The 115,343-nt window shown below is 38.3% G+C and carries 111 protein-coding genes, 1 other RNA gene and 5 other annotated features (2 of these 117 only partly in view); of the genes, 13 read left to right on the forward strand and 99 right to left on the reverse strand.

Annotated elements, in window-relative coordinates:
• The 4 genes from HCB49_RS05835 to recO all read right to left on the reverse strand — a co-directional run.
• Positions 1-568, reverse strand: the 5' portion of a protein-coding gene (locus tag HCB49_RS05835) for a pyruvate, water dikinase regulatory protein (protein WP_003730433.1). It extends 257 nt beyond the left edge of the window; only the first 568 of its 825 coding nucleotides appear in the window; its start codon is at positions 566-568; the stop codon falls past the left edge of the window.
• Between the two features lie 34 nt (positions 569-602).
• A complete protein-coding gene (gene glyS / locus HCB49_RS05840) occupies positions 603-2,669 on the reverse strand; it encodes a glycine--tRNA ligase subunit beta (protein WP_185604349.1) in 2,067 nt (688 codons plus the stop codon).
• The gene (gene glyQ, locus HCB49_RS05845; protein ID WP_008947835.1) at positions 2,662-3,552 is read right to left on the reverse strand and encodes a glycine--tRNA ligase subunit alpha; all 891 of its coding nucleotides are present in this window, start codon (positions 3,550-3,552) and stop codon (positions 2,662-2,664) included. The genes glyS and glyQ overlap by 8 nt, the downstream gene beginning before the upstream one ends.
• A gap of 66 nt (positions 3,553-3,618) precedes the next feature.
• Positions 3,619-3,793 (reverse strand) — a binding site (T-box leader).
• A gap of 40 nt (positions 3,794-3,833) precedes the next feature.
• Complete coding sequence (recO, locus tag HCB49_RS05850) at positions 3,834-4,601, reverse strand: DNA repair protein RecO (RefSeq protein ID WP_185604350.1); 768 nt, start codon at positions 4,599-4,601, stop codon at positions 3,834-3,836.
• A gap of 138 nt (positions 4,602-4,739) precedes the next feature.
• Between recO and HCB49_RS05855 the strand changes: the two genes are divergently transcribed.
• Complete coding sequence (locus HCB49_RS05855; protein WP_185604351.1) at positions 4,740-5,372, forward strand: DUF4352 domain-containing protein; 633 nt, start codon at positions 4,740-4,742, stop codon at positions 5,370-5,372.
• Positions 5,373-5,419: 47 nt separating this feature from the next.
• Here the strand turns inward: HCB49_RS05855 and era are convergent, their stop codons facing one another.
• The 16 genes from era to HCB49_RS05935 all read right to left on the reverse strand — a co-directional run bounded on the left by era (position 5,420) and on the right by HCB49_RS05935 (position 20,782).
• Positions 5,420-6,325, reverse strand: a complete 906-nt coding sequence (gene era, locus HCB49_RS05860) for a GTPase Era (protein WP_185479887.1) — start codon at positions 6,323-6,325, stop codon at positions 5,420-5,422.
• The gene (locus tag HCB49_RS05865; RefSeq protein WP_008947839.1) at positions 6,322-6,717 is read right to left on the reverse strand and encodes a cytidine deaminase; all 396 of its coding nucleotides are present in this window, start codon (positions 6,715-6,717) and stop codon (positions 6,322-6,324) included. The genes era and HCB49_RS05865 overlap by 4 nt, the downstream gene beginning before the upstream one ends.
• Positions 6,718-6,741: 24 nt before the next feature.
• Positions 6,742-7,137 (reverse strand): diacylglycerol kinase family protein, encoded by a 396-nt coding sequence (locus HCB49_RS05870; protein ID WP_185391389.1) that lies wholly within the window; start codon positions 7,135-7,137, stop codon positions 6,742-6,744.
• Positions 7,115-7,600: an rRNA maturation RNase YbeY gene (gene ybeY / locus HCB49_RS05875; protein WP_185604352.1), complete on the reverse strand. Its 486-nt coding sequence runs from the start codon at positions 7,598-7,600 to the stop codon at positions 7,115-7,117. The genes HCB49_RS05870 and ybeY overlap by 23 nt, the downstream gene beginning before the upstream one ends.
• A gap of 17 nt (positions 7,601-7,617) precedes the next feature.
• Positions 7,618-9,774, reverse strand: a complete 2,157-nt coding sequence (gene pgpH, locus HCB49_RS05880; RefSeq protein ID WP_185604353.1) for a cyclic-di-AMP phosphodiesterase PgpH — start codon at positions 9,772-9,774, stop codon at positions 7,618-7,620.
• Between the two features lie 15 nt (positions 9,775-9,789).
• Positions 9,790-10,749 (reverse strand): PhoH family protein, encoded by a 960-nt coding sequence (locus HCB49_RS05885; RefSeq protein ID WP_185604354.1) that lies wholly within the window; start codon positions 10,747-10,749, stop codon positions 9,790-9,792.
• A 187-nt stretch (positions 10,750-10,936) separates the two neighbouring features.
• Positions 10,937-11,383, reverse strand: coding sequence for a GatB/YqeY domain-containing protein (locus tag HCB49_RS05890; RefSeq protein ID WP_003736634.1), 447 nt, complete (start codon positions 11,381-11,383; stop codon positions 10,937-10,939).
• A gap of 19 nt (positions 11,384-11,402) precedes the next feature.
• A complete protein-coding gene (gene rpsU, locus HCB49_RS05895) occupies positions 11,403-11,576 on the reverse strand; it encodes a 30S ribosomal protein S21 (protein WP_003719762.1) in 174 nt (57 codons plus the stop codon).
• Between the two features lie 197 nt (positions 11,577-11,773).
• On the reverse strand, positions 11,774-12,541 hold the full coding sequence (locus tag HCB49_RS05900; protein ID WP_185604355.1) for a 16S rRNA (uracil(1498)-N(3))-methyltransferase: 768 nt from the start codon (positions 12,539-12,541) through the stop codon (positions 11,774-11,776).
• A complete protein-coding gene (gene prmA / locus HCB49_RS05905) occupies positions 12,542-13,486 on the reverse strand; it encodes a 50S ribosomal protein L11 methyltransferase (protein ID WP_185604356.1) in 945 nt (314 codons plus the stop codon).
• Positions 13,487-13,558: 72 nt separating this feature from the next.
• Complete coding sequence (gene dnaJ / locus HCB49_RS05910) at positions 13,559-14,689, reverse strand: molecular chaperone DnaJ (protein WP_008947846.1); 1,131 nt, start codon at positions 14,687-14,689, stop codon at positions 13,559-13,561.
• Between the two features lie 142 nt (positions 14,690-14,831).
• Positions 14,832-16,673 (reverse strand): molecular chaperone DnaK, encoded by a 1,842-nt coding sequence (dnaK, locus tag HCB49_RS05915; RefSeq protein ID WP_185604357.1) that lies wholly within the window; start codon positions 16,671-16,673, stop codon positions 14,832-14,834.
• A 33-nt stretch (positions 16,674-16,706) separates the two neighbouring features.
• Positions 16,707-17,282 (reverse strand): nucleotide exchange factor GrpE, encoded by a 576-nt coding sequence (gene grpE, locus HCB49_RS05920; RefSeq protein WP_185479882.1) that lies wholly within the window; start codon positions 17,280-17,282, stop codon positions 16,707-16,709.
• 41 nt (positions 17,283-17,323) lie between these two features.
• Entirely contained in the window at positions 17,324-18,361 is a 1,038-nt protein-coding gene (gene hrcA, locus HCB49_RS05925) for a heat-inducible transcriptional repressor HrcA (RefSeq protein ID WP_185391397.1), read from the reverse strand.
• Between the two features lie 146 nt (positions 18,362-18,507).
• Positions 18,508-19,665: a radical SAM family heme chaperone HemW gene (gene hemW, locus HCB49_RS05930; protein WP_185604358.1), complete on the reverse strand. Its 1,158-nt coding sequence runs from the start codon at positions 19,663-19,665 to the stop codon at positions 18,508-18,510.
• A gap of 88 nt (positions 19,666-19,753) precedes the next feature.
• The gene (locus HCB49_RS05935) at positions 19,754-20,782 is read right to left on the reverse strand and encodes an NAD-dependent epimerase/dehydratase family protein (protein ID WP_185604517.1); all 1,029 of its coding nucleotides are present in this window, start codon (positions 20,780-20,782) and stop codon (positions 19,754-19,756) included.
• Positions 20,783-20,894: 112 nt separating this feature from the next.
• Between HCB49_RS05935 and HCB49_RS05940 the strand changes: the two genes are divergently transcribed.
• Entirely contained in the window at positions 20,895-21,332 is a 438-nt protein-coding gene (locus HCB49_RS05940) for a MerR family transcriptional regulator (protein WP_185604359.1), read from the forward strand.
• A 46-nt stretch (positions 21,333-21,378) separates the two neighbouring features.
• Here HCB49_RS05940 and lepA read toward each other — a convergent pair whose 3' ends face one another.
• Positions 21,379-23,205, reverse strand: coding sequence for a translation elongation factor 4 (gene lepA / locus HCB49_RS05945; RefSeq protein WP_185604360.1), 1,827 nt, complete (start codon positions 23,203-23,205; stop codon positions 21,379-21,381).
• Positions 23,206-23,449: 244 nt separating this feature from the next.
• Here lepA and rpsT point away from each other — a divergent pair, with 244 nt between their 5' ends.
• Positions 23,450-23,704, forward strand: coding sequence for a 30S ribosomal protein S20 (gene rpsT, locus HCB49_RS05950; protein WP_003726526.1), 255 nt, complete (start codon positions 23,450-23,452; stop codon positions 23,702-23,704).
• An 85-nt stretch (positions 23,705-23,789) separates the two neighbouring features.
• Here rpsT and holA read toward each other — a convergent pair whose 3' ends face one another.
• Together holA and HCB49_RS05960 are read right to left on the reverse strand one after the other, a co-directional pair.
• Entirely contained in the window at positions 23,790-24,821 is a 1,032-nt protein-coding gene (gene holA, locus HCB49_RS05955) for a DNA polymerase III subunit delta (protein ID WP_185604361.1), read from the reverse strand.
• Between the two features lie 67 nt (positions 24,822-24,888).
• Positions 24,889-27,048 carry a DNA internalization-related competence protein ComEC/Rec2 gene (locus tag HCB49_RS05960; RefSeq protein WP_260479518.1) on the reverse strand — a complete coding sequence of 720 codons (2,160 nt, stop codon included), beginning with the start codon at positions 27,046-27,048 and terminating at the stop codon, positions 24,889-24,891.
• Here HCB49_RS05960 and HCB49_RS14335 point away from each other — a divergent pair.
• Entirely contained in the window at positions 27,014-27,154 is a 141-nt protein-coding gene (locus HCB49_RS14335) for a hypothetical protein (protein WP_260479520.1), read from the forward strand. The genes HCB49_RS05960 and HCB49_RS14335 overlap by 35 nt on opposite strands.
• Here HCB49_RS14335 and HCB49_RS05965 read toward each other — a convergent pair.
• The 10 genes from HCB49_RS05965 to HCB49_RS06010 form a co-directional block, all read right to left on the reverse strand.
• Positions 27,146-27,706: a ComE operon protein 2 gene (locus tag HCB49_RS05965; protein ID WP_185391403.1), complete on the reverse strand. Its 561-nt coding sequence runs from the start codon at positions 27,704-27,706 to the stop codon at positions 27,146-27,148. The two genes, HCB49_RS14335 and HCB49_RS05965, sit on opposite strands and share 9 nt — an antisense overlap.
• 71 nt (positions 27,707-27,777) lie before the next feature.
• Positions 27,778-28,380 carry a helix-hairpin-helix domain-containing protein gene (locus HCB49_RS05970; RefSeq protein WP_185604363.1) on the reverse strand — a complete coding sequence of 201 codons (603 nt, stop codon included), beginning with the start codon at positions 28,378-28,380 and terminating at the stop codon, positions 27,778-27,780.
• Positions 28,381-28,480: 100 nt separating this feature from the next.
• Complete coding sequence (locus HCB49_RS05975; RefSeq protein WP_185604364.1) at positions 28,481-29,212, reverse strand: class I SAM-dependent DNA methyltransferase; 732 nt, start codon at positions 29,210-29,212, stop codon at positions 28,481-28,483.
• Between the two features lie 56 nt (positions 29,213-29,268).
• Positions 29,269-29,625, reverse strand: a complete 357-nt coding sequence (gene rsfS / locus HCB49_RS05980; protein ID WP_185391406.1) for a ribosome silencing factor — start codon at positions 29,623-29,625, stop codon at positions 29,269-29,271.
• A gap of 4 nt (positions 29,626-29,629) precedes the next feature.
• The gene (yqeK, locus tag HCB49_RS05985; RefSeq protein WP_185604365.1) at positions 29,630-30,205 is read right to left on the reverse strand and encodes a bis(5'-nucleosyl)-tetraphosphatase (symmetrical) YqeK; all 576 of its coding nucleotides are present in this window, start codon (positions 30,203-30,205) and stop codon (positions 29,630-29,632) included.
• Complete coding sequence (locus tag HCB49_RS05990) at positions 30,192-30,758, reverse strand: nicotinate-nucleotide adenylyltransferase (protein WP_185604366.1); 567 nt, start codon at positions 30,756-30,758, stop codon at positions 30,192-30,194. Before HCB49_RS05990 ends, yqeK begins: the two co-directional genes overlap by 14 nt.
• An 18-nt stretch (positions 30,759-30,776) precedes the next feature.
• Positions 30,777-31,067, reverse strand: coding sequence for a ribosome assembly RNA-binding protein YhbY (gene yhbY / locus HCB49_RS05995; RefSeq protein ID WP_185391409.1), 291 nt, complete (start codon positions 31,065-31,067; stop codon positions 30,777-30,779).
• On the reverse strand, positions 31,067-31,888 hold the full coding sequence (gene aroE, locus HCB49_RS06000; RefSeq protein ID WP_185604367.1) for a shikimate dehydrogenase: 822 nt from the start codon (positions 31,886-31,888) through the stop codon (positions 31,067-31,069). Before aroE ends, yhbY begins: the two co-directional genes overlap by 1 nt.
• A 19-nt stretch (positions 31,889-31,907) precedes the next feature.
• Positions 31,908-33,008, reverse strand: a complete 1,101-nt coding sequence (gene yqeH, locus HCB49_RS06005) for a ribosome biogenesis GTPase YqeH (RefSeq protein ID WP_008947865.1) — start codon at positions 33,006-33,008, stop codon at positions 31,908-31,910.
• Positions 33,005-33,526 carry a YqeG family HAD IIIA-type phosphatase gene (locus HCB49_RS06010; protein ID WP_185554617.1) on the reverse strand — a complete coding sequence of 174 codons (522 nt, stop codon included), beginning with the start codon at positions 33,524-33,526 and terminating at the stop codon, positions 33,005-33,007. The genes yqeH and HCB49_RS06010 overlap by 4 nt, the downstream gene beginning before the upstream one ends.
• Before the next feature lie 163 nt (positions 33,527-33,689).
• Here HCB49_RS06010 and HCB49_RS06015 point away from each other — a divergent pair, with 163 nt between their 5' ends.
• Complete coding sequence (locus HCB49_RS06015) at positions 33,690-35,498, forward strand: M3 family oligoendopeptidase (RefSeq protein WP_185604368.1); 1,809 nt, start codon at positions 33,690-33,692, stop codon at positions 35,496-35,498.
• Between the two features lie 36 nt (positions 35,499-35,534).
• Here HCB49_RS06015 and HCB49_RS06020 read toward each other — a convergent pair whose 3' ends face one another.
• The 6 genes from HCB49_RS06020 to mltG all read right to left on the reverse strand — a co-directional run bounded on the left by HCB49_RS06020 (position 35,535) and on the right by mltG (position 40,071).
• Positions 35,535-36,236, reverse strand: coding sequence for a 5'-methylthioadenosine/adenosylhomocysteine nucleosidase (locus tag HCB49_RS06020; protein ID WP_185395877.1), 702 nt, complete (start codon positions 36,234-36,236; stop codon positions 35,535-35,537).
• A 49-nt stretch (positions 36,237-36,285) separates the two neighbouring features.
• Positions 36,286-36,918, reverse strand: a complete 633-nt coding sequence (locus HCB49_RS06025) for a YrrS family protein (protein WP_185479871.1) — start codon at positions 36,916-36,918, stop codon at positions 36,286-36,288.
• A gap of 50 nt (positions 36,919-36,968) precedes the next feature.
• Positions 36,969-37,451: a transcription elongation factor GreA gene (gene greA, locus HCB49_RS06030; protein WP_003722004.1), complete on the reverse strand. Its 483-nt coding sequence runs from the start codon at positions 37,449-37,451 to the stop codon at positions 36,969-36,971.
• Positions 37,452-37,643: 192 nt separating this feature from the next.
• Positions 37,644-38,273, reverse strand: coding sequence for a uridine kinase (gene udk, locus HCB49_RS06035; RefSeq protein WP_003747779.1), 630 nt, complete (start codon positions 38,271-38,273; stop codon positions 37,644-37,646).
• Positions 38,270-38,923: an O-methyltransferase gene (locus HCB49_RS06040; RefSeq protein ID WP_185604369.1), complete on the reverse strand. Its 654-nt coding sequence runs from the start codon at positions 38,921-38,923 to the stop codon at positions 38,270-38,272. Before HCB49_RS06040 ends, udk begins: the two co-directional genes overlap by 4 nt.
• A 77-nt stretch (positions 38,924-39,000) precedes the next feature.
• Positions 39,001-40,071, reverse strand: coding sequence for an endolytic transglycosylase MltG (gene mltG, locus HCB49_RS06045; protein WP_185479869.1), 1,071 nt, complete (start codon positions 40,069-40,071; stop codon positions 39,001-39,003).
• A 202-nt stretch (positions 40,072-40,273) separates the two neighbouring features.
• Here mltG and HCB49_RS06050 point away from each other — a divergent pair, with 202 nt between their 5' ends.
• A complete protein-coding gene (locus HCB49_RS06050; RefSeq protein ID WP_003730146.1) occupies positions 40,274-40,900 on the forward strand; it encodes a DedA family protein in 627 nt (208 codons plus the stop codon).
• A gap of 45 nt (positions 40,901-40,945) precedes the next feature.
• Here the strand turns inward: HCB49_RS06050 and HCB49_RS06055 are convergent, their stop codons facing one another.
• The 6 genes from HCB49_RS06055 to HCB49_RS06080 all read right to left on the reverse strand — a co-directional run bounded on the left by HCB49_RS06055 (position 40,946) and on the right by HCB49_RS06080 (position 47,188).
• Positions 40,946-41,248, reverse strand: a complete 303-nt coding sequence (locus tag HCB49_RS06055) for a DUF1292 domain-containing protein (protein WP_003730147.1) — start codon at positions 41,246-41,248, stop codon at positions 40,946-40,948.
• Between the two features lie 15 nt (positions 41,249-41,263).
• Positions 41,264-41,680: a Holliday junction resolvase RuvX gene (gene ruvX / locus HCB49_RS06060; protein WP_003730148.1), complete on the reverse strand. Its 417-nt coding sequence runs from the start codon at positions 41,678-41,680 to the stop codon at positions 41,264-41,266.
• Positions 41,677-41,949, reverse strand: coding sequence for an IreB family regulatory phosphoprotein ReoM (gene reoM / locus HCB49_RS06065; RefSeq protein WP_003719797.1), 273 nt, complete (start codon positions 41,947-41,949; stop codon positions 41,677-41,679). Before reoM ends, ruvX begins: the two co-directional genes overlap by 4 nt.
• A 91-nt stretch (positions 41,950-42,040) precedes the next feature.
• Entirely contained in the window at positions 42,041-44,680 is a 2,640-nt protein-coding gene (gene alaS / locus HCB49_RS06070) for an alanine--tRNA ligase (protein ID WP_185604370.1), read from the reverse strand.
• A gap of 307 nt (positions 44,681-44,987) precedes the next feature.
• Positions 44,988-45,683, reverse strand: coding sequence for an ABC transporter ATP-binding protein (locus tag HCB49_RS06075; RefSeq protein ID WP_185604371.1), 696 nt, complete (start codon positions 45,681-45,683; stop codon positions 44,988-44,990).
• Positions 45,684-45,691: 8 nt separating this feature from the next.
• A complete protein-coding gene (locus HCB49_RS06080; RefSeq protein ID WP_185604372.1) occupies positions 45,692-47,188 on the reverse strand; it encodes an ABC transporter permease in 1,497 nt (498 codons plus the stop codon).
• Positions 47,189-47,354: 166 nt separating this feature from the next.
• Here HCB49_RS06080 and pieR point away from each other — a divergent pair, with 166 nt between their 5' ends.
• Both pieR and pieS read left to right on the forward strand, forming a co-directional pair.
• A complete protein-coding gene (pieR, locus tag HCB49_RS06085; protein WP_185479864.1) occupies positions 47,355-48,041 on the forward strand; it encodes a two component system response regulator PieR in 687 nt (228 codons plus the stop codon).
• A complete protein-coding gene (gene pieS / locus HCB49_RS06090) occupies positions 48,038-49,477 on the forward strand; it encodes a two component system sensor histidine kinase PieS (RefSeq protein WP_185604373.1) in 1,440 nt (479 codons plus the stop codon). The genes pieR and pieS overlap by 4 nt, the downstream gene beginning before the upstream one ends.
• A gap of 40 nt (positions 49,478-49,517) precedes the next feature.
• Here the strand turns inward: pieS and recD2 are convergent, their stop codons facing one another.
• The 7 genes from recD2 to HCB49_RS06125 form a co-directional block, all read right to left on the reverse strand.
• Positions 49,518-51,914 (reverse strand): SF1B family DNA helicase RecD2, encoded by a 2,397-nt coding sequence (gene recD2, locus HCB49_RS06095; RefSeq protein WP_185604374.1) that lies wholly within the window; start codon positions 51,912-51,914, stop codon positions 49,518-49,520.
• 24 nt (positions 51,915-51,938) lie between these two features.
• Entirely contained in the window at positions 51,939-52,577 is a 639-nt protein-coding gene (locus tag HCB49_RS06100) for a tetratricopeptide repeat protein (protein ID WP_185480320.1), read from the reverse strand.
• A gap of 43 nt (positions 52,578-52,620) precedes the next feature.
• On the reverse strand, positions 52,621-53,361 hold the full coding sequence (locus HCB49_RS06105; protein ID WP_185604375.1) for an alpha/beta hydrolase: 741 nt from the start codon (positions 53,359-53,361) through the stop codon (positions 52,621-52,623).
• A gap of 117 nt (positions 53,362-53,478) precedes the next feature.
• On the reverse strand, positions 53,479-54,594 hold the full coding sequence (gene mnmA, locus HCB49_RS06110) for a tRNA 2-thiouridine(34) synthase MnmA (RefSeq protein ID WP_185398592.1): 1,116 nt from the start codon (positions 54,592-54,594) through the stop codon (positions 53,479-53,481).
• An 18-nt stretch (positions 54,595-54,612) separates the two neighbouring features.
• Positions 54,613-55,761 (reverse strand): cysteine desulfurase family protein, encoded by a 1,149-nt coding sequence (locus tag HCB49_RS06115; RefSeq protein ID WP_185604376.1) that lies wholly within the window; start codon positions 55,759-55,761, stop codon positions 54,613-54,615.
• A 114-nt stretch (positions 55,762-55,875) separates the two neighbouring features.
• Positions 55,876-56,070: non-coding RNA, 6S RNA (ssrS, locus tag HCB49_RS06120), on the reverse strand.
• A gap of 70 nt (positions 56,071-56,140) precedes the next feature.
• A complete protein-coding gene (locus tag HCB49_RS06125; RefSeq protein WP_185604377.1) occupies positions 56,141-57,424 on the reverse strand; it encodes a replication-associated recombination protein A in 1,284 nt (427 codons plus the stop codon).
• Between the two features lie 148 nt (positions 57,425-57,572).
• Here HCB49_RS06125 and cymR point away from each other — a divergent pair, with 148 nt between their 5' ends.
• The 4 genes from cymR (at position 57,573) to HCB49_RS06145 (ending at position 60,354) form a co-directional block, all read left to right on the forward strand.
• Positions 57,573-57,995: a cysteine metabolism transcriptional regulator CymR gene (cymR, locus tag HCB49_RS06130; RefSeq protein WP_008947887.1), complete on the forward strand. Its 423-nt coding sequence runs from the start codon at positions 57,573-57,575 to the stop codon at positions 57,993-57,995.
• A gap of 244 nt (positions 57,996-58,239) precedes the next feature.
• Positions 58,240-59,445 (forward strand): ammonium transporter, encoded by a 1,206-nt coding sequence (locus HCB49_RS06135; protein ID WP_185604378.1) that lies wholly within the window; start codon positions 58,240-58,242, stop codon positions 59,443-59,445.
• Positions 59,446-59,458: 13 nt separating this feature from the next.
• The gene (locus HCB49_RS06140; RefSeq protein ID WP_185391431.1) at positions 59,459-59,824 is read left to right on the forward strand and encodes a P-II family nitrogen regulator; all 366 of its coding nucleotides are present in this window, start codon (positions 59,459-59,461) and stop codon (positions 59,822-59,824) included.
• Between the two features lie 149 nt (positions 59,825-59,973).
• Positions 59,974-60,354, forward strand: a complete 381-nt coding sequence (locus HCB49_RS06145) for a hypothetical protein (protein WP_008947890.1) — start codon at positions 59,974-59,976, stop codon at positions 60,352-60,354.
• 44 nt (positions 60,355-60,398) lie between these two features.
• Here HCB49_RS06145 and aspS read toward each other — a convergent pair whose 3' ends face one another.
• Entirely contained in the window at positions 60,399-62,174 is a 1,776-nt protein-coding gene (aspS, locus tag HCB49_RS06150) for an aspartate--tRNA ligase (RefSeq protein WP_185479856.1), read from the reverse strand.
• 1 nt (position 62,175) lies between these two features.
• Positions 62,176-63,453 carry a histidine--tRNA ligase gene (gene hisS / locus HCB49_RS06155; protein WP_185604379.1) on the reverse strand — a complete coding sequence of 426 codons (1,278 nt, stop codon included), beginning with the start codon at positions 63,451-63,453 and terminating at the stop codon, positions 62,176-62,178.
• 63 nt (positions 63,454-63,516) lie between these two features.
• Positions 63,517-63,743, reverse strand: a binding site (T-box leader).
• Positions 63,744-63,902: 159 nt separating this feature from the next.
• Between hisS and HCB49_RS06160 the strand changes: the two genes are divergently transcribed.
• The gene (locus HCB49_RS06160) at positions 63,903-65,186 is read left to right on the forward strand and encodes an N-acetylmuramoyl-L-alanine amidase family protein (RefSeq protein WP_008947893.1); all 1,284 of its coding nucleotides are present in this window, start codon (positions 63,903-63,905) and stop codon (positions 65,184-65,186) included.
• Between the two features lie 38 nt (positions 65,187-65,224).
• Here the strand turns inward: HCB49_RS06160 and dtd are convergent, their stop codons facing one another.
• The 45 genes from dtd to icd form a co-directional block, all read right to left on the reverse strand.
• Complete coding sequence (gene dtd, locus HCB49_RS06165) at positions 65,225-65,677, reverse strand: D-aminoacyl-tRNA deacylase (RefSeq protein ID WP_185604380.1); 453 nt, start codon at positions 65,675-65,677, stop codon at positions 65,225-65,227.
• 14 nt (positions 65,678-65,691) lie between these two features.
• The gene (locus HCB49_RS06170; protein WP_185604381.1) at positions 65,692-67,908 is read right to left on the reverse strand and encodes a RelA/SpoT family protein; all 2,217 of its coding nucleotides are present in this window, start codon (positions 67,906-67,908) and stop codon (positions 65,692-65,694) included.
• A 205-nt stretch (positions 67,909-68,113) separates the two neighbouring features.
• Entirely contained in the window at positions 68,114-68,635 is a 522-nt protein-coding gene (locus tag HCB49_RS06175; RefSeq protein WP_003727399.1) for an adenine phosphoribosyltransferase, read from the reverse strand.
• Positions 68,625-70,976: a single-stranded-DNA-specific exonuclease RecJ gene (recJ, locus tag HCB49_RS06180; RefSeq protein WP_185604382.1), complete on the reverse strand. Its 2,352-nt coding sequence runs from the start codon at positions 70,974-70,976 to the stop codon at positions 68,625-68,627. Before recJ ends, HCB49_RS06175 begins: the two co-directional genes overlap by 11 nt.
• Before the next feature lie 105 nt (positions 70,977-71,081).
• Complete coding sequence (locus HCB49_RS06185; protein ID WP_185479853.1) at positions 71,082-71,426, reverse strand: LapA family protein; 345 nt, start codon at positions 71,424-71,426, stop codon at positions 71,082-71,084.
• 96 nt (positions 71,427-71,522) lie between these two features.
• Positions 71,523-73,787 (reverse strand): protein translocase subunit SecDF, encoded by a 2,265-nt coding sequence (gene secDF, locus HCB49_RS06190; RefSeq protein ID WP_185604383.1) that lies wholly within the window; start codon positions 73,785-73,787, stop codon positions 71,523-71,525.
• Between the two features lie 101 nt (positions 73,788-73,888).
• Positions 73,889-74,179 (reverse strand): post-transcriptional regulator, encoded by a 291-nt coding sequence (locus HCB49_RS06195; RefSeq protein WP_185604518.1) that lies wholly within the window; start codon positions 74,177-74,179, stop codon positions 73,889-73,891.
• 144 nt (positions 74,180-74,323) lie between these two features.
• The gene (gene yajC, locus HCB49_RS06200; protein WP_008947900.1) at positions 74,324-74,644 is read right to left on the reverse strand and encodes a preprotein translocase subunit YajC; all 321 of its coding nucleotides are present in this window, start codon (positions 74,642-74,644) and stop codon (positions 74,324-74,326) included.
• Between the two features lie 33 nt (positions 74,645-74,677).
• The gene (gene tgt, locus HCB49_RS06205; RefSeq protein ID WP_069888766.1) at positions 74,678-75,817 is read right to left on the reverse strand and encodes a tRNA guanosine(34) transglycosylase Tgt; all 1,140 of its coding nucleotides are present in this window, start codon (positions 75,815-75,817) and stop codon (positions 74,678-74,680) included.
• An 86-nt stretch (positions 75,818-75,903) separates the two neighbouring features.
• Positions 75,904-76,932 (reverse strand): tRNA preQ1(34) S-adenosylmethionine ribosyltransferase-isomerase QueA, encoded by a 1,029-nt coding sequence (gene queA, locus HCB49_RS06210; protein ID WP_185479850.1) that lies wholly within the window; start codon positions 76,930-76,932, stop codon positions 75,904-75,906.
• A 3-nt stretch (positions 76,933-76,935) separates the two neighbouring features.
• Complete coding sequence (ruvB, locus tag HCB49_RS06215) at positions 76,936-77,943, reverse strand: Holliday junction branch migration DNA helicase RuvB (protein ID WP_185604384.1); 1,008 nt, start codon at positions 77,941-77,943, stop codon at positions 76,936-76,938.
• 15 nt (positions 77,944-77,958) lie between these two features.
• Complete coding sequence (gene ruvA / locus HCB49_RS06220) at positions 77,959-78,564, reverse strand: Holliday junction branch migration protein RuvA (RefSeq protein ID WP_185604385.1); 606 nt, start codon at positions 78,562-78,564, stop codon at positions 77,959-77,961.
• Between the two features lie 123 nt (positions 78,565-78,687).
• Positions 78,688-79,623 (reverse strand): L-lactate dehydrogenase, encoded by a 936-nt coding sequence (locus tag HCB49_RS06225; RefSeq protein ID WP_185604386.1) that lies wholly within the window; start codon positions 79,621-79,623, stop codon positions 78,688-78,690.
• 69 nt (positions 79,624-79,692) lie between these two features.
• Positions 79,693-80,418 (reverse strand): YebC/PmpR family DNA-binding transcriptional regulator, encoded by a 726-nt coding sequence (locus tag HCB49_RS06230; RefSeq protein WP_185604387.1) that lies wholly within the window; start codon positions 80,416-80,418, stop codon positions 79,693-79,695.
• 110 nt (positions 80,419-80,528) lie between these two features.
• Entirely contained in the window at positions 80,529-81,377 is an 849-nt protein-coding gene (gene pheA / locus HCB49_RS06235; RefSeq protein ID WP_185479846.1) for a prephenate dehydratase, read from the reverse strand.
• Positions 81,378-81,443: 66 nt separating this feature from the next.
• Entirely contained in the window at positions 81,444-82,733 is a 1,290-nt protein-coding gene (obgE, locus tag HCB49_RS06240; protein WP_185391448.1) for a GTPase ObgE, read from the reverse strand.
• 159 nt (positions 82,734-82,892) lie between these two features.
• Positions 82,893-84,386 carry a glycerol kinase GlpK gene (glpK, locus tag HCB49_RS06245; protein WP_185604388.1) on the reverse strand — a complete coding sequence of 498 codons (1,494 nt, stop codon included), beginning with the start codon at positions 84,384-84,386 and terminating at the stop codon, positions 82,893-82,895.
• A 74-nt stretch (positions 84,387-84,460) separates the two neighbouring features.
• On the reverse strand, positions 84,461-85,279 hold the full coding sequence (locus HCB49_RS06250) for an MIP/aquaporin family protein (RefSeq protein WP_008947909.1): 819 nt from the start codon (positions 85,277-85,279) through the stop codon (positions 84,461-84,463).
• Positions 85,280-85,644: 365 nt separating this feature from the next.
• The gene (rpmA, locus tag HCB49_RS06255) at positions 85,645-85,935 is read right to left on the reverse strand and encodes a 50S ribosomal protein L27 (protein ID WP_003726866.1); all 291 of its coding nucleotides are present in this window, start codon (positions 85,933-85,935) and stop codon (positions 85,645-85,647) included.
• A 13-nt stretch (positions 85,936-85,948) separates the two neighbouring features.
• A complete protein-coding gene (locus tag HCB49_RS06260) occupies positions 85,949-86,266 on the reverse strand; it encodes a ribosomal-processing cysteine protease Prp (protein ID WP_185604389.1) in 318 nt (105 codons plus the stop codon).
• Between the two features lie 18 nt (positions 86,267-86,284).
• Positions 86,285-86,593, reverse strand: a complete 309-nt coding sequence (gene rplU, locus HCB49_RS06265; protein ID WP_003726868.1) for a 50S ribosomal protein L21 — start codon at positions 86,591-86,593, stop codon at positions 86,285-86,287.
• Positions 86,594-86,605: 12 nt separating this feature from the next.
• Positions 86,606-86,684 (reverse strand) — a sequence feature (ribosomal protein L21 leader region).
• 65 nt (positions 86,685-86,749) lie between these two features.
• Complete coding sequence (locus HCB49_RS06270) at positions 86,750-88,111, reverse strand: ribonuclease E/G (protein ID WP_185604390.1); 1,362 nt, start codon at positions 88,109-88,111, stop codon at positions 86,750-86,752.
• A gap of 52 nt (positions 88,112-88,163) precedes the next feature.
• On the reverse strand, positions 88,164-88,964 hold the full coding sequence (gene minD / locus HCB49_RS06275) for a septum site-determining protein MinD (protein WP_185391451.1): 801 nt from the start codon (positions 88,962-88,964) through the stop codon (positions 88,164-88,166).
• Positions 88,965-88,966: 2 nt separating this feature from the next.
• Positions 88,967-89,644 carry a septum site-determining protein MinC gene (minC, locus tag HCB49_RS06280; protein ID WP_185391452.1) on the reverse strand — a complete coding sequence of 226 codons (678 nt, stop codon included), beginning with the start codon at positions 89,642-89,644 and terminating at the stop codon, positions 88,967-88,969.
• A 178-nt stretch (positions 89,645-89,822) separates the two neighbouring features.
• Complete coding sequence (mreD, locus tag HCB49_RS06285; RefSeq protein ID WP_185604391.1) at positions 89,823-90,341, reverse strand: rod shape-determining protein MreD; 519 nt, start codon at positions 90,339-90,341, stop codon at positions 89,823-89,825.
• Positions 90,342-90,343: 2 nt separating this feature from the next.
• A complete protein-coding gene (gene mreC / locus HCB49_RS06290) occupies positions 90,344-91,231 on the reverse strand; it encodes a rod shape-determining protein MreC (protein ID WP_185604392.1) in 888 nt (295 codons plus the stop codon).
• Between the two features lie 84 nt (positions 91,232-91,315).
• Positions 91,316-92,329, reverse strand: a complete 1,014-nt coding sequence (locus tag HCB49_RS06295) for a rod shape-determining protein (RefSeq protein ID WP_185391455.1) — start codon at positions 92,327-92,329, stop codon at positions 91,316-91,318.
• 452 nt (positions 92,330-92,781) lie between these two features.
• Positions 92,782-93,456, reverse strand: a complete 675-nt coding sequence (radC, locus tag HCB49_RS06300) for a RadC family protein (protein WP_185479843.1) — start codon at positions 93,454-93,456, stop codon at positions 92,782-92,784.
• Between the two features lie 11 nt (positions 93,457-93,467).
• Positions 93,468-94,178 carry a prepilin peptidase gene (locus tag HCB49_RS06305; protein ID WP_185604393.1) on the reverse strand — a complete coding sequence of 237 codons (711 nt, stop codon included), beginning with the start codon at positions 94,176-94,178 and terminating at the stop codon, positions 93,468-93,470.
• A 212-nt stretch (positions 94,179-94,390) separates the two neighbouring features.
• Positions 94,391-95,680: a bifunctional folylpolyglutamate synthase/dihydrofolate synthase gene (locus HCB49_RS06310; protein ID WP_185604394.1), complete on the reverse strand. Its 1,290-nt coding sequence runs from the start codon at positions 95,678-95,680 to the stop codon at positions 94,391-94,393.
• A 61-nt stretch (positions 95,681-95,741) separates the two neighbouring features.
• Positions 95,742-98,393, reverse strand: coding sequence for a valine--tRNA ligase (locus tag HCB49_RS06315; protein ID WP_185604395.1), 2,652 nt, complete (start codon positions 98,391-98,393; stop codon positions 95,742-95,744).
• Between the two features lie 48 nt (positions 98,394-98,441).
• Positions 98,442-98,670: a binding site (T-box leader), on the reverse strand.
• Between the two features lie 47 nt (positions 98,671-98,717).
• The gene (hemL, locus tag HCB49_RS06320) at positions 98,718-100,007 is read right to left on the reverse strand and encodes a glutamate-1-semialdehyde 2,1-aminomutase (RefSeq protein ID WP_185604396.1); all 1,290 of its coding nucleotides are present in this window, start codon (positions 100,005-100,007) and stop codon (positions 98,718-98,720) included.
• A gap of 12 nt (positions 100,008-100,019) precedes the next feature.
• The gene (gene hemB, locus HCB49_RS06325; RefSeq protein WP_185479838.1) at positions 100,020-100,994 is read right to left on the reverse strand and encodes a porphobilinogen synthase; all 975 of its coding nucleotides are present in this window, start codon (positions 100,992-100,994) and stop codon (positions 100,020-100,022) included.
• Positions 100,991-101,713 (reverse strand): uroporphyrinogen-III synthase, encoded by a 723-nt coding sequence (locus HCB49_RS06330; protein ID WP_185604397.1) that lies wholly within the window; start codon positions 101,711-101,713, stop codon positions 100,991-100,993. Before HCB49_RS06330 ends, hemB begins: the two co-directional genes overlap by 4 nt.
• A complete protein-coding gene (hemC, locus tag HCB49_RS06335) occupies positions 101,710-102,639 on the reverse strand; it encodes a hydroxymethylbilane synthase (RefSeq protein ID WP_185604398.1) in 930 nt (309 codons plus the stop codon). Before hemC ends, HCB49_RS06330 begins: the two co-directional genes overlap by 4 nt.
• 3 nt (positions 102,640-102,642) lie before the next feature.
• Complete coding sequence (hemA, locus tag HCB49_RS06340) at positions 102,643-103,950, reverse strand: glutamyl-tRNA reductase (RefSeq protein ID WP_185604399.1); 1,308 nt, start codon at positions 103,948-103,950, stop codon at positions 102,643-102,645.
• 127 nt (positions 103,951-104,077) lie between these two features.
• Complete coding sequence (gene yihA / locus HCB49_RS06345; RefSeq protein WP_003723242.1) at positions 104,078-104,662, reverse strand: ribosome biogenesis GTP-binding protein YihA/YsxC; 585 nt, start codon at positions 104,660-104,662, stop codon at positions 104,078-104,080.
• Positions 104,663-104,768: 106 nt separating this feature from the next.
• Positions 104,769-106,691, reverse strand: a complete 1,923-nt coding sequence (gene thrS / locus HCB49_RS06350; RefSeq protein ID WP_185604400.1) for a threonine--tRNA ligase — start codon at positions 106,689-106,691, stop codon at positions 104,769-104,771.
• 69 nt (positions 106,692-106,760) lie between these two features.
• Positions 106,761-106,991 (reverse strand) — a binding site (T-box leader).
• Between the two features lie 50 nt (positions 106,992-107,041).
• A complete protein-coding gene (gene dnaI / locus HCB49_RS06355) occupies positions 107,042-107,965 on the reverse strand; it encodes a primosomal protein DnaI (protein ID WP_185604401.1) in 924 nt (307 codons plus the stop codon).
• 9 nt (positions 107,966-107,974) lie between these two features.
• Positions 107,975-109,351, reverse strand: a complete 1,377-nt coding sequence (locus HCB49_RS06360) for a replication initiation and membrane attachment family protein (protein WP_185604402.1) — start codon at positions 109,349-109,351, stop codon at positions 107,975-107,977.
• A gap of 5 nt (positions 109,352-109,356) precedes the next feature.
• A complete protein-coding gene (gene nrdR / locus HCB49_RS06365) occupies positions 109,357-109,821 on the reverse strand; it encodes a transcriptional regulator NrdR (RefSeq protein WP_003762439.1) in 465 nt (154 codons plus the stop codon).
• Between the two features lie 78 nt (positions 109,822-109,899).
• Positions 109,900-110,502 carry a dephospho-CoA kinase gene (gene coaE / locus HCB49_RS06370; protein WP_185604403.1) on the reverse strand — a complete coding sequence of 201 codons (603 nt, stop codon included), beginning with the start codon at positions 110,500-110,502 and terminating at the stop codon, positions 109,900-109,902.
• A gap of 16 nt (positions 110,503-110,518) precedes the next feature.
• Positions 110,519-111,340, reverse strand: a complete 822-nt coding sequence (gene mutM, locus HCB49_RS06375; protein WP_185604404.1) for a DNA-formamidopyrimidine glycosylase — start codon at positions 111,338-111,340, stop codon at positions 110,519-110,521.
• A gap of 23 nt (positions 111,341-111,363) precedes the next feature.
• Positions 111,364-113,991, reverse strand: coding sequence for a DNA polymerase I (gene polA / locus HCB49_RS06380; protein ID WP_185604405.1), 2,628 nt, complete (start codon positions 113,989-113,991; stop codon positions 111,364-111,366).
• A gap of 165 nt (positions 113,992-114,156) precedes the next feature.
• Positions 114,157-115,343, reverse strand: partial view of an NADP-dependent isocitrate dehydrogenase gene (gene icd / locus HCB49_RS06385; protein ID WP_185604406.1) — the 3' portion only. Its footprint extends 76 nt past the window's final position; only the last 1,187 of its 1,263 coding nucleotides appear in the window; its start codon lies beyond the right edge, outside the window; the stop codon is at positions 114,157-114,159.

A 115,343-nucleotide genomic window follows, 5' to 3' on the forward strand; every position in this document is an offset into this window, starting at 1 on the left:
TAGGATCAATTTCAAAAAGTTCATCGGGAATTTGTGCTTCCGGAACGATAGGAATATTAACGATTTTCAAGCCTTTAAGCGCTAAATATTGTGATAAAGGTGTTTTTGATGTTCGCGAAATACCAATTAATACATAATCTGCTTGCAAAATGCCTCTAGGATTACGTCCATCGTCATTCTCAACGGCAAATTCGATTGCTGCTACTTTCGTGAAATACGCTTCATCCATCGAACGAACACGTCCAGGTTCAGAAAGTGGCTTGATTTTATACGTTTCCTCTAACTGGTTTAAAAGCGGACCAAATAAGTCAATAATCGGCACACCGAAAGCTTGAGCTGTTTTGTTTAGCTCTTCTCGAACGCTTTCTAGTACAATCGTATGGACGATAATACCGTTATTTACGGCCACTAAGTCGACAATTTCTTCAATCATGTGGGAAGAATCGACGTGGTGAAAACGATGAATAAATTTCGGTGTTTGACCAAATTGACTAAGTGCTGCTCTTGTCACAAGTTCGGCCGTTTCTCCTGTTGAATCGGAAACCACGTATACGGCTGGTTGAGTCATACATACTTCCTCCTCTTTGCTCAAAATCTTACTTTTATTTTACATTAATTTCGTCCATTTGAGCAAATTCTTTAATAAAGCTTGCAAGTTCGAATAATAATGCTAGACGGTTGTTTTTCAATTCAGCGTTGTCGCTCATTACTAATGTATTGTCAAAATAAGCATCAATGGTTGTACGTAAATCGGCAAATGCTTTTAGTCTTTCGATAATAGTTAAACCGGCATAATCGAATTTCAGTTTTTCTAACTTATCAAACAGAGCTTGTTCGTATTCATTTTCAAATAACGCCGGATCTACTTCCACGCCATCTTCGTATTTTTTAGAAATTTTCACTACACGGCTAAGTGCTTCAATTGTTGGGCGGAACCATTCAGCTTCAGCGTGTTCATTTAAAATTTGTGCGCGGTCGATTAGTTGTGGAATCACGTTTGGATCACCGGCAATGACAGCATCAATGATATCATGGCGAATGTGATGGCCTTGTAGAATCACGCGTAGACGATTTTTTAAGAAAGTCTGTACTTCTTTTTTCACGTCTGCACCAGGTAATTCTGCGGAACCTTCTGCACGTTCCATATCAACAATGCGAGAAATGACTTCAAGCATTGGAATGTCCCAACCATTCGCTTGGATAATACGCATTGCTCCAAAAGCGCTACGGCGTAAACCGAATGGATCGGCGGAACCTGTTGGAACAATATTGACACAGAAGAAACCGATTAATGTTTCTAATTTGTCAGCAATCGCGATTAACGAACCTAAATCGGTTTGCGGTAAGTCGCCTTCTGCTGAATTTGGTAAATAATGTTCACGAATCGCGGTTGCAATTGCAGGTTTTTCCCCTTGTAACAACGCATATTTTTCTCCCATTAAACCTTGTAGTTCTGGAAATTCACCGACGATATTAGTTACTAAATCAAATTTATAAATATTAGTTAGACGGATAATGTCTTGTTTGTCTTCTTCTTGCCACTCTAAATAGTCAGCAAGCATTAACGCTACTTTTTGAACGCGTTTCATTTTTTCTGTTAATGTGCCTAATTTTTCATGGAAAACGATATTTTGTAATTTAGTTACGGCTTGGTCAATCGTCATTTTTAAATCTTCTTGATAGAAGAAATCAGCATCAGATAAACGAGCGCGCAACACTTTTTCGTTTCCGCGTGCTACTGTTTCCAGGTTTTCGTGGTTACCATTACGCACAGTTACAAAATGAGGTAATAATTCTCCATCTTGGCTGAAAACAGGGAAATAGCGTTGGTGTTCTTTCATTGTAGTGATTAAAACTTCTTCTGGTAGCTCCAAATATTCTTTTTCAAAATTCCCAGCTAAAACAGTTGGATATTCGACAAGGTTTGTAACTTCTTCTAGCAAATCAGCATCCTCTTTAATTTGCCAGTTTTCCATTGATTCTAGTTCGCGTAATTGTTCTGCGATAGCTTGTTTACGTTCTTCGGCATTAACGACTACAAATTGTTCTAATAAGGCATTTGGATAGTCGCTCGGTTGTTTAATCGTAGCTGTTCCTCCTAAGAAACGGTGCCCGCGTGATGTATTACTTGTTGACACACCAGTAATCTCAAATGGAATGATTTCTTCACCGAACATCGCGATAAGCCACTTGATTGGACGGATGTAGCGTAAATCATTGCTACCCCAATGCATGCTTACTGGGAAAGTCATACTTGTTACTACTTTTTCTAAGCTTGGAAGTAACGCGGTTGTTTTTTCGCCAATCACTTCTTTTTTAATGTAGATATATTCAACGCCTTTAATGTCACGGAAAGTAAGATCAGCTGGATCAACTTTTTGGCTTTTAGCGAAACCTAATGCCGCTTTTGACCAATTGCCTTCTTCGTCCAAAGCAATTTTTTTCGCTGGACCTTTTGCTTCTTCCACGCGATTAGCTTGTTCTTCTGCCATTGCTTCAACAAGAACAGTTAAACGTCTTGGTGTCGAATAGGTTTTAACTGCGCCATATTCGATTTTATTCTCATTTAACCAGTCAGTTACCCGTTTTTCTAATTGCGCAACAGAACTAGTCACATATTGTGCGGGCATTTCTTCTAAACCAATTTCTAATAAAAAGTCTTTACTCATGACGTTTTCCTCCCTCTTCTTTGAGTAATGGGAAGCCCAATTTTTCTCGTGATTCATAAAAAGTTTTCGCGATACGTCTTGCTAAGTTTCTGATTCGACCAATATACTGCGCGCGTTCCGTTACGGAGACAACACCACGAGCATCTAAAAGGTTAAATGTATGCGAACATTTCAATACGTAATCATACGCTGGGAAAACGAGTCCGTCTTGCATTTGGCGTGTTGCTTCTCTTTCGTATGTGTCAAAAAGAGACAACAACATGTCTGTATTAGAAGTTTCAAAGGCATATGTGGAGTTTTCGAATTCTGCTTGGAAGAAAATATCGCGGTAGCTAATGCCTTCCGTCCATTCTAAATCAAACACATTTTCTTTGTCTTGAATATAACTTGCTAAACGTTCTACCCCGTAAGTGATTTCGGAAGTGACAGGGAAACATTCTAAGCCACCTACTTGTTGGAAATAAGTGAATTGCGTGATTTCCATACCATCTAACCAAACTTCCCAACCAAGACCAGCACAACCAAGTGATGGATTTTCCCAGTTATCTTCTACAAAACGGATATCATGTTCTAATGGATTAATTCCTAATTTTTCTAAAGAACCAAGATAAAGCTCTTGAATATTGTCAGGAGAAGGCTTCATCACGACTTGAAATTGGTGATGTTGGAATAATCTGTTTGGATTTTCTCCGTAACGACCATCAGCTGGACGACGAGATGGCTCTACGTAACCTGCTTTCCACGGTTCTGGACCAATTGCTTTTAAGAAAGTATACGGACTCATTGTGCCGGCACCTTTTTCCACATCATACGATTGCAACATAATACAACCTTGCTCGGACCAATAATCTTGCAACGTTCTAATCATTGTTTGTAAATTCATTGCTTCCACCTCCAAAATAATTCAGCCAATATAAAAACTCTCGTCCCTATATGCTGATTTAAAGCATATAGGGACGAGAGTTAGCTCGCGGTTCCACCCTATTTGGAATTGAAATAATTCCCACCTTGATTTCGCTGTACTCCAGAACGCCTTCACAAAAAGTTAAATATCCGGCTTGCACCAAACCCGAACTCGCTAAAAAACAGAGCTTTTTGTTACTATTTTCCTTCAACGTACCTATTAGTTGATATATTAAAAGATACTGTATTTTTGCTAAAAAGTCAATCGTCGCTCTCTTTTTTTAACATATTTTCCCATTTATCCATATCACGTAAGAATTTCCTGCTTTTTAAATATAAACCGGAATATTCGTCGTAGTAAGTATCGATTGCTTTTTGGAGCCATTGTTTTGTTTCTGGTTTGACATCGATGTTGCCTAATCGATCTAATTGGAAAATGAAGAATAATCGTAAAAGCTTGACCACATTTTCTGGCAAATGCATCCGGTAACGATCTCTATCAAAACAACGATGGCAAATAATCCCATTACTTCTCGTCGAAAAATCAAAATGTCCGGTTGTTTCACCGCAAATAGCACATTTATCCATGGTTGGATAGAGTCCAAGAACCGGCAACATCTTCATTTCATAAATTTGAGTAAGGATTTGCGGATCATACCCTTCATCAATATCACGCAAAATTTGAAAAGTTAGTTCATATAAGTATGGATTGGATTGGCGTTCTTCTGTCGCTTTATCTAGCAGTTCGCAAACATAAGTCGCATAAGCCGTCATAAAAATATCTTGTTGTATAGAAGAAAAGTTTTCTATCACTTCGCCTTGTTGAAGCGTCCCAAGACCATTTCCACCAAAAAAAGTAAAATAACCATTTGTAAATAATTGAGTTACTGCGGCTAATCTGCTTTTGGTTTTTTTTGCACCACGAGCTACCACACCAATTTTCCCGAATTCACGTGTATACATTCGGACAATTTTATCTGATTCACGGTAACTTGTTTGCCGTATCACGATTCCTTCGCATTTTTCCATGTGGTAAGCCTCCTTTTTCATACGCTTTATTATAACATTTTCTTTATGTTTATGTCTTTTTAAATTTTTTGCTATCTTTCCGCGCCTACCTATTGTAAAATAGAGAAAAAGGCATGAAAAGAAAGGATTTTTTAAACTATGGATATGTTACTTATATTACTTATCAGCTTATTTACACTCACATTCATAGGTGTTGTTGTGGGAATTATTTTGCTTATTGTAAGAAAAGAAAGATGGGCAGGAATTATTGTTGCTGGATTATCATTTGGAATTGGCTTCTTCGTATTATTAGCTGGTCTAAACGTAGTGACAGCATCACTGTCTACATTAGCTAATAACCCATTTTCTATTTATAATTATGAATCCGGCGAAGATACAAACACTAGTAACTTCGAGGAAGACTATGATGAAGATTATTATGATGACTACACAGATGTAAACTTTAATGAAGCTGTAACGATTGAAAATGGTAGCACAGTTACTATTTCCAAACCAGAACTTTCCCAGAAAAAAGAAGGTTATGAAATTTATAAAGTAAAAGTGAAATTTGAAAACACAAGCTCTGATCCAATTGAGTTCTTTTCTGAAGACGTTTCGTTGTATGACAATACAGATGACGATTACGGACAACAAATTACAGAAGACGCTTTCTCTGGTGAAATTCAAGCTGGTGAATCAAAAGAATTAACACTATACTATGAAGTATTCAACTCAGGTCCTTATGACGTAGAATATGATAACTATAACTGGACTGAACAAACAGCCGAATAAGTAAAAGCATCTGGCACACAATCAAAGTTGTGTACCAGATGCTTTTTTTAATACTCTTCGCGGTCGAAACCGTAGTCTTGTAAATAATGTTCTTTGTCGCGCCAATTTTTTTGAACTTTCACCCAAATTTCTAAAAATACTTTAGAGCCGAGTAAGCTTTCAATTTCTTTTCTAGCACGCATGCCGATTTGTTTAAGCATTTGACCTTGTTTACCAATGATAATGCCCTTTTGTGTACTTCTTTCGACAATAATTGTTGCATTGATAGTAAGTTTTTCTGTTTTAGGATTTTTTTCGATTCCTTCGATAACGACGGCAACCGAATGTGGAACTTCTTCCCTCGTTAATTGTAAAACTTGTTCACGAATTAGTTCGGAAATAATGAATCGTTCTGGATGGTCCGTAATTTGGTCTTTTGGATAATACATTGGGCCGATTTCTAAATTAGCATTTGTTTGCTCTAATAAGTTAGGCACGTTATTTCCTTGGAGCGCTGAGATAGGAATAATTTCTTCAAAATCCATCAACTCGCGATACTGTTCAATTAATTTGAACAAATCTTCTGGTGCAATCAAGTCGATTTTGTTGATCAAAAGAAAAACAGGTGTTTGAACATTTTTTAGTTTTTCGATGATAAATTCATCGCCGCGACCAAATCCAGTAGATGCGTCGATTACAAAATAAATTAAGTCTACTTCTTGGAACGTATTTAATGCGATTTTCACCATGAAATCGCCTAGTTTATGTTTTGGTTTATGTATTCCTGGTGTATCGATAAAAACAATTTGTGACTCTTCTGTCGTGTATACCCCTTGTACTTTATTTCTTGTAGTTTGGGCTTTATCACTCATGATTGCAATTTTTTGACCGATAATATGATTTAATAAAGTTGATTTCCCGACATTAGGTCGCCCAACAATAGCTACAAATCCTGATTTAAATGGTTCGCTCATAACATATCCTCCGATGTGAATGCGCCTGGTAAAAGTTCTTTCACTGTTACCGTCGCTGTTTTTCCTGTTAAGTTTGTTAAAATTACTGGCATATCTGGTGCGCAAAACTCACTGATGACTTGTCTGCATGCCCCACATGGTGAAACTGGGCCATCTGTATCCGCTACGACAACTAGTTGCTTGAAATCTCGTTTTCCTTCTGATACAGCTTTAAAAATAGCTGTTCGTTCTGCACAGTTTGTTAATCCGAATGATGCATTTTCGATATTACAACCAAGTACGACCTCATCGTCCGTCGTAACAAGAGCTGCTCCTACTGGGAATTTCGAGTAAGGAACATACGCAAATTCTCTTGCTTGTTTAGCGAGTGAGATAAAATTATTTTCTTTCATTTACCAAGTCACAATCCCTTCTTTTTATAAAAACATCTGGCAAAAGTATGGTATGAATATAATTAGTCCGATAAAACTAGCAACAAATGCGGCTAGTAATACCGCACCTGCAGCAACATCCTTCGCTTTCTTCGCTTCATCAATATACTGCTCTGTCGCTACATCCACCGCTCGTTCAATTGCTGTATTGACCATTTCTAGTATTAACACACCAAAAATAGATAGGATTAATAACGTCCACTCTGATTTAGTGACATGGAAGAAAAAGCCGCAAATAACAACAGCAAGGGCTGCAAATGTATGGAATCGCATATTTCGTTCTTCTAAAAAAGCCGTTTTTAGCCCAGTAAAAGCATGACGAAAAGATTCTGCATAATTTTTACTGCGTTTATATTTTCTATCTTTCAAGTCCATAAGCATCCAACACTTCTTTTTGTAAGCCGAACATTACTTTTTCTTCGTCAGGCTCCATATGATCATACCCAAGCAAATGCAGCAATCCGTGAACTGCTAAGAATCCTAATTCTCTTGCTTTTGTATGTCCGTAATCTTTGGCTTGTTCTTCTGCTTTTTCAGTGGAGATGATAATATCACCAAGCATGCGAGGTGTTTCAAGCTCAAACTCGCCCCAATCAATCTCTGTTTCCCCGTCGCCCATTTCTTCCAAAGCGAAAGAAATAACATCGGTTGCTTGATCTTTGTCACGGTATTCCCGGTTAATTTCACGAATCCCTTCATTTGTTGTAAAAGTAAGCGAAAGTTCTGTCCCTTGTTCGATTTTTAAATAACCAGCAGCAAATTGTAGAATATTTTCCACTAGTTCTTTATCTTCGTCAGGTAGCTTATTTGTCTCATCCAGTAAATCAATCTCTAAGACCGTCATCTTGTGTCCTCCCTATTTCAATCTTTGTCATCAGGATATTGAATTCGTTGATGATATATTCCATTTAATGTGGCGATTAATGTGTCACGAATAATTCTAATTTCTCTAATCGTAATATCACACTCTGTAAACTGCCCATCTAGGAAGCGATCTTTAATAATTCCGTCAATAATTTCTGTTATTTTTGCCATCGTTGGTTCTTTGGAAGAACGCACCGCAGCCTCCACACTATCAGAAATATTGATAATCGCAATTTCTTTCGTTTGTGGTTTTGGTCCGCTATAACGATAGTCTGCTTCTTTTACATCCGGATTTGTCTCTTTTGCTTTAAAATAGAAATATTTAAGCAAAGTAGTACCGTGATGTTGTAATGCGATATCAATAATTGGTTGTGGCATGTGGTTCTCTTTTAAAATCTCTGCACCATCTTTTGTATGCGAGAGAATTATATCACGACTTTGTTCTGGTGTCAGCCTATCATGCGGATTAATTCCTTGTAATTGATTTTCTACAAAATACGGTGGTCTTAATGTTTTACCAATATCGTGATAAAAACACCCAACCCGAACAAGTAAACTATTTGCGCCAATTTTATCAGCACATGCTTCTGCCAAATTGGCTACCATCATACTGTGATGATACGTACCAGGCGCTTTCATTAGAATTTTTTTCAGTAATGGATGGTTTGGATTGGCTAGTTCTACTAAACGACTAGTAGTTAATAAGCCGAAAATTGTCTCAAATAACGGAATAACTCCAACGCCGAGAATAAAGGCACCAAACCCACCTAAAAAGGCGTAACCGATTGCCATTAACGTAGAAACTTGCAATAGCGAGCTGTTGTTTATGAATAACAATAGTAATACATAAACTATATTTATTAAGCCAACCATAAACCCTGAAAACATAATAGCTGAACGTCTGCTGTAATCACGCAATGCTACAACACTTGTCATACCGCTTAGTAAGATAAACACAGTTATGCCACTATTCGCGTCATTTTGAAAGGTTAACAAGCTTGTGACAGCGATAAAAATAACACTCAGAAAGGCATATTTTTCGTTCAGTAATATTTTTAGTATCATCGGTGCAAATGCTGCCGGGAATAGGAAAGCAATATTACTGATATTTTGCGTTTCTAAGAATAAAATAATTAAAAGCATGAATAGCGAAACAACGTATACAGAAGAGAAAATCAGCATCGTTTGCATTTTTTTCGCTTTAGGTTGCGTCTGCTTTTTCGTATAAAGAAACAAGATTGCTGCTAGCGCAATAATGAAAATCGCAAAACCGGCGTATTGTTTTACAGGCATTTTTTGATCAAGTAGATGCAGCATTTTTAACTGACGGTAATTTTCTCTGTCAACAATTTGGCCTTCTTGTACAATAACTTGCCCTTGTAAAATTTTCACAGGAACAACCGATTGCGCTGCTTCTTTGCGTCTAGCGTCGGTTTGCTCTTCATTATAAATTTCGTTGGGTACGATTGCATAAGAGACTAAGGCTTTTGATACGCTTTTGTAATAAGAAGGTATAGCAGATAGTTCGATATCATCGCGTGCTCTAATTTTAACGGAATTTAGATTCTCATCACGGATTTTGTTCTCCATGGTTTTGGCCACTTCGGTTGTTACGACATCTTCCATGATGTTAAAATCTTTATTTTTCGCTTCGATTAAAGTTGTAAGTACTTCATCGGATATGTTAGAGGTTATTTTTTCTGATACATTGTTGGATAATTTATCTTTTAAGTTTTTTAGTTTCGTTTCTGTTGTCGTTGGAGCGGGAGCAGGTTTATCCTCTTTTGTGGCTTTTTCTTTGTTTTTTGTGTCGTTATCTTCGGCCTCTGCATTTACTTCATTTACATAGGCGAATACACTTTGGATAAGAGCTACTCGATTTTGACCAGTTTCGCGATTGTACACATAGACATCTTCTACGGCATCGCTTGCTTTGGTCCGTTCTTCTTTCGTTTTTTGTGTATCTTCTACGGTTTGCGGTGAACGAATTGTTTTTTCAGCAACTTGGAATAATTTAACATTGTATGATTCCGGTTTCGTCATTTGGCAAACGAGAAAATACGCTATAACAGCAAAACAAACAAGGAGCAGCGGAAAAAGGTATTTCTTTCCACTTTCGATGTACCAATTTCTCCATTTCTTAGGTAGTTTCACATCTTAGTCTCCTTTCTAATTTTGTTTCCCTTCGTAAGCTTTAATTATTTCAGCAACTAATGGGTGTCTGACTACATCATGATGTTCAAAATAAACAAAACCGATATCTTTGACGTCTTTTAAAACTTGTTCTGCGTTTACAAGGCCACTGTTTGCGCCTTTTGGTAAGTCAATTTGCGTCATATCGCCATTGACAATCATTTTAGAATCATAGCCAAGGCGTGTTAAAAACATTTTCATTTGTGCGATGGTCGTATTCTGCGCTTCGTCTAGGATGACAAAAGCATGATCTAGTGTACGTCCTCTCATATAAGCCAGAGGAGCTATTTCAATGACGCCGCGGTCCATTAACCTTGTTGTATGCTCTGTGCCGAAAATATCGTATAGCGCATCGTATACAGGTCGTAAATAAGGATCTACTTTTTCTTTTAGGTCTCCTGGTAGAAATCCTAAGCTTTCTCCAGCTTCAACGGCAGGTCTTGTTAAGATGATTTTGCTGACATTTCCTTTTTTCCATGCGTCTACTGCCATAACCACTGCAAGATATGTTTTACCAGTACCAGCTGGGCCAACACCGAAAACGATGTCGTGTTTTTTGATCATTTGAATATAGGTTCTTTGACCGAATGTTTTAGGGCGAATAGGCATCCCTTTAGCGTTCTTCGTGATTTCTTCTTCAAATAGTGTGTGGAAGTAGATTAATGTGCCGTTTCTTTGCATTTTGACTGCTTGAGCGATATCACGACCGTCAATATGAATACCGCGTTTTACGGTTAGAATAAGTTCGTTTAAGACGGCTGTCGTATGTTGTACAGGTTCTTCTTCTCCTGTGATAGATAATGATTCTCCCCGTGTGATAATTTTTACTTGAAGTAATTCTTCTAAAAGTTCGATATTCTTATTATTATTGCCGAATAAATCTTGAATATTTGTGTCATCAGATAATTCGACTACTTCATTAAATTCATTTAGCATTGGCTAACCCCTTCACCTGTTATAAGTGCCTTGATTAGTTATATTATACACGAAATTGCCTTGCTTGAAAAACGAAGCGATAGCAACTACGCAAATCGAGTAAAAATAAGCATAAAAAAACAGGATTTCCTCCATAAAATACGAAGGAACCCTGTTTCTTAATGTTTCAAAACTAGTTTGAATTAGTTTATGAAAGATATTTTTTTACGAATTGGTTAACAGCACCGCCGTCAGCTTTGCCTTTTACTTTAGGCATAATTGCGGACATTACTTTGCCGAAATCAGCTTTACTAGATGCGCCAACTTCTTCGATAGTTGCTTTCACAATATTCTCAAGCTCTTCAGGAGTCAATTGTTTTGGCGCGTAGTCCTCCACAATGACAATCTCGGAACGGACTTTATCAGAAAGGTCGCTACGTCCAGCTTTGTCAAACTCTGCTAGAGAATCTCTGCGTTGTTTGAGTTCGCGGGAAATCACGGTTACTTCATCATCCGGAGTAAGATCTTTCACACCTTGGTGAATTGCTTCGTTTTGTAAAGCTGCTTTTAACATACGAATAACGGAAAGTTTTTCTTTCTCTTTATCGCGCATCGCTTGTTTCATATCTTCATTTAACTTGTCAAGCAGTGTCAACGAAATCATCGCCTTTTAATTAGAATTTGCGTTTTCTTGCTGCTTCGGATTTTTTCTTACGTTTTACGCTTGGTTTTTCATAAAATTCGCGCTTTCTGGATTCTTGCAAAGTTCCACTTTTGGAAACAGTACGTTTAAAGCGACGAAGAGCATCTTCAAGCGATTCGTTTTTACGAACTACTGTTTTTGACATCTCTCTTTCCCTCCCTCCGGCACTTACATGCACTCACTTAAATCCTTCATTTAAGTTCCAGAATAGGACATAACGGAAAATAAATTATGAATTATTCTGAAGTAATGCAGATAAGCATTCACTCATTAAAAATTATATACGAAACATCGGGCATCGTCAACATGAAATCGTTAACTTTCGCATAAAACTTTGAAATGTTATTCGTTTTTATTTTTATAAAGGTCAAAATAGAACGAAGCTGCGGATAAAACATAGAGCGGAGCAGTTTCTGTTCTTAAAATTCTTGGGCCTAGTCCAGCGAGTTGTGCATTCACTTCTTGAAGAAGAACAAGCTCTTTTTCGCTAATGCCGCCTTCTGGTCCAAAAATGCATAAAACAGAATGTCCGGGCTTAATAGTTTGGAATAAACTGGCAAGCGCGCTAACCTCGCCTTCTCTGGCACTTTCTTCATAAGCAGCAATCACGTAGTCATAATGAACATGGTCGAACATTAATTCTTTAAAGCTAGCAGCATAATGCACTTCTGGTACGATTGTCCGATGTGATTGTTCGGCTGCTTCTTGCGCAATTTTCTGCAGACGTTCGATTTTTTTAATGACTTTTTTTTCATCCCACTTCACTACAGAACGTTCGGCTTTGAAAGGAATAAATTGATGCGCGCCTAGTTCGGTGGCTTTTTGGATAATCAGTTCTAGTTTATCACCTTTCGGGAGGCCACTCGCAATCGTAATTTCAATTGGCAACTCCGTATTTTCCTCCAACCATTTAACGAGATTTAATAGCACTTCCTCGTCATTAATGGCAGTTATCGCGGCGATACACGTTTTTTTACTTGGGAAAGCGATGAAAACTTGATCGGATTCTTTCATTCGCATGACACGAACCATATGATGAAAATTTTCTCCTGTTATGCTGATTGTATCGTTATCGTTTTCGAGTTCGTTTGTTACGAAATAACGTTGCATTTATTCCACTCCTCGTTTGGAAATAATCGCAACCCAGTCCCCTTGTTGCTCGATTTTTTCGATAATAAGTCCAGCATTTTTCAGCGCTTCTTCTACTACTTTTGCTTTATCTTCAATAATTCCGGAAGCGATGAAAATTCCGCCTGGTTTTAGTGCCGCATAAACATCGTCAGGGAAAAGTAAAATAACCTCTGCTAAAATGTTTGCGACTACGATATCAACGTTTGTTTTATTAATATCTTGAAGTAGATTGTTTTGTTTAACGGTAATGATATGTTCTGTTTTGTTCAGCTGAATATTTTCTTCGGCTGCACGAGTGGCAATTTCGTCGAGATCCGTTGCTAAGATAGACTTAGCACCTAATTTGGCGCTGGCAATACTTAATACGCCTGAGCCGGTTCCGACATCAATGATATCATCCCCTGGTTGCAAATAGTCACTTAAAGCGCGAATACATAGTTGGGTAGTCGGATGCGTTCCTGTACCAAAAGCCATTCCTGGATCCAGTTCAATGATTATTTCGTTCGCGGATGCTTCGTAGGTTTCCCAGCTAGGCACGATTGTAATTCTGTCGGTGATTTGAACCGGATGATAGTATTTTTTCCAAGCAGTAGCCCATTCTTCATCATCGACATCATTCACAACAAACTGAAATTTACCTAATGGGATATCAAAAGTTGTGAGGTTTTTCAAGGTTTGTTCGATTTCTGGGATTTGCTCCACGAATTCGGTTGTTTTTAAAAAATACGCTTTAATGATTACGCCTTCTTTTGGATAATCTTCGCGTTTAAGTGCGTAAATTTCACCAAATTTATCTTCGCGTTCACGCAAAAAGTCAGCTACATCTTCAATTGATACGCCGGCTGCGCCAAATTCTGTTAAAACATTTGCCACTGGCTCTACTGCTTCATTTGTTGTATGGACTTCTACTTCTGACCATTCCATTTTTTAACACTCCTTTAGTATGTAGAAAAGGTCGATGGTTGCTTCTCGCACAACTATCGACCTCTACGTTCATCAATCGCCTTTAAAAGCTCGTTTCATTTTGTCAAAAAATCCGGATGTTTGCTCATCTACTTTGTCTCCTGTAGTGGAAGCAAATTCACGTAAGATTTCTTTTTGTTTATCATCTAGTTTTTTCGGAACGATTACTTTGACGATGACGTGTTGATCACCTGTTCCGTTGCCACGAAGATGCGGAACGCCTTTGCCACGTAAGCGGAAAGTTGTTCCTGTTTGAGTACCACTCGGAATTTTCAAGCGAACTTTACCGTGAACAGTTGGAACGTCAATTTCGTCGCCTAAAGTTGCTTGTACGAATGTGATTGGGACTTCTACATAAATGTCATCTGCTTCACGTTCGAAAAATTCATCTGGAATAACGACAAATACCACATATAAATCGCCGTTAGGTCCGCCATTAATGCCAGCTTCCCCTTCGCCAGATACGCGCATTTGTTGGCCATCATTAACACCAGCTGGAACTTTCACTTTGATTTTTTTTGTTTTTGTTACGCGGCCTTTACCATGACATGTAGCACATTTTTCTTTAATTTCTTTACCAGTACCATTACAGTATTGGCATGTGCGTTTATTAACTACGCGGCCGAATGGGGTGTTTTGTTCCACGTTAATAGAACCTTTCCCACCACAATGGCTACATTTTTCAGGTGTAGTTCCTGGTTTCGCGCCAGAACCATGACACGTATCACAGTTTTCTTCACGAGGAATTTCGATTTCTGCATCTTTACCAAAAACGGCTTCTTTAAATTTAAGACGCATCGTATATTGTAAATCGCTACCTTGTCTTGGTGCGTTTGGATCTTGTTGACGTCCACCGCCACCGAAGAACGTATCAAAGATATCTTCAAATCCGGAGAATCCGCCACCACCAAAACCGCCTCCAGCACCGCCGCCGAAGCCTTGGTTTGGATCTACATGTCCGTATTGGTCATATTGTGCACGTTTTTGTGGGTCACTTAATGCTTCATAAGCCTCTGATATTTCTTTGAATTTTTCATCAGCGCCTGCTTCTTTATTTATGTCCGGATGATACTGTTTGGACAGTTTCCGGTAAGCTTTTTTTATTTCGTCCGCTGAGGCGCTTTTGGAAATACCAAGCACTTCATAGTAATCTCGTTTTGCCATCCGCCATCACTCCTGTCCATGATAGATTTTTATAGTCCTAACGTATTGTAACATTTGAAAGAGATGTTGTAAAAACTTTATTTCAGATAAAAAGCCAAAGCCACAGTAGACTTTGACTCATTATCCTTACCTGTTAAAAAGATTATTTATTTTCTTTGTCGTCGTCATTTACTTCTTCAAATTCAGCGTCTACGATGTCGTCGTTTTGAGGAGCTTCTTGACCTTCTGCACCGCCAGCTGCTTGTTGTTCTGCTGCAGCTTGTTCGTATAATTTAACAGATAGGTTTTGAACGATTTCGTTTAAGCTTTCTGTTTTTTCTTTGATAGCTTCGAAATCTTCACCTTTAAGCGCTTCTTGTAATTCGTCGCGAGCAGCTTCTGCTTTTTTCACTTCTTCTTCGTCTACTTTGCCTTCTAGTTCTTTCAATGTTTTATCTACAGTGAATACTAGTTGGTCAGCGTTGTTGCGAAGTTCTGCGTTTTCTTTGTTCTTTTTATCTTCTTCAGCATTAGCTTCTGCATCTTGAACCATTTTTTCAATTTCTTCGTCTGTTAAACCTGAAGAAGATTTAATAACGATGTTTTGTTCTTTACCAGTTCCAAGATCTTTCGCGCGAACAGTTACGATACCATTTTTGTCGATATCAAATGATACTTCGATTTGTGGAATACCGCGTGGTGCTGCTGGAATATCCGCTAATTGGAAACGACCTAATGTTTTGTTGTCTTTTGCCATTGGACGTTCACCTTGAAGTACATGAATATCTACGGCTGGTTGGTTATCAGCTGCTGTAGAGAATGTTTGAGATTTAGATGTTGGAATTGTTGTGTTACGTTCGATTAGTGTAGTCATAACGCCACCCATTGTTTCGATACCAAGGGATAATGGGGTTACGTCAAGTAGTACAACGTCTTTTACATCACCAGTGATTACGCCACCTTGAATTGCAGCACCCATTGCTACAACTTCATCTGGGTTTACACCTTTATGTGGCTCTTTGCCTAATTCTTTTTTGATTGTTTCTTGAACTGCAGGAATACGAGTAGATCCACCAACTAAAATAACTTGGTCAATATCACTTGCAGAAAGGTTTGCATCTTTTAATGCTTGACGAGTTGGCGCAATAGTACGTTCAACTAAGTCATGTGTTAATTCATCAAATTTAGCACGAGTAAGGGTTACTTCTAAGTGAAGTGGACCAGCTTCTCCAGCTGTGATAAATGGTAAGGAGATTTGTGTGCTTGTTACGCCAGAAAGATCTTTTTTCGCTTTTTCAGCTGCATCTTTCAAACGTTGAAGCGCCATTTTGTCTTGGCTTAAATCAATGCCATTGTCTTTTTTGAATTCAGCTACTAGATAGTCGATAATTTTTTTGTCAAAGTCATCTCCACCTAGTTCGTTGTCGCCGGCAGTAGAATGTACTTCAAATACGCCGTCACCTAGTTCAAGGATAGATACGTCAAAAGTACCGCCACCAAGGTCAAATACTAAAATTGTTTGGTCTGTTTCTGTTTTATCCATACCGTAAGCAAGTGCTGCCGCTGTTGGTTCGTTAATGATACGTTCTACTTCAAGTCCAGCGATTTTACCAGCATCTTTTGTAGCTTGACGTTGTGCATCGTTGAAATAAGCTGGGACAGTGATAACTGCTTTATCCACAGTTTCGCCAAGGTAATCTTCTGCATAGCTTTTTAGGTATTGCAAAATGATTGCACTGATTTCTTGTGGAGAGTAGTCTTTTCCTTCTACTGATTCTTTGTAGTTAGTCCCCATGTGACGTTTAATAGAACTTACTGTGTTTGGGTTTGTGATAGCAGCACGTTTTGCTACTTCACCTACTTGGCGTTCGCCGTTTTTGAAACCAACTACGGAAGGTGTTGTACGTGCACCTTCTGGGTTAGGGATGATTTTAGCTTCTCCGCCTTCTAATACTGCTACTGCAGAGTTTGTTGTTCCTAAGTCAATACCGATAATTTTGCTCATTGTTATTTCCTCCTGTTATTCAGTAATTATTTTTTATTGATTTACTTTTACCATTGATGGGCGAATAACCCGATCTTTTAATTTATAACCTTTTTGAAGTTCGGCAGTGATTTCGTTACTTTCTGCATTTTCGTCACTGTCTTGCATAACGGCTTGATGGAAATTCGGGTCAAATTGTTCGCCGACAGCCGGAATAACTTCAATACCTTCTTTTTCAAAAGCAACAAGAATTTGGTTGTACACCATTTCCATTCCTTTTAAAATTTGCTTCACTTCTTCATGGTCAGAAGTCGTTGCAAGTGCTTTTTCAAAACTATCTAGTGCAGGAAGTAAATCTTGCGCTAGGCTTTGCGAACGATATTTCTGACTAGCATCACGGTCTGCGATATGTCTTTTTTTGACGTTTTCGAAGTCCGCTTGCATACGAAGGTAGCGATTTTCCACTTCATCTAGTTTGTTTTCAAGTTCTAAAATCTTCGTTTGTTCTTCGGTTAAAGTATCGGCCGGAGCTTCTTCTTCAACTGTTTCTTCTGATTCATCTAAAATGTTCAATTCTTCTTGTTCGATTTCATCAGCTAGTCTTTCTTTTTTATTCTTTTTCTCAGACACTTTAGCCACCTCCTGAAAAAACTTGTGCTTTTTCAGCCTTCCTAATTTTGGTTATCACGATAAAGTTTGGTTAACACATCGGTTAAATCTCGACTCATTACATCAACAAGTCCCATCATCCTACTGTATTCCATTCTTGTTGGACCTAGGAGTACGATACCGCCAACGCGTTCGCCAGCAATATTATACGTCGCTGTAATGATACTACAATCTTCCATTAGACTATTATTGTTTTCACGGCCAATTTTCACTTGGAGGCCATCGGGAATATCCCTAAACAATTCATACACATCTTGTTCTTCTTCCATCAAATGAAGCATCTCACGGACTTTATTAATATCATGAAATTCTGGTTGGTTCAGGATATTTGTTTTTCCGCCAAAATACACTTTTTGCTGACTTGCTTGGGCAAAAGAATCCGAGAATACATGCATAAAACTTTCGTAGTTTCTGACATGTTTACCAAGTAGTTCTTTTACTTCCATAGGTATTTGTACTTTTAAATCATCAAGCGAAAGTCCTATCAACCGTTCATTTAAAATGTTGACCATTCGTTCGATATCGGAAAGCGTTGAGCCCTCAGGTATGGTCACGAGATGATTATCAACATGCCCTTGATCGGTAATTAAAATGAGCATTGCTTGAAAATTATTTATTGGTACAAATCTAAAGCCACTTAAATGATTTTTCGTCGCTTCAGGACCAAGCAAGATGGACGTGTAATTGGTTAAATCGGATAACATTAAAGCTGAATTTTGGATAAGTCCTTCCATTTCGTAGTAATTCTCTGAAAAGAAAGAACGAATCATTTGCCTGTCGGATTTATCGAGCTTTTTGGGCTGGAGTAAATAATCGACATAGAAGCGGTACCCTTTCTCAGAAGGAACTCGTCCGGACGAGGAATGCGTCTTTTCAATAAAGCCGTATTCTTCGAGGACACCCATCTCATTACGGATAGTCGCGGAACTATAAGGCAAACCTTTTTCTTTCAGCAAATTCTTTGATCCAACCGGCTGAATAGTCCAAGTGAAATGATCGATGATGGCACGGAAAATCAAAAGTTGTCTTTCTGTTAACATAGCAATCACCTCTTTTAGCACTCCATAACGTCAAGTGCTAAATACAAGTATAAATTTACCAAACAATTCCACCTTAGTCAACCGAAAACACTCGATTTCAGACTAAAGTAGGATTGTTTGGTCAAAAAAGGTCAAATGATGCGGTTTTAAAGAAATTCTTGGAAAACATTATTCCCTAAAAATCTTCCGCTTCTTGTAAGTGCCACATTTTCTTCATTATTTTCGAGCCAGCCTTTTGCCATTGTTTTTTGAATGGCATTAGCAAAAGTGGCGTCTAAATCTTGGCCGAATTTTTGCTTAAAGTGGTTTTTGTTGACGCCGTCTACTTTCCTAAGACCTAAGAACATTTCTTCTTCCATTTTTTCTTTTAGCGTAAGTTCTTTTTGTTGGAATGTTGGTAGTTTGTTTTCTTGTAAGGGTTCCATGTATTTTTTGATTGGTCCGAAATTGCTGTAACGTGTGTCGCCAACATAGCCATGTGCGCCAGCGCCGAATCCGTAGTAATGTTCGTTGCTCCAGTAAGTAATATTGTGTTTGCTTTGGAAGCCTTCTTTGGCAAAATTACTAATTTCATATTGTTTGCGATCGTGCTTTTCCATTTCATTCAGCAATAAGTCGTACATATTTGCTTCGGCGTCTTGACCGGGAAGGATGAGTTTTCCTTTTTGCATTAGGTTGTAGAAAATCGTTTTTGGTTCGATAATGAGCGAATATGCGGAATAATGGGGTAAATCTAAGTCGAGCGCTTGTTTTAATGTGTCTTTGAAATCTGCTTCTGTTTGTCCGGGTAAGCTAAAGATTAAATCAATGCTCACGTTTTCGAAACCGATTTTGCGCATATTTTCGACGGATTGGTAGACGTCTTTCACCGTATGAATCCGGCCGATTTTTTTGAGTAGTTCGTTGTTAAAGCTTTGAACGCCCATACTAATGCGGTTAACGCCGTGATCTTGCATTGCTTGTAATTTAGATAGCGAGAGATCCCCGGGATTTGCTTCGAAAGAAAATTCGATATCTTTTTTGAGTGGTAATATTTCTTGGATTGCTGTACAAAGTCTGGCAATTTGCGCTTCGTTTAAGGTCGTAGGTGTTCCTCCGCCAACAAAAACTGTATCCACTGGTGCGATTGCTCCTTTTGCGGCTGTGAGTTTCATTTCTTTTATTAGTAAATCTACGTATTCGTCGACAGGTTGTCCTTCTAAGAATACTTTATTGAAATCGCAGTAATAGCAAATATGTTCGCAAAACGGAATATGGATATATACCGCTGAACGCTCATTACTCGATTGGTTCGTATTTATCATTTTCATCAATTCCTTGCACTTAAAATTGGCTTCGTTGTCCATTAGTCAGTTTAACATATTTTTAAGGGCTTATGTGGTGGATTCGCTTTTAATCTAGTAAACCGTACTTCGCCAAACTATCAACTGCGGCTAAGACAGCTTCTTCTTTCGTGGAAATGGGCGTCCAACCTAACATGTTTTTTGCTTTTGTATTGCTTATTTGGCGATTCATATTAATCATTAACTCGCCTTCTTTGGCATGTTTGTTAAATAAGGCAGCTACTCTAATAGCGGCGTTCGGTAAAGTTTTTTGTGGCATTTTAGAAATAAGTTCGGGACGCTCTTGGCGTAGTAAATGAGCGATATCTTCCATACTGATTTCTCCGTCTGCAGATGCGATAAATCGTTCGCCATTTGCTTTTTTAGTAATCATTGCGCGGATGTGTAAATCAGCGACATCTCTTGCATCTACTACATTCAATGGGATGTTTATAATGCGTTTCATGGAACCGTTCAACAGATTTTTTAGTAAGTCAAAGCTTCCAGAAACATGGCTACTTTGCGATGGTCCGAAAATAGCCACTGGATTAATCGTTGCAAATTCTAATTCTGTTTCGTTCTCCATAAATTTCCAAGCTTCTTTTTCTGCGATTAGTTTCGATTTTTCATAGGCCGATAATCCTTTAGCAAACTCATCGGTCCAAAATTCTTCTGTTGTGATGCTCGTTTTGTCTGCGTTACTAAAACCAATTGCGCCAAAATTAGACGTCATAACTACTCGTTTTACTTTGGCCGCTTTGGCTGCTTTTAGAATTCGTGTGATGCCGTCTATTGCCGGGCGGATTAATTCGTCTTCGTTTTTAAATTTACCAAAAAACACTGGTGATGCGACACTCAGCACATATTCGCAGTCGAGCATAGCTTCTTTCCAACCTGCATCTTTGGATAAATCAAGTTCAACAAAGGATAGTTGCGTAAAATCTGTTATTCCGTTATTTTTTAGTATTTTAATGACGTTATCTTTACTTTTTAAAGAACGGACCGTTGTTTTGACATGGTAGCCTTTTTGCAATAATTGAAAGATAATGTGCATTCCTAAAAATCCAGTTCCACCAGTTACTAATACGTTGTTTTTCATCATAAATTCCTCCGATAATATTAAATTTTGCTTATTTGTTTTATTAACTTTATACTTACTGTAAACCCTAGAGTATGGTATAGGGCAAGTAAATTAATTATTGGAGGAAAAAATGACTTATTCTATTAAAGAGGTATCCAAAATATTTAATTTGTCGATTTATACATTGCGTTACTATGATAAACAAGGTTTGCTACCGTTTGTTTCTAAAAATCAGTCTGGATATCGCGAATTTACCGAATCGGATTTGAAATTAATTCATACAATTTGTTGTTTAAAAAATACGGGAATGCCGCTAAAGCAAATCCGCACGTATATTGATTGTGTTATGGAGGGGCCTGTTTCTATTGAAACGCGGAAACAGTTACTTTTAGATCATCGGACAGTTGTTTTGAAAAGCTTAGCGGATTTAACGGAAAATCTAAAAGAAGTGGATGTGAAAATAGCGAAGTATTCCTCCCCTAATGCTGTAGAAGTTATTACCGCTGAGCGAAATTATGTCAGCATGGAGAAGAAAAATCATGATTTAATTTATCCTTATCATATATAAAAAAAGTTGTGCCAAGAACGTATTTGTTCATAGCACAACTTTTTTATTATTTCGATTCATCCATTTTCAAGATTGCCATGAAAGCTTCTTGTGGAACTTCAACGGAACCGATTTGTTTCATACGTTTTTTACCTTCTTTTTGTTTCTCTAGGAGTTTCCTTTTACGAGATACGTCCCCACCATAACATTTAGCAAGTACGTTTTTACGCAGTGCTTTAATAGTAGAACGAGAAACAATTTTTGTCGCAATTGCTGCTTGGATTGGTACTTCAAACTGTTGTCTTGGAATAAGTTCTTTTAATTTCTCAACGATAATTTTACCACGCTCGTAGGCAAAATCACGATGAACGATAAAGCTTAATGCATCTACTTTTTCGGCATTTAAAAGAATATCCATTTTCACCAGTTTAGAAGCTTTATAGCCAATTAATTCATAATCAAAGGACGCATAGCCTTTTGTGGATGATTTTAATTGGTCGAAAAAGTCATAAACAATTTCGGAAAGCGGAATTTCGTATACAATACTCACACGGATATCATCTAAGTACTCCATCGTAATGAAGTTTCCACGTTTGTTTTGCGCTAGTTCCATGACTGCGCCAACGTAATCATTCGGTACCATGACTGTTGCTTTTACGTATGGCTCTTCCACGCTTTCAATTACGCCAGGTTCGGGCATTTCAGCAGGATTATCAACGACGATGTTGGAGCCATCTGTTAAGTTGACATGATAGATAACACTTGGAGCAGTAGTGATTAAATCGATGTTAAATTCGCGTTCAATTCGCTCTTGAATGATTTCCATGTGAAGTAATCCTAGGAAACCACAACGGAAACCGAAGCCTAACGCTTGAGAAGTCTCCGCTTCAAATTGAAGAGCGGAGTCATTTAGTTCTAGTTTTTCTAAAGCATCACGCAAATCATTGTATTTAGAAGAATCGATTGGATACAAACCACAGTAAACCATTGGATTCAATTTGCGGTAACCATCAAGTGCTTCTTCAGCTGGATTATTCGCTAGCGTGATCGTGTCACCTACTCGCGTATCGCCAACATTTTTGATAGCAGCTGTTAAGTAACCTACATCACCAACAAGTAATTCGTCGCGCGGTGTTGCTTTTGGAGAAAAAACACCTACTTCCGTTACTTCGAATTCTTTACCATTCGACATCATTTTAATTCTGTCGCCGGCTTTCACAACGCCATCCATGATACGAATGTTGGCAATAACGCCGCGGTACGCATCAAAAACGGAATCAAAAATTAGCGCTTTTAACGGTTTATTTACATCTCCAGAAGGTTCTGGCACTTTTTCAACGATTTGTTCAAGAATGTCCCCAATACCAATACCTGATTTTGCCGAAGCGAGTACAGCGTCGGACGCATCTAAGCCGATAACGTCTTCAATTTCTTCACGGACTCTTTCTGGATCGGCCGCGGGTAAATCGATTTTGTTAATAACAGGTAAAATTTCTAAATCATTATCTAGTGCAAGGTAAACATTGGCAAGTGTTTGTGCTTCAATCCCTTGCGCAGCGTCTACTACTAGAATGGCTCCCTCACATGCAGCCAAACTTCTTGATACTTCATAAGTGAAATCGACATGTCCCGGCGTATCAATCAAATGGAAAATATATGTTTCGCCATCTTTTGCTTTATACTTTAATTGGACAGCATTTAATTTTATGGTTATCCCGCGTTCACGTTCTAAATCCATCGAATCTAGTAGCTGATTTTTCATTTCACGATGCGTTAATGCACCTGTTTGTTCTAAAATCCGATCAGCGAGTGTAGATTTACCATGATCTATGTGCGCGATAATCGAAAAGTTTCTAATTTTCTTTTGTCTTGCATTCATTTCTTCTTTGTTCATTTCCCCAGCTCCTGATTAGAACTCATCGCATAAATCCGATGGCAAGCTATCCTTGATTATATCAGTAGAACGCTTAACATTCAATGACTTCTTTATTAAATACAGATAAATTTAAAATAAAATAGAAAGTATTATTGCAATATGGCTGTGATTTCGGTATAATAGCATTTGTTCTGATATAATTTAAAAAGGTATGTTATATGAAATAAATACTACCTCATTAGTTTGGACGGAGGTGAATGGAATGCCAAATATTAAATCTGCAATTAAACGTGTGAAAACTGCTGAAACTCGCAACAGCCGTAATGCATCTCAACGTTCTGCAATGCGTACTGCTATCAAAAAATTTGATGAAGCAGCTGCAAACAACGCGGACAACGCGAAAGATCTTTACGTAGAAGCATCGAAAAAATTAGATAGCGCTGTGAGCAAAGGATTGATTCACAAAAACAATGCTGCTCGCAACAAATCTCGCTTAGCTGCTAAATTAGCTAAATAATACCGAGTTCGGTATAAAACATCACACCTTGTGTGGTGTTTTTTGTTTGTAAAAATAGCTTTGTCCTTAGCGACAAAGCTATTTTTTATACTGTTTTTTGACGATTATCCTGTAATTCAAACAAAAACCATTCGAGTTTCTGTTCCTTATCACCAAAACCTGTTTTCATTTCAAAGTCTATTTCAGCTAATCGTTTTAAAGCTTGACTTAATTGTCGTTCTGAGAAATTCTTTGCTTGTTTGGATGCTAACTTCACGCGAAATGGATGCACTTTTAATTTAGTTGCAGCTTGTTGTTGTGAATATCCTTGTTGTTCTAGCAGCTTTAATTGGTTCAACAACCGGAATTGGCTAGAAATTAATGCTAATATTTTGATAGGTTCCTCTTTTTGTTTTAATAAATCATAATAAATTCGGAGCGCCCCACCAATATCCATGGCGATCATTTTATCAAGTAGCAAGAAAATGTTCTGCTCTAACGAACGAACAACTAAAGATTCTACCTCTTGAACCGTGATTTCTTTTGTATCAAAGCAATAGAGCATTAATTTTTGCAATTCATTCATAGCTGTTGTTAACTGACCGCTAGTTAATTCAATAAGTCGAGTTATGGCTGCTTGTGACATTTGCATGTGATTTTCGCCTATTTTTGCTTCAATCCATTTTTTTAGTTCATTTTCATTAGGTCGCTTTGCTTCTATGACTGTAGCTGTTTTTTTGAGGAGTTTAGTTAGTTTTTTACGTTCATCCAATTTTTCTACGCGCGCCACAAAGCATAGCACAGAGTAGTCTACAGGTTCGTTGAGATACGCTTCTAATTTCGCTGTATCGTGTTCCACTTTATTTTTACTTTTTTCCGTCGTTAAAAAGAGCGGATTGTTTGCCATTACTAAACGTCTATCACCAAAAAATGGCATACTTTCTGCTTCTTGAACGACTGCTTCAATCGGCATTTCTTCTAAATCTAGGTTGGCATAGTTAAATTCTACCTCTTCGCCATCTAAAATGTTATCTATTAAAAGTTGCTTTGTTTCGTTAATAATATAATCTTCTGTTCCAATGATTAAATACACTGGAGTTATTTTTTTGGAGCGTATCTGTTTCCATTCTGGCAGCATTCATTTCGCCTCGCTTCACTCTTATTTCTCTTTCTATGGTAAAACATGAAATAAGAGATAGCAAGTTTTATTTCAAAGTCGCTTCAAAGCCTTTTCCAAATGTATAAATTATTTCTCCTTGTAAATCTGTTCGCAAAATCGTTGTCTCTGCTTCTTCTAGCGTATTTAAAGTTTCTATATGAGGGTGACCGAAACGATTTTTCACTCCACAAGAAATAATGACAAAAGTTGGTTGGACTTGTTGTATAAATTCTTTGGATGTCGAAGTTTTGCTACCATGGTGTCCTACTTTTAGAATATCTGCTTTAACTGGTTGATCTAACAGTTTTTGTTCCCCGTTTGCCTCTAAATCTCCGGTGAAAAGCCACACTTTATTATCTAATATCGCTTTTAAGACAATAGAGTCATCGTTTCCGCCAACACCCGCTTGCGTTGGGTACAAGCATTCAAAACGGCTTTCACCCACTTGCCAGTTCGCTCCCGCTAAAATAATTGTTTGCTTTATTTGCGGCATTGCATCGAGCGTTTCTTTCATGATTGCTTTATTTTCGGAACCTTGGGCAAAAATAAGTTCCTTAATAGAAATATTTTTCGCTAAGTCATCGAGCCCTTCCATATGATCTGCATCACTATGGGTAATGATTACTTTATCTAGACTGCTAATCCCTTTTGATTTTAAAACTGGAGTGAGTGTACTTCCGCCAATGGTAAATGGTTTTCTTTTTTTCGCCCAGTCTTCTTTCTCAAACGGAAGTTGCCCACCTGTATCAATTAAATAGTTGCCTTTGTTGTAAGGTAATTGAATTAAAATACTATCCCCTTGCCCTACATCAACAAAACTAACTTTGCCACTAACATTAAAACTGGAAAAATAACAGAGTAGACAAAAAATGATAAAAATCCTTACCGGAAACTTATTCTTTTGCCACTGATAAAAGAACAACAAGATGGTAACTATAATTAATATAAGAATCACCGTGTTAGGTCTTCCAGTCACAATGGTTTGATGCGGTATCTTCGCGAAAACATTAGTAAGGCTTTCTATCAATTGGATAAGAAAAACAAGCATAGATTCAGGAATAGTAGCGAGCGTCCGGGAACACATAGACAATAAAAAGACACTTATGCAACCAGGTAATATGATAATTGTAAAAATCGGTACATATAGCAAGTTGAAAAAAATTCCTACCCATGAAAAAGAATAAAAATGATACATCATCACAACGGATGACATTATCGTTGAAACAAAGGATATCGCGAGTGATTTGGTGAAGATATTTTGTTGTCTAGTTAATATTTGTCTCGATGATAAAATAATGCCAAATGACACTGCATAAGAAAGCTGGAATCCCACTTCGTAAATGACATATGGTTGTAGGAAGTAAAATAGAATAAAGGATAAGCAAATAACTGAAAACGAACTCCATTTGGTTGCATATTTTTCGGATAATAAAAGTAATGCTGTCATTGTTGCCGCACGAATAACTGGTGGATTGGCTCCTGTGAAGATAACATAAAACGGTAAAAAACCAAGCAGACAAATAATGGCTCGTTCGCGACTTATGCTAAACTTTAGCAATAAAAAATAAATAGCTCCAATTAATAAATTAACATGAAGTCCTGAGATCGCTAATAGATGGACAACACCCATTTGCTGGTAGGTTTCATACATTTCAGGCGAAAAGCCATTTTTCTCACCAGTAATTAACGCAAGGAAATAAGGATTTATTGTTGGAGAAATATTTTCGCTTATATGTGCTATTGTTTGTAAACGGATATTTTGAATACGCATTAAGATGGATGGTGAAACTCTATTTGAAATTGATAGTGAGTTAGCTTGAAGTACATAGTGTATTTTTTGACGTTTAAGATACGTTTGGTAATTAAATTGGTTTTGATTACGATTGGCTTGAGGGGTTTCTAGATTTGCGGAGACAGAAATAAACTGTCCGTATTGAAGCCTTTTTAATTTTTGCTGTTCTTCTGCTGTTGTAATTGTATAACGCAATTGAAATACTTCTTTTTCGTAGCGTACGATAGCTTGAAAACTGTCACCATCAATCTTTAAATTATCTATTATTTGACAGTTTTCATTAAATTCAGTTGCTGAAAAAGTGGTTGTATTCGATTTTTCGACAATAAATAAAAAGCCACATATTAGAAGATAAATGAGGATAAAAAGAAGGATTCTTTTGGATTTTTTAATAAAAGCAATCAAACTGAGCAAACAAATACATATGGGAACGAAAGAGCTTGTAACAGTTGCACAAACAATAGCTAAAACAATCATAGCTAAATATCGCTCGATAACGTTCCCTCCTTATTTAGTTTAATTTTTCTGAGATGTGTTGGTACAGTTGCTCTGCTTTTTCTGGTTCAATATTTACTTCGACTGCTGCTTCTTTGACTAAAGTATGCATTTTTTCTTCGTTCCAATTGTTTACTTGGAGAACGGATTCATCAAATTCTACTTTTTGCAATTCAACACCAGCAATCTTAAATAATTCCAAAGCGTACGAATGATTTTTGTAATCTTTGGCAAAATATACTTTCTTGATTCCTGCTTGGATAATGGATTTCGTACAAGCAAGACAAGGGAAGTGCGTCACATATAATTCTGCATTATCTGTCGTGGCACCAAATTTGGCACATTGTAGGATGGCGTTCATCTCTGCGTGAATGGTTCGGATACAGTGACCGTCTACAACGTAACAACCATGTTCTGCGCAATGATCCCCACCAGCGATGGACCCGTTATATCCGCCCGCAATAATACGTTTATCTCGAACTATTGTCGCACCTACCATTAGTCGTGTACACGTGCTCCTTGATGATATTAGATGACTTTGCGCCATAAAAAACTGATCCCATGCGATCCTTTGCACATTAAAAACTCCCTTATGATTTGATAAATATTAGTATAGGTGTTTAGAAGGAAGTTCGTCAACCACTTTTATTAATTAACATCCAAATATTCTTTTAATTTTTCTACGGTTTTTTCGCCTATGCCAGAAACATTCTTTAAATCGTCTATTGTTTGAAATAAACCTTCTTTTTCGCGGTACTCTATAATGGCGGTTGCTTTTGAGTCGCCAATTCCTGGTACTTGTTGTAAATCTACTTTTGTTGCGCTATTAATATTGATTTTATCGGTTGTACTTGTTGTTTCTCCCGTGTTTGATGCCGGTAAATCTGGTCCTTCCTCTCCTTTTTTGTAGACATAAATACTCATCTCATCTTTTAATTTTTCTGCTAAGTTTAATTTGCTGTTATCTGCTTCTTCTGTGAGTCCTCCTGCTATCTTCACTACATCTTGCACTCTAGCATCAGCTGGTAATTTATACACGCCAGGTGTCCGCACTGCGCCTTTAATGTCAATGTATAGATGGTTTGGTGTCTTTACTTCTTCTTTAACAGGTTTTTCTTCTTTCGTCACTGTTTGTTTTGCCGATATTTCCTCTGTGCCTCCATTTGGTAAACAAATATATACTAATCCAGCACAAAGAATAGCAACGCCAATTAATAAATAATTTTTGTGTTTTTTCAGAAGCTCCATCATGTCTATCACCGCCTTAATATACTATTCGCCAAATCCGTTCAAAATCCTTTTTGCAAACGAAACGGAAAATGGCATAAAAAAAGAAAGTAATCTTTGAAAATTACTTTCTTGCTACGAAAAAGATTCTTTCGCTTGTATTGGTTGGTTTTTCGAGGCTAAAATCAGCATAAATATCTATTTTCGTAAAGCCAGCTTTTTTTAATATATTTTCATAGGTAGTGATGGGATAGGTTCGTTCTTTGTGTAATTCGTCTACCCGGTTATACGTATCATCTTCCCCTAAAATGTAAAAAGTTAGCTCATGTTCGACGGAATGAGGATATTCGCCAGGAAAAGAATTCCAAATTGTGGAAATTTCCTCATCACTATCTCCGTAAGAATAATCTTTAAAGCCTTGCTCTATTTTATATACAGAATGCACATCAAATAAAAACAAGCCATTTGGTTCCAAATGTGTTGATACTGATTGGATTGTGTCCTCAAGCGCTTGTTCTGTTTCCAAATAATTAAGCGAATCACAGAAACAGGTGATAACATCAAAAGTTTGATTTAAAGCTAATTTTGACATATCTTGTTCTAAAATCGGCAAATTAATTTCAGCTGCTGCCACTTTTTCTTTGGCAACGGCCACCATTTCTTTCGATAAATCCACGCCAGTAACCTGATGACCTAAAAAGCTTAATCGTAGCGCAAACTCTGCAGTACCACATGCTAAATCGAGTACTTTTTTCGGTGTTTCACCAATAAAATCTGCAGAAAATTCTACCCATTCATCATAAAGTTCAGAATCCATGAGCCTATCATAGAATCCTGGAAAATATTCATAACTCATTATTAACTTCTCCTTAAAAAAACAGACGAGAATACTCCCGCCTGTTCTGTTTGTTATTAAGAGACAAACGCTGCAGAAACGTCCACAAGTGGTGCGTCTCCCCATAGTTTTTCTAGGTTATAGTAAGAACGTTCTTCTTTGTGGAACACGTGAATAATAACATCGCCTAAGTCGATTAACACCCATTGTGCCGCATCAAAGCCTTCTAAACGTTTCACATCTACTTGGTTTTCTAATGCTTTTTCTTTAATTTCACGAGCGATTGCTTGGACTTGTTTGTCTGAATTACCATGGCAGATAACGAAATAATCTGCAAAACTTGATAACCCCTTCATATCTAATGCTAAAATATCCTCTGCTCTTTTATCGTCTGCTGCCTTTGCGGTCAGCATTAATGTATCGTAACTGTTCAAATTATTAATAGTCTCCTTCCAAATTTAAATTAACAAAATAATTGTAGGCATCCAGTGTGTCTGGAAAAACCAATTGTTGCTTTTTAATCAAGTGCGTAATCGTATTAGATAGAGCGAATAGCATTGCTTCATCCAATGATTTAAGTGCTAATCTACGCGCTTTATATACACCAGGAAAAGATCTTCCTTGTTCTGTATAGTCGGCTAAGTAGATAAGTTTATCGAAATCAGACATCGTAGCGCTTCCTGTTGTATGCAAGCGAATAGCTTCTAGTATTTCTGTATCAGTAATACCAAATTCTTTTTCGGCCAAATAGGCGCCAACTGGAGCGTGCCACAGCGAACGATGAAATTCCAGCAAACGCGGATCATAACCCTCGTCCTCGATGATTTTTCTTGCTTTATCATCTTCATAGTACTTGGCATAATCGTGTAGTAAAGCGGTTATTCGAGCTTTTTCTACATCCATATGATAATGTTCTGCAAGTTCTACAGCTGCTTTTTCTACGCCTAAAGTGTGTGTGAAACGTGCACTCGGCATAGCTGCTTCTACTTTTTTTAGCACTTCATTTCTTTCCATAAAGTTGATGCTCCTTTATATATGACCATACTTTTTCGGGTAAAAAGGTTTCCGCGTGTTCGATATCATTCCTAATTTCTGTGGAAGAAATAGTCGTTTCCGGCATGTCGATTTTAACGACATCATATGGAACTTCTGGTTGATAAAGTGGGCGATTAACCCCAACGAACGTTACCATTTTTACTAAGTCATCTATATGATACCACTTTGGCAAATATTCTACCATGTCTCCACCGATAATAAAATAAAAATCAGTATCCGGCTGCTCGCTTATCATATCACGCATTGTATCATACGTATAGGACTTTCCTGCGCGCATGAGTTCACGTGTATCAACTTCAAACGAATCAATGCCTTCTATCATCAATTGAAGCATTTCAACACGTGCCTCACTGGAAGCCATACCACTAATATGTTTATGTGGCGGAATTTTATTAGGTAGAAATAAGATTTTTTCAAGGCCGAGCTGCTTTTTGGCCTCTTCTGCCATGCGGAGGTGCGCTAAATGTGGTGGATCAAATGTTCCGCCTAAAATACCGACTTTACGTTTCATCGCAGGGTTCCTCCAGATTTACGGTAATTTAATTTGTGGCTTATTTACAGAAGTTTTATAAAGAATAATTGTTCTACCAATCACTTGGACGATATCTGCTCCTGAACGCGCACTAATTTTCTCTGCAACGGTTTGTTTGTCTTCCTCACAGTTTTGTAAAATGGAGATTTTAATTAATTCTCTCACTTCTAGCGCTTCTTTTACGTGAATAATTAAGTTTGGTGATACGCTTCCTTTTCCTACTTGGAAAATGGGTTGGATATTATGTGCTTCTTTTCTTAAAAAACGTTTTTGTGTAGCTGTTAACATTAGTTTCCTCCTAATTGTTCGAGTACTGCTTCTTTCATCAGTGATCGCTCTGGTTTAATGCCAGTCCATATTTCAAAGGCAAGTGCCCCTTGATTAACAAACATTGGTAAGCCGTTTTGGGTAATAGCCCCATTTTTCTTTGCTTCTTTTAGAAAGGCCGTTTCTGCTGGATTATAAATAATGTCAGAACAAATCGTTCCCTTTGACACATTTGCCAGTGAAATCGGGCTTTTGTTTTTAGAAGCTTCCAGACCGATAGAAGTGGTTTGAATGATAATCGTAAAGTCAGCCACCTCATTTTCTGCTTCTTGCAGTGTCATCGCATGGTGATTCGCGTTATCTTTCGTCATCTCTATCGCTTTTTCTGTTGTTCGGTTGGCAACGGTAATTTTGGCGTCTGTATGACTTGTAAGCGCGAGATAAATCGCCTTACTTGCGCCGCCTGCCCCCGTGATTAGAATTGAATCTGCCGCTGTAATCGGGCGAATTTCTTCTAATCCTTCTAAGTAGCCTTTGCCATCTGTGTTGAATCCGTACCATTTGTCGTCTTTTCTGAGCACAGTATTCACCGCGCCAGATGCTGCTGCAAGATCTTCTAGTTCGTCTAAAAATGGTAAAATGCGCTCTTTAAAAGGTGTAGTAATATTAAAACCACGCACGCCAGAATCCATTAATTTTTTGATTTCTGTTTCAAAAGCGTCTTCTTCTATTAAAACAGAGTTATACTCCGCGTTCATTCCAAGTTCTTGGAAAATCCGATTTTGCATAGCTGGTGATAACGAGTGACGAATAGGATTTCCGATAACAACATATTTTTCCAAATGACAGGCCTCCTTAGTTTTAAACGAGTGATGTCCGGATAGTTGCGCTTACGCCTTCTGGAACCCAAGCAGTTACTTTTGCGCCACCTTCTGGAATCGTAACCCAACCAAGTCCAGAAAAGACAATATCCGCTTTTTCTTTTACAGTAAAGGAATAAGGCACGAGTTTTGGTAATGTTTTCATCCCTTCTTCGGTTGGCGGTTGAAGGACTAGTCCAGCTTGATTTTCATATAATGCTTCTGCTTTTTCTAATTTCGTGCGATGGATTGGTAAATTGTTTGATACGTAAACAACAAGCGATTTACGGCCGCCTGAAACGTAATCCAAACGAGCAAGCGCGCCTAAGAACAAGGTTTGCTCTTCGTTTAATTGGAAAACAGCTGGTTTTATTTCTTTTTTCGGAGTAATCGCTTTTAATGTGTTTGTATCAATGAAATGCGCCATTTGGTGATGGTTAATAATTCCTGGTGTGTCAACAAGCACATTGCCATCTGCTAATGGGATTTCGATTTTATCAAGCGTTGTACCTGGGAATTGTGATGTTGTGATGACATTATTTTCCCCGGATGCTTGTTTAATAATCCGATTGATAAGTGTTGATTTACCAACATTTGTACAACCGACAACATACACATCTTGCCCGTTTCGTAATTCATCAATTTTCTCTAAAAGGGTATCAAAACCGTGGCCTTTTTCAGCGCTGACTAGTACGACATCCGTCGCCGCTAAGCCTTGCTCTTTGGCACGTGTTCTCATCCAACGTGTTAATTTGTCGCGTTTTAATGATTTTGGTAACACGTCTTCTTTGTTACCGACAAGTAATACAGGGTTGCTTCCTGCAAAACGAGGAAGTCCAGGCAACCAACTGCCATCAAAATCAAAAATATCCACCACATAGACGATTAACGCCTGCTTCGAACTAATTTGATTTAAAATGCGTAAAAAATCATCATCTGTTAGCGCAACATCTTGAATTTCATTGTAATGCTTTAGACGAAAACATCTTTTACAAATAACTTGTTCATTATTGAGGGATGATTTTGGCGCATAGCCGATTTTGTCAGGATCTTCTGTTTGAATAATGGCCCCACAACCAATACATCTTATTTCTTCTGTCAAAGTGATTCCTCCCACTTAATTTGGTTTTTCTTTTCTAATCGTTTTAAAATAACACTTTCCATCATTCGATTTAATTTTGTCGCCATTCCATCGGTTTGTTTCACGGGACGAACAAAAATGGTTGTTAATTTTTGACGATTTCCACCGAATATATCTGTCATAATTTGATCACCAATCATCACAGTTTCTTCTGGTGTTGCATTTAATTCTTTCAATGCCCAGCGAAAATTAGCGCCTAAAGGTTTTTTTGCCCGCGCTAAATAAGGGACATCAATTGCTTTTGCCACACGAGCAACTCGTTCTTCATTATTATTAGAAAAAATCATTACTTTGATTCCTTCTTCTCTTAATATAGTAAACCAGTTGATAACTTCATCCGTTGCATCTAGTTGATCCCATGCGAGCAGCGTATTGTCAAGATCAGTTAAAATAGTAGTCTTTCCCATTTTTCGAAGCTGCTCTGCTGTTATTCCAAATGGAGTATTCAACATTTTATCTGGTGAGAATTGCTTTAACACGTATTGGCACCTCATTCTTTTATTTAGTACAGTCTATTCTATCATACATTCAATTAGACTAATAATCTATAAATTTTACCATCTTTCTGCTTATTTTACAAAAAAAGCTGAGAAAAATGCTATAATATGAAAGGAAACGTTATATTTTTAAGGAGGCAAACAAATGTCAAAAGATTATGCATTAACATGGGATTTAGAAAATATATATGCTGGCGGCAGCGGTTCTGAAGAATTACAGCAAACGCTTCAAGAGGTAAAAGCTGATTTAGATAGCTTTGTCGCAAATGTTGCTGAATGGGAAGTTCCTGAAAATGTGGAAGCCTCTGCAGAATTTTTACTTTTAGTGAACCAAAACGCAGATATTTCGAAAATTTTACTTACAGCAGGTTCTTTTTTAGAATGTCTTGCTTCTGCTGATATTAATGACACTCGGGCAAATGAGCTTTCGGCGTTAATTTATCAATATGTCGCAACACTTGCTACTGCCGAAGATGAATGGCATGACAAATTTGCACAAGTTTCTGACCGTGTTTGGGACGAGCTAATGCAACAAAACGGTTTATCGCAAATTAGCTTTATTTTAAGTGAAGCGCGCACCAATCGTCGTAAAAAAGGCAGTAAAGAACAAGAAGCTGCTATTAACTCTTTAGCTGTTGATGGTTATCGTGGCTGGTCTGACCATTATGATACAATCGTTGGCAAACTACGCATGCATGTTACAATCGACGGGGAAGAAAAAGACGTTTCTGCTGGACAAGCGTTAAACTTATTAAATCACCCTGACCGCGCAGTTCGTCAAGCCGTTTTCAAAGAATATACACGCGTTTGGCAAGAGGAATCTCGTTTGTTTAGCGATACGTTAAATCATTTATCTGGCTTCCGTTTAGCTACATATGATATCCGTAAATGGGAAAATATTCTCGATGAACCGCTTGCTATCAATCGTTTAGATGAACAAACATTGAAATCGATGTGGAATGTTATTCAAACGCATAAACCTACTTTTGTTCGCTTTTTAGATCGAAAAGCTAACTTACTTGGTTTGGAAAAATTAAGCTTTTATGATGTGGAAGCCCCTCTTGTGTTTTCAAGTGAACCAAAGAAATATACCTACCAAGAAGGCGCAGAATTTATCATTGAACAATTTAATAAATTCAGTCCGAAAATGGCAAACTTTGCCGAATCTGCTTTTGAAAAAGGGTGGATTGAAGCTGAAGATCGTGATAACAAACGTCCTGGTGGTTTTTGTACCGACTTCCCTGTTGAGAAAGAAAGTCGTATTTTCATGACATATGATGGCGCTCCTGGAACGGTCGCTACGCTTGCTCATGAACTTGGACACGCTTTCCACTCTCACGTTATTCGCGATGAGCCGTTTGAAAACACTGATTACGCTATGAACGTTGCAGAAACTGCTTCTACTTTTGCAGAAATGATTATTGCTGATGCATCTGTCAAAGATGCCAAAACAAAAGAAGAAAAAATCACGTTACTGGAAGATAAAATTGGTCGTAGTATTGCCTTCTTTATGAATATTCATGCTCGTTTTATTTTCGAATGTAATTTCTATGAAGCACGCAAACAAGGCGTAGTTTCCGTTGATAGACTTAATTCCCTAATGGAAGAAGCACAACGAGAAGCATATTTGGATGCATTAGACGAGTATCATCCGCAGTTCTGGGCTTCTAAATTACATTTTTATATTGCTGATGTACCGTTTTATAACTTCCCGTATACATTCGGTTACCTGTTCTCGCTTGGTATTTACCATAAAGCCCAAGCTGAAGGCGCTAGTTATGAAGATAAATACATTGCACTACTGCAAGACACTGGTTCTATGACGACAGAACAACTTGCTGAAAAACATCTTGGAGTTGACTTGCGTAAAGCTGATTTCTGGGAAGAAGCAGTTGCTCTTGCCGCTAAAGATGTAGAAGATTTCCTTGCTTTAACAGAAGAATATGTAAAATAAAAAAACGCCTGGAGCTTAAAACTCCAGGCGTTTTCTTTAAATTGTTTTTAGTAATTCGATGATACACGTTGCCGATTGTTTCGCAGCTAAGTGAATAAACTCATCGAAAGAAATCGTCGCTTCTTGATTAGCTAAATCGGAAATAGCACGAATAATTAAAAACGGGATATCGAATTGGTAAGCAACTTGCGCAATTGCCGCCGCTTCCATTTCAACTGCTTTCACATCCGGGAAAAAAGTACGAATTGTTTCATGTTGGTCCGGACGCATAATAAATGAATCATTTGTGATTACTAAGCCATAAACTGCTTTATTTTCACTTGCAGCAAAATTTTCGCGATAAATTGTCTCTGCTTTTTTAAGAAGAACTGCATCCCCTTGGTAAAAAGCTGGCATACGTGGAACTTGACCATATGTGTAGCCGAATTCAGTTACGTCTACATCTCCGTATGCTAGTCGATCAGAAATAATCACATCTCCAACAGCTAAGCCTTCTGCCATACCGCCAGCTGAACCAGTGTTAATAATTACTTCTGGTTTAAAACGATCTGCCATAAGTGTTGTTCCAAGTGCTGCATTTACTTTACCGATTCCTGATTCTAAAAGCACTACTTCTTTGCCAGCGATTTCGCCGACGTAAAATTTCGCGCCGCCAATAACAATTTCTTCTACGCTTGGCATCGTATTTTTTAATAGTTCTACTTCTTCTTCCATTGCTCCGATAATACCAATTGTCATTATGTAACCTCCAAAAAAGCACAGTCGTTAACAGCTAACTTCTGTGCTTTTATCTTTTGTCGTTTGTTTTAAGTTCTTCTACTTTGGTTGGTTGCCATCCTTCACCGTCCACCCATGTGATATAAACACGATATGCTTTATCTGGGTCTTCTTTAGTAGAAAGCGTTCCAATTGATTGCGTTGCAGGGTCAGCACCTTGCTCTACAAACCAAAGTGATGTGTTCGAGATTGGAATATCTGTTGCTGCAGAAAAAGCTTTACGTTTTTCTTGCCAATCTACACTAGTGGAACTGTACGAATTCACATGATCGCCAGTTTGATCCGTGCCGATTGGTTTCCAGTCTTTGGTAATAACTTTCGCCACATTTGGATCGTCGCTTTCGGTCGTTTCCGTTGTTTTTTCATCGGAAGACTCTTTTTCTTTTTCGGATGATTTATCTGATTTAGCGGCATCTTCTTTTTTCGTTGTGGAAGATGCCGTTTTGTTTTCTTGTTGCGCTGGGTCACTCTCCGTTTTAAATAGCACAAAATACAAACTACCAATGATAAGTAAGCTTACCACGATAATTAAAACGTTTAAAACTAAGTTCGTCTTTTTTCGTTTTGTATTTTGTTGTGAGCGAGATCCTTCGACCAAATTTTGTTTAATGCGACGGTTATTTGATTGTCGTTTGTCTGCCATTTGCATTCACCACCTTATAAGTAACCGCTGTACAAAAACACCAGATAAAATTAAGATGCTGTGATTTTTTCGATTTTAACGCTCATGTCACCAGCTGGTGTTTGGATAGTTACTTCTTCCCCTTCTTTATGGCCAAGTAAACCTTTGGCAATTGGAGAATCATTGGAAATTTTACCTTCAAACGGATCTGCTTCTGCGCTACCTACGATTGTGTAAGTTTCTTCTTCTCCGTCTGGTAATTCGATGAAAGTAACTGTGTTTCCTAGTGTTACTAAACCATTATGTGCTTCTGCAGCATCAATGATTTGTGCGTTACGAATCATATTTTCAATCGTAGTGATACGACCTTCAACAAAAGCTTGTTCGTCTTTTGCGGAATCGTACTCGGAGTTCTCAGATAAATCACCAAAACTGCGGGCAATTTTAATCCGTTCTACTACTTCTTTCCGTTTTACTGTTTTAAGTTCTTGTAATTCATTTTCTAACTTTGCTTTCCCATCTAGGGTCATTGGAAATACTTTTTCTGTCGCCAATCGATTTCGCTCCTTTTGTTTGTTCATTATTGTATAGAAAAGCACGGAGATATCGCTCCGCACCTTCATCAAAAATATTACTACTCGTGTGAAAGATTAACATGCCACGCTAGAAATAGCAAGCAATTGTCTCTCTTTTTACTAGGAAAATTTTACCTTAATTTTCTCTATTTGACAAGTGATACCTGTTGTTTATACATGTTTTTGCAAGATTGATTCAATTTTTGTTGTCATTAAATCGATTGCTACGTGGTTCTCGCCGCCTTCTGGGATGATAATATCGGCAAATTTTTTCGTTGGCTCAATGAATTCATTATGCATCGGTTTAACAACAGAAAGGTATTGCTCGATTACAGAATCCATCGTCCGGCCACGTTCTTTCATATCGCGTAACAGCCGGCGAATAAAACGAATATCATCATCTGTATCGACATACACCTTGATATCCATTAAGTCTCTAAGTCGTTTATCTTCTAAAATTAAGATACCTTCTAAAATGATTACTTCCCGTGGTTCCTGGATTTCTACTTCTTCTTTTCGTGTATATTTGGCATAGTCGTAAATTGGTTTTTCGATTGTTTCATAACGACGTAGCGCCGCAATATGCGAAATGAGCAAATCGGTATCAAAAGCTAACGGATGATCATAGTTCACTTTTAGTCTATCTTCAAAACTAATGTTTGCTTGGTCGTGATAATAGACGTCTTGGGCAATCATCAAAATCGAGTGACCGCTAAAATGGTCGCAAATCGCTTTTGTGACGCTAGTCTTACCTGAACCTGAACCGCCAGTTACGCCGACTACAATTGGTTTTTTTGTCATGATACGCCTCCAGTTTTCTTTCTTTTGGAAATAGATAAACCGTCCCCTAGTGGAATGGTAGTTGTGTCGAAATCAGGATGTGTCACTAAGAAATCATTAAAATTACGCATTTTTCTAGCAACTCGTAATTTACGTTGTTTTTCGGGCGACATATCAAGTGCTAATCCTTTAAAAAGAACATTGTCACTATAAATAACTCCATTTTCAGCTAACGATCCTGTATAAATATGGAAAAATTTCTCATATTGCGCTTTTGCTGCATCGATAAAGATGGCATCAAATGGACCATGAGCTAAAATTTCTTCTGAACCCTCGATGGCATCCGTTAATAATGGTTTTACTCTGTCAGATGCTCCGTAACGTTGAATATTATGTACAGCTTGTTTGTATCGTGCTTCGTCGCGCTCAACAGTAATGATTTCTGCTTCAGGAAGTTGATCTGCCATTTTTAAAGCGGAGTAGCCAATTGCTGTTCCAAGCTCTAATATACGTTTTGGCTTTTGAATATCTAAAATCTGTAATAAGCAATATAAAGAATCTGGCTCCATAATTGGCACTTCATTGGCCGCGGCATAGGCCTCTAACTCTTCAAAAAAAGGCGTGCTCTTAGGAATATGTTTTAATAAATAATCATGAATAATATCATTCACTGCTAGGATCCCCTATCTTTTAACAAACAAAGCACCTGCCAAAAACATGCGAAACATGCTTCTGACAAGTGGGTGTTTTAATTATTTTTCGTAATATGCTCTTCTTTTAATTTATTATGCTCTTCTAATGTTTTTGAGAAATAAACTTTCCCTGTTTTTGTGTTTGCTAAGAAGTATAGGTAGTCGCTTTTTTCTGGATAAAGCGCGGCTTCCATCGAAGAGTCGCCACTATTGGAAATTGGACCTGGTGGCAATCCGTTGTTTTTGTAAGTGTTATACGGTGACTCGACTTCTAAATCTTTATAGGTTGTTTTGCTTTTGTGTTCACCTAGCGCATAAAGAACGGTTGGGTCGGTTTGCAGGCGCATATCTTTTGCTAAGCGGTTGTAGAATACGCTCGCAATCATTTTGCGATCGACATTTTCCGTTGCTTCTTTTTCGATAATAGAAGACATAGTTAGGAACTTGTGGACGGACATTTTTTGTTTGGTTAGTTCTGCACGGTATTTACCAATGTTCACATCTGTCGCTTTGACCATTTCAGTTATGATTTCTTCAGCAGATACATCTGTTCCTTTGAAGGTGTACGTTGCTGGATATAAATAACCTTCTAATGGATGTTTGATAGATTTGTTTAAGACATCATTGGTTACGGTGTCTGGATATGCTTTTATCATGGACGCAACAAATGTCGGATCATCCATCGTTTTAAGCACATCCGCTTTTTTTAGTTTTGGTTGGTAGGCGACGATTCTATCCGCAATTTGATCCAGTGTGTAGCCTTCTGGAATGACTAATTTCGCTGGAGCCACTGTTTTACCTTCTTGCATTTTTTTGACAATTTGATCTGTGTTCATGGCTGGGCTGAATTCATAATTTCCAGCTTTTAAATTCGTATCATTATTATATTTTACATAAAACGAGAAAATAGAAGCATTATTAATGACGTTTTTATCTTCTAAAATGGTAGAAATATCAGAAATGCTAGATCCTGCAGGGATTTCTACGACGATTTTCTCTTTGCTTGCTTCATCTTTTGGTTCTAGTTGTGATTTTACATAATAATAACCTGAAAAAGTTGCAATCACTAAAATTAAAATAATAACAGAAATAATAATTGTAATTTTCTTACCTTTTGTATTCTTCATTTTAGACCTCATTTCATTGAAAACAATTCTAATCTATTATACCGATTATCTAAAAAAAATGCTATTCAATAAGGAAAATTTTCTTAAAAAGTGACGTTTTTATGTTTTTTCGGTATAATAAATAGCGTGATTTAACGAACAAGACAGAATCAGTCAAAGACTTGCTTCTGCCAATTAATTAAATATTGAAGGAGTCTTTTGGATGTTACATACATTAATACAAAGTTTGCAAGATTTCACGATGTGGTTAGTCGATTCGCTTGGCCACTGGGGTATTTTCCTTGGAATGCTGATTGAAAGTGTTTGTATTCCACTCCCAAGTGAAGTGATTATGCTATTCGGTGGATTTATGGCCGAGGCTGGAAAACTCAACTTTTGGCTTGTTGTATTTGCTGGGATTTCCGGTAATCTAGTAGGTTCACTGATTGCTTATTACATAGGTAAATTCGGAGGCAGAGCACTTGTTTTAAAATACGGGAAATACATTTTCTTGAACGTAAAACATCTAGATAAAGCAGAACTTTGGTTTGGCCGTTACGGAGCACGGGCTGTGTTCTTCGGGCGCGTATTACCGGTTATTCGAACGTTTATTTCATTACCAGCCGGTATTGCGAAAATGAATGTATGGAAATTTATTATCTATACGATTTTAGGTTGTATTCCGTGGAATATTTTTCTGACATGGCTTGGTTATTCATTAGGTTCCAATTGGAGCGTTGTGGAAAAATATACGCGACCAATTAGCTATTTAATGTTAGCTTTAGTTATTGCCATCGTTGTCTACCTTGCTTACAAAATATGGAATAAACGTGCTAGAAACGCAAAATAAAAAGCATGTCTTGACAGTTGTTGTCAGGACATGCTTTTTTAATTTTTATTCTTCGTCTTCGTCAGCTAAGAAAGTTGCTAACATTTCTTCAATTCTATCCCACTCTTCGTCTGTTTCAACAGGTTGAAGGTGTCCTTGATTACCGTCTTCGTCTTGCGTGTAGCTTGATGCAAGGATTTCGATTTCTTCGTCTTCCCCTTTACCAGCTGGGAAATACAAAACGTAAGATTTAGCAAAGTGTTCGGAATCAAAGCTCATTAGAATTTCAAAAGCTTCTTCTTTTCCTTCTTCGTTTGTAATCCAAATAATATTTTCTTCTTCATGATTATGGTTATGTTCTTCTGCCATTAAATTCACCTCAAATTAATTAGTAGTGTCCAAATAGGACTGTAAAATCATTACTGCAGCTAACTTATCAATTACTTCTTTTCGTTTTTTACGCGAAACGTCTGCTTCAATCAAAGTTCTTTCTGCTGCAGAAGTGGTTAAGCGTTCATCCCAAAGTACAACGGGCAAACCGATTCTCGCCTCAAGTACTTCAGCATATATTTTAGAACTTTCAGCACGAGGTCCTATGGTATTATTCATATTCTTAGGAAGACCAACTACGACTTTCTCCACTTCGTATTCAAGCACAAGCTCTTTTACGCGGTCATAGCCGAATTGCTTTCTATTCTCGTCAATCTGAATTGTTTCTACACCTTGCGCGGTCCAACCTAGTGGATCACTTATCGCTACGCCAACTGTTTTAGAGCCGACATCTAAACCCATTATTCTCATTTCTCACCAATTTCGTTATTTTTCAGATACGCTTTGACAAGTTCCTCGATAATTTCATCTCGTTCTAAACGACGTATCATACTTCTAGCATCCTTGTGACGCGGAATATAAGCAGGATCGCCTGAAAGTAAATAGCCAACGATTTGATTTACGGGGTTATAGCCTTTTTCTTCAAGAGCAACGTAGACTTGTTTCATTAATTTTTTTACATCTTCCTCAATTGAATCATCGCCGAAGTTGTAAAACATTGTTTGATCTTTTGAATCCATAATCGAAGCACCTCATTCCTTCATGTATCTCTTTTCATTTTACACTATGTGAACAAAAATAACAAAGAAAAATGAGGCACTTTGATGAAATTTATGCTTGTTGTTCTTTTACCCATGTGGAAACGTAATCAAGGGCCGTTCCTAGTTCTGCTGGATTTTTACCACCAGCTTGTGCCATATCAGGACGCCCGCCGCCATTTCCGCCGCAGCGTGTTGCGACTTCTTTCAGTAGTTTACCTGCGTGGTAGCCTGCTTTGATTGCATCTTCGGAAACCGCAGAAATTAGGTTGACTTTATCTCCTTGAACAGCTCCTAAAACAAGGACACCACCGATTTTTTTATCTTTCCAGTTATCAACAAACTGACGTAATTGGTTCATATCTTTGGCGTTTACTTGTTTAGCAATTACTTTAACGCCGCCAATTTCTTCTGGTGATTCAAAAATATCAGCACTTGCTGCACTCGCTAATTTGCTTAATAAGGATTCGTTTTCACGTTTTACTTCACGTAAATCAGCTTGTAATTGTTCTACTTTTTGTGGTGTTTCTTTAGTTGTTGTTTTAAGTAGATTTGCTGCGTGTTTTAAGGTATTTTCTTGTTCTGTTACAAAGCGATATGCTTCTTTTCCTGTCACAGCTTCGATACGTCTAGTTCCCGCTCCGATACCTGTTTCGGATACGATTTTGAACAGGCCGATATCTGCAGTATTACGGACGTGGACACCACCACAAAGTTCGATACTATATTTGCCTACTTGAACGACACGAACAACATCGCCGTATTTTTCGCCAAATAATGCCATAGCGCCAAGTTCTTTTGCTTCTGCGATTGGCATTTCTTCAATTACAACACTGATTTGTTCCCAGATTTTTTCATTAACGATTTCTTCCATTTTCGTTAATTCTTCTTCGGTAATTTGACCAAAATGAGAGAAGTCAAAACGTAAACGATCTGGAGAAACAAGTGAGCCAGCTTGGTTAACGTGCTCGCCTAATGTATCTTTTAATGCACGATGTAATAGATGGGTTGCAGTATGGTTCTTGATTGTTTCACGGCGTTTTACTTTGTCGACAGCCAGTTTCACTGTATCGCCTGTTTTTAATACGCCTTCTTTTACGGAAATACGGTGCAAGTTTTGTTTGTTTGGTGCTTTTTGAACATCCTCTACATAAGCAAGGCCTGTTTCGCTTTCGATGGTTCCTTTGTCTGCTACTTGTCCGCCGCTTTCTGCATAAAATGGTGTTTCTTTGAAGATAACTTGTGCTTCGCTTCCAGCTGCTACTTCATCAACAAGGGTGTCATCTTGGATTAAATACAAGATTTCAGAAACGTGTTCTGTTGTATTGTAACCAACGAATTCACTTTTCTCTGTTAAATTAGCAAGTAGTTCGCCTTGGACTTGCATGGATTTAACGTCTGCTCTTGCAGAACGAGCACGGTCACGTTGTTCTTTCATTTCTGCTTCAAAACCAGCGTGATCGACTTTTAAACCATGATCTTCTGCGTATTCTTCTGTTAATTCCACAGGGAAACCGAATGTATCATACAATTTGAAAATGTCCGCGCCTTTGATTACTTGTTCATTTGTTTCTTTGGCATTTTTAAGGATAGTTTCCAGAATTGCTAGGCCTTCATTTAATGTTTCATGGAAGCGTTCTTCTTCTGTACGAATCACTTTTTGGATGAAGTCTGTTTGGTTTTCTACTTCTGGGTAGAAACTATTCATGATTTTCCCAACAACTGGTACTAATTTGTACATGAATGGTTCATTGATTGTTAGGACTTTTGCGTAACGAACAGCACGACGAAGTAAACGACGCAAAATGTATCCGCGCCCTTCGTTTGATGGTAGCGCTCCGTCGCCAATTGCGAATGCAACGGTACGAATGTGGTCGGCGATTACTTTGAATGCCACATCATTTTCTTGTTTTTGACCATATTTCACGCCAGCAATTTGTTCTACTTCGCGAATAATTGGCATAAATAAATCTGTTTCAAAGTTTGTTGGTGCGTCTTGGATGATAGAAACCATCCGTTCCAGACCCATCCCTGTATCAATATTTTGTTTAGGAAGTGGTGTGTAAGTACCGTCTGGATTGTGGTTGAACTGTGAAAATACTAAGTTCCAAATTTCTAAATAACGTTCGTTTTCTCCGCCTGGATAAAGTTCAGGATCGCTAGCATCGTCGCCAAATGCAGGTCCACGGTCGTAAAAAATCTCGCTATCCGGGCCACTTGGTCCAATACCGATATCCCAGAAATTATCTTCAATTTCGACAATGTGATCGTCACTTAAACCAATTTTTTCGCGCCATAATGTTTTTGCTTCTTCATCTTCTGGATAAACCGTTACATATAATTTGTCAGGGTCAAAACCAATCCATTTAGGGCTTGTAAGGAATTCCCATGCAAATAGGATTGCGCCTTCTTTAAAATAATCGCCAATCGAAAAGTTTCCTAGCATTTCAAAGAATGTATGGTGGCGCGCTGTTTTACCAACGTTTTCGATGTCGTTTGTACGGATAGATTTTTGTGCGTTAGCCATTCTTGGGTTGTCTGGAATAACTGAACCATCGAAGTATTTTTTCATTGTTGCTACTCCGCTGTTAATCCAAAGAATGGTTGGGTCGTTATTTGGTACAAGTGGTGCGCTTGGTTCAATCGTATGCCCTTTTTCTTTAAAGAAATCTAAAAACAGCTGTCTTACTTCTGCACTTGATAATTGTTTCATTTTTTATTTCCTCCTTTTGGTTTTTACAACAAAAAAAGCCCATATGATTGCTCACAGGGACGATTTTGGTGAAATCGCGGTACCACCCTGCTTGCAATGATATAGACTTTGTATCATTACCTCTTCAGTTATCTGTTAACGTGGATAAGACGGATCATCTAATGGGAGAGCAATTTTGGTGCAAGCGTGGTTTTCCTTCCAGCCAAGGGAAAACTCTCTAATCACGTGGAAACCAAAATCATATTCCTATCATGTATCAACTTTTATTCAACAATAACCTAAATTATAAAGAACGGATGGCTAAATGTCAACTGTTTATTAGACTATTCGTTGATTGTTTCTTTTCTACAAAATTACCATTTTTAAGGGTTAGTTTTACATCGGATACTTTTGCAATTTCTGGGTCGTGTGTTACCATGATTACGCACTTGCCTTCTTTGTGGGCTAAATCTTGGAATAAAGTAACGACCTCTTTACTAGTACGCTCATCTAAGTTACCAGTTGGTTCATCGGCAACGATTAATTCTGTTTCACAGCAGAGTGCTCGAGCTATCGAAACCCGCTGTTGTTGACCACCGCTTAGTGTGAGAACTTTTTGGCGTGCCATTTCTTCTGTAATACCGACTTTTTCTAGCATACTTAACGCAAAAGCTTTTTTATCCGGCTGATTAACATGCGTTATTTCCATTGCTGTCGTAACATTTTGAAGAGCTGTCATGTACGTTAATAAATTATAGCTTTGGAATACAATCGAGACATATTTATTTCTAAATTGTTGTAGACCGATGCTTTTGAGTGAACTTCCTTTATAGAAGATATCACCTTCTTTTTGCGTATCAAGCCCTCCTGCAAGAGATAAAAAAGTAGTTTTCCCCGAACCGGAACTACCTACTACTGTGTAAAAAACACCAGCTTCAAAATCATAATTAATATCACTTAAAATGGACTCATCTTTCGTTTTATACCAATAAGAAATATTTTCAAACGTCAATACTTTGGTCATATCGTCACCTACTCCTGTTTAGTTAGAATTGTTTTTGGATTCATACGAAGAACGAGTGCTGCCGGTAAAAGAACCGAGATAAAGGCGATGCCAATTCCAATTCCACCCATTTTCAGCATATCTTCTAATGTTACTTGAATGTCTAGCTCTTTGATTTGTTCGGTATTTTTCGTCAAGTTACTTACGCTGCCTGCGAATCCACCCGGTCCACCTTGGCCACTACCGCCTGGTCCGCGATTTTCTGTCGTACTCGTTTCGGTTGTTGATGAATTTTGTTGTTCTAGTAATTGATTTCCAGCTAATTGCGCAACATAATGACTACTTGCCGCAGCTAAGCCAAAGGAAATCAGTGCGACGATTAAAATTTCAACAAAGAATTGCGCGATTAATTTGCCACGTTTTTCACCGATAGCAAGAAGTACGCCCATTTCGTATTTGCGATCGCGTACTTGCATCATTACGAGAAGTCCTAAGATAAGCGCTCCCGCAATGCTGACAATATAAACAACATTTTTAGAGAAGGATGCTACACTGTCGATTGGTCCAATCATTTGTTGGTAAAGTGTGTCATTCGCATCTAATTTAAATGTGTCCCAATCAATGCTGTCGACTTTTTTCGCTTCTTTCTCAAAAGCAGAAATGTTCGCTGCATCATCCATTGTATAAACTGCGGAATCTACAGTGCTTTTATAATCAGAACCTTTAATTGTATTGGCTACTGTATAAGGAACGTATACTTTGTTATAAGGATTTAGGAAAGAGAAGTTTTGCGCCATGTCACTTCCTGCATCAGTCGTTTTATAAATGCCGACGATTTTTAATGTTACTTTTGTATTGCCATCGCTAGAAGTAACGGTGAACGAATCGCCCACTTTCCAGTCATTTTCTTCTGCTAAATTTTCTTCTACCATTGCGACATTTTTGTCTTTGTCAGCGGAAGTAATGGCTACACCGCTAGTTAGTTCGCTTGTTCCTGCCTCAAAATCAGTGCTTGTTGCGGAATCTAGTAAGCCACTAATGCTTAAATCCGCATCTACCATTTGTGGTCCACCTTGGCCACCACCTGGTCCTTGTGTTTGAGTTGTCGTGGACGAATCATCGCTTGAAGAAGTATCGCCGGAAGATTCAATTGGATCAAATCCGGATGCTAAAGCTTGTGTGCTGGAATAATAATTATAGCTTGCTACATGATCTAATTTAGCTAAATCGTTAGCATCACTAACATTGATTGGACTGCTCTCGAATTTTGGTTTTGCTTCGGTCGAGCTACTGTCACTACTTGAAGCCTCTTCTCGCATCGCTTGCATTTGTTTTTCGCGATCAACGGTAAGTGTCACCGTTCCGCCAAGTTGTTCTCTGGCTAATTCGCTCGCTTTATCTGCGGCAGATTGAATAGTAAAGCCTGATAAAATAAGTACACAGACAACTGTGAAAATAATTAGTTGTAAAACAGATCTTCCTTTTCTTGCTTTCATGCTGAGCCATGCCCTCTTAAAAAAATTCATGTGTTTTCCTCCATTCGGTTTCTACTCCACTAAGATTACTGGGCAGTTATGAAGAAAGTATGAACAAACTATGATGCATATTTTAAACTTTCGCGAAAAAAATAATTAAGCTTGATTATTGGGTCTAATTAGGCTAGTTTTAATGTAAGAGGAGTGAGTACAAAAGATGAAATTACTTATGATAGAAGATAATGTAAGTGTATGCGAAATGATAGAAATGTTCTTTATGAAAGAAGAAATTGATGCAACGTTTGTTCATGACGGCAAACTTGGTTATGAAACGTTTTTTAAAGATGATTTTGATATTGCGATTATTGATTTAATGCTTCCAAATATGGACGGAATGACTATTTGTCGCAAAATCCGTGAAGTGAGCGATGTGCCGATTATTATTTTAACGGCGAAGGAATCGGAATCAGACCAAGTGCTTGGTCTTGAAATGGGCGCGGATGATTATGTAACGAAACCATTCAGCCCACTGACTTTAATGGCGCGAATCAAAGCTGTTACCCGTCGCAAAAACAGTGCAACTCCTGCAGAAAATAATGAAGATATCCTCGAAACAACTTATTTCAAAATTAGTAAACGGACGCGCGAAATATTTTATCAAGGTGAATTACTTGATGCGCTGACGCCAAAAGAATTTGATTTACTTTATTTCTTAATGCAACATCCGCGCCAAGTTTTCTCGAGAGAGCAGCTGCTAGAACAAGTTTGGGGCTACCAATTTTACGGGGATGAGCGTACGGTGGATGTTCATATCAAACGGTTACGCCAAAAAATCGCCACGGAAACAAAGCCGTTTTTACACACTGTTTGGGGTGTCGGCTACAAATTTGATGAAACGGAATGAAGCGAATGAAATTTAAATATGCCTATCAACTATTTTTTACGCAATTTATCATTTTGCTTATTGCTTGTATTATGATTGGGCTACTTGTCTCCCACTCTTTAAAAGATTATTTTTATCAAAGCCAAGTAAATGATTTAACGAGTTATGGGGAGACGATTTCGATGGATATTCGTCATTCGCCGCAAGATGCTACGATGCAAGTTTTGAATACGTATCAACGAACATTAGATGTGAAAAAAATCCATTATACCATCAAAAATGCGGATGATGAGACGATTTATCCAACCCAGCTAAATCAGCCATTACCTAAGGATTTTTCTATTTCAGCTGATGATAAGAAAAAATTAGAAAGTGGCGAAACGGTAAGTAAAAAGATTGATAATCGTTTTAATAGAGAAATGACGATTGTGTATGTACCGATTATGGATGGCAGCAAATTTGTCGGTTCTATTGTGCTGAATTCGCCGATTAGTGGTACGCAGCAAGTCGTTGGTACAATTAATCGTTATATGTTCTATACTATTTTACTTTCCATCACAGTGGCACTTATTCTTAGTGCGATTTTATCCAAGCTGCAAGTCAATCGGATTAATAAATTGCGAGCTGCCACCAAAGACGTTATTCAAGGCAATTACAAAGCCAGACTAAAAGAAAATAACTTCGATGAAATCGGCGCGCTTTCTATCGATTTCAATAAAATGACGCAAACACTTGAAACATCCCAAGAAGAAATTGAGCGTCAAGAAAAACGGCGTCGTCAATTTATCGCGGATGTCTCCCATGAGATGCGCACCCCACTCACAACGATTAGCGGCCTCACAGAAGGATTAGTCAATGATATTATTCCAAAGAGTGAAACCGACCGTTGTATCGCGCTCATTGATACTGAAGCTAGGCGATTAACCAAATTAGTCAACGAAAATTTAGATTATGAAAAAATCCGTAGTAATAAAATCAAACTTCAAAAAACACGCTTTAATGGCAAGGAATTCCTTGAGTTAATTAAAGAGCAACTTGATTACGTAGCTAGCGAAAAAGGCAACACGATTACGGTCGCTATTGATAAAGATATGGCTATTTATGCAGACTATGATCGGTTAACACAAGTATTTATCAATATTGTCAAAAACAGTGTACAGTTTACGGAAAATGGTCAGATTACTTTAACTGGTACGCAAGATTATAAAGAGTCTGTCTTGACGATTACTGATACGGGAATCGGCATGAACACAGAAGAATTAGAGCAAATTTGGGAAAGATTTTTCAAAGCAGATATGTCACGGACGAATACTGCTTTTGGTGAATCAGGTATCGGGCTGTCGATTGTGAAGCAACTGATTGAATATCACGATGGGACAATTACTGCAACAAGTGAGCCAAATAAAGGTACGACCTTCACGATTCGCCTTCCTTTCTTCCAAGATAATGAGCAATAAAAAAAGAACCGCCTTCTATTCAATTAGAAAGCGGTTCTTTTTATCCTGCCATAAATTGTTCTGGCGTAATTCCTTCCATCCCAATCATTGGATCAATTTCAGTAATATTTTCAGCGGTAAGTATTCGTTTATTCGTCATTTGTTCTAGCATCACATCTTCACTCATTAAACGTTCAGAAAGTGTCGTATTGCGTTTATTTTCGTCAATTCGCTCTATTCCCATTCGAAAAGCTTCTTCTTCTCCGCATAGAATCAAAAATTGCTTACTTCTCGTTACTCCGGTATAAAGCAAATCACGGCGCAACATACGGTAATAACTGCGAACAATCGGCATAATCACAATCGGGAATTCGCTTCCCTGCGCTTTATGAATCGAACAACAATAAGCGTGTGTTAATTGGTTAAATTCTTGCCTATAATAAGAAACTTCTGTTTGGTCAAACTGCACGACAATCATATCTTGTTTTTCGGTATTTTCTTTAGCATAGATAATCGAAACAATCTCACCAATATCGCCATTGAAAACATTTTTCTCTGGTTGGTTAATTAGTTGCAGTACTTTGTCATGAACCCGATATTTAATTTCCCCAAATTGGACTTCTTTTCGCCGTCCAGTATCATTAGGATTGAAAATCTCTTGCAATTTTTTATTTAAAATATCAATTCCAGCTGGACCACGATACATCGGCGCTAAAACTTGAATATCTTTTGCTCGAAAGCCTTTATTTTTAGCATTTTTAACGACTTGTTCAACGACATCACCAATCTGATTCACCGTACAATGGAAAAAGGAGCGATCTGCTCTGTTTTTCGTGAAATCGGCAGGTAACATACCTTCTTTAATATAATGCGCCATTTCAATAATAGACGAGCCATCTTTTTGGCGATAAATATCTGAAAGTGCCACGGTTGGAATTTGTTCTGATTCAAGAATATCTTTTAACACTTGCCCCGGTCCGACTGATGGTAGCTGATCTTGGTCACCTACGAGCACAACTTGCATATGCGCTGGCAAAGCGCGGAACAATTGATTAGCAAGCCAAATATCAACCATCGACATCTCATCAACTATTAAAAGTCGGCCATCAATGAGTCTTTCTGCGTCGTCATCCATTTGTTCTTGACCGTTCATTCCAAGTAAACGGTGAATCGTCATCGCTGGAAGCCCCGTTGATTCAGACATTCGTTTCGCTGCTCGCCCAGTTGGAGCTGCAAGCAATACTGGAAAAGTAGCTCCATCTTTGTAGGCGTGTGGATCAAGACTCACACCATTCAACTCAGCATAAAGTTCGACAATCCCTTTAATAACCGTCGTCTTCCCTGTTCCAGGTCCACCAGTAAGTACAAGCATTGGAGACATTAAGGCTTGCTCTAAAGCTTGACGCTGCGAGTCGCCATAGTGAACACCAATCCGTTCTTCCAATTCCCCGAGAGCTAATAAAAATTCAGATTGCGGAAATTGCTCTTGATATTCGGTTTGTTTAAGCATCCGTTTTACATGGTACGCAAAGCCACTTTCTGAATAGTATAGCGAAGGCATGTAAACGCGTGTATTTTCGGTAATTATTTTTTGTTCTTCGGCTAATTTTTCTACTTGAGCTACTAAAATTGCTTGATCAATCCGGATGCCTTCGCTTTCTTCCAGCAAATAAGTCACTTCTCCGAGCAGGACTTCTTGCTCCATATACACATGTCCTTGCTGCATGCAGACGGAATCCAACATAAATAAAATCCCCGCACGAAGCCGTTCTGGATGATTTCCACCAAGACCGAGTTTCCGTCCCAGTTCATCCGCTCGTTGAAAACCAATCCCTTTGACGTCTTCTATTAATTTATACGGATTGTTTTCTAACACTTCAATTGCATTTTGTTTATACGCTTGGAAAATTTTCATCGATAACTGTGGACCAAAGCCATATTCATTCAGCCCGACCATCACATGTTCCAAGCCTTGATTTTCTCTAAGTGAAGCAAGCAAACTTTCCGCTGCACCAGATGGCAATTTAGGCACCGTATTTAACAAACTTGGATCCGATAAAATTTTTGTAATCGCATCATCACCAATCGTATCGACAATGTTTTCCGCTGTCACTTTACCAATTCCTTTAAAGAGTTCTCCGGAAAGGTAATTAATTAAGCCGGCACGAGATTGTGGCATTTCTTTACGAAACCTGTCTGCTTTAAATTGTTGACCAAATTTGGCATGTTCCTGCATTTTTCCGTAAAACGTGTAGACTTCCTGTTCGTGAAGCGCTGGGAAAAAGCCAGTGACGATAATATCTTTTTCATCCCAATCCGCATTCGTTTCTTTCACAAGTATTCGCACAACAGAAAAGAGGTTTTCGGCATTATAAAAAATGGTAGACAACATCGTGCCCTTCATGAAAAGTTCTTCTGGTGTATCATCAAATAAGGCGAGAGAGTCTTGTTCAGCCATCTAAAGCCGCCTCCTTTCTAAAAATTATTCTGCTTCGTTTTCTAAATCTTGAATAGCATTTAAGGCATTTTCCGCTAATTCATGCGGTACGCCAGTTGCAAGCGCGCGTTCAAAATATGTTTTGGCAAGTACGATATCGCCTTGCCATGCTAGATAAGCAGCACCAATATTGTATAGTGCATCTGGATCTTCCGGCTTAACAAGCAACACACGTTCCAGCATCGTAATCGCATCTTCATAAAAACCGCTACGAGCAAGGACAATTCCATATTGGAATAATGCTTCCCCGTCTTCTGGATTTAACTCAACACTTCTAAGTAAATACGGCATTGCAAGCGTTAACTCTTCCATTTGAACAAAACTCATACCTAACATGAAAAATAAATCGCCATTTTCCATTCCTTGTTTGGTTGCATTTTGGAAGCTATCAGCCGCTTCTTGATAACGTTCTAATTCATAATATAAATTACCTAAGCTATAGTAAGCCGCTGGAACCGTATCGTCCAGTTCAAGCGCTCTTTTGAAAAATAATTCCGCACGTTCAAAGTCATCCATGGAAAGCAATACGTTCCCAAAATTAATATAACCAACTGGATCGCTTGGATGTTCTTCAATCACTTCAGTAAATAATTTGACTGCTTCTTCTAAATTGCCTTCTTGCATTTGTTTGATGCCTAATTGGTTTTTATCCATTTTCTATTCCCTCTTATCTTTCTTGATTTTTTACAGATGTATTCAGCCACGAAATAAGCTCATTTGCGACTTGATCTGTCTGTTCAGTTACACTAATCGTTGCTTGTCCGTCACCATGTTGTTCGCCATAAGCGCCAAATTGCGCATGATTTCCACCTTCAATTGAAACAAAAGTAGTATCTTTAGGTAAGTATTTTTTATTTTTATCATAAGAATCTTGATTTAAGACGTCATCCTTCGTCCCAGTAATCGAAATGGCTGGAAAAGGAGCATTTTTGAGTGAACCTTTTTCATCGGGATAACTAGCTAAGAAAAAAGCACCTTCTAGTTCCGCTTCATTATTGTGTGCGAATCTTGAAGCCATCACGCCTCCGAGCGAATGACCGCCAATCACAAATTTCTCATCAGGAGCTTCATCAATAATATCCGCCGCTCGATTTTTGCCAAAAACAGCTAAATTAAGGGGCATTTCGACGATATACGTTTTATAACCACTCGAAGCTAATTTATTTGCAAGCGGTGCATAACTAAGCGCATCCACAAACGCACCTGGATATAAAATAATACTCATACCAGCATCGGATTTCCGCGGCGTAAAAACAAGAATGTCATTTTCCTCAAGCACATCTACTGTTTTAGATGAATTTGCAGCATTTTCTGCAATCGTAGAAGGTTCTGAGTTGAAATAAAAATATCCCCATATAAGGAGGCAAAATATAACAATCGCACTCCCGAAAATCGCTATCTTTTTCATAAAGGACCTCTTTTCCCTGTTTCGTATAATATTTTACCACAAAATCCGTTTAAAAAAACGCTTTTAAACAGGAAAAAACCGGAGTCTCGTAGAAAACAAGATTCTCCGGTTCAAATTTTAGCCTACATAATCTAATTGCGTACCATTTTTCCAAACAGTATCAATTGTTCCACCGCCAAGACAAATGTCACCATCATAGAAAACGACTGCTTGACCAGGTGTAATCGCACGTACTGGGTCAGCGAAAACAACTTCTGCTGTACCATCTTCACGTAAGTGTACCGTTACTTTTGTATCTGTTTGACGATAACGGAATTTTGCAGTACATTCGATTGTTTTTGGTTTTTCTGCGTTGGTAGTAAAAGAAATATCGGTTGCAATTAAGGAATCTGAATACAATGTTTCGTGATGGAAACCTTGTTCCACAAACAACACATTTTTTTCCAAATCTTTACCGACAACAAACCAAGGTTCACCGTCTCCGCCAATGCCTAAACCGTGACGTTGACCAATAGTGTAATACATTAAGCCATCATGTTTGCCAAGTACTTCGCCGTCTAAGGTTTTCATTTCGCCAGGTTGTGCTGGAAGATATTCACTTAAAAATTGCTTAAAGTTTCTTTCGCCAATAAAACAAATGCCGGTGCTATCTTTTTTATCGGCAGTAGCAAGTCCCGCTTTTTTCGCAATTTCACGTACTTCCGTTTTTTCCATACCGCCAAGTGGGAACATGACTTTTTTTAGTTGGTCTTGGGAAAGTTGATTTAAAAAGTACGTTTGGTCTTTATTATTATCGACGCCACGAAGTAATTCGATTTCGTCGCCTACTTTTTTCACTTGTGCATAGTGACCTGTTGCCACATAATCTGCACCAAGGCTTTCCGCATGTTCTAGAAATGCCTTGAATTTAATTTCTTTATTACACATAACATCCGGGTTTGGCGTGCGACCAAGTTTGTATTCATCTAAGAAATACGTAAACACTTTGTCCCAATATTCTTTTTCGAAATTGACCGCATAATACGGAATACCAATTTGGTTTGCTACACGAATTACATCATCGTAATCTTCCGTTGCTGTACAAACGCCAAATTCATCTGTATCGTCCCAATTTTTCATGAAAATTCCAATGACATCGTAACCTTGTTCTTTCAATATATGTGCAGTGACTGATGAATCTACTCCGCCTGACATGCCGACAACGACACGAATGTCACTATTATTTGTAGTCAAAACTAGCTCCTCGCCTTCTTATATTTTCATTAAACGCGCTACTACTTCACTAATTTTCGTAGCCGCCGTTTCCACTTCTTCTAAATGGTTTCCCAGTCCAAAACTAATCCGAACAGTTTCTTGAATCGCTGGATGATTTTCACCAAAAAGCGCTACTAACACATGCGACGGATCCACTGTCCCCGCCGTGCATGCCGACCCACTCGAAACGGCAATTCCTTCCATATCTAAATTCATTAATAATTGTTCAATCGAAACGCCCGGAAAACGCACACTAAAAACATGTGGTAGCGTATCAGCTTCTAAACCATTCACTTCAAAATCAAGCTCCGCCGAACGCCAAATTTCTGCCATTCGTTTTTTAAAGGAAACATATTCCTCGTTTTTCAGTTCGCGTTCATTTGTCATAATAGTAGAAGCTGCACTAAACCCGCAAATTCCTGCTAAGTTTTCTGTGCCAGCGCGCCGTTTTCGTTCTTGTTCCCCGCCGTGCATTTGATACGCAAGACGTGTCCCATTTTTGACGTATAAAAAGCCTACGCCGCGTGGTCCGTTTATTTTATGAGAAGAAGTAGTTAACAAGTCTACTCCTAGTTCGGTTACATCTATATTTAATAGCCCGTAAGCTTGTACTGCATCGGTATGAAAAATGGCTTGTTGATCGCGCAACAATGCACCAATCTCCGCAATCGGCTGAATGGAGCCAATTTCATTATTACCGTACATGATGGAAACAAGAATTGTATCTGGTCGTAAAGCTTTCTCTACGCTTTCTGTTGACACGATTCCATGCTCATCTACCGGCAAATAAGTCACTTCAAACCCTTGAGTCTCAAGATATTCACACGTTTTTAAAACAGCATGATGCTCAATCTGGGAAGTAATAATGTGTTTTCCGTTTTCTTTATGTGCCAAAGCTGATCCAATAAGCGCCAAGTTATCGCCTTCTGTACCGCCACTTGTAAAAATAATTTCTTTTTCTGTAGCGTGGATACTTTTAGCAATTGTGTGACGAGCTTCATCCAATGCTTTTCTTGCCTCTCGTCCAGCGTAATGAATACTGGAAGGATTGCCGTACGTATTAGTGATTGCGCCAAGCATTGTTTGGATAACTTCTGGATGAATTGGACTTGTCGCAGCATGGTCTAAGTAAATTCTGTTTTCCATTTTTTATCGCGTCCTTTTTTGTAGACGAATTCCTGTTCGCCGTTAATCGTTTCTTATTGTAACAGCAATACTCCTGTAAAGTAAAGAGGAATAACTCCTATTTACACGCAAAAAAGAAACCCCAATCGTACCGTTTAGGATTCCCTTCCTTTGAACCCGCTCTCAATTAAAGCAGGTGGGTGCTCTGTCTAACGGTTTGCACTTCCTCGTGTGAAGGCATGTGCGCCGCGCCGGAACTCCAAGCTCCCTAGGTATAAAAAATTGTTCGGTTCAAAAATATAGGAACTATATCGAATACATTAGGGTTTCTTTTCTTCATTTAGAATACCATAGGAAAGACGAAATTTCAATGTTAGCGACTTTTCATTTGGTACTTTTTTTATTCTTTTTTTGCTTTGTTTTCGTTAATTTTTTGGTACACGCCGGCGATTGTTTGCTCAAATTTAGAAGTGAATTTGGGCTCATAATATAATTTCTTTTTAAGTCGGTCTGGTAAATATTGTTGATCGACCCAAGCGTTTTCATAATTATGTGGGTATTTATAATCAATCGCTCGACCAATTTTTTGCGCGCCGGAATAATGACCATCACGCAAATGGTCTGGCACTTCCCCGCTATTTCCTTGGCGAATATCTGCTAACGCCGCATCGATCGCCATAATAGCTGAATTTGATTTTGGTGATAAACATAGTTCAATTACCGCATTCGCCAGTGGAATCCGCGCTTCTGGAAAACCGACTTTTTCCGCAGTTTGAATCGCAGCTAAGGTATGGGCACCCGCTTGTGGATTAGCCAATCCAATATCTTCATATGCCATCACAAGCATTCTTCGGCTAATGCTCACCAAATCTCCAGCTTCTATCAAACGTCCCATATAATGAAGCGCAGCATTGACATCACTACCTCGAACTGATTTTTGAAACGCACTTAACACATCATAATGCGCATCTCCATCTTTATCGTGTGCAAGGCTTTTCTTTTGTAAGCATTCTTCAGCAACCTCCACTGTAATATGAATAACTCCAGCTTCGTTTGGTTCAGATGAAATAACTGCTAACTCGAGGGCATTTAGCGCACTACGCACATCGCCATTACTTGCCGTTGCAAAGTGTTTTTTCGCTACCTCATCTATTTCTACTTCATAATTACCAAGTCCGCGTTCTTTATCTGAAAGCGCTCGGTCCATCGTTATCATAATATCTTCTACTGTCAAAGGCTTTAATTCAAAAATTTGTGTTCTGCTTCGAATAGCCGGATTAATGGCGATATAGGGATTACTTGTCGTTGCGCCTATTAAAATTATTGCGCCACTTTCCAGTAAAGGTAGCAAAAAATCTTGTTTAGCTTTATCTAAACGATGTACTTCATCCAAAAGAAGAATCACTGTGCCACTCATTTTCGCTTCAGCTGCTACTACTTCCATATCTTTTTTATTATTCGTTACTGCATTTAATGTGCGAAAAGCGTATTTTGTACTACCAGCAATCGCGCTTGCAATCGAGGTTTTTCCAATTCCGGGCGGTCCGTATAATATCATAGATGATAATTGTTTTGCTTTGACCATCCGGTAAATAATTTTATCTTTACCGACTAAATGCGTTTGTCCCACGATTTCATCTAGTGCTTTTGGGCGCATTCGGTAAGCTAAAGGTTGAATTGCCATATAACCGCTCCTTCTTATTTGCTTCTTTTCCATTATAACATAAGAACATCTGTACGTTCACCTACTTGTTTCCTTTGCCTTCTTTCTGTAATTCCGATATAATAGATGCGGTATAAGCGGTTTCGAAATTACTGGAGGTTAAATAAAAATGAAGATCACAACAAAAGGTCGTTATGGCCTAACAATAACATTAGAATTAGCAAAAAGAATTGGCGATGGACCTATTTCCCTTCGCAGCATCGCTCAAGATAAAAATTTATCCGAACATTATTTAGAACAATTAATCGGACCACTACGTAATGCTGGAATTGTCAAAAGTATCCGCGGGGCTCATGGTGGATATGTGTTAAACGGTGATCCAGAGAAAATTACGGCCGGCGATATTATTCGTACGCTAGAAGGTCCTATCGTACTTGTCGAGAGTATGGAAGACGAGGAAGCGGCGCAGCGCGAACTATGGACTCGAATGCGTAACGCTGTCCGCGATGTGTTAGATCAAACGACACTCGCTGACTTATTAAAACATTCAACAGACTCCGAACTATCGGATGGTTACATGTTTTATATTTAATGAAAAAAGCCTATTTCCGAATAGGCTTTTTATCTGCCATTTAAACGGAATTTCCGCCCTCTTATTTATCTGACTATTCAGAAATAAATCTAAAAAGCCATCAATTGAAAACGCTATATGTTAGATTATCTAACCAAATTAATTGAATTGATAAAATATTCTTGCCTTTATTTGAATATAGTGTATGATGGACGCATAAATAAAATAAATCATGTTAGCTTATCTAACAAAAGGAGAGTTGAGTATGGAGTCAGTATTTATGTTTTTTTGTACTTTATTGGTTTGGCTAATGACACCAGGAATTGCATTATTTTATGGCGGTATGGTTCGACGCAAAAATGTATTGAGTACAGCAATGTATAGTTTTAGTTCGATGGCAATTATTTCTATTCTTTGGGTGATTGTTGGTTATTCGTTAGCTTTTGCACCCGGAAACGGCTTTATCGGCAGTTTCGACTGGACATTCCTTCATAACGTCGGATTTGCTGCAAATGATACTTACTCAGATGCTATTCCACATATTCTCTTTATGATGTTCCAAATGACTTTCGCTATTTTGACTGTAGCTATCATTTCTGGAGCATTTGCAGAACGAATGAATTTCTCCGCATATTTGATTTTCATTATTTTGTGGTCGTTACTTGTTTATTCCCCTGTTGCCCACTGGGTTTGGGGCGATGGCGGTTGGTTACGCAACCTTGGAGCACTTGATTTCGCCGGCGGGAATGTAGTTCATATTAGTTCTGGTGTAACTGGGTTGGTACTAGCCATTATGATTGGCCGCAGAAAAGAAGCGGACTCTGCATCGCCACATAACCTACCTCTCGCGCTGATTGGCGGTATTCTCGTTTGGTTCGGTTGGTATGGATTTAATGTTGGTAGCGCCTTAACAATTGATAATGTGGCAATGACAGCATTTGTTAATACGAACACGGCAGCTGCAGCAGGTATTATCGGTTGGGGACTTGTCGAATGGTTAACAAACAAAAAACCAACGATGCTTGGCACTATTTCCGGAGCAATCGCAGGTTTAGTTTCTATTACTCCCGCTGCCGGATTCGTTACCGTACCTAGTTCTTTAATTATCGGTTTCCTCGGCGGAGCACTTTGTTTCTGGGCTGTGTTCTGGTTGAAAGGAAAAGTGAAATACGATGATGCGCTTGATGCGTTTGGCCTTCACGGGATTGGTGGTATTTGGGGCGGCATTGCAACTGGCCTTTTTGCCACAACCAAAGTAAATGAAGCTGGAGCAGATGGCCTATTTTACGGTAACGCATCACTAGTAGTAAAACAATTAATCGCAATCGGCTCAACAGTGGCTTATGTCGCTATCGTAACCGCTCTAATCGTCGTAATTATCAAACTCTTCTTACCAATTCGTGTAAATGAAGAACAAGAATTTAAAGGACTTGATTTGACGCTTCACGGCGAAAAAGCATATCAAGAATAAGGGAGGCAACAATATGTCTGGATTAACAAAAATCGAAATTATCACTCGTCCAAATCGTTTTAACTTATTCCAAAAAGAACTTGCAAAAATCGGCGTGAGCGGTTTAACTGTCACAAAAGCGCTTGGAACTGGTCTTGAGAAAGGCTTTATCGAACTTTATCGTGGTACCAAAAAAGAAACCAATATCCACGAACGGATGAAAATTGAAATTGTCGTATCTACTGTTCCGGTTGAAGATGTACTGCGTGTCGTAAAAGAAACGCTTCGAACCGGTGAACCCGGCGACGGAAAAGTTTTTATTTACCCGCTAGCAGAAGTCATTAAAATCAGTACTGGCGAAACAGGTGTGGATGCATTACAAGATAAACCATCAAAATGAATAGTTAAAATGGTGAATTAATTAAAAATGGGGCCTCTATTCTAAAAAATCAATGAGAAATGGCGTTTACCCCTTCCGCTTCTTAGCTTTTACACTTATAATAAAAAAGGAAGAACGTTTAGAATAGATAAGGAGGCGCGAAATTCCCTATGCGTAAAATCCCCATTTTCACCCTTCTAGCAGCTATCCTGCTTTTCGGTGGCTATTATCTTTATCAGCACGCTTCGTCAAAAGTAGATGTTACCTTCAATTTCGTGGTAGATCAAAAAGCAAAAGATAATACCGTCACCGGCACAATCGATGGCGCTGGAAACAAATCCATTACACTACCGCTTTCCGAAGAGAGCTGGGATGCAGTAAAAAAAGGGAATCGCTACAATGTGGAAGCCACTTTTTATAACAAAAATAAAATCAGCTCCAATGAAGCGAAAGAATTGGACGGTCCGTTTTGGTCCAATGATTCCAATCAAGGGTTATTAGTTAATAAAGTACATGTAGAAAATATTCAAGAATTAAGCGATGATTTTTAAAACAAAAAGAAGCTGAGCGCTACCCGCTCAGCTTCTTTTTCATTTTAGTTCGATTCTTTTTTCACCGTTTCTAATTTCAATTCAGCAAGTTGAGCGGCACTAACCTCACCTGGCGCATTTGTCAGTGGATCTACTGCGCTTCCTGTTTTAGGGAATGCAATCGTGTCACGTAAGTTGTTTCGACCAGCTAAGATCATTACAATGCGGTCTAATCCAAGCGCGATACCACCATGAGGCGGCGTACCATATTCTAACGCATCCATTAAGAAGCCAAACTGTTCTTTCGCTGATTCATCCGTGAAACCTAGCGCGCGGAACATCGATTCTTGTACTTCTTTTTTATAAATACGCAATGAACCGCCGCCGATTTCATATCCGTTCAAGACGATATCATACGCTTCTGCCATTACCTTAGAAGAATCTGTTTCAAGAAGTGGAATATCTTCTTCTTTTGGCAAAGTGAATGGATGGTGCGCAGATACATAACGACCAGCCTCTTCGTCATATTCAAATAACGGCCAATCTGTTACCCATAAAAAAGCAAGTTCTTCTTCATTGATTAAGTTTAAGTCTTTACCAAGCTTATTACGAAGTGCACCAAGCGATGCTGCAACGATATCTGCTTTATCAGCCGCGAATAATAATAAGTCGCCATCTTCAGCTTGAAGTGCTGCTTGTAGTTCAGCCGCTTTGTCTTCAGGGAAGAATTTAGCAATCGGTCCTTTTAATTCGCCCGCTTCTACTTTAAGCCACGCAAGACCTTTCGCACCGTAGTTAGCAACAAAAACGCCAAGTGCATCTAAATCTTTACGAGAAAAATTAGCTGCGGCCGCTTTTGCGTTGATTGCTTTCACTTCGCCACCGTTTTCGATTGCGGATTGGAAGACTTTAAAATCAACATCTTTAACAACTTCGGAAACATTTTGTAATTCTAAACCGAAACGAATATCCGGTTTATCACTACCAAAACGATCCATTGCTTCCTTATAAGTCATACGAGGAAACGGTTTGTCGATAGTAATGTTTTTCGCTTCTTTCACAACATCTACTAGCATGTCTTCCGTAATCGCTTGAATTTCTTCTTTTGTTAAAAAGCTTGTTTCTAAATCGATTTGCGTAAATTCTGGTTGACGGTCACCGCGCAAATCTTCATCACGGAAACAACGAACGATTTGGTAATATTTGTCAAAACCAGCCGTCATTAATAACTGTTTTAGGATTTGTGGAGATTGTGGTAACGCATAGAAGTTACCAGGATAAACACGGCTCGGTACAAGATAGTCGCGCGCACCTTCTGGCGTACTTTTAGTTAAATAAGGTGTTTCGATATCAAAGAAACCAAGTGCATCTAATTTATTGCGGAACGTTCTTGTTACCGTATGACGCATTTTGAAAATGTTATTCATTTCCGGGCGACGTAAATCTAAGTAACGATATTTCAAGCGAAGTTCATCCGAAACATTCACGCCATCTTCAATATAAAATGGTGGTGTTTTAGATGTATTTAAAATTGTAATCTCTTCTGCTAAAACTTCCACTTTCCCTGTTGCTAATCTGTCATTAATGGCTTTTTCGCCACGAGCGTGCACTTTCCCTTTAATAGTCACGACAAATTCGTTTCGAACGCTATCGGCAATTTCTAATGCTTCTTTGGAAAATTCAGGATTGAATACTACTTGCACAATTCCTTCACGATCACGTAAATCGATGAAAATTAACCCACCTAAATCGCGACGTTTTTGCACCCAGCCATGAAGGACAACACTTTGACCGATATGGGTTTCGTTTAACTCTCCGCAGTAACTTGTACGTTTTTCCATTTTATTTCTCCCCCTTGGTGTTTATTAATTTTTCTAATATCGTTGTTTCAGACACAGCTTCTTGCTCGCCTGTTTCCATATTTTTCAATTGGTAGTTGCCTGTTTGTAGTTCTTCCTCACCAAGAATGATGGTGTAGATGGCATTTTTTCTATTGGCATCTTTTAGTTGTGCTTTGAATTTACGTTTTAAATAATCTTTTTCCGCGCTAATGCCGTTTTGTCTTAATTTATTTACAAGAGTTACGGCTTTTAGTTCTGCTTCTGGTTGGGCAGTTATCACATATACTTCCAGCGGCTTTTTGGCCGGTATTTCGATATCCGCTTTTTCTAAGGCTAGTAAAATTCGTTCTACACCAATACCAAAACCGATTCCTGGTGTATCTGGTCCGCCAAATTCTTTGACTAACCCATGATATCTTCCTCCACCACAAAGTGTCGTTTTCGCGCCAAAACCTTCTTCCACACTCATAATTTCGAAGGTTGTATGGTTATAATAATCTAAACCACGAACCATCGTCGGATCAATTTCAAAAGGAACCCCAAGTGCCGTTAAGTAATTTTTTACATTTTCAAAATAGGCAACAGATTCTTCATTTAAAAAGTCCAAAATAGATGGTGCGGATTGAATAAGCGGATTATCATGATCTTTTTTGCAATCCAAAATGCGCAAAGGATTTTTGTGTAAACGCACTTGGCATTCCGAACAGAATTCATCAATATGCGGCTCAAAATGAGCAACCAGCGCTTCCCGATGTTTCAAACGGCTTTCTTTATCACCAAGGCTATTAATAACTAATTTAATGTTTGTAAGTCCAATTCTGCGGAAAAACTCCATTGCTAGCGAGATAACTTCCACATCAATAGAAGGATCATCGCTTCCAAGTGCTTCAATACCCATTTGGGTAAATTGGCGCTGTCTTCCACCTTGTGGACGTTCATAGCGGAACATCGGCTCATTATAGTACATTTTGATTGGTTGGCTCACTTCGCCGTATAATTTATGCTCAACGAAAGCACGAACAACAGAAGCAGTCCCCTCTGGTCTAAGCGTTAAACTTCTACCACCTTTATCTTCAAACGTGTACATTTCTTTCGATACGATATCCGTGGAATCGCCAACCCCACGTTCAAATAATTCCGTATGTTCGAAAATCGGCGTTCTAATCTCTTCGTATCGGTAGTTTTCGCAAACTTTTTTAAATTCTGTTTCTAAAAAATGCCATTTGCTAACCTCTTCTGGCAAAATATCTCGTGTCCCTCTTGGTAATTGCAAATCCATCACCATAAACCTCCTTTTTCTACTTCAAAATATAAAGAAAAACCCCCGTCACTTGTTATAAAAACAAGGGACGAGAGTTTATTTACACCCGTGGTACCACCCTAATTAGAACTATGAAAAGTCCTCACTTAAGTCAGTTAACGCCTGAATACGTTCTTGCTTACTGTTTTCAACAAGAAACCTCGAGAGTGTCTTTTCGGAAAATATGACTATCTTTATCCTTTCAGCCAAATGGGATAAATTCTCTGTATAGCATGGATTTTCGTACTTTTCTCTGTCGCTAGTTTTAAATATGAATTATTCTAAGATTACTAAAAACACACTGAAAAGTCAACATTTTGCCAGTTTTTTTATAAAATTCCACTTTCTAGTTCCATGAAAGCGCATTTTATGGTAACATTTTACTGTCAGATAAAAGTTTATGAGTATATGGGTGGTGTTAGCTTTAAATGAAAAATAAATTCATTTTTATCACCGTTGTCTCCATTTTATTGATTGCAGCAGGTATATTTACAACCATTGCGATGGCGAATGCGAATTCCGTTGTCGTCAAAGCAGAAGTCTTAAATGTCCGCAGCGGTCCTGGTTTAGCCTATGATGTAACGAGCCAAGCCAGAAAAAATGAAGTACTCCGGGTAGTCGGTGAAGAAAATCAATGGTACAAAGTGCAATTAGATAATGGGAATAGCGGTTGGGTTGCCAGCTGGTTAGTAGAAAATACTGACGTCAGCGCTGCAAGTAACAGTGTAGCTATTGTCTCATCTGATGGCGGCTTAAATGTCCGCGAAAAACCAAGTACCTCCAGTAATTCACTTGGCTTACTAAATAAAGGGGATCAAGTAACAGTAACTAGCCAACAAAACGGCTGGGCGCAAATCCAATATAATGGTAAAAGCGCATGGGTTAGCTCCGATTACTTAACAATCCGTGAATCCGTTACGAAAGTTGATGAAAGTGAACTTCAAACAGTAACCATTCGCGACGACTCCACTAATATTAGAAATAAACCAAGCCGCGATGGTACCGTCATCGAAAAAGCAAATTCCGGCCAAGGGTTTGCTATCCAAGGAGTACAAGGTGACTGGTATAAAATTCGTACAACAAGCGGCGAAGAAGGTTATGTAGCTAACTGGGTTGTCGATGTTTCCGATAAAGGACAAACATCTAGCCCGCGTAGTAAAACAACTAAATTATCCGAAGCAACGATTGTTATTGACCCCGGACATGGCGGCAATGACCCCGGTGCAAAAGGTGCAAATGGCACAATCGAAAAAGAAATGACATTAAAAACAGCTAAACAATTAAAAGAAAAACTCGAATCCAGAGGCGCGAAAGTAATTTTAACAAGAAACAGCGATAAATACATTTCATTAAAAGCAAGAACGAATGTAGCTGCTAAAAATAACGCCGATGTGTTTATTAGTATCCATTTTGATAGTTTAGAAGATACGAGTAAAGCAGTCAGCGGTCAAACAACCTATTATTATGATAATAGTGATAAATCGCTTGCTGAAAGTATTAATACAACGCTTGGGAACGACCTCCCTACTTCTAACCGCGGCTCAAGAGTTGGCGATTATTATGTAGTCAGAGAAAATTCACAACCGGCTGTACTTTTAGAACTTGGTTATCTAAGTTCCGCAAAAGATGAACGTAATATCAATTCCGCATCTTATAGAAGTCAAATTGCTGACTCTGTAACAGATGGCTTATCCAATTACTTCTCTAATTAAAAAAAGCGATCATTCAGATGACCTGAATGATCGCTTTTTTATTTTCGCATTTCGTCTGAATCAAGCATAATTGTAACTGGACCATGGTTGACAATTTTCACATCCATTGCTGCGCCAAACACCCCTGTTTCAACAATAAAACCTGCCTCTGAAAGCTTTTGATTAAATAAGTCATAAAGCGCTTCTGCTTTTTCGCCTGGTGCGGATTTTGTAAAGCTCGGACGTTTCCCTCTACTAACATCTGCATATAAAGTGAACTGAGATACGCTAAGAATAGCCCCACCGCGTTCAGCTAAAGAAATATTCATCTTTTCCGACTCATCTTCAAAAATTCGTAGTCCAACGATTTTATTCGCTATATAGTCGACTATTTCTGGTGTATCGCTATGAGTAAATCCAACTAACAGACAAAGACCACCAGCTATTTCGCCGATAACTTCCTCTTCCACTCTGACAGATGCTTCATAACATCTTTGTAGTAGTACACGCACTCCGCTTCACTCCTTTAGTTCATTAATCTTCTTACAGTATAGACATCTGGAATTTGTTTAATTTTATCCACTACGCGTTGTAAATGGTTAATATTATGAATTTGCAGCGTAACAACTAAGGTTGCCATTTTATTATTATCGACTTTGGCATTGACGCCGTTAATATTGGAAGTCAAGCTATTGATTACTTGCAAAATATCATTTAATAAACCGTTGCGATTATAGCCATAAATTTCGATATCAACATTATAATCATTTTTAGCCTGCGAATCAGTGTCTTCCCAATCAACATCGATTAGTCGTTCTGGCTCGATTGCTTGTACATTCGGGCAATCTTGACGGTGAATAGAAATTCCGCGACCTTTTGTAATGTAACCAACAATATCATCACCAGGTACTGGATTACAACATCTTGAAAGGCGGATCAGTAAGTTTCCTACACCTTGAACAACGACGCCCGCATTGTGTTTAATTTTCAGTTTTTCATTGTTTGCATCTGAATTAGATGGTTTATTCTCAGATTGTGTGAGCAACTTCTCGGTTTCTGCTTCGATTTCTCGCTCTTTACGTAATTTTTCTGTTAGGCGATTGGCCACTTGTAGCGCCGTAATGCCATTATATCCAACTGCCGCAAACAAATCATCTTCATGCGAGAAATTCAATTTATCCGCTAGTTTACGCAGATTTTCGGGAACCATAATTTTTTTCGGTTCGAATCCAAGCTGTCTGATTTCTTTTTCTATTAAATCGCGACCTTTTTCGACATTTTCTTCTTTTGCTTGTCGTTTGAAAAATTGTTTGATTTTGTTGCGTGCTTGGGACGTCTGAACTAATTTCAACCAATCGCGGCTTGGTCCATATGAATGTTTGGACGTTAAAATATCAATAATATCGCCCGTTTTTAATTTATAATCTAACGTGACAATTTTTCCGTTAATTTTTGCACCGATTGTTTTGTTTCCAATCTCTGTATGGACACGGTAAGCAAAATCAAGTGGCACAGAGCCATTCGGCAGCTCGTATACATCGCCTTTTGGTGTGAATACGTAGACAACATCGGAAAATAAATCGAGTTTTAAACTTTCCATAAATTCTTCGGCGTTATCCGATTCATTTTGATATTCTAAAATTTCACGGAACCACGTTAGTTTGTTATCGAAGGATGTTTTAGAGTTGACGACTTTACCTTCTTTGTAAGCCCAGTGTGCCGCAACCCCGTACTCAGCGATTTGATGCATTTCGTGTGTTCTAATTTGAACTTCAAGCGGTTCACCTTGAGGCCCGATAACGGTCGTATGAATCGATTGATACATATTGGACTTCGGCATCGCAATATAATCTTTAAAGCGTCCTGGCATCGGTTTCCAGCGCGTATGAATGATACCAAGAACAGCATAACAATCCTTGATACTGCTAACAACGATTCGAACTGCCAGTAAATCATAAATTTCGTTAAATTGTTTGTTTTGTTCGCTCATTTTCCGGTAAATCGAGTAGATGTGTTTCGGTCTACCAGAAATATCTGCTTGAATATTGAGTTCATCTAGGTTTTCATTGACGCCATCAATTACATCATGTAAATAGTGCTCTCTGGCATCCCGCTTTTGTTTCATTAAATGAACGATGCGGTAATATTGTTGCGGATTTAAATAACGTAACGCCGTATCTTCTAGTTCCCATTTTACGCGGGAAATCCCTAGACGATGCGCAAGTGGTGCAAAGATTTCTAATGTTTCATTCGCAATTCTACGTTGTTTTTCTACTGGCAAATGTTTTAACGTCCGCATATTATGCAAACGGTCTGCCAGTTTAATTAAAATAACGCGGATATCCTGCGCCATAGCAATGAACATTTTTCGGTGATTTTCTGCTTGTTGTTCTTCATGTGATTTATATTTGATTTTACCAAGTTTTGTTACACCGTCTACTAGCATGGCAACTTCACTGCCGAAAACTTCTTCTAAATCTGCTAGCGTGACTGGCGTGTCCTCCACGACATCATGCAAAAATCCTGATGCTACTGTCGATGGATCCATTTTTAATTCTACTAAAATGCCAGCAACTTGAATTGGATGAATAATATACGGCTCACCTGATTTACGAAATTGTTCTTTATGAGAATCGCGCGCAAATTCATACGCTTTTTTCACAAGCGCTAGATGTTCCTGATTCATATAATGAGAAGCCATATCGATGACTTGCTCAGCTGTCAGATTTTGTTCTTTCGCCATTTACATTCACCCTCTTATCCCTTGTCATATATACAACTTAAAAACACCCAATAACTGAGTGCTCTAAAAAATATTCTTGTCTAATATTATAGCATGAGCCCACTTTGTTTAGAAAGCACTTTTCCTTGATTTTTCAGATTTTCTAGTACTTTCCGGCTTTTTCAATCAAAAAACTACCCCTAAAATAATAGGAGTAGTTTATTTTTTATAATTGCATCAAGATTAAACGGTCATAACCATTTAATTTTTTGTGTCCTTCTAGTTCTTTTAACTCGATTAGGAATGCACAACCAGCTACGATACCGCCTAGTTCTTCTACTAGTTTAATTGTCGCTTCGATTGTTCCTCCTGTTGCTAGCAAATCATCGGTAATAAGTACGCGTTGACCTGGTTTGATGGCATCGCTATGCATCGATAATTTATTAGTTCCATATTCTAAATCGTATTCCATTTCGATTGTTTCACGAGGAAGTTTTCCTGGTTTACGAACTGGCGCAAAACCAATTCCTAACGCATAAGCAACTGGGCAACCAATAATGAAACCACGCGCTTCTGGTCCAACAATAATATCAATTTTTAATTCTTTTGCATATTCCACAATTTTATCTGTAGCAAAACGATAAGCTTCTCCGTCATTCATAAGTGGCGTGATATCTTTAAAAACAATACCTTTTTTCGGCCAATCGTTCACAATCGCTACGTAATCTTGTAAATCTTTAATTTCCATTTTCTAGTTCCTCCGCATTCGGGTAAATTGATGTTTCCATCATTGATTTCATCCAACTATGAAGCTCAGTATAATTGGAGTACAACAGTTTTTTTCTTGTAGTTATTTCTTCTACCTTTTGTTGATAAACAAGTGACTCGTCCAGATTACGTTTTTCAACAACTTCATTGATAATAATCTGACCACTATCCATTTTAGCAAATTCTAAATCAAAAAACACCTTTGACATGAAATCTATTTGATCTTTATTCCAGCCAAACTTCTGCATTAGCCGTGGTGTGTACTTTTCGATTGGAAATGGTTGGAATTTTTTTATTAAACTATATAGCTCTGCAAACGCTACTCGGTCCGGTATTGCTGGGATTTGATTCCCTTCAGCCGCATCAAAATGGACAAAAATCCGTTCTGGTTTTGTTTCACGAACAATCGTTTCAATTAATTCGATGTTAGTAGGCATATCCGCGAAAACAAGTTCTTCTGTCTCGAAATCAGCCGTAAAATCAGCTTTTTCATCGACTAAAATATACTTTTGTTCACCGAGCGCAGCAATCGTCCTTTCTTCAAAGCAAACGAACACTCTTGATGTGACTTTTTCTTGAAGGATTCTCGCCCATTCCGCCTTACTCCGCACATCAAAAAGTTGCCAGTGTGCGATATGAATATCCATCATTCGCAACTGTGGCTTTTTGACATTATTCCATTCATTGATGGACAATTCCCCAACGACATTCACTGCTGCTGAAGGAGAAATTTTGTCTACCAAATCACCGACGCCAAATCCGATAGAATCTAGTGTAGCATCACTATTATTCGTCGCAAGCATCGTTTTTAGATGGGTTTTATCCGCCCCGATTCTCTTCGTCCCTTTCAGATGCATATTCTCTAAAAGGAAAATCGGTTTCGGATTGTCCATGCCGAACGGCGCTAATTTTTCTAACTGTGCAATAAACGCAACAGAAACATCCGCTAAATCGATTTTTTCTTCTATTTTTAAAGCTGGCCGAAAATCTTCTTCTGAAAGATAACTAGCTTCTTCTTGCAGTTTAGCTTCTAATTCAGCTAAGTTTTCAGCTGGCAACGTTAGTCCTGCCGCCATTGGATGCCCACCAAAAGCAGTCATTAAATCGCGATGTTTATCCAGCGCTTGATACAAATGAAACGCATCCACACTCCGACCAGATCCTTTGGCAATACCAGTTACCGGATCAATGCCGAGTACAATCGCCGGGCGAGAGTATGTTCCAACTAATTTCGAAGCAACAATACCGAGGATACCGGTATTCCAACCTTCTCCGTAAACAACGAGGACATTCCCTAACGTTTCTTTCGCTTCGATTACTTCCATCGCGAGTTTCGTTGTATCTACTACGACTTGTTTTCGTTCTTTATTCGCATCGTCAATTTCTTCTGCTAAGAAAAGCGCCTCTTCTGGATCTTCTGTTAAAAGTAAATCAGCAGCTGGATCAGCTGGACCTAAACGACCAACAGCATTAAGTCGCGGCGCCAAACCAAAACCAATTGTTTCTTCTGTCGCCTCTTCCAGCTTTAGGCTAGCTTTCTTGGCTAAAACAGAAAGGCCGATATTCGCGGATTCGCGCAATTGACGCAAACCAAGTTGCACGAGCAAACGGTTTTCATCTGTTAAAGAAACTAAATCTGCAACCGTACCAACAGCAACCAAATCAAGTAACTCTTTCGGCTCTTCTCCAAGTAACGCATGAGATAATTTATACGCAACACCAACACCAGCAAGCTCATCAAATGGATAAGCAGACTTTGGATGTTTCGGGTGAATAACCGCGACAGCTTCTGGCATTACTTCACGCGGCTCATGGTGATCTGTAACGATAACATCTAAGCCGATTTCTTTCGCATGTGTCATTACTTCCAGTGCTGCAATCCCATTATCAACCGTAATAATTAAATCTGTACCTTGATTTTTCGCCATATCAAATGCGGCAATATTTGGCCCGTATCCTTCTGTAAAACGATTAGGAATATAAAATTCGGCGTTCGCACCTAAATGCCGCAGCGTTTTCATTAACACGGCAATACTCGTAACACCATCCGCATCGTAATCGCCGTAAACTAAAATTTGCTCATTTAATTCTATCGCTTGCTTAATTCTAGCAACTGCAAGATCCATCTCTGCAAATAAAAATGGGTCATAGCTTTCATATTTTTCTGGGTGGAAAAATTTATCGAATTGTCCTTGCGTTGTAATTTTTCTTTTCCAAAGTAGTTTGGCAAGTGGAAGCGAGATTTTTAGCTGTTCCGCTAATTGGCTAGCTTTATCTTCTGCTGCTTCCTCGATATTCCATAAGTATTTTGAATGAATCACATTACCCCACCTCTCAACCTTCCTATTATATCGAAAATCACTAGAAAAACCAAGAGGAATCTTCAAAACAAAAAACGCCAACTTCAAAAGTCAGCGTCCATTTCTTTATTTCGTTGTATCTACTACTTTTTCAGTATCTCGTTTTTCCACTTGAGAGGAATGAGTTTTCATTGCTTTAGCAGCCGCCAGTTGACGTTCTACTTCTGCTTTTTCGGCTGTTAATTGCTTTACTTTTTTCTTCATTCCACGAGATTTCGCGATATTTAAGAAAAAGATAATCAAGCAACCGCAAAGAACCGACCCAATAATAATTAAAATTAATGGCCATTCTGCTTGAGCAAATAAAAAGTTCACTTCTACTGGATCTACATTGATAACTGCAAATATTGCAATAATAAGTGCTAAAATAATTCCCGCAATTACTTGCCACTGTACTTTATTTTCTTTCATTTTTTTCTCCTCCTTGCAACAATTATCTTACTATTTACCCGTTTCCAGCCTATTAAAAACGGCCGAATCTCTTTTTATGAAATTCGGCCATTGTTTTTAAACGACAGGTTGTCCGTTATTGCGTGGTTTTTTCTTTTTAACCGTGCTAATCGGTCCTTTTTTACGTAGTTGTCTTGCTTTAAATACATACCATAATTGCATCGCCATAAAGATAGACGAGAATACACTGGAAACAAGTCCAACAAGTAAAGCGATGGAGAAGTTCAGAATAGACTCACTACCGAACAGCACAAGTGCAAGTACAGTGAAAATAACCGTTAAAATGGTATTGATAGAACGAGTGAATGTTTGGCGCAATGCTTTGTTAACTGCATCGGCAATCTCTTCTTTCGTTTTGAAACGCTGCATCTTCGTACTAATATCCCGTATCCGGTCGGCGGTGACTATCGTATCATTTATCGAATAACCGATAACTGTAAGAACCGCGGCAATGAAGGTCAAGTCAACCTCCAGCCTTGTAACACTAAAGAAGATGAAGATAATAAATGCGTCGAATAGTAAGGACAGAATCGCCGCAATCCCCATATAAAACTCAAATCGTACCGCAATATAAAGTACAATCAACACAGAAGCCACACCGAGTGCCCAGAAGCCATTTTTGGCAAGTTCTTTCCCGACAGTTGGTGAAACGGTACTAATGCTTGGTTCGTGCTTATATTTGTCTTCAAAGTAATCTTTAAATTTAGCTACGTCATTTTGAGATAAAGTTCCTTTGTAAGAAATAACGGCTGTTTTAGAACCGGATCCTTGGAAAACAATATCATCAGATGGCATATCAATTTCTTTTAAATCTTTCTTAATTTGCGTTTCTGTCAGTGTTTGGTTCGCAGTTACTTCTGCGCGCGTCCCACTGGCAAAGTCGATGCCAAGGTTCAATTTGAATATCGATAGAATAACGATACCCACAATGACGATAGCAGTAAAAATGGATAAGAACAGACGATGATGTTTAACAAAATCATAACGATCAAAGTGTGTTTTTAAGCTAAAGCTATTGATACCTTCGTGTAAGTTATGAATATCTTTACGTCTAACCGCAAAGAATCCTGGTTTATTGTTAAGCCAATTACTTTTCACTAATAATCCAAGTAAGAATCTTGATCCCCAAACGGCTGTCAAGAAGCTGACTAAAATACTAATGATCAATACTGTAGCAAAACCTTTAATGGAGCTTGTTCCGAAGTAGAAGAGAACCGCAGCCACGATAAGTGTCGTTAAGTTACCATCTAAAATCGCACGGAAAGCTTCTTTTCCACCGACTTCGAAAGCAGCTTTGGTCGACCTACCGACCTTGATTTCTTCTTTTATCCGCTCGTATGTGATTACGTTCGCGTCAACAGCCATACCTATCCCCAGAATCAAACCGGCAATCCCTGGTAAAGTAAGCGTCGCGTGAAGCAGGCTCAGAATTAATAATACTAAATAAGTGTAAGCAACTAATGTGATAGATGCGACAACACCAGGTAAACGGTAAACTGCCATCATGAAAATAAAGATAGCCATAACACCAATAATACCCGCTAAAATAGTTTCTTGTAGCGCATCTTGACCAAATTGTGCCCCAACAGATGTCGAATAAACTTCTGTCATTTTCACAGGAAGCGCACCGGAGTTCAGAAGTTCAGCTAAATCTTTGGCTTCTTCCGTTGTGAAGCTTCCGGAGATTTCGACTTTATCTGTATCAAGCACACTACTTACGTTTGGCGCTGATAAGTAAGCTGGATCTTTCTTCTCGCGTTCTGTTTTGTATTTTTGTCCTTCTTTCCAATCTAACCAAATAACTAATTGATTGTCAGGTGCTTCTGCTAAAATTGTTTTTGTAACGCTAGCAAATTTATCTGCGCTTTTTAGTTTTAAGGTAACAATTGGATTATTACTTGAATCGAAAGCTTGTTTTGCTCCGCCTGCTACTAAGTCACTACCGTTCATCATCATTTTGTCATTTGCATCTCTAAATGATAATTGCGCTGTAGTGGAGAGCATTTTCCGCGCTTCTGCTTGGTCAGTTATCCCAGCCAGTTGCACACGAATACGGTTATCTCCTTCGATTTGGATACTTGGCTCTGCAACACCTAATGAATTGATACGTTTATCAAGTGATGTTACTGTATCTGTTAACGTTTGTTTTGATACAGTGCCTTTACCATCAGCTGGCGAAACTTCATAAAGAACTTCGAATCCCCCTTGAAGATCCAAGCCTAAGTTGATGTTTTGCATAACCATTTTTGCGGTGCCAAATACAGCACCAAAGATAATTGCAACTACTAGAAAGAAAATAACTATCTTACTCTTTTTTACCATTTCTGTTTCGTTCCTCCCTCATCTAAACCATAACAAATCCCAGTCTAACAACAAATACTTCTATTTTTATGTACTAAACTCAAGCATTTGCTAACAGGCTGTTAATCTTCCACATTCGGTTGAAGCACATTAATCGCTTGAGAAACATGGTTATTAGATTCTTGTTCAGCTGTTGTCATAATAAATTGCATTAATTGTCCAATATTCATTTGCATAACATCATTAATTCGTTCATGCAAAGCAGGGGTTGTTTTATTCTTCCACTTTTCTTCTGTTAAAAATGCCCAAATGTGGCTTGCCTTAATTTCCCGGTAACCTAAAATATGAAAATCTTCAACTTTTATCGCAATCGCAGGTGCTAAATCTTCATACCATTCCGAAAATGCATCCATCATTAAGTCATCCCCCTTTCTTAAACAATAAGCATATTCCCATTTTATCTAAAAAAAGCTTAAATGGAAAGTATAAGCTCTAATTTTATGGTTAAAAAATGCCATTTCACCGTTTAAAGGGAAATGGCATTTTTATTTCAAGTATTATTTGTTGTCTTCTACTTCCGTGTCATCAGAAATTGTTTCTGTTACAACTGAATTAGAAGTACCTTTTTCAAGTACAGTTCTTACTGCATTACGGTCAAAAGTTAATTTGCTGTTTCCGCATTTCAAAATGACTGTGCCATCTTCAATTGCTTCAACAATACCGTGAAGTCCACCAATAGTAATAATTTTATCACCTTTAGCTAAACTACTTTGCATATTTTGTACTTCTTTTTGACGTTTTTGTTGTGGTCTGATTAATAAGAAGTAAAACAAAACGATCATCAAGATAATTGGTATAAATGTTACAATGCTACCCATATTTTCCAACTCCTTTCGATACTTTATATATATTTAGAAATTTTTTGCATCAGGACGATTGAATCCATATTGCTCAAAAAATTCTTCCCTAAAATCAGCAAGACGATCTTCCATAATAGCGCCACGGACTTGCTTCATTAAGTTTAACAGAAAATGAAGATTATGATAAGTTGTAAGTCTAATTCCAAATGTTTCCTCACAACGAATCAAGTGTCGAATGTATGCACGTGAATAATTTTTACATGTATAACAATCACAATTTTCATCGATTGGACGGAAATCATGGGTAAACTTAGCATTTTTGATAACTAAGCGACCATTTGATGTCATACAAGTACCATTTCGTGCGATACGTGTAGGAAGAACACAGTCAAACATGTCCACTCCTCTAATTACGCCATCAATTAATGAGTCAGGCGAACCTACGCCCATTAAGTAACGTGGTTTATTGGCTGGTAATAGTGGTGTTGTATGTTCTAATACTCGGTTCATCACATCTTTAGGTTCACCAACGGATAGTCCACCGATGGAATAGCCTGGGAAGTCTAGTGATACGAGATCTTTCGCACTTTGAGCACGTAAATCTTCGTAAGCTCCACCTTGAACGATACCAAACAAACCTTGGTCTTCTGGTCTTTCGTGTGCTTTTAAGCCACGTTCAGCCCAGCGTGATGTTCTTTCCACTGATTTTTTCATATATTCATGAGACGCTGGGTATGGTGGACATTCATCAAAACTCATCATAATATCCGACCCAAGCGCATTTTGAATTTGAATCGCTTTTTCTGGTGATAAGAAAAGTTTGTCCCCGTTTAAATGGTTACGGAAATGAACACCTTCTTCTTTGATATCACGCATTTTACTCAAACTAAACACCTGAAAACCACCTGAATCCGTTAAGATTGGTTGATCCCAGTTCATAAATTTATGTAGTCCGCCCGCTTCTCGGATAAGTTCTTCTCCAGGACGTAACCATAAATGATACGTATTACTTAAAATAATTCCAGCACCCATTGCTTTTAATTCTTCGGGCGACATTGTTTTTACCGTTGCAAGTGTCCCAACTGGCATAAACATAGGTGTATCAAAAGTGCCGTGTGGTGTATGAATTTTACCAAGACGAGCACCAGTTTGTTTATCTGTTTTTATTAGTTCATAACGAATGGCAGACATGTCTTACCTCTTTCTAATTTACTCTATTCACTAGCATAACGAAAATCACTGCTGAAAACAAGCTTTTCTGTTAATTTTTTCGCAATTTAATGAATAAACATTGCATCGCCAAAACTAAAGAAGCGATATTGTTCTTCTACAGCATGATTATAAGCTGCTAAAATCTTCGTACGATCTGATAAAGCAGATACAAGCATAATCAAGGTCGATTTCGGTAAATGGAAATTAGTGATTAAGGCATCTACTGCTTGGAAAGTATACCCGGGAGAAATAAAAATCTCCGTCCAACCAGATTCAGCAACTAATTTGCCATCGTGGCGGCTCGCAATCGTTTCTAATGTACGAATGGAGGTCGTTCCAACTGCAACTACTTTTCCGCCTTGTGCCTTGATTTGGTTAATTCGCGCCGCAGATTCCTCTGTTAAACGATAAAATTCCGAATGCATTTTATGGTTGGCAGTATCTTCTACATCTACCGGGCGGAATGTTCCAAGCCCAACGTGGAGTGTCACGAAAATAATTTCTACGCCTTTTGCACTAATTTGTGCTAGTAAATCCTCCGTAAAATGAAGACCGGCAGTCGGTGCCGCAGCGGAACCATTTTCTTTCGCATAAACGGTTTGGTAACGATCTTGGTCAGCCAGTTGCTCTTTAATGTATGGAGGTAGCGGCATTTCACCAAGTTGCTCCAATACTTCATAAAAAATCCCCTCGTAAGAAAATTCGAGAATCCGGCCGCCATGCTCTAATTCTTCCAAACAAGTCGCTTTTAAAGCACCATCACCAAATGTAATTGTCGCGCCTTTACGAATTCTTTTGGCAGGTTTGACTAGTGTTTCCCAAGCATTACCTTCTTTTTGTTTTAAAAGCAATACTTCAATGTGTGCGCCAGTTTCATCTTTAATGCCATGAAGTCTAGCTGGGAGAACGCGTGTATCATTTAAAACTAATGCGTCCCCTTCATTTAAGTAACTAATAATATCCGTGAAATGTTGATCTTTTATTTCACCTGATTTTTTATCGAGCACCATTAGTCGGCTTGAAGTCCGGTCTAGTAATGGTGTTTGCGCAATTAACTCTTCTGGTAAATCAAAATCGAAATCTTCTACTTTCATGCTTTATACCTCTTTTTCATAACTTATTCCTAAATGGTTATACGCCGTTTTTGTCGCGATTCTTCCGCGCGGCGTTCTTTGTAGAAAACCGATTTGTAGTAAATATGGCTCTTGCATGTCTTCAATGGTTTCTCTTTCTTCACCGATACTGGCAGCAATCGTATCTAATCCGACTGGTCCACCTCTAAATGATTGGATAATTGTGTGCAGTAACTTTTGGTCAATCGTGTCTAAGCCTCTTGGATCCACTTGCAATAAGGTAAGCGCTTCTTTGGCCAACTTCTCCGTAACGGTTCCATTTCCACGAACTTGCGCAAAATCACGTACTCGTTTTAATAAACGATTGGCAATCCGCGGGGTCCCTCTTGAACGTCTAGCAATTTCACGTGCACCAAGCTCATCGATTTTTGTATCTAATATGCTTGATGTTCGCAGTACAATTTCGGTTAACTGCTCTTCTGTATAAAATTCAAGGTGGTCAATCACTCCAAAACGATCTCGAAGTGGCGCCGATAAAAGCCCAGCCCGAGTGGTTGCCCCAATGAGTGTAAACGGTGGCAAATCCAGCCGAACAGAACGCGCGGTAGGACCTGTCCCAATCACAATATCCAAACAATAATCTTCCATTGCCGGATATAAAATTTCTTCAATTGCTCTAGATAATCGATGAATTTCATCAATAAATAAAACATCCCCTGGTTCTAGGCTTGTCAAAATGGTCGCCAAATCGCCTGGTCGCTCAATAGCCGGTCCGCTCGTTGTTTTAATTTGGCTACCCATTTCCGCAGCAATAACCATCGCAAGGGTTGTTTTACCAAGCCCTGGTGGCCCGTATAAAAGCACATGATCAAGCGCTTCATTTCGGAGCGTGGCAGCTTCAATAAAGACGGTTAAATTATTCTTTACTTTGTCTTGCCCAATATATTGTGAAAGGTTCTGTGGCCGCAAACTAGTTTCAAAAGATACTTCTTCTGCGTCTACCGTTTCACTTGAAATAATTCGTTCATCCATGCCACAAGCTCCTCTCTATTTTGTCATTAATTGTAGTGCTAGCTTGATATATGCGTCACTTGTCAAATCAGCTTCTTTAGCCAATTTTGGTATTACTTTTTTCAACTCGCGCGTGCTGTAGCCAAGAGCTTCCAGTGCTAAAACGGCCTCTTCCAATTGCGGTGAAAGTCCAGCTACGATGTCGTTTTCTGGTGCAACAAAAACAATTTCGCTCGCGACAACATCCGCTAGTTTGCCTTTTAAGTCGAGAATGATTTGACGAGCAGTCTTTTTACCGACACTCGGGAATTTTGTTAAATAAACATCATCTTCTGATTCAATTGCAGTAATAAGTGGCACCACATCGCCTGAAGCAATAATTGCTAGCGCGCTTTTTGGTCCAATGCCAGAAACACTTAATAATTTTTTGAATAAATAACGTTCTTCTGTTGTTTGAAAACCGAACAAAGAAATATTATCTTCCCGTACATGCTGATACAAAAAGACTTGCGCATCTGTACCTTCTAGTCGTTGAAAGGAAAACGGGTTTCCTGTAATTATTTGATAGCCAATTTGGCCTGCTTCTACAACAATATATTCTGGTGTAATCGTCGTTACGGTTCCTTTTATGTAATCGTACAATTTATTCGTCCTCTCTTCATTTCACGTCATACATTATATGATAGCATAAAATGGAACGTCTGTACTAGTTTTTGTTCATAAAAGGAATCCTTATCTAGTTTACATAATAAAATTATTGCCGTCTTAGATTGATTGGATGCTTTCTTTAATTACAGCAACTGAATTGGCAAAAGCTTGTTGCTCTTGTTTATCCAATTTTAAAGAAATAATTTCTTTTACACCATTTTGGCTTAAAACTGCTGGTACACCGATTGCTAAACCAGTTTCGCCGTATTCCCCGTCTAGCACGCAAGACACGGTTAAAGCACGCTGGCTACCACTGAAAATATGACGACAAATTTCAACAATTGTACCACCAATCCCGTACTCTGTGCAGCCTTTTTGGTGGTAAATTTCAAAACCAGTATCACGAGCCGTTTCGCCAATTTGTTTTAAATCAAGCGATTCTCCTAGTTTTTCCATACTATATTCATTGACTGGTTTACCATAAATGGAGGAATGCGACCATACTGGGAATTGCGAATCACCGTGCTCACCAAGAATGAAGGCATCAATACTTTGCGCGGCAATATCTAGTTTTTCAGCAAGCAAACGACGTAATCTGGTTGTATCTAACCATACGCCTGTCCCAAGCACACGTTCTCTAGGCAAACCAGACAGCTTCCACACTTGGTACGTAATGATATCACATGGATTGGTTGCAATAAGGAAAATACCATTGAATCCACCTTTCATCATTTCTGGAACTATGCTCGCAACGATTCTTGAAGTACTTCTTAATTCATCCAAGCGTGTTTGTCCTTCTTTTAAAGGGCCAGCAGTTACAGTGATTACAGCAATATCTACGTCCGCACAGTCACTTGCATCGCGCACCGTAATATCCATTTTGCCCGGCATAAATGCTGCTGCGTCAGCCAAGTCTTTCCGATTTCCTTCTACGCGTTCTTTATTTAAGTCTACGAGAATTAACTCTTCGACAAATTTTTGATTAACAAATGCGTGTGCTGCAGCTGTCCCTACATTTCCAGCTCCAATTATCATTACTTTACGTGGTTTCATTTTTTCTTCCTCCTAGTGATTCATATAAAACACCCCCATTCAAATTGTTCGAAAAAGGGGTGTGTTGACTTAATTTATCTCTGCGTTCGTATAAACTTCTTGCACGTCATCATCGTCTTCTAGCGCTTCTAACATTTTATCAAATTGTGTTTGGTTGTTTTCGGCAATTTCATTATAAACCGTTGGAAACATTGATAATTCAGCTGTGGCAAAAGTGTAACCAGCTTGTTGCAAAGCTTCTTTCACTTCTGGAAAAGCAGCTGGATCAGTGAAAATTTCAAATACATCGTCACTTACCTCCACATCGTCCGCGCCTGCTTCAATTGCCTCAAGCATAAATTCCTCTTCATCCACGTCTAAACCTTCGCGTAAAATAACCAGATAACCTTTGCGATCAAACATATAGCTCACACTTCCGGTTTCACCAAGGCTTCCACCGTTTTTATTAAAAGCTACACGCACATTCGTACTCGTGCGGTTTTTATTATCCGTAAGCGCATGGACAAGAACAGCAATCCCGCCCGGCGCGTAGCCTTCGTATGTCACTTCATCGTAATTTTCCGCGCTCGTATTACCAGAAGCTTTATCAATAGCGCGCTTAATATTGTCATTTGGCATGTTGACTGCTTTTGCTTTATCCATAACTAATCGGAGCGCTGGATTTAAATTCGGATCAGGACCTTTTTTTGCTGCAACAAAAATTTCTCTCGCTAACTTTTGAAATACTTTTGAGCGCTTGGAATCTTGTGCATTTTTACGTCCTTGAATATTATTCCATTTTGAATGTCCTGCCATTTGTTTCACTCCTTTTAATTTTAGTAAAGCTTTTCTCCTACAAATTTTAACGTAAAAAAGTAGGATTCGCAATAAAAAAGTTACCGCAAAAAATTGCGATAACTCTTTATTTAGGTCGTTTGTAAGCGGTGAACGTGATAAGTTCCAAGTTTATTTGCCGTCCCACCTAAAAGGGTAATTTCATCGAGCGCATTAGTCACAAGGAGCTCTTTCCCTTCTGAAAGTACATCAATCAAGAAAAAGTACTCACCTAACGAGGTTTTTAGCGGTCTTGATTCAATTTTACTTAAATCAATATCGCGCCAAGCAAATGTAGACAAGACTTTATGTAACGCTCCTGGCATATTATTAGGTAAAATAACCGAAATAGACGTTTTCTCTTCTTCTTTTGGCAATAAAATTGAAACTGGTTTACGACTTAGCACAAAAAATCTTGTTTGATTTAGTTCCAAATCTTGCGCATTTTCTTTCACGATTTCAAGCCCATATTCGCTCGCTGCCATGCGCGGCGCAATAGCTGCCACAAGTTCAGTTGGATTGTTACTCACCCATTTTGCTGCGTAGGCCGTAGAAGGCGTTACTTCCCGCTCTACACCGTACAATTCTGCTTGAAGAAATGTATGACACTGGGCGAGCGCCTGCGGATGAGACATTACTTTTTGAACCGATTTCCACGCCGAAACGTGTGCCGGGTGAACCATTAAATGTTGCGCAATTGGTAGAACTATCTCAGCCACTACAGGCACACTTGAAAAATGAAATAAGTAGTCCAGCGTGATATTGACGCTTCCTTCGATCGTATTTTCGATGGGAACAACAGCCACATCTACGTCTTCCTTTTCAATTGCCATAATACAATCCGGAATCGTGCTCTTAGCAACCATCTCTTCATTTGGAAAAGCCTTCGCTGCTGCTGCATGTGTAAAAGATGCTGCTGGGCCTAAATAAGCAATTTTCATTTTCAACTCTCCTTTTTATGGTAGCTAGGAAAAAAGCGTGCACCAAATGATTGGCGCAGCACTTTTTTAATCCATAAATTCAAATTCATAATCAAGCAAACGAACGATATCGCCATCTGTGGCACCACGTTTTCTAAGCGCCTCATCGACACCCATTGCACGAAGTTGACGCGCAAAACGGCTAATAGAAGCATCACGTTCGAAGTTAGTCATTGTGAATAAGCGTTCGATTTTCGCACCGCTTAATACAAATGTACCATCTGGTTCTCTAGAGATTTCGAAGTCAGGTTCTTCAGCAACATATTTGTAAAGAACTGTATCTTCGTCTTCTTGTTCCAAAATTTCATTAAGTGGAAATTCTGGTGTTGTTTCTAATTTATCTGCAATGGCAAGAAGTAATTCGCGAAGTCCCGTTTTCGTTACTGCAGAAATTGGAAACACTGGAATATCTTCAGCAATTTTCGTTTTAAATTCTTTTAGGTTCTCTTCTGCATCTGGCATGTCCATTTTGTTCGCTACGATAATTTGTGGACGTTCCATTAAGCGCAAGTTATATTGCTCTAGTTCATTATTAATAGCCACGTAATCATCAAATGGTACACGTCCTTCTGAACCAGACATATCAATCACATGCACGATAACACGCGTTCTTTCGATGTGGCGCAAGAATTGATGCCCTAAGCCAACACCTTGGCTAGCACCTTCAATTAGACCTGGTAAATCAGCCATAACAAAACTACGGCCATCGCCTGCATCAACCATTCCTAGATTAGGAACAATCGTTGTAAAGTGATAAGCGGCGATTTTTGGTCTCGCTGCTGATACAACAGATAATAACGTCGATTTACCAACACTTGGGAAACCAACTAAGCCAACATCTGCTAACACTTTAAGTTCTAATTGCACGTTACGCTCTTGTCCTGGTTCTCCGTTTTCAGAAAGTTCCGGAGCCGGATTTGCCGGTGTCGCAAAACGTTTATTCCCGCGCCCGCCACGTCCAGCTTTTGCAATAACTGCGCGTTGACCATGTGCCACTAAATCAGCAATAATCTCGCCAGTATCAATATCTTTTACAATTGTTCCTTGAGGTACTTTGACTACTAAATCACTCGCACCGCGTCCATGCATACTTTTACTCATGCCGTGTTCGCCGTGCTCTGCTTTAAAGATTCGTTTAAAGCGGAAATCTACTAGTGTACGCAAACCTTCGTCTACTACAAATACAACGTCTGCTCCTTTACCGCCGTCACCGCCAGCAGGACCACCGTTTGGTACAAATTTTTCGCGACGGAATGCTACCATACCGTCCCCACCATTACCAGCTTTTACATATATCTTAACCTGATCTACAAACATAATTTTTATATTCTCCCGTTCCTTAAAAGTCTTATCTTTCATTATAACGAACAAACTATACATCTGTCACTATATTTATTTTTATTTCCAGATATTTATTTGTTTTTTACAGCACAAATGCGCCAAATGCTTTTACACATTTGACGCATCTTCTAAAATTTATTTAAAAGCTTGTGCCGCTTTAACAGCTTTATGCCAGCCTTCATATAAATCTTCTCTTTGTTCTTCTTTCATTTCTACTTCAAAACGTTTGTCTAGTTTCCAATGTTTTTTAATTTCATTTTTATCTTTCCAAACACCAACTGCAAGACCTGCTAAGAAAGCTGCTCCTAGTACAGTTGTTTCTTTGTTTTCTGGGCGCTCTACTGGAACACCTAGAATATCGGATTGGAATTGCATTAAGAAGTTGTTGGCAGAAGCGCCACCATCCACACGTAATGTTTTTAAGCTAATGCCGGAATCTTGTTCCATTGCATACAGCACGTCTCTTGTTTGGTATGCAAGAGATTCCAACGTCGCTCGGATAAATTGTTCTTTTTCCGTACCACGAGTTAAGCCAAATACAGCCCCGCGTACATCTGAATCCCAGTAAGGTGCGCCTAAACCAACGAATGCTGGGACAACATACACGCCATCACTTGACTCAATACGACTCGCATAGTTTTCAGAATCACTTGATTGGCGAACCATGCGTAAGCCATCACGTAACCACTGAATAGCAGAACCAGCAACGAAAATACTACCTTCAAGCGCGTATTCCACTTTGCCATCAATTCCCCAAGCAAGTGTTGTTAATAGGCCATTTTCAGAACGTACTGCTTTTTCTCCAGTATTCATTAGTAAGAAACAACCAGTTCCGTAAGTATTTTTCGCCATCCCTTTTTCAAAACATCCTTGACCGAATAAAGCTGCTTGTTGGTCACCAGCAATACCTGCAACCGGAACTTCTTCGCCAAAGAAGTGATAAGGAACTGTGTCCGCATATACTTCAGAGGATGGACGAACTTCTGGTAGCATTTCTCTTGGGATATTAAGCATTTCCAGAAGCTCATCATCCCATTCTAAGTCATAAATATTATAAAGAAGTGTACGAGAAGCGTTGGAATAATCCGTAATGTGTGCGCGACCACCAGTTAATTTCCAAACTAACCAAGTATCAATTGTTCCAAAAAGAAGTTCTCCTTTTTCCGCACGTTCTTGCGCACCATCTACATGATCCAGAATCCAGCGAGCTTTTGTTCCGGCAAAATACGGATCAATCAAAAGTCCAGTTTTCGAACGAATTGTGTCTTCATAACCATCTTTACGCAGTTGTTTACAAATATCTTCCGTTTGACGGGATTGCCAAACAATCGCATTATAAATCGGATTGCCGCTTTCTTTGTCCCAAACAACCGTTGTTTCACGTTGGTTAGTAATACCGATACCAGCAATTTCTTTAGAAGAAATATTTGTTTTCAGTAACACACCCGCAATTACAGCTAAAATGGAAGCCCAGATTTCGTTGGCATTATGTTCCACCCAGCCCGGCTTAGGAAATATTTGGTCAAATTCTTCTTGTGCAACGCCAATTACTTCGCCTTCTTCATCAATAATCATCGCTCTTGAACTTGTTGTGCCTTGATCCAGTGCTAAAATATATTTCTTTTCCATGTAAAATTCCTCCTCAAGTTTTAAGTACTACGAAAGCCCGAAGACTCTCGTTTGGAGCTAGTTTACGCCCTAGCCTATGCTAAATCTTTTTTCTTGTCGAGTTGCATGGTTAAAATAAGAATTAAAACAAATAATACCGCGAACACCCAGAACCACATTCCTAGTTCGCCTTTAATAATGGCATTATACCCTAAAGCACCTAATGCACCGCCCATAATCGGTCCGATAACAGGAACCCATGAGTAACCCCAATCAGATCCACCTTTACCAGAAATCGGCCAAACAAAATGCGCAATTCTTGGGCCAAGGTCACGAGCTGGGTTGATTGCATAACCAGTAGTTCCACCTAGAGACATCCCGATAGCGACGATTAATGCACCAACAACAAGTGGATTTAATCCGTCTGAAAAGGAATTTGCACCTAGTGATAATAATCCAAACACTAACATAAAAGTACCTAATGCTTCACCAAAAAAGTTAGATGTAAAATGGCGAATAGCTGGCGCCGTTGCAAAAACACCTAGTTTTGTTGGTTTGTCTTCTGTTTTCTTCCAATGTGGGTAATAATGTAACCAAATCAGTGTTGCCCCAATAAATGCTCCAATAAACTGAGCGATAATATATGGCAATACGTAGTCCCAAGGGAAAGCACCTGCAAGCGCCATAGCGATTGTTACAGCCGGGTTAAGATGGGCCATACTCATATAACCTGAAACATAAACACCCATTGTAACGCCTAGCCCCCAAGCTAATGTAATAACGACCCAGCCGCCATTCTCTGCTTTCGATTTCTTCAGTGAAACACCTGCTACGACACCAGCACCTAAAATAATTAGAATGGCAGTACCAACAACTTCACCAAGAAATTGTGTTGCTAAACTTGTGTCAATCATCTTTTCCAACTCCTTCTTTTTGCTTATTTGTAGCACCGGAATTTTTGCCCTTACTAGTCCCCTTACATTCCGATTATCAATTAACTTCAAAAAAAGAATGACAATCAAAACGTAGGCATACTAGTACCCTGGCATCGTTTCGATTGTCATCTCTTCTCCTGACATATTAATTAACTTGAGTCTATTTAATCATATCAAGAAAACGCTGTCAATCAAACGACTTGTCCTATTTTTCACAAAGTCTTTTCATCTGCCTCTTTACTTTTACCCCAATCCCGGAGAGTTATAACCCATTTACAAGAAATTAATTCACAAAGATAAAAATAGAAAAAAACCGCCACAAGTGACGGTTTTTAAATTCGCATTTAAGCTTCTTGTACTTCAGGATAAACGCTAACTTTTTTCTTGTCGCGTCCCATACGTTCGAAACGTACAACGCCGTCAGTTTTAGCGAATAAAGTATCATCGCCTCCACGTCCTACGTTAGTTCCTGGATAGATTTTAGTACCACGTTGACGGTAAAGGATAGATCCACCAGTAACAAATTGTCCGTCCGCACGTTTTGCACCTAAACGTTTTGATTCAGAGTCACGTCCGTTAGAAGTCGAACCGCCACCCTTTTTGTGCGCAAAATGTTGAATATCAAATTTTAACATGAAATTCCACCTCCTATTTGGAGTTAATTTTTATATGATCAGGATAGCTGTACGCTAATGACCTTAGTTGATTTTCCATCCCTGTAAGCAAGATTTGTACCACGTCATCCTCGACATAATCAGCAGGCACAGAATAGTAAAGGTAACCCTCCGACTCTTCTATTACAGGCGCAAAATCACGAACTTCCGAAATAGCATTCACCATTCCAAAAGCAATTGACGAAGCTCCTGCACATACCAAATCACTGCCATGTTCGGCAAAATCGGCGTGTCCACTCATTGTAAAAGAAATTATTTGGTTGTTTTCTCGCATAACATCGACTTGAATCATTGTTTTCGTCCTTTCAAATTAAGCATTGATTGCATCAATAGTTAATTTTGTGTAAGGTTGACGATGACCTTGTTTTTTGTGGTAGTTCTTTTTCGGTTTATATTTATAAACTGTCAATTTCTTCGCACGGCCTTGTTTTTCAACTTTAGCTGTTACAGTTGCGCCTTCCACGAATGGAACGCCAACTTTAGCGGAATCTCCACCTACGAATAGAACTTTGTCAAAAGTAACAACATCACCAACTTCACCTGCTAATTTCTCAACATAGATCTCTTGGCCAGCTTCTACTTTGATTTGTTTCCCACCTGTTTCAATAATTGCGTACATACTTGCACCTCCTCATATACTAAGACTCGCCATCACAGGGGATTTACACGAGGTAAACACTTGACCCAGCTCTGTGCGGTTGTAGCTTGGTGCGCTACAAACATAACAGTAAAATGATAGCATAAGCAAGCCGCCTATGTCAACCAATTGTTGATTTTAGTTTTCCACCCGTGCAATTTGATAAAACGGGACTCTTTCATCCGCCACTTCCCAATCAATCGGCGCATTATTGAATGTATTCAAATCTAAAAATGTATCTAACACATCTTCTGTCGTAATAATTTGAATGCTATTCGGCTCCCCTTGCATAATTCCTGCAAGTTCCCGTTCTAACTCAAAAGCAAGTGTTTCTTTGGAAGCCACGTGCCCCGTCGCGTAACAAACTGGGCAAGGCGCCGTCGTCACTTCTAAAAATGATTTTTGCTTCTTACGTCTCGTTAACTGTAAAAGCCCTGACTGAGAAAGTGCCGCAACTTGGGTTGTAATGTATTCTTCGCGCGTTTGGCTCTCTATGGCTTCATATAGCTCTGTGTAACCCGCTTCTGACATTCCACCAATAAAGTCTACCAATATCATCCCACTCATATTGCGTAATCTAATTTGACGAAGGATTTCTGGAACAGCTTTCAAATTCACTGATTCCACAGTTTTCTCTTTTGCTGTAGTGCCTTTAAATCGACCCGAGTTCACGTCCACAACCCACATTGCTTCTGTTTTCTCAATAAACAACGAAGACCCATTTGTTAAATGAACGACTGGGCGTGCTAGTCGGTCCATTTGCGCTTTAATCCCCATATCCGCAAACAAATCTGCGCTTTTGTTTAAAGTGATTTGCTGGTCTGAACAAGTATTTTCTAGCAATTTAGCAAACTCAAAGTCATCGGTAATGATTTCTGCTGGCTTATGTCGTTGGATGAACTGCTTTGCACAAGTGAAAATTCCTGAAGCAGCGGATAATAATAAACCCGGTTTCTTACGTTTAGCTGCTTCCTTTAATAATTCTTGATGTTTTTCGCGTGCTTGGCTTAGCGCATGCTGCAACTGTTCTTCTGTTGCGTTTTCTGCATTGGAGCGAATAATTAGTGCTTCATTTTCTACTATTAGCGCATTCATCGTTTTTTTCAACGTATCTTTGTCCGCTATTCGTTTAGAAACAGAAATATATTCTTTGCCGTACAAATAAATAAGCAAATCCCCAGGAAACTCGAGAACACCAGATAATAAAGGTAGCTTTGTCGCGCTTCCTTCTCGAACAATTTGGACAGGAATTTTGGCCCCTTGTGTTTTATCATAGCTATCTGGAATGTCTTTTAAATGGATAAAACCTTTGTTATTATTACCTAAATCAACGAAAGCCGCTTCCATTTTACGGTCAATTTTTTGAATAAATCCATAGAAAACATCACCAACTTGTACTTTTTCAGAAGGTCGCACAATTTCGATATCTATTAGCAAATCATTTTCAACCACTGCAGCTCGCTTTTCTATAGGAGCGGCACTTATTACTAGCTTTTTCATCCAATCACCTTTTATAAAGACCCTTCATCTAAAAGACAAAGGGCCTAATTTTTTATTTTCCGCTAAAAAGTACTTTTAAACGAGAAAGAAATCCTGCTTTTTTTGACTCAATCGACATTAATGGAATTGACTCTCCAAGAATGCGTCGAGCGATATTACGGTAACCTTGTGAAGCACGGTTATTCGGTAACATTGCAACCGGATCCCCACTGTTAGACGAACGAATAACTTCATCATCGTCAATGATAATACCTAATAATTCAATTGATAAATGCGTTGTAATCTCATCGATATCCATTACATCCCCATTTACCATCATTTGCGTACGAATACGATTAATAATTAATTTTGGTGGCTCAATATCTTCTTTTTCAAGTAAACCGATAATTCTATCAGCATCGCGCACCGCGGATATTTCTGGAGTAGTAACAACAATAGCTTTATCCGCTCCAGCAACGGCATTTTTATAACCAGTTTCAATACCTGCAGGACAATCAATTAAAATAAAATCATAATCCGGACGTAATTGATTAATCAGCTCGACCATTTGCTCGCCCGAAACAGCATTTTTATCTGTTGTTTGCGCCGCTGGAAGTAAGAAAAGTAAATCATCAAAGCGTTTATCTTTAATCATCGCTTGGTGAATTTTACAGCGACCTTCCACCACATCTACCAAATCATAAATAATTCGATTTTCCAGACCTAAAACAACATCTAAATTGCGAAGGCCGATATCCATATCAATCAAGCACACTTTTTTACCCTGAAGAGCAAGTGCTGTCCCTAAGTTAGCAGTTGAAGTAGTTTTTCCTACTCCACCTTTCCCAGAAGTAATGACTATAGCTTCTCCCATGTTTAACGCCCTCCTTGAAAATTAGAAATTTCAGGTCTAATTTTTCTTATCTTATGTATTCCATCTATTACTATCTCGCCTGCATCATCTACAAACGCAGAAAATAAATCTGTTTCAGTAACCTCTTTATAATCCTCACTATCAAAGCCGTATACTTTCCCAGCTATTCTAACTTGTGATGGATAAAGAAACTTCCCTGCAACAACCGCATTTTCGTCCCCTTCAAAACCGGCATGAATAATTCCTTTAATGTTACCAAGAACAAACACATTGCCATTTGAACGGATTTGTCCACCAGGATTCACATCGCCAATTAGCAGGAAATCTCCTGGAACTTGAACAACTTGTCCTGAACGAATAATCGTTGCCATTGAAAAAATTTGATCATTTTCTTTCCATTTTTTGGCTTCATCTTTAGACATAACATTACTATAAAACGCGCCAATTTTCATTTGACTATTTTTATGAATAATAGTGGATATTTCACGTTCTTCTTCCTCTGAAAACAGACGGTTACCAATTTGAACTTGCACCTCTAATTTTTCACCAGAGTATGGGTTTTGTTTCTGATCTGCTAGCAATTGAGTTAATTCTTGTTGCAACTCAGATATACTCGCTTTATCACTAAGAAAAATACTAATGCCGTCTTTTGTGCCTTTAATTTGAACATTCTTCTTCATATACCATTTCACCCCGCAACATTTATACTCTAGTCCTTAGTATACACTAACTCAAATTAAATGATAATAAAAAAATACTTTTTTTGAAAAAAACAGCTTGAAATCGCAAACTGTGGATGTTCTCCACAGTCATACTTTTTCAAGTAATAGCGAATTCAAACTGATAAAATTACGATAGTTATTCTGATTTAACCAACCGATCGAGAAACAATCGGAATGGAAAAAAAACAACTAAAAAGAACGCCAAATTAAACAAAATTGTTGTCCATAAACGTTGATCAATAAAAACCGGAATGGTCATTGATGTCGAACCAATCAAATAATAAAATGCATATACTAAACTTTCTGTAAGAATAATATTAAATACGGCAATTAAACCAACTAGAAGAACATTATTTTGCAACACTTTCATAAATTTATCTGTGATATACACCGTAAATGGAAAGATTGCAAAATAGATTCCCATAATGCCCGTATAATAAATATCAAACACCAAACCTAGAATAAACGCATATACTAATGTCGTATTCCGTTTATAAAAACACGTCATAATCGTCAACATAATAAGTAAAAAATGCGGAATAAAAAGATGTCTATCATTGAAAAGACCATTCGCAAACTGAAGACTAAAAACCCCTTCTAAAATAAAGGTTCCAACCATGATTGCAGGAAGCGCAATGTTTTTCTTTACATTCATGATTATTGGCCTCCAGTCGCGTCTGAACTAGATGTATCATCCGCCGTTGTCCCTGCTTCAGCTGAACGCTTCAAAACAGTTACATGGTTTAAATCATACATGTCAGCACCTGGCTTAATAAACGCGGTTTGAGATAATCCCATTTTATCAGTTTCTACTTTTTCGATTGTACCGATAAAGATACCTGCTGGGAATTTTCCACCGAGTCCAGAAGTAACAACTTTCTGTCCTTTTTTAAATTTCATGTCATACGGTAATTGTTTTAATTCAAGCAACTTAGTATCACTGTCATATCCATTGATAATCCCAAATGCATTTTCCTCGCCTTGCACTTTAGCAGAGACACGGTTTTTAACATCTGATGAAGTAAGCAATTCAACCGTAGCTGATTTCGCACCTGTTGTTGTTACTTTACCAATAAGACCACTTGGTGTAGTAACCGCCATATCAGGCTTCACTCCGTCGCTTGAACCTTTGTCAATTTCTATTTGATCATTCCAATTTGTAGGATTTCTAGAAATAACAGAAGCATTAAGCGGCTCATAGTCACGAATACTATCAGTAATATCAAGACTTTCTTTTAAATCTTTATTTTCTTTTTTTAAGTCTGCAACTTCACTTTCAAGTTGTGCCAATTCTTCTAAACGTTCTTTCAGATGTTGGTTTTCAGTGTAGGTGTTTTTTAAATCAACTACTCCACCAACTACGCCTGAAACAAATGAAGTAGGCTTGGCTACAATATTTTCGCCAAATCCAACAACATCTTTCACAAATTGTTCTGGCCACGAAGCATTCTCACGATCACGCAAAGAAAAACCAACTAACGCGACAAGAACAATAATAGATATTAACAAGATAATCAAACGTTTATTGAGAAAAAATTGTGGCATAACGACACCTCATCTCGTTAGTACTCTTTTTCCATTTTTTGAAGCTAATTCATCTTGTTATAGGACAATAATGAGTGTGCCCATTTAGTTCATTTTTCCACGTTTATACATATCGATATTATCTAAAGCTTTTCCTGTTCCAATTGCAACACAATCAAGTGGTTCATCTGCAATAATGACAGGCATTTTTGTTTCTTCAGAAATAACAGTATCTAAATTACGTAAAAGAGCTCCCCCACCTGTAAGTACAATACCTTTATCCATAATATCTGCTGATAGTTCTGGTGGTGTATTTTCAAGTGTTCCTTTTACAGCATCAATAATTGCAGCAACTGTGTCTGCAAGTGCTTCGCTGATTTCTTCAGGAGTAATTTCAATTGTTTTTGGAAGTCCAGTTACTAAATCACGTCCACGAATGCTGAATGGAGATAAATCCAAACCTTTAGGACTAGCAGATCCAATTTCAATTTTGATTTCTTCTGCTGTACGGTCACCAATTAATAGGTTATATTTTTTACGGATATAGTTAATGATTACTTCATCAAAATCATCACCAGCAGTTCTTACCGAGCGGCTAGTTACGATACCTCCAAGTGAAATTACAGCAACTTCTGTAGTTCCCCCACCAATATCTACAACCATGCTACCTGTTGGTTCGCCAACTGGAAGTCCAGCCCCAATAGCTGCAGCATAAGGTTCTTCAATTGTGAAAGCATCTTTAGCTCCGGCTTGACGAGTAGCATCAATTACTGCACGTTTTTCTACACCGGTAATGCCTGATGGTACACATATCATTACAAATGGTTTGCTTGCATTAACGCTTTTGCCAGCCTTTTGTATGTAATATTTCATCATTGCTGCTGTTGTATCATAATCAGCAATAACGCCATCTTTCATCGGACGAATAGCAACAATACTACCAGGTGTTCTACCAATCATGTTTTTCGCATCGCTACCTACTGCAACGATTTCTTGTGTGTCTTTTTTCATTGCAACAACAGAAGGTTCACGAAGGACAATACCTTTTCCCTTCACATAGACAAGCGTATTCGCAGTCCCTAAATCAATTCCAATATCTTTATTACCAAATCCAAACATCTGTATTCTCCTTTTCCTTCGTAATATTCTACAGGATACATTAAGTTTCCTTATTCGTCCATTAAATTAATGTTACCTTATCCCATTGTGTCAATGTTTCTATTTAGACACATAAACAACCATCTTATTATAACATAAGTAAGTCTATCAGACATTAATTTTTCATGAGAAGGAAAAAATTTTAACTTTTCTTTAAAAACTATATTTCCGGGTCGTTAAAATTATTAAAAATATGCTTTTGAAAGGATAAATTCTCACTTGAAAAATTCCATTAGGCAAAGAAAAACTGGAATTGCAAACATACCAATCACTATTGAAAAGACCATAATATTGTCTTTATATACTCTCCATCTATTTAGCATTACGAGCCACCTTTTGCATTTTGTTGATACTCACTTTAGCACATGGCAACAAATGATGTCTGTAGATATTTTGTGAACAGTGTCTTAATTTTAAAAATAACCTTTTTCTTTTAGACTAATGTACTTATTCTTCCCAATGATAATGTGATCTAACAATGTGATTCCAACAATATTTCCTGCTTCAGCCAATCTTTTAGTTACTAGTAGGTCTTCGCTTGAAGGAGCTGGATCACCAGATGGGTGGTTGTGAAAACACATAATAGATGCGGCCGACTTTCTTAGTGCTAACCTAAAAACTTCTCTGGGATGAACAATTGATGCATTCAGCCCACCAACAAAAATGGTTTGCCGATAGATTACTTGATTCTTGGTATTTAAAAAGATGCAGTGAAAATGTTCTTGGAAGAGAAATGCTAACTCAGGCATTACCAATTTAACAGCATCTTCTGGGCATCTAACAACAATCTCCTCTTGTTCCGTCACTAAACTTATTCGCCTACCAAGTTCGACTGCAGCCATAATTTTAGAAGCCTTAGCTATTCCAATACCATTAACTAATTGGAATTCTTCAATAGAAGCATATTGCATTTCTGCCACATTTTTAAACTTCATAATAATTCGGTTTGCTATTGTTAAAACAGACTCGTTTTTTGTTCCAGTTTCAATAATTAAAGCGACTAACTCCGAAGACGAAAGTGCCTCTATCCCATAATTTTGTAATTTTTCACGTGGTTTTTCCTTTTCCAGAACTTCATTTATCAACATAAGAACAGCTCCTATTTCATCAAAATACTAACTAGCAAGAAGGAAGCGTAAATATATGGCACAAATGGAACTTGTTTATTTTTCTTCAATTTTTTTAACAATACAGCGGTCAATAATAGACTTGTTCCTAAAATAATCGCTAGAAAAAAGATGTAGTACCCCATTTCAAAACCTAAAAAAGTGCTTAAAATAATCAGTATTTTAATATCACCTAACCCAATTCCTTTTCGAAATATACTAAAGAAAAGCAAGTAAAAAAGACTACTTATAACACCTGAATAAATTAAATCCGGCCAAGTTTGGTTAAAAAGTATGAAAAGCAGGAACAATATACAAACAAATAACAGAAGGATAGCGTTAGGAACGTGCAGATAAAGAATATCTGTAACAAAGAAAAAAGCTAAAAAGTAATAAATGATACAGTACATAAAAAAGTGATATGAAAATGAATATTGAATGTATATAAGGAGCGTATACATTGGTGTAATTAATTCCATCAAAAAATAAAGGAAAGGAATGGGTTTGCCACAACATTTAGATTTACCTTTTAAGAATAAAAATGAAAAAACGGGAATAATATGCACGAAAGTTAGTTGCTTTTGGCAATAATTGCACTCTGAAAACCGGAATAAAAAAGTTTTTTTTATCGGGAAACATTCTCCTGCAACCTGAATAAAAGACATAAAAATCGCGCTATAAATTACTAACAAAAAATAAAGCATCTGCCACCTCCTAGTTGTTAAAAACAGGATAGCAAAGATAATTTATTTTTGCACATAGGTAAAATTGCTTTTTCGCATCCAATATATAGCAAAAACACCTATTTTCCACTAAGAAAAAAAGATGTTTTTGTGTGCTTCTACCCTATGAAAATGCTTTTTTAGCTATTTGTCATTTTTTATTTCTCGCAGTATACTCGCTTTATTCCAAAAGTTTAGCGGAAGCTCATCAACAAATATTTCCGGACTTCTGAAATAAAATAAAGGGATCCAGTAATAAAGTATTTCGTATCATTTTTAGTTTCATCAATGTCATTTAATGCTTGTTGCCAATATGGATTTATGGAAACACCTACACTTTTTCCAATTCGAATTACTTCTTCCGCTGTCATAGCTCTTGGATATTCGAAGGTAGTTAATAGTATTTCCGAATTCGGAATCGCTTTTAATGTCGTTAGCATATTCTCATAATTTTTATCTGCTAATATGCTGACTATTATTTTTTTAGGCCCCGGATACATTTCGATAGATTGAGCGAATGTTTGTATGCCTTCTGGATTATGCGCCCCATCCAGCATGACAAATGGATTTGAAATGATTTTTTCCATTCTTCCCGGCCAAAATGCTTTTTCCAGTCCCTTTTTGATTGCTAATTCGTCGATTTTGAACGATGAAAATGTATTTAAGTACTGTAACACTTTTATAGCCACAGCAGCATTATTTAATTGATGCAACCCCTTTAAGCCAAGAGAAAGGTTGCTTAGTTCTTCCCCGTAAATTGTTTTGTATGTAATGACACCATTTTCTTCTTTTATAGAGAAGGATTTATTTAATTGCGCAACACTGGATTCATTATTTGCGGCAATAGTTTCTATTACTTCTTGAACTTCTTTTTGAATAGCTCCAGAAACTACTGGGATACCTGGTTTAATGATTCCTGCTTTTTCGCTAGCAATTTGCTCAATTGTATCACCAAGGAATTCCATATGATCCATTCCGATTGTTGTAATGACAGAAACTAACGGAACGAGAATATTGGTAGAATCAAGTCTTCCTCCGAGTCCAACTTCAATAATACCAATATCGATAGACTCATATTCTGCAAAACATAAAAACATCATAGCTGTAATAATCTCAAATTCTGATGGTGGCCCGTAAATTGTTTCTTCCAGCTCTTCCGCAATTGGTTTAATCCTATTAGCTAAAGAAACAATCATTTCATTGCTAATCGGCTCACCATTCACACTTATTCGCTCATTAAAAAGTTCAATATAAGGAGAAGTAAAGGTCCCTGTTCTATACCCCGCTTCTTCTAAAGCATTTCGAACAAAAGTAAGTGTAGAGCCTTTACCATTTGTTCCGGCAATATGTACCCACTTATTTGCTTTTTCTGGATGATTTAGTTTCTCCATCATATATTCCATTCGAGCTAATCCTGGCTTTATTCCTAGACGAAGTGTTCCGTGAATCCAATCTATTGCTTCTTCATATGATTTCAATGTCATTATTTAAACCACCTTAAAACTGACCCTACCACTTCGTTCTATGATAAGGTCAGTCCATTTATTATACTTCTTTTAACGTTTCAATTCTTTCTAAAACAGAGGCTTTTTTCTCTAGGTAATCTTTTTCTTTTAAGCGTTCTTCTGCTACTACATTCTCAGGAGCTTTACTAATGAATCGCTCGTTATTTAATTTCCCTTGTACTCTAGCGACCTCTTTATTCCATTTTTCTAGTTCTTTTTCCAGGCGAGCAATCTCTACTTTAAGGTCTATTAATGCTTCTAATGGAATGAAAATCTCTGCCCCAGAAACAACCGCGGTCATCGCAGTTTTAGACGGTTCTACATCAAATGAAATGGTAACTTGTTCAGGATTACAAAAACGTTCAATATAAGAAATATTTTGTTCTAAAATTTCTTTATACGTATCGTCTTTTGGTTTAATTTCAAGAACAATTTGCTTGCTAAGTGGCGTGTTTACTTCTGCTCGAATATTTCGAACTGCACGAATTACTTCCACTAACGTAGCCATGGCCATAGAAGATTTTGTATCCATTTGTTGTTCATTAGCAGTTGGCCATTCAGCAATCGTGATAGATTCTCCTTCATGAGGTAGGTTTTGCCAAATTTCTTCTGTTACGAAAGGCATGAATGGATGCAATAAACGCATCGTCGCATTCAAAGTATAGGCCAGAACGGATCTTGTTGTTTGTTTAGCAACTTCATCTTCACCGTACAGCGGGATTTTAGCAATTTCAATATACCAATCACAAAAATCATCCCAAATAAAGTTGTATAGCGTTCTTCCAACTTCACCAAATTCATATTTTTCACCTAAGGAGGTAACAGCCTGAACGGTTTCGTTAAGTCGTGTTAATATCCACTTATCACTAACTTCAGTTACATTAGTTAGATCAATTTCACTATATTTCATCCCATCCAAATTCATTAATACAAAACGAGAGGCATTCCAAATTTTGTTAATGAAATTCCATGTGGACTCTACTTTTTCATAACTGAATTTTAAATCTTGACCCGGTGATGAACCTGTTGCAAGTGTATAGCGAAGAGAATCCGCTCCATATTTGTCGATAACTTCAATAGGATCCACACCATTGCCGAGAGATTTAGACATTTTACGGCCTTCAGAATCGCGCACTAAACCATGTATCAATGTGTCTTTAAATGGTCGCTCTCCAGTAAATTCTACAGATTGGAAAATCATTCTGGACACCCAGAAAAAGATAATATCATAACCTGTTACTAAAGTATTCGTTGGGAAGAAATGCTTGAAGTCTGGACTTTCAGTATCCGGCCAACCCATTGTTGAAAATGGCCATAAAGCTGAACTAAACCATGTATCAAGGACATCCTCGTCTTGCTCCCACTCAGCAAGGTTTTCTGGTTCTTTTTCACCAACGTAAATTTCACCAGTTTCTTTATGATACCAAGCAGGAATTCTGTGACCCCACCATAATTGACGAGAAATACACCAGTCGTGAATGTTATCCATCCATGTTTCATATGTTTTTTCAAATCTAGCTGGTACAAAATTAACTTTGTCTTCCGTTTTTTGAAGTGCCAAAGCTTCTGCAGCAAGAGGTTCCATTTTCACAAACCATTGTAGAGAAAGATATGGTTCTACGACAGCGCCAGTTCTTTCAGAATGCCCTACTGAATGCAAATGAGGTTCTTGTTTGATAAATAAATCTAACTCTTTGAAGTCTTGAATAATCGCTTTTCTAGCTTCAAAACGATCTAATCCATCATATTTTCCAGCATTTTCATTCATTGTTCCATTTTCGTGCATAACAATAATTCTTGGTAAGTCGTGGCGATTACCTACTTCAAAGTCATTCGGATCATGCGCTGGTGTAATTTTAACGGCACCAGAACCAAACTCTCTTTCAACGTACTCGTCGGCTACGATTGGAATTTCTCTGTTTAAAATTGGTAGCATGATTGTTTTACCTATTAAGTGCTGATATCTTTCATCTTTAGGATGAACCGCAACAGCTGTATCACCAGGAATCGTTTCCGGACGAGTTGTAGCTACTTCTAAATAACCAGAACCGTCAGTAAGAGGATATTTCAAATGATAGAAACTTCCCTCAATATCTTTATGGATAACTTCAATATCAGATAACGCTGTTTTCGCTTCTGGATCCCAGTTTATTATATATTGGCCTCGGTAAATAAGCCCTTTATTGTAAAGTGTAACAAAGACTTTTTTAACAGCGTCGGATAAGCCATCATCTAGTGTGAAACGTTCTCTTGAATAATCTAAACCTAGACCCAGTTTTTCCCATTGTTCACGAATAAACTCAGCGTATTCTTCTTTCCATTCCCAAGTTTTGTCCACAAAGGCTTCACGACCTAGGTCATAACGAGAAATATTCGTTTCTTTTAGCTTTGCTTCTACTTTAGCTTGAGTAGCAATACCAGCATGATCCATACCTGGCAAGTATAGCGTATCAAATCCTTGCATTCGCTTCATTCGAGTAATAATATCTTGTAAAGTTGTATCCCATGCATGGCCTAAATGTAACTTTCCTGTTACGTTTGGCGGTGGAATAACAACGCTATAAGGTTCTTTGTCCGTATTTCCTTCAGCTTTGAAGAATTCTTTTTCTAGCCACCATTTATATTTACCAGCTTCTACGTTGCTTGGCTCATATTTTGTAGGCATGTTTATTTCATTTTGTTCTATCGTCATAACGCTTCCTCCTTTTTTAAGCAAAATAAAAAACTCTTCTCATCCTAATAAAAGGACGAAAAGAGTATTATTCGCGGTACCACCTTTTTACCTACAGAAAAAAATGTAGGCACTTCATTGGGTTAACGATAGAGAAAATCTACCGGTTATTCCCTACTATGAGTTCAGGAATACTGCTCCAAGGCTACCTTCAGACATTATTTTTGAAAGCTTGCACCAACCGCTTTCTCTCTTTTGAAAAAATAAGTGTCCTACTCTTCCTCTTCATCGCATTTGCTTCTATATACTAGAAATAATTTTAACAAAAGTTTCTAGATTCGTCAATTAGCCACGGAGTAATTTGCAAGTAGTATCAAATGCTTCTAAAGTTTTATCAATTTCATTCTCTGTATGCATTGTAGAAATGAATACACCTTCAAACTGAGATGGCGGCAAGAAAATACCTTGTGCTAGCATTTCGCGATAATAACTGCGGAAGAATTCTAGATTACTCGTTTTAGCTGTATCAAAATTAGTGACTTTTTGGTCGGTAAAGAAGAAGCCAAACATGGAACCCGCTTTATTAATGGAAAGTGGTACTTCTCGTCTAGCAGAAATTTCTGTTAGCCCTTCTTCCATTCGTTTAATTAGGGTACGGAAAATATCATAGTGCTGCGGAGTTAATTGGCGAACTGTTTCAAAACCTGCGTTCATCGCCAGTGGATTACCAGATAAAGTTCCCGCTTGATAAATAGAACCAGCAGGAGCAATTTGTTCCATAATTTCTTTTTTACCACCGTACGCGCCTACTGGTAACCCTCCACCAATTACTTTTCCAAGACAAGTAATATCAGGAGTAACTACGTAATAACCTTGCGCCGAATAATAATCCACACGGAAACCAGTCATTACTTCATCAAAAATAAGTAATGAGCCATATTGGGTTGTTAGTTCTCTAAGCCCTTCTAAAAAGCCTTCGATTGGCGGAACTACACCCATATTACCTGCAACTGGCTCAACGATAACTGCGGCTATTTCTTCGCCGTATTTTTCGAAAGCTAGTTTTGAGCCTTCAATATCGTTGTATGGAACTGTGATTGTATCAGCAGCAAGTCCTTTTGTAACTCCCGGAGAATCAGGTAGGCCTAGTGTCGCTACGCCAGAACCAGCTTTAATTAGTAAGGAATCACCATGACCATGATAGCTTCCTTCGAATTTTAAGATTTTTTCTCGTTTGGTGTAACCACGGGCCAAACGAATAGCACTCATTGTTGCTTCTGTTCCGGAAGAAACCATCCGAACTATTTCAATAGATGGAACTCGCTCGATGACTAATTTGGCTAATTCAGTTTCGATTTCTGTTGGTGTTCCAAAGCTTGTTCCTTTCATTGCGGCATTTGTTATTGCATTAACTACAGATGGATTAGCATGACCTAGGATTAGTGGGCCCCAAGATAACACATAATCAATATATTCATTACCATCAACATCAGTAATGTATGCTCCTTTACCGTGGTCCATAAAAACTGGTGAAGCATCTACTGAATTGAAAGCTCGAACTGGGCTATTTACACCACCTGGCAAGACTTTCTTTGCTTCTTTAAAAGCTTTTTCAGAGTTTGAATAGTTTCGCAAATTTCCTACCTCCTATTTATTTAAGTATTTAGATACATCTTTTGCAAAATATGTGATGATAAGTGTTGCACCTGCGCGTTTCATACTAGTTAGCATTTCTAAAACAATTTTTTCTTCGTCAATCCAACCGTTTTGTGCGGCTGCTTTGACCATTGCATATTCACCACTGACATTATATGCAACTACTGGTAAATTCGTATTGTTTTTTACATCGCGCATGATATCTAAATAAGATAAAGATGGTTTTACAATAAGGAAGTCTGCGCCCTCTTGTTCATCAGATTTTGCTTCTCGAAGTGCTTCTTCACGATTAGCAGGATCCATTTGATAGGATTTTCTATCACCGAATTGTGGCGCACTTCCAGCAGCATCCCGGAAAGGTCCATAAAAAGCAGATGCGTACTTAACAGCGTACGACATAATCGGAATATCGTAAAATCCAGCTTCATCCAGTCCTTCGCGAATTACTTGAACAAAGCCATCCATCATATTAGAAGGAGCAATAATATCTGCCCCTGCCGCTGCTTGACTGACAGCAGTTCGTTTCAGCAATTCAAGAGATTCATCATTTAAAATTTCACCGTTTTCAATCACGCCGCAATGACCATGATCTGTAAACTCGCATAGGCAAGTATCTGCCACAACAATTATTTCAGGAAAATTATTTTTAATAAGTTTAGTTGCTTCTTGGATAATACCGTGATCGTGGTAGGCTTGTGTACCAACTGCATCTTTTTCAGCAGGTATTCCAAATAAAATAACTGCTTTAATACCAAGGCTTTGCACAATACGCATTTCTTCCTCTAATTCATGCAACGGATATTGAAAAACTCCTGGCATCGAGATTACTTCGGTTTTTGGTTCTTTACCATCTTTGACAAAAATCGGATAGATTAAATCATCTGTATGTAAAACAGTTTCTCTCACTAAATCACGCATTGTTTTGGTTTTTCTTAGACGGCGATGTCTATCAAATTGATTTTTCATTTAAATTCCTCCTGTATTATCAAATCAGCTAAGTGCTTCATGGTGAAGGTTTTTGGTTGATATGCGACTGACCATCCATCTGCTAAAATGGCCTCAGTAGTTACATTGCCAATCGACGCAATGCACCAATGTTCTTTTTGATCTGGAAATGTTTTGGCAATCGAATAAAAGTTTTTCCAAGCAGATGGGCTGGCAAAAATAATTATTTGCTTTTCATTTAGTTTTAATTGGTTAGCTAATATTGTTTTAGAATGCTCCGGGAAGCTTGTTTCATAAAGTTCAATTGGAAAAACTAGATGCCCTTTTTCTATCAATGTATCTTTTATTATTGATCTACTTAAATTACTTTGTGGGAGTAAGATACTTGTTTGGTTCGGGTATTCATTTAACCACTCAGATAAAAAAACTTCTGATTGATAAACAGATGGAATAAAACTTGGCGTATAACCAAATTCCGCTAATTTTTCTTCCGTTTTCTCGCCAATAACAGCAAATTTATAATTCGTTTTAACATGTTGGTTTGCGAAGAAATATTCCACCGCATTGACACTTGTCAAAAAAAGCCAGTCCGCCGCTTGTTGTTCTTGATTCAAGTTGAATTTTTTCGGGCGAGTTTCAATTAGTGGAATTGATTCAACTTCAAAGCCATTTTGCGAAAAATAGGCTTGCCAAGGCTTGTTTTTACTCGCTTCTCTTGTTAAAACCACTTTTTTAATCATGTGTTTCTCAGTTCTTTGATAATCGTATCGGCACCTTCGCTTAGTAAATCTTCTGCTACTTGATTACCTATGTCACTTGGATTAGCGCCTGTTTGTTCAGATTCAAGAATGATTGAACCATCCGCGTTACCGACTAAACCTTTAAAATGAATAACATCACCCATTTTCGTTGCGAACCCAGCAATCGGAATTTCACAGCCGCCATTTAATTGCTTCAAGAAAACGCGCTCTGCTTCTACACATACGCCTGTTTCTTCATGGTGAATAGATGCTAGCATATCACGAATTTGTTGATCACTTTCGCGGCATTCAATAGCAAGAGCACCTTGACCAACTGCAGGTAAGCAAAGTTCAGCCGGGATGTCTTCTAGTTTTAAAGTCGTATTTTTCAACCACCCCATTCGGGAAAGTCCCGCTTTCGCTAAGATGATTGCATCAAAGTTTTCCGCGTGTAATTTTTGAAGACGAGTATCAATGTTGCCGCGAATCGGTTTAATAACAAAATCCGGGCGATATTTGAGGAGTTGCGCTGTACGACGGAGACTACTCGTCCCAATAACAGCACCTTTTGGTAACTCATCCAAACTGCTCACTTGGTTAAAAACAAAGCAATCTAGCGGAGATTCGCGTTTTGGAATCGCGCCAATAACGAGCCCTTCTTTCAAACTTGAAGGAACATCTTTCATACTATGTACCGCAAAATCAATTGCTGTATCGCTCAAAGCTTGCTCCACTTCGGAAACAAATAGGCCTTTCCCGCCAACTTTGCTCAGTGTGACATCTAAAATCTGGTCTCCTTTTGTGACAATTTCTTTTATTTCAAAATCGAAGTCAGGATAATTTTCTTTGAGTTTGTTAATTACCCAATTAGACTGGGTTAAAGCTAATTTGCTACGTCTAGAACCAACAATTATTTTTCGTTTCATCCGTTAACCCCTCGTTTCAGCTTGTTCTTTTTCTATTACAGTTAAATCCGTTTCTGTCAAACCAAAGATACGTTTAAAATGTGCAATGCTTGTATCTGCTTCTTCTTCCACAGACATTTCTTTCAATTCTGAGATAGGTTGTTTTAGCATTTGATTAATAATGCTTTTCATATGTTTTCCGATTTGGATGTATTCGCGTTCTGTTAGGCCGGGAAGCTTATTTTCTAGGCTATTCATAGTAACTTCTTGCATATCTAAGGCCTTTTCACGCAAGGCACGAATCACAGGAACGACACCTAGTTGTTTTTCCCATTCAAAAAAGCTTCGAACTTCTATTTCAATCGTATTTTCAAGCTCTTGAACAATTCTTTGACGTTCTAGTGAGTTCGCACTTACAACTCCAGCCAAATCATCAATATCATACAAATGGAAATTGGGAATATATGAACAATCATGTTCAACATTTCTTGGTAAACCGATGTCAATCACAAGCATAGAACTCGCTTTTTGTTCCATTAATTCTTGCATTGCTGCTTGTTTGATGATTGGTTCTGAAGCACTTGTAGATACAAGAACGATATCTGCAAGCAATAAATGATCATTCATGTTTTCATATGCGCCCACTTTTGCTTGAAATTGATTAGCAAGCATTTCTGCATTAGCTTTAGTACGGTTAATTATGGTTATATCTGCAATGCCACTTCCAGCCAGGTTTTGCAAAGCGAGTTCGCTCATTTCCCCTGCACCAATAAGGACGATTTTTTTGTTGTTTAAGGAACCATATAATTTTTTGGCAACTTCCACAGCTGCATAACTGACAGAAACAGCATTTTCGTTAATTTTTGTGTGGTGATGTACTTTTTTTGCGAAAGTAACGACTTCACGGAAAAGTTTATTTAAAAGTGTACCTGTTGTGCCAGTTTGTTTGGCGATTTCGAATGCATGTTTTACTTGTCCGAGAATTTGCGTTTCCCCAAGTACAAGTGAATCGAGTCCCGCGGTTACTTTATATAAATGATTGACGGCTTCTGTTTCCTCATGGAAAAACAAATAAGGCTCAATTTTTTCCATATCCATTTGAAACCAATTAGCCATAAAGCGTTTTAGGTAATATCTTCCTGTATGTATTTGATCGACAACTGCAACAATTTCGGTTCGATTGCATGTTGAAATAATAACATTTTCGAGGATACTTTTTTCCTGCAGTAATGTTACTAAGGCCATTTCTTCTTCAGTTTCTTTAAAAACTAATTTTTCGCGGATGTCGATTGGTGCTGTGTGATGATTCAGCCCCATGGTGAGAATAAACATTCGATAATCCTCCTAAAATCAAATTGAACTCTAATACATTCTACCACTTTTCGATGTGTACACCAAATAGTCCGTTTATGTATTTAGACGGAAAAAAGAGCTGGATTTTCCATTCCAACTCTTTCTATTATTCCATTCCTTCTTTGATAAACTGCCATGCTTCGTCTTTTCCCATTTTTGTTTCAGAGGAGAATAAGACAAATTTGTCATCTGGATCAAAATCCAAAGTTTCACGCACAATTTTAGCATTTTTTTGCCATTTACTACGCGGAATTTTGTCTGCTTTTGTTGCAACAACGATGACAGGAATATCGTAATACTTTAGAAATTCATACATCATTCGGTCATCCTCTGTTGGCTTATGACGTAAATCAACAATTTGGATGACGCCGCGAAGTTGCTCGCGAGAAGTGATATACGTTTCAATCATAACTCCCCATTTTTCTCGTTCGGTTTTCGACACTTTTGCAAAACCGTAGCCGGGTACATCGACGAAGAAAAGTGCTTCTTCAATTTTATAAAAATTTAGTGTTTGTGTTTTTCCTGGTTTTTGCGAAATTCTTGCCATACTTTTGCGGCGAATCATCGTATTAATAAAAGATGATTTTCCAACGTTTGATCGACCTGCAAGTGCATATTCTGGAAGGTCTGTTTCGGGATATTGCTCTGGTCGAACAGCGCTTATTATTAGTTCTACATTATTTACATCCATAATTTTCCATCCTGTTCTATTCATTATCTTTTACTAGTATAACGGAAAAAGAGGAAAAAAGCACCATGAAAAAATACTGCCCCATTATGAGACAGTATTTTTCGAATCAATATTTGCTTACTTCTGCTACTACTTGTGCAATAAAGGAATCTAAATCCATTGTTTCTGAATCCTTAGAACCGTAACGACGAACGTTGACAGAACCTGCTTCTACTTCTTGATCTCCAAGTACTAGTGCATAAGGAATTTTCTTAGTTTGTGCTTCACGGATTTTATAACCTAATTTTTCATTGCGGTCATCTACTTCCGAGCGAAGTCCAGCGCGTTGCAATTTATCTTGTACACCTTTTGCATAATCTAAATGGGCATCTGCGTTGACTGGGATAAGTTCCATTTGTACTGGAGCTAACCAAGTTGGGAAAGCACCTTTATATTCTTCAATTAGATATGCGACAAAGCGTTCCATTGTTGATACAACGCCACGGTGAATAACGACTGGACGATGTTTTTCGCCATCTTCGCCGATATAAGTTAAGTCAAAGCGTTCAGGAAGTAAGAAGTCCAGTTGTACAGTGGAAAGTGTTTCTTCTTTTCCGATAGCAGTTTTTACTTGAACGTCTAGTTTAGGACCATAAAACGCTGCTTCACCTTCCGCTTCAAAGTAATCCATTTCCATTTCGTCCATGGCGGATTTAAGCATCGATTGCGCTTTTTCCCACATTGCATCATCGTCAAAATATTTTTCTGTATTTTTCGGATCACGATAGCTTAGACGGAAAGAATAATCTTTAATATCAAAGTCTTTATATACTTCTAAAATTAGCTCGACAACGCGTTTGAACTCATCTTTGATTTGGTCTGGACGAACAAATACGTGCGCGTCATTTAAAGTCATTCCACGAACACGTTGTAATCCTGAAAGTGCGCCACTCATTTCATAACGGTGCATCATGCCAAGTTCAGCAATACGGATTGGTAATTCACGGTAGCTATGGATGTCGTTTTTATAAATCATCATGTGATGCGGACAGTTCATTGGACGTAAAACAAGCTCTTCGTTGTCCATTTTCATTGTTGGGAACATATCTTCATGGTAGTGATCCCAGTGACCGCTTGTTTTGTATAGTTCCACGTTCGCCATAATTGGAGTGTAAACGTGATTGTAACCAAGACGTTCTTCTTTATCCACAATGTAACGTTCGATAACGCGGCGGATAGTCGCACCTTTTGGCAACCAAAGTGGTAAACCTTGACCAACTTCAATACTATTTGTAAATAAATCTAATTCTTTACCTAATTTACGATGGTCACGTTCTTTCGCTTCTTTTTGCATTTGGATAAATTCTTTTAAGCCGTTTTTATCGAAGAAAGCTGTTCCGTAAATACGTTGAAGCATTTTGTTATTGCTATCTCCGCGCCAGTATGCACCAGCCACGCTTAATAGTTTGAAGACTTGAATCTTACCAGTAGAAGGAACATGGACACCACGGCAAAGGTCGAAAAACTCACCTTGAGTGTAAATTGTCACTGTTTCATCTTCTGGGATTGCTTCAATAAGTTCTAATTTATATTGATCACCAATTGCTTGGAAACGTTTAATCGCTTCTTCACGAGAAACAACTTCGCGCTCGATTGGCACATTTTCACGAACAATTTTTTGCATTTCTTTTTCGATTTCAACAAGCGACTCGTCACTAATAACTGCTTCTGTATCAATATCATAATAGAAACCAGATTCGATTGCTGGACCAACGCCAAATTTCACATCTGGATAAAGTCGTTTTAATGCTTGTGCCATTAAATGAGCTGTACTATGACGCAAAATACCAAGCGCATCTTCATGATCTGGAGTAACAATTTCAATTGCCCCGTCTTCGTGGATTGGAGTTACTAAATCAAGTAATTCTCCGTTTAATTTACCTGCTAATGCTTTCTTTTTTAGCCCTGGGCTGATGGAAGCAGCAATATCCGCTGTTGAAACGCCTGGCTCGAATTCTTTTACTGCACCGTCTGGAAATGTGATTTTCATACTAATCTCTCCTTTTCTTTTTTTAAATGTGGTTAGGAGGGCAAAATAAAAAACCCATCCCTCCTGTTGTCAAGGGACGAGTTTATGCTCGTGGTTCCACCCAAGATTCAGAAATAGTTAAACTTAACTACTTCACTCTTGTCGCCTGTAACGGAGCGATCCGTCTATTATTACTAGTAAAAAACGTTCCTAATAGAAGTTCCAAGGTGGTCCAAATTTAAGTTCCAATAGAAGGTTCCCAGCAAGCCCTTCCTCTCTAAAATTTTCCGTTAAATTGGTTGTCCTTTTCATCACTTTGTTTTATATTACTTCACATTATAAGCCCGATTAAATATATTTGCAAGTACTTTTTAGAAACGGCGATTTTTACCTTCTAAGTTGACCTCTTTTGATAAATAGCGCACGCGTTCCATGATTCGGCGAGCTTTTAGTTTTTCTTCCATACCATTTTGAGCAAACATTAAATGATTTTCAAGTTGATCCATGTTGTAATTTGACGAGAAGAACGTTGGTAATTCCTCTTGCATCCGGAATTGTAAAATCGCACCAAGCACTTCATCCCGTGTCCAAGCAGTCATTGATTCCGCCCCGATATCATCGAGCATCAGCACTTCTGTTTCTTTCGCAAATTGGATTTTTTCACCAACAGTATTGTCAGAAATAGATTGCTTCACTTCTCGCATAAACTCAGGTAAATAAACGAGTGTCGTTGAAACACCTTTTAAAGCAAGTTCTTTCGCAAGTGCGCCTAATAAGTATGATTTTCCGGTCCCGAAACTACCATGAATAAATAATCCTTTCGCGCGTTCCCCATTTTTAGCAGGATAATTATCTAAAAATTGGTAAGCTTCCACCAGTGCCAACTGACGCGATTCCTCATCGGTATAAAAGTCTGCTAAAGTCGCATCAACTACTTGTTTCGGCATATAAAGCGAACGGATTCTCCGCTCCACAGCACGGCGCTTCTCTTCTTCCATTTTCTCTTTCGTCGGATAATAGGTGACGGTGATGAATTCCCCATTAAGAACAAGTTTTGGAGCATAGCCTGGCATTATTGTTTCTTCTTGCTCGCTAAACTTTTTATGTTGCGTCATAAATTCATATAAATTAGATAGGTTTTGATTCACTAATTGCTCGGTGATCTCTTCTTTGTGCTCCTTGAAAAAGTCTTGAATTGGTTGATAATGGAGAACTTGCTGTTTTAACCCTTGGTATTCTTTTTCAAAGTCGCGTCCTTCAAAAAGCTGTCCTAATGTTCTTTCGATGTTATCCATATTCTTCACCTACCTTTTATTTAGTCGTTCTTTAATTTCACGAACTTGATCTTCGAGTGTTTGTTTTTCTTTGTCGGTCATTTTATTTTCTGCTGGAGCAACTTGTTCTTTATCAAACCAGTCCGGTAAAATTTCTTTTCGAGTTGATTTTTGATAATTTCGGTTGTAATTATTCGCTTTAGGTGTAGCTGGTTCTTCTTGGAGACGTTTGTATTTTTCGTGCTCTTGCCAGGCGAGATCCATTGCTTCTTTGGCAGTTTTCACGTTTTTTCGTTTCCAGTGAGCTGCAATGGTCATCATATAATTTTTGGAAAGTTTGCGGTCAAGGCGAAGTAATACGTACTCAATTAGTACATTCATTACAGGAACCGGTAAATTTTGCTGATTCATCACTTCTTCTACGACGCGCAAATCCGTTTCAGCGGGCACTGCGCCATCTGAAATATCAACCAACAATTGAAATGGCGTAATGCTCTCTAAGTAAACTTGGAGCGCTTCCTCGTCATTCAATGCTTCCTCTGGCTCTCGGCTGACCGGTGTTTCCTGCTTCATTTGTAGTTTTGGCGGTGCTCCATTTTCAATTGTGTATCCTTCGCGAACGATTTTCCGTAAATAAACAATGTCAATTTCGCCATTCGCATCAAGTGCACGGTACAAATAGCTTGGCATGTCTTTTTCGGAAACTTGGTAAATTCCGTGCAATTTTAAAATCGTTTGTCGTACTTCTTTTGTTATTTTTTCGCGGGCAATCATACCCGGAGACAGTAAACTTAAAAATAAATTAAAATCAAAACTAGCATCATCAAATTCAATTTCTTTTGCCTCAACTTTATCTACTAAAACTTGGTTGGATTCAGATGGAACAGCGCTACTCCCACCTTTAAATGGTTCAAAAACGTCTTGGAATGAACGAGTAATTTCGCTATATGTAGTGGTTTCGAACGTCTCATCTGCAAAAAAGCGACGCAAACGTTGAAACTGCGCATTGCCAATTTTGCTATATAAATAAATATTCAATAGACCATCTGAAAAAAACTTTTCTGGTGATAACGGTGGCAAGATTTCGTAAATATAAAAGCGTTGGTCGTTTTCGGTTTTCACATAACTTTTTAGAAGGCCTAAACCTTCCAATTTTAGCCGTGCTTCGAATAACGCTTTTAAACTAATATCAAGCATATTTAAAAGTTGGACGTGCGAATGCGCTTCTGACCAAAGTCTGTTTTCTTCGACTTCTGTGAACAGTGTTTGGTATAAAGCAAGACATTCCGCCCCCATTAGCGGTTGATATAACATTGTAATTATTTTTCTGTCGGCGCCCGTCAAGATCCCACTTGCCTTCACTTGATAGCTGTCTACCGCTTGAAGTTCCATCCAAAATTCCGTCAATTTACTCACCTATCTTTATTTTTTTCCATCAAATCTTTTAATTCTTCTACAAATACACTAATATCTTTAAACTGGCGATAAACCGAAGCAAAGCGCACGTAGGCAACTTCATCCAGACTCGCTAATTTATTCATTACTTTTTCGCCAATCAAATCAGAAGCGATTTCACTGTCGCCGATGTTCCTTAGTTCGCGCTCCACTTCGTTGACAATTTCTTCAATTTGTTCCGCGCTAACTGGCCGTTTTTCACAGGCTCTGATTAAGCCGCGTCTTACTTTTTCACGAGCAAATTCTTCTCTTGCTCCGTCTTTTTTTACAACTATTAAAGGACTCTCTTCTACCTTTTCAAAAGTGGTAAAACGAAATCCGCATTTTTCACATTCACGTCGTCTTCTGATGGAATTACCATCGTCGGCCGGTCTTGAGTCTACAACACGCGTGCCATTATATTTACAAGTAGGACATCTCACAAAAAATCACTCCTATCCCTAGCATTTCTTTATCTGTTTATTTGTATGCCTCATTATACCATGTGAAACTAAGGGTGGCTATTTGTTCTTAACAAATCGTTCAATAAAAGTAAGAACTTGCTTTTGTGTCTTTTCAAGTGACGTATTATTATCAATCACAAAATCCGCTTTTTTGGCCTTTTCGTCAATACTCATTTGGCTATTAATTCTTGCTAAAGCTTCTTCTTCGGTCAAATTATTTCGCTTCATTAAGCGCTGTAACTCAGTTTCTTTAGTCGTCCAAACAACGACAATTTGATCAACCAACGATTCTAAATGACTTTCAAACAACAGCGGAATATCAAAAAACACCACTTCCTCTCCCGCTTCAAAATAACGTTCTCGCTCCGCTAACATATAATCTTTCACACGAGGGTGCGTAATTCCATTTAACTTTTCGCGTTTTTCTTTATCATTAAAAATAATTTCTGCTAGTTTCGGGCGATTTAACGTGCCATCCGCTAACAAAATTTCAGCACCAAAGTAAGCAACAATTTCCGCCAGTCCATCAGTACCTGGCTCCACGACTTTCCGAGCCGCCACGTCTGCATCAACTAGCGGAATACCAGCTTGCTGAATCATGTTACTCACAGTTGACTTCCCTGTTGCTACGCTTCCTGTTAACCCAATTGTTTTACCCATGATTCCAGCTCGCTTTCTACTTTTGACAATTCGGGCAAAAATGCGTCCCGCGTCCATTCAATTTAATTTTTTCGATTGGTGTCCCGCAAATAACGCACGATTCGCTCGTTTTTCCGTACACTTTTAGTTTATCTTGGTACTGGCCTAGTTTCCCTTGAGAGTTCACATAAGTTCTAACCGTGGACCCACCAAGCGCAACTGCTTCGGTCATAATGCTTTTTGTCGCTTCAAAAATTCGTTTAATTTCTTTATTAGAAAGCGAATTCGCTGCTCTTTCAGGACGCACTTTTGCTACAAAACAAATTTCGTCCGCATAAATATTTCCCACTCCTGCAACTAATTTTTGATCAAGCAAAGCCGTTTTAATAGCGCGGCTTGTCTTTTTTACACCTGTTGCAAAATCAGCTAAAGTAAATGCTTCCGTTAACGGCTCTGGGCCCAATTTTTTTATCGACCGTGTTTCCGCCTCGCCGTATTTACTAGTCACTTCCATCGTTCCGAATTTCCGCACATCTAAAAAGCGTAATTCCGTGTGGTCTTCAAAATGAAAAATAATATGGGTGTGCTTGCTGACTTCCTCATTCTCATCCATTAAGCGAAACTTACCTTCCATCCGCAAATGGGATAAAATCGTACAGTTAGTCAAATCAAATAGCAAAAATTTGCCACGACGGCGCACGCCTTCTATTTCTTGCCCGACAAGCATATGAACAAATTCATCGGGCGGGGTTGCGACAATCATTTTTGGAACACGGACAATTACTTGGTCTATTTTTTTACCTGGGACTAGTTCTTGTAATGTTGCGCGGACATTTTCGACTTCCGGCATTTCTGGCATATATAAACTCCCCGTTTCTCTATTTATTTCGCGTCATACCATGTGTCACCAAATGCGCTATCTACTTTAAGCGGTACAGAAAGTTCTACAGCATTTTCCATCACATCTGGTACAATTTCTTCTAATTTAGCGATTTCGGCTTCCGGTGCTTCGAAAATCAATTCATCATGCACTTGAAGTAATAATTTTGCTTCTAATTTTTCAGATTTTAAGCGCTCGCTCATCAGAATCATCGCTTTTTTGATAATATCTGCGGCACTACCTTGGATTGGCGTGTTCATCGCTGTTCTTTCCGCAAATCCGCGAACGTTGAAATTACGACTCACAATCTCCGGAATATAACGACGACGATGTAAAATGGTCTCCACGTAGCCTTTTTCTTTCGCAAAACGAACAATATCTTGCATATATTCTTTCACGGCAGGATAGCTCACAAAATAGCGGTCAATAAAGTCTTTTGCTTCTTTTCGCGTAATACCCAGATTTTGAGATAGACCGTAATCACTAATCCCATAAACGATACCGAAGTTTACCGCTTTTGCTTGACGGCGCATTAAGGAATCTACTTCATCTTGCTCGACATGAAAAACATCCATTGCTGTTTTCGTATGAATATCATAATCGTGTTTAAAGGCGTAAATTAAATTTTCATCTTCCGAAATATGCGCTAAGACGCGTAACTCTACTTGCGAATAATCGGCAGAAAACATTTTCCAGCCCGGTTTACTTGGTACAAACACTTGTCTGATTTTACGCCCTTCTTCTAAGCGAATTGGGATGTTTTGCAAGTTTGGATCGACCGAACTTAAACGTCCTGTTTGGGTTAGCGTTTGATTAAAACGTGTATGGACTTTATGCGTTTCTTTGTCTGTAACTTTAAGCAGCCCTTCGATATAGGTGGACTGAATTTTACCAAGTTGGCGATATAGCAAAATTTCATCAATAATATCATGCTGTCCTGATAGGCTTTCTAGCACGTCGGCAGCTGTTGAATAACCTGTTTTTGTTTTCTTCACTGGTGGAAGCCCCAGTTTTTCAAATAAAATTACACCTAATTGCTTCGGTGAATTGATGTTGAATTCTTCGCCTGCTAGCGAGTGAATGGATTCTTCTAACGTTTTCAGTCTGCCAGCTAGTTCTACTTTCATATTTTCAAGACGCTCTGTATCAACGCTGACTCCTTGCATTTCCATTTGCGCTAAAACAAATGTTAAAGGTAGCTCTAAATCTTCCATCAAAGCTAATTGTTCATTTTCCTCTAAATCATCGACAAGCCTTTTTTCTAAGTCAGCAATTGCTACTGCTTTTCTGGAAAGATGTGCCGCGACAATACTTTCTTCTGGCGTGCTCCGTTTTGCTCCTTTTCCGTACACTGCTTCGTCTGTTTCTACCTCTGTGTAATCATGACGTACTGCTACACTTGTAAAATCATCAATCGAATCGGACGGGTTTAGTAAATAGGAAGCTAACATGATATCAAATGTGATGCCTGAAATAGCAAGACCAATACGATTCATTGCTACCATTGTTTTCTTCGCATCGTACACTACTTTTGTTTGGTCACTTTCAACCCATTCGCGGAAAGCGGTGCTATTTTCGGCTGTTTCTTTCGTAAAGAAATACGTTCCTTGGCTAGAATGAATAGTTAAACCAATGAAATTCGCCGTATGGTAGTTATCATTTTCTAACTCCACGTAAAGCGCAGTTTTCCCACCAAAATGTTTCTCTTTTAATTCCGTTACTATTTCAAAAGACAATTCTTTTAATTCTTTCGCTTCTTCTGGCGTGTCGCCTTCGATGTTTTTCAACAATGTCGTAAAGTTCATTTCTTTTAAAAGTGGAATTACTTTTTCTGTTTGATAGCCGTCGTATTTTGTGCTTTCAACCGTGCATTCAATTGGTGAATCGACATTGATTGTTGCTAGTTCTTTACTCAAAATGGCTAATTCTTTGTTTTCTAGTACTTTTTCTTTTAGTTTTTTACCGGAAATTTCCTCGGCATGGTCTAATACGCTTTCTACGGTTCCGCCAAATTCATGCAACAGTTTTAAGGCAGTTTTTTCACCTACACCTGGGATACCTGGGATATTGTCTGATGAATCGCCCATTAAACCTTTCATATCAATGATTTGTGCAGGAGTTAGATCATATTTTTCTTTTAGTGTTTCTGGCGTATTTGTTTCCATGTCCGCTATACCTTTTTTCGTAATATAGACCGTTGTTTTTTCAGAAGCTAATTGTGTTAAATCACGGTCTCCAGTAATGATTGCCACTTCCATCCCGTCTGCTTCTGCTTTTTTCGTTAACGTTCCGATAATATCGTCTGCCTCATAGTTGGCAAGTTCATATTGCGGGATATCGTAAGCAGTTAAAAGCTCTCGGATGAATGGAAATTGCTCGGATAATTCACTTGGCGTTTTTTGACGTCCGCCTTTGTAGCCTTTAAAAGTCGTATGGCGAAAAGTCGTTTTCCCCGCATCAAAAGCAACGAGTACATGGCTAGGCTTTTCTTTCTCCAATACATTCATCAGCATCATCGCGAATCCATACACCGCATTTGTATAGACACCTTTATCGTTATTTAAAAGCGGTAGCGCATAAAACGCGCGGTTCGCAATACTATTTCCATCAATTAATACTAATTTATTCACAGGGATATCCTCCTCGATATTATCATTCACTTGTGTCTATTTTACCATAGGAACATAAAAACAAACCACTTATCCGAATGGGATTAAATGGTTTGTTTTAAATACGTACAATTATCACACGAAAAAGAAATACGAACTAGTTTCATAACTCGAAACCGAACAAAATTAGAAGTTTTTAATTAATTCATCCGCAAATTCCGAACATTTAACTTCTGTCGCGCCATCCATTAATCGAGCAAAATCATAAGTTACTGTTTTTGCAGCGATTGTTTTTTCCATCGAGCTATTAATTAATGCAGCTGCTTCACCCCAACCAATGTGTTCAAGTAAAAGCGTTCCGGATAAAATAACAGAGGATGGGTTTACTTTATCAAGGCCTGCGTATTTCGGTGCCGTACCATGTGTTGCTTCGAAAATTGCGTGGCCAGTTAAGTAGTTAATGTTCGCTCCTGGAGCAATACCGATTCCACCTACTTGAGCTGCAAGGGCATCAGAAATGTAATCTCCATTTAAGTTCATCGTAGCAACGACATCAAACTCTGCCGGACGCGTTAAGATTTGTTGTAAGAAAATATCTGCAATCGAATCTTTTACTAAAATTTTACCAGCAGCAAGTGCTTCGCTTTGTTTCGCATCAGCAGCTTCTGTACCTTCCGCTTCTTTAATGCGATCATACTCATTCCAAGTAAATACTTTATCACCATATTCGCGTTCACATAAGTCATAGCCCCAATTTTTGAAAGCTCCTTCTGTGAATTTCATGATGTTTCCTTTGTGTACGAGTGTTAATGACTTACGACCTTCTTTGATTGCATATTCAATCGCAGAACGCACTAAACGCTCGGTTCCTTCTTTCGAAATCGGCTTAATACCAATACCAGAAGTTTCCGGGAAACGAATCTTATCCACACCAAACTCAGATTTTAAGAAGGCAATCAATTTTTTCGATTCTTCGCTACCTTCTTTAAATTCGATTCCTGCGTAAATATCTTCTGTATTCTCACGGAAAATAACCATATCTGTGTCTTCAGGACGTTTTACTGGAGACGGGACACCTTTAAAGTAACGAACCGGACGTAAACATACATATAAATCTAATTCTTGACGCAAGGCAACGTTTAATGAACGAATACCTCCGCCAATTGGTGTTGTAAGCGGGCCTTTGATAGCAATTAAATACTCATCAATCGTGTCTAAAGTTGCTTGTGGAAGCCATTCGCCTGTTTGTTTGAATGCTTTTTCACCAGCTAATACTTCTTTCCACGCGATTTCTTTTTCGCCATTATATGCTTTTTTTACTGCCGCATCTAAAACACGTTTTGCAGCTGCCCAGATATCTGGACCAGTTCCGT

Origin of the sequence: Listeria cossartiae subsp. cayugensis (assembly GCF_014229095.1) — a bacterium.
In the GTDB taxonomy this organism is placed as follows: domain Bacteria; phylum Bacillota; class Bacilli; order Lactobacillales; family Listeriaceae; genus Listeria; species Listeria cayugensis.

What these genes read in the sequence shown, in the direction of transcription:
- glyS (WP_185604349.1), bottom strand. Translation starts at nt 2,669, where the DNA reads ATGAGTAAAGACTTTTTATTAGAAATTGGTTTAGAAGAAATGCCCGCA.
- glyQ (WP_008947835.1), bottom strand. Translation starts at nt 3,552, where the DNA reads ATGAATTTACAAACAATGATTAGAACGTTGCAAGATTATTGGTCCGAG.
- recO (WP_185604350.1), bottom strand. Translation starts at nt 4,601, where the DNA reads ATGGAAAAATGCGAAGGAATCGTGATACGGCAAACAAGTTACCGTGAA.
- HCB49_RS05855 (WP_185604351.1), top strand. Translation starts at nt 4,740, where the DNA reads ATGGATATGTTACTTATATTACTTATCAGCTTATTTACACTCACATTC.
- era (WP_185479887.1), bottom strand. Translation starts at nt 6,325, where the DNA reads ATGAGCGAACCATTTAAATCAGGATTTGTAGCTATTGTTGGGCGACCT.
- HCB49_RS05865 (WP_008947839.1), bottom strand. Translation starts at nt 6,717, where the DNA reads ATGAAAGAAAATAATTTTATCTCACTCGCTAAACAAGCAAGAGAATTT.
- HCB49_RS05870 (WP_185391389.1), bottom strand. Translation starts at nt 7,137, where the DNA reads ATGCTTATGGACTTGAAAGATAGAAAATATAAACGCAGTAAAAATTAT.
- ybeY (WP_185604352.1), bottom strand. Translation starts at nt 7,600, where the DNA reads ATGACGGTCTTAGAGATTGATTTACTGGATGAGACAAATAAGCTACCT.
- HCB49_RS05885 (WP_185604354.1), bottom strand. Translation starts at nt 10,749, where the DNA reads ATGCTAAATGAATTTAATGAAGTAGTCGAATTATCTGATGACACAAAT.
- rpsU (WP_003719762.1), bottom strand. Translation starts at nt 11,576, where the DNA reads ATGTCAAAAACAGTAGTTCGTAAAAACGAATCGCTTGAAGATGCTCTT.
- HCB49_RS05900 (WP_185604355.1), bottom strand. Translation starts at nt 12,541, where the DNA reads ATGCAACGTTATTTCGTAACAAACGAACTCGAAAACGATAACGATACA.
- prmA (WP_185604356.1), bottom strand. Translation starts at nt 13,486, where the DNA reads ATGGAATGGTCAGAAGTAGAAGTCCATACAACAAATGAAGCAGTAGAG.
- dnaJ (WP_008947846.1), bottom strand. Translation starts at nt 14,689, where the DNA reads ATGGCAAAACGAGATTACTATGAAGTGCTTGGTATTTCCAAAAGCGCC.
- dnaK (WP_185604357.1), bottom strand. Translation starts at nt 16,673, where the DNA reads ATGAGCAAAATTATCGGTATTGACTTAGGAACAACAAACTCTGCAGTA.
- hrcA (WP_185391397.1), bottom strand. Translation starts at nt 18,361, where the DNA reads ATGTTAACAGAAAGACAACTTTTGATTTTCCGTGCCATCATCGATCAT.
- hemW (WP_185604358.1), bottom strand. Translation starts at nt 19,665, where the DNA reads ATGATAAATACGAACCAATCGAGTAATGAGCGTTCAGCGGTATATATC.
- HCB49_RS05935 (WP_185604517.1), bottom strand. Translation starts at nt 20,782, where the DNA reads ATGAAAAACAACGTATTAGTAACTGGTGGAACTGGATTTTTAGGAATG.
- HCB49_RS05940 (WP_185604359.1), top strand. Translation starts at nt 20,895, where the DNA reads ATGACTTATTCTATTAAAGAGGTATCCAAAATATTTAATTTGTCGATT.
- lepA (WP_185604360.1), bottom strand. Translation starts at nt 23,205, where the DNA reads ATGAACAAAGAAGAAATGAATGCAAGACAAAAGAAAATTAGAAACTTT.
- rpsT (WP_003726526.1), top strand. Translation starts at nt 23,450, where the DNA reads ATGCCAAATATTAAATCTGCAATTAAACGTGTGAAAACTGCTGAAACT.
- holA (WP_185604361.1), bottom strand. Translation starts at nt 24,821, where the DNA reads ATGCTGCCAGAATGGAAACAGATACGCTCCAAAAAAATAACTCCAGTG.
- HCB49_RS05970 (WP_185604363.1), bottom strand. Translation starts at nt 28,380, where the DNA reads ATGATGGAGCTTCTGAAAAAACACAAAAATTATTTATTAATTGGCGTT.
- HCB49_RS05975 (WP_185604364.1), bottom strand. Translation starts at nt 29,212, where the DNA reads ATGAGTTATGAATATTTTCCAGGATTCTATGATAGGCTCATGGATTCT.
- yqeK (WP_185604365.1), bottom strand. Translation starts at nt 30,205, where the DNA reads ATGGAAAGAAATGAAGTGCTAAAAAAAGTAGAAGCAGCTATGCCGAGT.
- HCB49_RS05990 (WP_185604366.1), bottom strand. Translation starts at nt 30,758, where the DNA reads ATGAAACGTAAAGTCGGTATTTTAGGCGGAACATTTGATCCACCACAT.
- yhbY (WP_185391409.1), bottom strand. Translation starts at nt 31,067, where the DNA reads ATGTTAACAGCTACACAAAAACGTTTTTTAAGAAAAGAAGCACATAAT.
- HCB49_RS06015 (WP_185604368.1), top strand. Translation starts at nt 33,690, where the DNA reads ATGTCAAAAGATTATGCATTAACATGGGATTTAGAAAATATATATGCT.
- HCB49_RS06020 (WP_185395877.1), bottom strand. Translation starts at nt 36,236, where the DNA reads ATGACAATTGGTATTATCGGAGCAATGGAAGAAGAAGTAGAACTATTA.
- HCB49_RS06025 (WP_185479871.1), bottom strand. Translation starts at nt 36,918, where the DNA reads ATGGCAGACAAACGACAATCAAATAACCGTCGCATTAAACAAAATTTG.
- udk (WP_003747779.1), bottom strand. Translation starts at nt 38,273, where the DNA reads ATGACAAAAAAACCAATTGTAGTCGGCGTAACTGGCGGTTCAGGTTCA.
- mltG (WP_185479869.1), bottom strand. Translation starts at nt 40,071, where the DNA reads ATGAAGAATACAAAAGGTAAGAAAATTACAATTATTATTTCTGTTATT.
- HCB49_RS06050 (WP_003730146.1), top strand. Translation starts at nt 40,274, where the DNA reads ATGTTACATACATTAATACAAAGTTTGCAAGATTTCACGATGTGGTTA.
- HCB49_RS06055 (WP_003730147.1), bottom strand. Translation starts at nt 41,248, where the DNA reads ATGGCAGAAGAACATAACCATAATCATGAAGAAGAAAATATTATTTGG.
- ruvX (WP_003730148.1), bottom strand. Translation starts at nt 41,680, where the DNA reads ATGAGAATAATGGGTTTAGATGTCGGCTCTAAAACAGTTGGCGTAGCG.
- reoM (WP_003719797.1), bottom strand. Translation starts at nt 41,949, where the DNA reads ATGGATTCAAAAGATCAAACAATGTTTTACAACTTCGGCGATGATTCA.
- alaS (WP_185604370.1), bottom strand. Translation starts at nt 44,680, where the DNA reads ATGAAACAATTATCAAGTGCAGAAGTAAGACAGCTGTTTTTAGATTTC.
- HCB49_RS06075 (WP_185604371.1), bottom strand. Translation starts at nt 45,683, where the DNA reads ATGACCAAAGTATTGACGTTTGAAAATATTTCTTATTGGTATAAAACG.
- HCB49_RS06080 (WP_185604372.1), bottom strand. Translation starts at nt 47,188, where the DNA reads ATGAATTTTTTTAAGAGGGCATGGCTCAGCATGAAAGCAAGAAAAGGA.
- pieR (WP_185479864.1), top strand. Translation starts at nt 47,355, where the DNA reads ATGAAATTACTTATGATAGAAGATAATGTAAGTGTATGCGAAATGATA.
- pieS (WP_185604373.1), top strand. Translation starts at nt 48,038, where the DNA reads ATGAAGCGAATGAAATTTAAATATGCCTATCAACTATTTTTTACGCAA.
- recD2 (WP_185604374.1), bottom strand. Translation starts at nt 51,914, where the DNA reads ATGGCTGAACAAGACTCTCTCGCCTTATTTGATGATACACCAGAAGAA.
- HCB49_RS06100 (WP_185480320.1), bottom strand. Translation starts at nt 52,577, where the DNA reads ATGCAAGAAGGCAATTTAGAAGAAGCAGTCAAATTATTTACTGAAGTG.
- HCB49_RS06105 (WP_185604375.1), bottom strand. Translation starts at nt 53,361, where the DNA reads ATGAAAAAGATAGCGATTTTCGGGAGTGCGATTGTTATATTTTGCCTC.
- HCB49_RS06115 (WP_185604376.1), bottom strand. Translation starts at nt 55,761, where the DNA reads ATGGAAAACAGAATTTACTTAGACCATGCTGCGACAAGTCCAATTCAT.
- HCB49_RS06125 (WP_185604377.1), bottom strand. Translation starts at nt 57,424, where the DNA reads ATGGCAATTCAACCTTTAGCTTACCGAATGCGCCCAAAAGCACTAGAT.
- cymR (WP_008947887.1), top strand. Translation starts at nt 57,573, where the DNA reads ATGAAGATCACAACAAAAGGTCGTTATGGCCTAACAATAACATTAGAA.
- HCB49_RS06135 (WP_185604378.1), top strand. Translation starts at nt 58,240, where the DNA reads ATGGAGTCAGTATTTATGTTTTTTTGTACTTTATTGGTTTGGCTAATG.
- HCB49_RS06140 (WP_185391431.1), top strand. Translation starts at nt 59,459, where the DNA reads ATGTCTGGATTAACAAAAATCGAAATTATCACTCGTCCAAATCGTTTT.
- HCB49_RS06145 (WP_008947890.1), top strand. Translation starts at nt 59,974, where the DNA reads ATGCGTAAAATCCCCATTTTCACCCTTCTAGCAGCTATCCTGCTTTTC.
- aspS (WP_185479856.1), bottom strand. Translation starts at nt 62,174, where the DNA reads ATGGAAAAACGTACAAGTTACTGCGGAGAGTTAAACGAAACCCATATC.
- hisS (WP_185604379.1), bottom strand. Translation starts at nt 63,453, where the DNA reads ATGGATTTGCAATTACCAAGAGGGACACGAGATATTTTGCCAGAAGAG.
- HCB49_RS06160 (WP_008947893.1), top strand. Translation starts at nt 63,903, where the DNA reads ATGAAAAATAAATTCATTTTTATCACCGTTGTCTCCATTTTATTGATT.
- HCB49_RS06170 (WP_185604381.1), bottom strand. Translation starts at nt 67,908, where the DNA reads ATGGCGAAAGAACAAAATCTGACAGCTGAGCAAGTCATCGATATGGCT.
- HCB49_RS06175 (WP_003727399.1), bottom strand. Translation starts at nt 68,635, where the DNA reads ATGGAAATTAAAGATTTACAAGATTACGTAGCGATTGTGAACGATTGG.
- HCB49_RS06185 (WP_185479853.1), bottom strand. Translation starts at nt 71,426, where the DNA reads ATGAAAGAAAATAAAGTACAGTGGCAAGTAATTGCGGGAATTATTTTA.
- secDF (WP_185604383.1), bottom strand. Translation starts at nt 73,787, where the DNA reads ATGGTAAAAAAGAGTAAGATAGTTATTTTCTTTCTAGTAGTTGCAATT.
- HCB49_RS06195 (WP_185604518.1), bottom strand. Translation starts at nt 74,179, where the DNA reads ATGGATGCATTTTCGGAATGGTATGAAGATTTAGCACCTGCGATTGCG.
- yajC (WP_008947900.1), bottom strand. Translation starts at nt 74,644, where the DNA reads ATGGGTAGCATTGTAACATTTATACCAATTATCTTGATGATCGTTTTG.
- tgt (WP_069888766.1), bottom strand. Translation starts at nt 75,817, where the DNA reads ATGTCTGCCATTCGTTATGAACTAATAAAAACAGATAAACAAACTGGT.
- queA (WP_185479850.1), bottom strand. Translation starts at nt 76,932, where the DNA reads ATGAAAGTAGAAGATTTCGATTTTGATTTACCAGAAGAGTTAATTGCG.
- ruvB (WP_185604384.1), bottom strand. Translation starts at nt 77,943, where the DNA reads ATGGATGAACGAATTATTTCAAGTGAAACGGTAGACGCAGAAGAAGTA.
- HCB49_RS06225 (WP_185604386.1), bottom strand. Translation starts at nt 79,623, where the DNA reads ATGAAACCACGTAAAGTAATGATAATTGGAGCTGGAAATGTAGGGACA.
- HCB49_RS06230 (WP_185604387.1), bottom strand. Translation starts at nt 80,418, where the DNA reads ATGGCAGGACATTCAAAATGGAATAATATTCAAGGACGTAAAAATGCA.
- pheA (WP_185479846.1), bottom strand. Translation starts at nt 81,377, where the DNA reads ATGAAAATTGCTTATTTAGGCCCAGCAGCATCTTTTACACATGCAGCA.
- obgE (WP_185391448.1), bottom strand. Translation starts at nt 82,733, where the DNA reads ATGTTTGTAGATCAGGTTAAGATATATGTAAAAGCTGGTAATGGTGGG.
- glpK (WP_185604388.1), bottom strand. Translation starts at nt 84,386, where the DNA reads ATGGAAAAGAAATATATTTTAGCACTGGATCAAGGCACAACAAGTTCA.
- HCB49_RS06250 (WP_008947909.1), bottom strand. Translation starts at nt 85,279, where the DNA reads ATGATTGACACAAGTTTAGCAACACAATTTCTTGGTGAAGTTGTTGGT.
- rpmA (WP_003726866.1), bottom strand. Translation starts at nt 85,935, where the DNA reads ATGTTAAAATTTGATATTCAACATTTTGCGCACAAAAAGGGTGGCGGT.
- HCB49_RS06260 (WP_185604389.1), bottom strand. Translation starts at nt 86,266, where the DNA reads ATGATTCAAGTCGATGTTATGCGAGAAAACAACCAAATAATTTCTTTT.
- rplU (WP_003726868.1), bottom strand. Translation starts at nt 86,593, where the DNA reads ATGTACGCAATTATTGAAACAGGTGGGAAACAAATCAAAGTAGAAGCT.
- HCB49_RS06270 (WP_185604390.1), bottom strand. Translation starts at nt 88,111, where the DNA reads ATGAAAAAGCTAGTAATAAGTGCCGCTCCTATAGAAAAGCGAGCTGCA.
- minD (WP_185391451.1), bottom strand. Translation starts at nt 88,964, where the DNA reads ATGGGAGAAGCTATAGTCATTACTTCTGGGAAAGGTGGAGTAGGAAAA.
- minC (WP_185391452.1), bottom strand. Translation starts at nt 89,644, where the DNA reads ATGAAGAAGAATGTTCAAATTAAAGGCACAAAAGACGGCATTAGTATT.
- mreD (WP_185604391.1), bottom strand. Translation starts at nt 90,341, where the DNA reads ATGAATGTAAAGAAAAACATTGCGCTTCCTGCAATCATGGTTGGAACC.
- mreC (WP_185604392.1), bottom strand. Translation starts at nt 91,231, where the DNA reads ATGCCACAATTTTTTCTCAATAAACGTTTGATTATCTTGTTAATATCT.
- HCB49_RS06295 (WP_185391455.1), bottom strand. Translation starts at nt 92,329, where the DNA reads ATGTTTGGATTTGGTAATAAAGATATTGGAATTGATTTAGGGACTGCG.
- radC (WP_185479843.1), bottom strand. Translation starts at nt 93,456, where the DNA reads ATGTTGATAAATGAAGTTCTGGAAAAGGAAAAACCACGTGAAAAATTA.
- HCB49_RS06305 (WP_185604393.1), bottom strand. Translation starts at nt 94,178, where the DNA reads ATGCTTTATTTTTTGTTAGTAATTTATAGCGCGATTTTTATGTCTTTT.
- HCB49_RS06310 (WP_185604394.1), bottom strand. Translation starts at nt 95,680, where the DNA reads ATGACATTGAAATCATATGAAGAAGCAATAGATTGGATTCACGGAACA.
- HCB49_RS06315 (WP_185604395.1), bottom strand. Translation starts at nt 98,393, where the DNA reads ATGACGATAGAACAAAATGAAATAAACATGCCTACAAAATATGAGCCA.
- hemB (WP_185479838.1), bottom strand. Translation starts at nt 100,994, where the DNA reads ATGAAAAATCAATTTGATAGACATCGCCGTCTAAGAAAAACCAAAACA.
- HCB49_RS06330 (WP_185604397.1), bottom strand. Translation starts at nt 101,713, where the DNA reads ATGATTAAAAAAGTGGTTTTAACAAGAGAAGCGAGTAAAAACAAGCCT.
- hemC (WP_185604398.1), bottom strand. Translation starts at nt 102,639, where the DNA reads ATGAAACGAAAAATAATTGTTGGTTCTAGACGTAGCAAATTAGCTTTA.
- hemA (WP_185604399.1), bottom strand. Translation starts at nt 103,950, where the DNA reads ATGTTTATTCTCACCATGGGGCTGAATCATCACACAGCACCAATCGAC.
- yihA (WP_003723242.1), bottom strand. Translation starts at nt 104,662, where the DNA reads ATGGATGTAAATAATGTAGAACTAATAATAAGCGCTGTTCGACCAGAG.
- thrS (WP_185604400.1), bottom strand. Translation starts at nt 106,691, where the DNA reads ATGAAAATCACATTTCCAGACGGTGCAGTAAAAGAATTCGAGCCAGGC.
- dnaI (WP_185604401.1), bottom strand. Translation starts at nt 107,965, where the DNA reads ATGGATAACATCGAAAGAACATTAGGACAGCTTTTTGAAGGACGCGAC.
- coaE (WP_185604403.1), bottom strand. Translation starts at nt 110,502, where the DNA reads ATGGGTAAAACAATTGGGTTAACAGGAAGCGTAGCAACAGGGAAGTCA.
- mutM (WP_185604404.1), bottom strand. Translation starts at nt 111,340, where the DNA reads ATGCCAGAAATGCCGGAAGTCGAAAATGTCCGCGCAACATTACAAGAA.